General features: G+C 46.8%; 107 protein-coding genes and 3 pseudogenes (1 of these 110 running past the window's edge). 79 read left to right on the forward strand and 31 right to left on the reverse strand.

The window, feature by feature from the left end:
* Positions 1 to 606 precede the first annotated feature (606 nt).
* From ACIFQN_RS27610 to ACIFQN_RS27620, 3 genes are all read right to left on the reverse strand, one after another.
* The gene (locus tag ACIFQN_RS27610; RefSeq protein WP_429836254.1) at positions 607 to 981 is read right to left on the reverse strand and encodes a hypothetical protein; all 375 of its coding nucleotides are present in this window, start codon (positions 979 to 981) and stop codon (positions 607 to 609) included.
* 430 nt (positions 982 to 1,411) lie between these two features.
* Positions 1,412 to 1,855: a ribonuclease H family protein gene (locus ACIFQN_RS27615; protein WP_429836255.1), complete on the reverse strand. Its 444-nt coding sequence runs from the start codon at positions 1,853 to 1,855 to the stop codon at positions 1,412 to 1,414.
* 1,504 nt (positions 1,856 to 3,359) lie between these two features.
* Positions 3,360 to 3,566, reverse strand: coding sequence for a hypothetical protein (locus ACIFQN_RS27620; RefSeq protein WP_429836362.1), 207 nt, complete (start codon positions 3,564 to 3,566; stop codon positions 3,360 to 3,362).
* A gap of 156 nt (positions 3,567 to 3,722) precedes the next feature.
* Here ACIFQN_RS27620 and ACIFQN_RS27625 point away from each other — a divergent pair, with 156 nt between their 5' ends.
* The 5 genes and pseudogenes from ACIFQN_RS27625 to ACIFQN_RS27645 all read left to right on the forward strand — a co-directional run bounded on the left by ACIFQN_RS27625 (position 3,723) and on the right by ACIFQN_RS27645 (position 7,393).
* On the forward strand, positions 3,723 to 3,914 hold the full coding sequence (locus ACIFQN_RS27625; protein WP_429836256.1) for a helix-turn-helix domain-containing protein: 192 nt from the start codon (positions 3,723 to 3,725) through the stop codon (positions 3,912 to 3,914).
* Positions 3,915 to 4,326: 412 nt separating this feature from the next.
* Positions 4,327 to 4,716, forward strand: a complete 390-nt coding sequence (locus ACIFQN_RS27630) for a hypothetical protein (protein ID WP_429836257.1) — start codon at positions 4,327 to 4,329, stop codon at positions 4,714 to 4,716.
* Positions 4,717 to 4,778: 62 nt separating this feature from the next.
* Positions 4,779 to 5,371: pseudogene (locus ACIFQN_RS27635) on the forward strand (tyrosine-type recombinase/integrase).
* A gap of 629 nt (positions 5,372 to 6,000) precedes the next feature.
* Positions 6,001 to 6,528, forward strand: coding sequence for a hypothetical protein (locus ACIFQN_RS27640; protein WP_429836258.1), 528 nt, complete (start codon positions 6,001 to 6,003; stop codon positions 6,526 to 6,528).
* Positions 6,518 to 7,393: a hypothetical protein gene (locus tag ACIFQN_RS27645; RefSeq protein WP_429836259.1), complete on the forward strand. Its 876-nt coding sequence runs from the start codon at positions 6,518 to 6,520 to the stop codon at positions 7,391 to 7,393. The genes ACIFQN_RS27640 and ACIFQN_RS27645 overlap by 11 nt, the downstream gene beginning before the upstream one ends.
* A 125-nt stretch (positions 7,394 to 7,518) precedes the next feature.
* On the opposite strand, the gene ACIFQN_RS27650 is transcribed toward ACIFQN_RS27645, so the two are convergent.
* Positions 7,519 to 8,376, reverse strand: a complete 858-nt coding sequence (locus ACIFQN_RS27650; protein WP_429836260.1) for an alpha/beta fold hydrolase — start codon at positions 8,374 to 8,376, stop codon at positions 7,519 to 7,521.
* Between the two features lie 807 nt (positions 8,377 to 9,183).
* Between ACIFQN_RS27650 and ACIFQN_RS27655 the strand changes: the two are divergent.
* The 3 genes and pseudogenes from ACIFQN_RS27655 (at position 9,184) to ACIFQN_RS27665 (ending at position 11,367) form a co-directional block, all read left to right on the forward strand.
* Positions 9,184 to 9,666, forward strand: a pseudogene (locus tag ACIFQN_RS27655) (S8 family serine peptidase).
* 352 nt (positions 9,667 to 10,018) lie between these two features.
* Entirely contained in the window at positions 10,019 to 10,375 is a 357-nt protein-coding gene (locus tag ACIFQN_RS27660; RefSeq protein WP_429836261.1) for a DUF2294 domain-containing protein, read from the forward strand.
* Between the two features lie 203 nt (positions 10,376 to 10,578).
* On the forward strand, positions 10,579 to 11,367 hold the full coding sequence (locus ACIFQN_RS27665) for a GNAT family N-acetyltransferase (protein ID WP_429836262.1): 789 nt from the start codon (positions 10,579 to 10,581) through the stop codon (positions 11,365 to 11,367).
* 113 nt (positions 11,368 to 11,480) lie between these two features.
* On the opposite strand, the gene ACIFQN_RS27670 is transcribed toward ACIFQN_RS27665, so the two are convergent.
* Positions 11,481 to 11,744 (reverse strand): AbrB family transcriptional regulator, encoded by a 264-nt coding sequence (locus ACIFQN_RS27670; protein ID WP_429836263.1) that lies wholly within the window; start codon positions 11,742 to 11,744, stop codon positions 11,481 to 11,483.
* 1,011 nt (positions 11,745 to 12,755) lie between these two features.
* Here ACIFQN_RS27670 and ACIFQN_RS27675 point away from each other — a divergent pair.
* Positions 12,756 to 13,340 carry a hypothetical protein gene (locus ACIFQN_RS27675; protein ID WP_429836264.1) on the forward strand — a complete coding sequence of 195 codons (585 nt, stop codon included), beginning with the start codon at positions 12,756 to 12,758 and terminating at the stop codon, positions 13,338 to 13,340.
* Positions 13,341 to 13,357: 17 nt separating this feature from the next.
* Positions 13,358 to 13,777 (forward strand): DUF4288 domain-containing protein, encoded by a 420-nt coding sequence (locus tag ACIFQN_RS27680; protein ID WP_429836265.1) that lies wholly within the window; start codon positions 13,358 to 13,360, stop codon positions 13,775 to 13,777.
* 90 nt (positions 13,778 to 13,867) lie between these two features.
* On the opposite strand, the gene ACIFQN_RS27685 is transcribed toward ACIFQN_RS27680, so the two are convergent.
* Positions 13,868 to 14,059: a hypothetical protein gene (locus ACIFQN_RS27685; RefSeq protein ID WP_429836266.1), complete on the reverse strand. Its 192-nt coding sequence runs from the start codon at positions 14,057 to 14,059 to the stop codon at positions 13,868 to 13,870.
* A gap of 1,095 nt (positions 14,060 to 15,154) precedes the next feature.
* Here ACIFQN_RS27685 and ACIFQN_RS27690 point away from each other — a divergent pair.
* Positions 15,155 to 15,382: a hypothetical protein gene (locus tag ACIFQN_RS27690; RefSeq protein WP_429836267.1), complete on the forward strand. Its 228-nt coding sequence runs from the start codon at positions 15,155 to 15,157 to the stop codon at positions 15,380 to 15,382.
* A 322-nt stretch (positions 15,383 to 15,704) separates the two neighbouring features.
* Here the strand turns inward: ACIFQN_RS27690 and ACIFQN_RS27695 are convergent, their stop codons facing one another.
* From ACIFQN_RS27695 to ACIFQN_RS27705, 3 genes are all read right to left on the reverse strand, one after another.
* A complete protein-coding gene (locus tag ACIFQN_RS27695) occupies positions 15,705 to 16,109 on the reverse strand; it encodes a DUF6173 family protein (RefSeq protein WP_429836268.1) in 405 nt (134 codons plus the stop codon).
* A gap of 1,147 nt (positions 16,110 to 17,256) precedes the next feature.
* Entirely contained in the window at positions 17,257 to 18,048 is a 792-nt protein-coding gene (locus ACIFQN_RS27700) for a DUF2935 domain-containing protein (protein ID WP_429836269.1), read from the reverse strand.
* Between the two features lie 355 nt (positions 18,049 to 18,403).
* The gene (locus tag ACIFQN_RS27705) at positions 18,404 to 19,363 is read right to left on the reverse strand and encodes a DUF1259 domain-containing protein (RefSeq protein WP_429836270.1); all 960 of its coding nucleotides are present in this window, start codon (positions 19,361 to 19,363) and stop codon (positions 18,404 to 18,406) included.
* 258 nt (positions 19,364 to 19,621) lie between these two features.
* On the opposite strand from ACIFQN_RS27705, the gene ACIFQN_RS27710 reads away from it, so the two are divergent.
* The 3 genes from ACIFQN_RS27710 (at position 19,622) to ACIFQN_RS27720 (ending at position 21,429) form a co-directional block, all read left to right on the forward strand.
* Positions 19,622 to 20,929, forward strand: coding sequence for a polysaccharide deacetylase family protein (locus ACIFQN_RS27710; protein ID WP_429836271.1), 1,308 nt, complete (start codon positions 19,622 to 19,624; stop codon positions 20,927 to 20,929).
* A gap of 118 nt (positions 20,930 to 21,047) precedes the next feature.
* Positions 21,048 to 21,203, forward strand: a complete 156-nt coding sequence (locus ACIFQN_RS27715; protein WP_429836366.1) for a hypothetical protein — start codon at positions 21,048 to 21,050, stop codon at positions 21,201 to 21,203.
* Positions 21,184 to 21,429, forward strand: a complete 246-nt coding sequence (locus tag ACIFQN_RS27720) for a polysaccharide deacetylase family protein (protein ID WP_429836272.1) — start codon at positions 21,184 to 21,186, stop codon at positions 21,427 to 21,429. The genes ACIFQN_RS27715 and ACIFQN_RS27720 overlap by 20 nt, the downstream gene beginning before the upstream one ends.
* Positions 21,430 to 22,019: 590 nt before the next feature.
* Here the strand turns inward: ACIFQN_RS27720 and ACIFQN_RS27725 are convergent.
* Positions 22,020 to 22,421 (reverse strand): DUF6173 family protein, encoded by a 402-nt coding sequence (locus ACIFQN_RS27725; RefSeq protein ID WP_429836273.1) that lies wholly within the window; start codon positions 22,419 to 22,421, stop codon positions 22,020 to 22,022.
* Between the two features lie 239 nt (positions 22,422 to 22,660).
* On the opposite strand from ACIFQN_RS27725, the gene ACIFQN_RS27730 reads away from it, so the two are divergent.
* Positions 22,661 to 23,137 (forward strand): GNAT family N-acetyltransferase, encoded by a 477-nt coding sequence (locus ACIFQN_RS27730; RefSeq protein ID WP_429836274.1) that lies wholly within the window; start codon positions 22,661 to 22,663, stop codon positions 23,135 to 23,137.
* A 507-nt stretch (positions 23,138 to 23,644) separates the two neighbouring features.
* Positions 23,645 to 24,975 (forward strand): annotated as a pseudogene (locus ACIFQN_RS27735) (flavodoxin domain-containing protein); the annotation flags it as partial.
* A 75-nt stretch (positions 24,976 to 25,050) separates the two neighbouring features.
* Here the strand turns inward: ACIFQN_RS27735 and ACIFQN_RS27740 are convergent.
* Positions 25,051 to 25,269 carry a hypothetical protein gene (locus ACIFQN_RS27740; protein WP_429836275.1) on the reverse strand — a complete coding sequence of 73 codons (219 nt, stop codon included), beginning with the start codon at positions 25,267 to 25,269 and terminating at the stop codon, positions 25,051 to 25,053.
* A 91-nt stretch (positions 25,270 to 25,360) separates the two neighbouring features.
* A complete protein-coding gene (locus ACIFQN_RS27745) occupies positions 25,361 to 25,660 on the reverse strand; it encodes a hypothetical protein (protein WP_429836276.1) in 300 nt (99 codons plus the stop codon).
* Between the two features lie 178 nt (positions 25,661 to 25,838).
* On the opposite strand from ACIFQN_RS27745, the gene ACIFQN_RS27750 reads away from it, so the two are divergent.
* Positions 25,839 to 26,600, forward strand: a complete 762-nt coding sequence (locus ACIFQN_RS27750; protein WP_429836277.1) for a hypothetical protein — start codon at positions 25,839 to 25,841, stop codon at positions 26,598 to 26,600.
* Positions 26,601 to 26,705: 105 nt separating this feature from the next.
* Here ACIFQN_RS27750 and ACIFQN_RS27755 read toward each other — a convergent pair whose 3' ends face one another.
* Positions 26,706 to 28,040, reverse strand: a complete 1,335-nt coding sequence (locus ACIFQN_RS27755) for an MFS transporter (protein ID WP_429836278.1) — start codon at positions 28,038 to 28,040, stop codon at positions 26,706 to 26,708.
* A gap of 305 nt (positions 28,041 to 28,345) precedes the next feature.
* Here ACIFQN_RS27755 and ACIFQN_RS27760 point away from each other — a divergent pair, with 305 nt between their 5' ends.
* Positions 28,346 to 29,140 (forward strand): HAD family hydrolase, encoded by a 795-nt coding sequence (locus tag ACIFQN_RS27760; RefSeq protein WP_429836279.1) that lies wholly within the window; start codon positions 28,346 to 28,348, stop codon positions 29,138 to 29,140.
* Between the two features lie 178 nt (positions 29,141 to 29,318).
* Here the strand turns inward: ACIFQN_RS27760 and ACIFQN_RS27765 are convergent, their stop codons facing one another.
* A complete protein-coding gene (locus tag ACIFQN_RS27765) occupies positions 29,319 to 30,212 on the reverse strand; it encodes a sugar phosphate isomerase/epimerase family protein (protein WP_429836280.1) in 894 nt (297 codons plus the stop codon).
* 231 nt (positions 30,213 to 30,443) lie between these two features.
* Between ACIFQN_RS27765 and ACIFQN_RS27770 the strand changes: the two genes are divergently transcribed.
* From ACIFQN_RS27770 to ACIFQN_RS27815, 10 genes are all read left to right on the forward strand, one after another.
* Complete coding sequence (locus ACIFQN_RS27770; protein WP_429836281.1) at positions 30,444 to 31,739, forward strand: DUF455 family protein; 1,296 nt, start codon at positions 30,444 to 30,446, stop codon at positions 31,737 to 31,739.
* A 48-nt stretch (positions 31,740 to 31,787) separates the two neighbouring features.
* A complete protein-coding gene (gene rbsK / locus ACIFQN_RS27775; RefSeq protein WP_429836282.1) occupies positions 31,788 to 32,747 on the forward strand; it encodes a ribokinase in 960 nt (319 codons plus the stop codon).
* Positions 32,748 to 32,783: 36 nt separating this feature from the next.
* On the forward strand, positions 32,784 to 34,322 hold the full coding sequence (locus tag ACIFQN_RS27780; protein ID WP_429836283.1) for a sugar ABC transporter ATP-binding protein: 1,539 nt from the start codon (positions 32,784 to 32,786) through the stop codon (positions 34,320 to 34,322).
* Positions 34,316 to 35,290, forward strand: coding sequence for an ABC transporter permease (locus ACIFQN_RS27785; protein WP_429836284.1), 975 nt, complete (start codon positions 34,316 to 34,318; stop codon positions 35,288 to 35,290). The genes ACIFQN_RS27780 and ACIFQN_RS27785 overlap by 7 nt, the downstream gene beginning before the upstream one ends.
* Before the next feature lie 42 nt (positions 35,291 to 35,332).
* Positions 35,333 to 36,316 carry a substrate-binding domain-containing protein gene (locus ACIFQN_RS27790; protein ID WP_429836285.1) on the forward strand — a complete coding sequence of 328 codons (984 nt, stop codon included), beginning with the start codon at positions 35,333 to 35,335 and terminating at the stop codon, positions 36,314 to 36,316.
* Positions 36,317 to 36,339: 23 nt separating this feature from the next.
* Entirely contained in the window at positions 36,340 to 36,795 is a 456-nt protein-coding gene (gene rbsD / locus ACIFQN_RS27795) for a D-ribose pyranase (protein ID WP_429836286.1), read from the forward strand.
* 85 nt (positions 36,796 to 36,880) lie between these two features.
* Positions 36,881 to 37,612 carry a GntR family transcriptional regulator gene (locus tag ACIFQN_RS27800; RefSeq protein WP_429836287.1) on the forward strand — a complete coding sequence of 244 codons (732 nt, stop codon included), beginning with the start codon at positions 36,881 to 36,883 and terminating at the stop codon, positions 37,610 to 37,612.
* A 285-nt stretch (positions 37,613 to 37,897) separates the two neighbouring features.
* Positions 37,898 to 39,970, forward strand: a complete 2,073-nt coding sequence (locus ACIFQN_RS27805; RefSeq protein WP_429836288.1) for a GmrSD restriction endonuclease domain-containing protein — start codon at positions 37,898 to 37,900, stop codon at positions 39,968 to 39,970.
* Positions 39,971 to 40,177: 207 nt separating this feature from the next.
* Positions 40,178 to 41,953 carry a stage II sporulation protein P gene (gene spoIIP / locus ACIFQN_RS27810; protein WP_429836289.1) on the forward strand — a complete coding sequence of 592 codons (1,776 nt, stop codon included), beginning with the start codon at positions 40,178 to 40,180 and terminating at the stop codon, positions 41,951 to 41,953.
* Positions 41,954 to 42,104: 151 nt separating this feature from the next.
* Complete coding sequence (locus tag ACIFQN_RS27815; RefSeq protein WP_429836290.1) at positions 42,105 to 42,257, forward strand: hypothetical protein; 153 nt, start codon at positions 42,105 to 42,107, stop codon at positions 42,255 to 42,257.
* Positions 42,258 to 42,488: 231 nt separating this feature from the next.
* Here ACIFQN_RS27815 and ACIFQN_RS27820 read toward each other — a convergent pair whose 3' ends face one another.
* Positions 42,489 to 42,917, reverse strand: coding sequence for a hypothetical protein (locus ACIFQN_RS27820; protein WP_429836291.1), 429 nt, complete (start codon positions 42,915 to 42,917; stop codon positions 42,489 to 42,491).
* Positions 42,918 to 43,082: 165 nt separating this feature from the next.
* Here ACIFQN_RS27820 and ACIFQN_RS27825 point away from each other — a divergent pair, with 165 nt between their 5' ends.
* On the forward strand, positions 43,083 to 43,613 hold the full coding sequence (locus ACIFQN_RS27825) for an RNA polymerase sigma factor (RefSeq protein WP_429836292.1): 531 nt from the start codon (positions 43,083 to 43,085) through the stop codon (positions 43,611 to 43,613).
* The gene (locus tag ACIFQN_RS27830) at positions 43,597 to 44,922 is read left to right on the forward strand and encodes a peptidoglycan D,D-transpeptidase FtsI family protein (RefSeq protein WP_429836293.1); all 1,326 of its coding nucleotides are present in this window, start codon (positions 43,597 to 43,599) and stop codon (positions 44,920 to 44,922) included. The genes ACIFQN_RS27825 and ACIFQN_RS27830 overlap by 17 nt, the downstream gene beginning before the upstream one ends.
* Before the next feature lie 149 nt (positions 44,923 to 45,071).
* Here ACIFQN_RS27830 and ACIFQN_RS27835 read toward each other — a convergent pair whose 3' ends face one another.
* The 3 genes from ACIFQN_RS27835 to ACIFQN_RS27845 all read right to left on the reverse strand — a co-directional run bounded on the left by ACIFQN_RS27835 (position 45,072) and on the right by ACIFQN_RS27845 (position 46,880).
* The gene (locus ACIFQN_RS27835) at positions 45,072 to 45,746 is read right to left on the reverse strand and encodes an O-methyltransferase (RefSeq protein WP_429836294.1); all 675 of its coding nucleotides are present in this window, start codon (positions 45,744 to 45,746) and stop codon (positions 45,072 to 45,074) included.
* A gap of 124 nt (positions 45,747 to 45,870) precedes the next feature.
* Positions 45,871 to 46,302, reverse strand: a complete 432-nt coding sequence (locus tag ACIFQN_RS27840) for a tetratricopeptide repeat protein (RefSeq protein ID WP_429836363.1) — start codon at positions 46,300 to 46,302, stop codon at positions 45,871 to 45,873.
* A 206-nt stretch (positions 46,303 to 46,508) separates the two neighbouring features.
* Positions 46,509 to 46,880 carry a CPBP family intramembrane glutamic endopeptidase gene (locus ACIFQN_RS27845; protein WP_429836295.1) on the reverse strand — a complete coding sequence of 124 codons (372 nt, stop codon included), beginning with the start codon at positions 46,878 to 46,880 and terminating at the stop codon, positions 46,509 to 46,511.
* A gap of 582 nt (positions 46,881 to 47,462) precedes the next feature.
* Here ACIFQN_RS27845 and ACIFQN_RS27850 point away from each other — a divergent pair.
* Entirely contained in the window at positions 47,463 to 47,735 is a 273-nt protein-coding gene (locus ACIFQN_RS27850) for a hypothetical protein (RefSeq protein WP_429836296.1), read from the forward strand.
* Positions 47,736 to 47,928: 193 nt separating this feature from the next.
* Here the strand turns inward: ACIFQN_RS27850 and ACIFQN_RS27855 are convergent, their stop codons facing one another.
* From ACIFQN_RS27855 to ACIFQN_RS27880, 6 genes are read right to left on the reverse strand one after another with little or no spacing between them, the layout of a single operon-like run.
* On the reverse strand, positions 47,929 to 48,930 hold the full coding sequence (locus tag ACIFQN_RS27855; RefSeq protein WP_429836297.1) for a dipeptidase: 1,002 nt from the start codon (positions 48,928 to 48,930) through the stop codon (positions 47,929 to 47,931).
* On the reverse strand, positions 48,927 to 49,694 hold the full coding sequence (locus tag ACIFQN_RS27860; protein WP_429836298.1) for an ABC transporter ATP-binding protein: 768 nt from the start codon (positions 49,692 to 49,694) through the stop codon (positions 48,927 to 48,929). The genes ACIFQN_RS27855 and ACIFQN_RS27860 overlap by 4 nt, the downstream gene beginning before the upstream one ends.
* Positions 49,678 to 50,652 carry an ABC transporter ATP-binding protein gene (locus tag ACIFQN_RS27865; RefSeq protein ID WP_429836299.1) on the reverse strand — a complete coding sequence of 325 codons (975 nt, stop codon included), beginning with the start codon at positions 50,650 to 50,652 and terminating at the stop codon, positions 49,678 to 49,680. Before ACIFQN_RS27865 ends, ACIFQN_RS27860 begins: the two co-directional genes overlap by 17 nt.
* 10 nt (positions 50,653 to 50,662) lie before the next feature.
* Positions 50,663 to 51,559 (reverse strand): ABC transporter permease subunit, encoded by an 897-nt coding sequence (locus ACIFQN_RS27870; RefSeq protein ID WP_429836300.1) that lies wholly within the window; start codon positions 51,557 to 51,559, stop codon positions 50,663 to 50,665.
* A gap of 11 nt (positions 51,560 to 51,570) precedes the next feature.
* Positions 51,571 to 52,575 (reverse strand): ABC transporter permease, encoded by a 1,005-nt coding sequence (locus ACIFQN_RS27875; protein WP_429836301.1) that lies wholly within the window; start codon positions 52,573 to 52,575, stop codon positions 51,571 to 51,573.
* Between the two features lie 21 nt (positions 52,576 to 52,596).
* On the reverse strand, positions 52,597 to 54,171 hold the full coding sequence (locus tag ACIFQN_RS27880) for an ABC transporter substrate-binding protein (protein ID WP_429836302.1): 1,575 nt from the start codon (positions 54,169 to 54,171) through the stop codon (positions 52,597 to 52,599).
* Positions 54,172 to 54,461: 290 nt separating this feature from the next.
* Here ACIFQN_RS27880 and ACIFQN_RS27885 point away from each other — a divergent pair, with 290 nt between their 5' ends.
* The 5 genes from ACIFQN_RS27885 (at position 54,462) to ACIFQN_RS27905 (ending at position 60,979) form a co-directional block, all read left to right on the forward strand.
* Positions 54,462 to 55,199, forward strand: a complete 738-nt coding sequence (locus tag ACIFQN_RS27885; protein WP_429836303.1) for a response regulator transcription factor — start codon at positions 54,462 to 54,464, stop codon at positions 55,197 to 55,199.
* Between the two features lie 10 nt (positions 55,200 to 55,209).
* Positions 55,210 to 57,000: a sensor histidine kinase gene (locus ACIFQN_RS27890; RefSeq protein WP_429836304.1), complete on the forward strand. Its 1,791-nt coding sequence runs from the start codon at positions 55,210 to 55,212 to the stop codon at positions 56,998 to 57,000.
* 513 nt (positions 57,001 to 57,513) lie between these two features.
* Positions 57,514 to 59,583 carry an endonuclease MutS2 gene (locus ACIFQN_RS27895; RefSeq protein WP_429836305.1) on the forward strand — a complete coding sequence of 690 codons (2,070 nt, stop codon included), beginning with the start codon at positions 57,514 to 57,516 and terminating at the stop codon, positions 59,581 to 59,583.
* A 145-nt stretch (positions 59,584 to 59,728) separates the two neighbouring features.
* Positions 59,729 to 60,658 carry an RNA-guided endonuclease InsQ/TnpB family protein gene (locus ACIFQN_RS27900; protein ID WP_429836306.1) on the forward strand — a complete coding sequence of 310 codons (930 nt, stop codon included), beginning with the start codon at positions 59,729 to 59,731 and terminating at the stop codon, positions 60,656 to 60,658.
* Positions 60,659 to 60,979, forward strand: a complete 321-nt coding sequence (locus ACIFQN_RS27905) for a zinc ribbon domain-containing protein (RefSeq protein ID WP_429836364.1) — start codon at positions 60,659 to 60,661, stop codon at positions 60,977 to 60,979.
* A gap of 65 nt (positions 60,980 to 61,044) precedes the next feature.
* Here ACIFQN_RS27905 and ACIFQN_RS27910 read toward each other — a convergent pair whose 3' ends face one another.
* Both ACIFQN_RS27910 and murB read right to left on the reverse strand, forming a co-directional pair.
* Entirely contained in the window at positions 61,045 to 61,404 is a 360-nt protein-coding gene (locus tag ACIFQN_RS27910) for a HesB/IscA family protein (protein ID WP_429836307.1), read from the reverse strand.
* 27 nt (positions 61,405 to 61,431) lie between these two features.
* Positions 61,432 to 62,334, reverse strand: a complete 903-nt coding sequence (murB, locus tag ACIFQN_RS27915; RefSeq protein ID WP_429836308.1) for a UDP-N-acetylmuramate dehydrogenase — start codon at positions 62,332 to 62,334, stop codon at positions 61,432 to 61,434.
* 165 nt (positions 62,335 to 62,499) lie between these two features.
* Between murB and ACIFQN_RS27920 the strand changes: the two genes are divergently transcribed.
* A complete protein-coding gene (locus ACIFQN_RS27920) occupies positions 62,500 to 63,129 on the forward strand; it encodes a helix-turn-helix transcriptional regulator (protein WP_429836309.1) in 630 nt (209 codons plus the stop codon).
* Positions 63,130 to 63,140: 11 nt separating this feature from the next.
* Here the strand turns inward: ACIFQN_RS27920 and ACIFQN_RS27925 are convergent, their stop codons facing one another.
* Entirely contained in the window at positions 63,141 to 63,620 is a 480-nt protein-coding gene (locus tag ACIFQN_RS27925; RefSeq protein ID WP_429836310.1) for a hypothetical protein, read from the reverse strand.
* 179 nt (positions 63,621 to 63,799) lie between these two features.
* Here ACIFQN_RS27925 and ACIFQN_RS27930 point away from each other — a divergent pair, with 179 nt between their 5' ends.
* From ACIFQN_RS27930 to ACIFQN_RS27950, 5 genes are all read left to right on the forward strand, one after another.
* Positions 63,800 to 64,180 (forward strand): hypothetical protein, encoded by a 381-nt coding sequence (locus ACIFQN_RS27930; protein WP_429836311.1) that lies wholly within the window; start codon positions 63,800 to 63,802, stop codon positions 64,178 to 64,180.
* 253 nt (positions 64,181 to 64,433) lie between these two features.
* The gene (locus ACIFQN_RS27935) at positions 64,434 to 65,450 is read left to right on the forward strand and encodes an NAD-dependent epimerase/dehydratase family protein (protein WP_429836312.1); all 1,017 of its coding nucleotides are present in this window, start codon (positions 64,434 to 64,436) and stop codon (positions 65,448 to 65,450) included.
* Position 65,451: 1 nt separating this feature from the next.
* A complete protein-coding gene (locus ACIFQN_RS27940) occupies positions 65,452 to 66,531 on the forward strand; it encodes a dihydrodipicolinate synthase family protein (RefSeq protein WP_429836313.1) in 1,080 nt (359 codons plus the stop codon).
* Between the two features lie 17 nt (positions 66,532 to 66,548).
* Positions 66,549 to 67,781, forward strand: coding sequence for an Nramp family divalent metal transporter (locus tag ACIFQN_RS27945; protein WP_429836314.1), 1,233 nt, complete (start codon positions 66,549 to 66,551; stop codon positions 67,779 to 67,781).
* Between the two features lie 34 nt (positions 67,782 to 67,815).
* The gene (locus tag ACIFQN_RS27950; RefSeq protein WP_429836315.1) at positions 67,816 to 69,141 is read left to right on the forward strand and encodes a hypothetical protein; all 1,326 of its coding nucleotides are present in this window, start codon (positions 67,816 to 67,818) and stop codon (positions 69,139 to 69,141) included.
* A 99-nt stretch (positions 69,142 to 69,240) separates the two neighbouring features.
* Here the strand turns inward: ACIFQN_RS27950 and ACIFQN_RS27955 are convergent, their stop codons facing one another.
* Positions 69,241 to 69,855 (reverse strand): TetR/AcrR family transcriptional regulator, encoded by a 615-nt coding sequence (locus ACIFQN_RS27955; protein ID WP_429836316.1) that lies wholly within the window; start codon positions 69,853 to 69,855, stop codon positions 69,241 to 69,243.
* A 195-nt stretch (positions 69,856 to 70,050) separates the two neighbouring features.
* Here ACIFQN_RS27955 and kynU point away from each other — a divergent pair, with 195 nt between their 5' ends.
* From kynU to ACIFQN_RS28020, 13 genes are all read left to right on the forward strand, one after another.
* Positions 70,051 to 71,337: a kynureninase gene (gene kynU, locus ACIFQN_RS27960; protein ID WP_429836317.1), complete on the forward strand. Its 1,287-nt coding sequence runs from the start codon at positions 70,051 to 70,053 to the stop codon at positions 71,335 to 71,337.
* A 94-nt stretch (positions 71,338 to 71,431) separates the two neighbouring features.
* Positions 71,432 to 72,796: an amino acid permease gene (locus ACIFQN_RS27965; RefSeq protein WP_429836318.1), complete on the forward strand. Its 1,365-nt coding sequence runs from the start codon at positions 71,432 to 71,434 to the stop codon at positions 72,794 to 72,796.
* A 390-nt stretch (positions 72,797 to 73,186) separates the two neighbouring features.
* A complete protein-coding gene (locus ACIFQN_RS27970) occupies positions 73,187 to 74,185 on the forward strand; it encodes a LacI family DNA-binding transcriptional regulator (protein ID WP_429836319.1) in 999 nt (332 codons plus the stop codon).
* A 127-nt stretch (positions 74,186 to 74,312) separates the two neighbouring features.
* Entirely contained in the window at positions 74,313 to 75,221 is a 909-nt protein-coding gene (rbsK, locus tag ACIFQN_RS27975) for a ribokinase (protein ID WP_429836320.1), read from the forward strand.
* A gap of 39 nt (positions 75,222 to 75,260) precedes the next feature.
* Complete coding sequence (locus ACIFQN_RS27980) at positions 75,261 to 75,995, forward strand: glutamine amidotransferase (protein WP_429836321.1); 735 nt, start codon at positions 75,261 to 75,263, stop codon at positions 75,993 to 75,995.
* A gap of 36 nt (positions 75,996 to 76,031) precedes the next feature.
* On the forward strand, positions 76,032 to 77,318 hold the full coding sequence (locus ACIFQN_RS27985; protein ID WP_429836322.1) for an ArgE/DapE family deacylase: 1,287 nt from the start codon (positions 76,032 to 76,034) through the stop codon (positions 77,316 to 77,318).
* A gap of 21 nt (positions 77,319 to 77,339) precedes the next feature.
* Positions 77,340 to 78,308 carry a substrate-binding domain-containing protein gene (locus ACIFQN_RS27990; protein ID WP_429836323.1) on the forward strand — a complete coding sequence of 323 codons (969 nt, stop codon included), beginning with the start codon at positions 77,340 to 77,342 and terminating at the stop codon, positions 78,306 to 78,308.
* An 85-nt stretch (positions 78,309 to 78,393) separates the two neighbouring features.
* Positions 78,394 to 79,896, forward strand: coding sequence for a sugar ABC transporter ATP-binding protein (locus ACIFQN_RS27995; protein WP_429836324.1), 1,503 nt, complete (start codon positions 78,394 to 78,396; stop codon positions 79,894 to 79,896).
* Positions 79,889 to 80,890 (forward strand): ABC transporter permease, encoded by a 1,002-nt coding sequence (locus ACIFQN_RS28000; RefSeq protein WP_429836325.1) that lies wholly within the window; start codon positions 79,889 to 79,891, stop codon positions 80,888 to 80,890. Before ACIFQN_RS27995 ends, ACIFQN_RS28000 begins: the two co-directional genes overlap by 8 nt.
* A 9-nt stretch (positions 80,891 to 80,899) precedes the next feature.
* Positions 80,900 to 81,739 (forward strand): BtpA/SgcQ family protein, encoded by an 840-nt coding sequence (locus ACIFQN_RS28005; RefSeq protein WP_429836326.1) that lies wholly within the window; start codon positions 80,900 to 80,902, stop codon positions 81,737 to 81,739.
* Entirely contained in the window at positions 81,676 to 82,644 is a 969-nt protein-coding gene (locus tag ACIFQN_RS28010) for a carbohydrate kinase family protein (protein ID WP_429836327.1), read from the forward strand. The genes ACIFQN_RS28005 and ACIFQN_RS28010 overlap by 64 nt, the downstream gene beginning before the upstream one ends.
* A 6-nt stretch (positions 82,645 to 82,650) precedes the next feature.
* Positions 82,651 to 83,853, forward strand: coding sequence for a M20 family metallopeptidase (locus ACIFQN_RS28015; protein WP_429836328.1), 1,203 nt, complete (start codon positions 82,651 to 82,653; stop codon positions 83,851 to 83,853).
* Positions 83,854 to 83,962: 109 nt separating this feature from the next.
* Positions 83,963 to 84,868, forward strand: a complete 906-nt coding sequence (locus ACIFQN_RS28020; RefSeq protein ID WP_429836329.1) for a Gfo/Idh/MocA family protein — start codon at positions 83,963 to 83,965, stop codon at positions 84,866 to 84,868.
* Between the two features lie 104 nt (positions 84,869 to 84,972).
* Here the strand turns inward: ACIFQN_RS28020 and ACIFQN_RS28025 are convergent, their stop codons facing one another.
* Positions 84,973 to 86,046 (reverse strand): hypothetical protein, encoded by a 1,074-nt coding sequence (locus tag ACIFQN_RS28025; protein ID WP_429836330.1) that lies wholly within the window; start codon positions 86,044 to 86,046, stop codon positions 84,973 to 84,975.
* Positions 86,030 to 86,563 (reverse strand): RNA polymerase sigma factor, encoded by a 534-nt coding sequence (locus tag ACIFQN_RS28030; RefSeq protein ID WP_429836331.1) that lies wholly within the window; start codon positions 86,561 to 86,563, stop codon positions 86,030 to 86,032. Before ACIFQN_RS28030 ends, ACIFQN_RS28025 begins: the two co-directional genes overlap by 17 nt.
* A gap of 447 nt (positions 86,564 to 87,010) precedes the next feature.
* On the opposite strand from ACIFQN_RS28030, the gene ACIFQN_RS28035 reads away from it, so the two are divergent.
* The 17 genes from ACIFQN_RS28035 (at position 87,011) to ACIFQN_RS28115 (ending at position 105,799) form a co-directional block, all read left to right on the forward strand.
* Complete coding sequence (locus ACIFQN_RS28035) at positions 87,011 to 87,730, forward strand: YebC/PmpR family DNA-binding transcriptional regulator (protein WP_429836332.1); 720 nt, start codon at positions 87,011 to 87,013, stop codon at positions 87,728 to 87,730.
* Positions 87,731 to 87,844: 114 nt separating this feature from the next.
* Positions 87,845 to 88,069, forward strand: coding sequence for a hypothetical protein (locus tag ACIFQN_RS28040; protein WP_429836333.1), 225 nt, complete (start codon positions 87,845 to 87,847; stop codon positions 88,067 to 88,069).
* 35 nt (positions 88,070 to 88,104) lie between these two features.
* On the forward strand, positions 88,105 to 90,171 hold the full coding sequence (locus ACIFQN_RS28045) for a (Fe-S)-binding protein (RefSeq protein WP_429836365.1): 2,067 nt from the start codon (positions 88,105 to 88,107) through the stop codon (positions 90,169 to 90,171).
* A 547-nt stretch (positions 90,172 to 90,718) separates the two neighbouring features.
* Positions 90,719 to 92,398 carry a sigma-54 interaction domain-containing protein gene (locus ACIFQN_RS28050; protein WP_429836334.1) on the forward strand — a complete coding sequence of 560 codons (1,680 nt, stop codon included), beginning with the start codon at positions 90,719 to 90,721 and terminating at the stop codon, positions 92,396 to 92,398.
* Positions 92,399 to 92,557: 159 nt separating this feature from the next.
* The gene (locus tag ACIFQN_RS28055) at positions 92,558 to 93,325 is read left to right on the forward strand and encodes an electron transfer flavoprotein subunit beta/FixA family protein (protein WP_429836335.1); all 768 of its coding nucleotides are present in this window, start codon (positions 92,558 to 92,560) and stop codon (positions 93,323 to 93,325) included.
* Positions 93,326 to 93,341: 16 nt separating this feature from the next.
* Complete coding sequence (locus ACIFQN_RS28060; protein ID WP_429836336.1) at positions 93,342 to 94,316, forward strand: electron transfer flavoprotein subunit alpha/FixB family protein; 975 nt, start codon at positions 93,342 to 93,344, stop codon at positions 94,314 to 94,316.
* A 4-nt stretch (positions 94,317 to 94,320) separates the two neighbouring features.
* Complete coding sequence (locus ACIFQN_RS28065) at positions 94,321 to 95,271, forward strand: MBL fold metallo-hydrolase (protein ID WP_429836337.1); 951 nt, start codon at positions 94,321 to 94,323, stop codon at positions 95,269 to 95,271.
* A gap of 254 nt (positions 95,272 to 95,525) precedes the next feature.
* Positions 95,526 to 96,416 carry an MBL fold metallo-hydrolase gene (locus ACIFQN_RS28070; protein WP_429836338.1) on the forward strand — a complete coding sequence of 297 codons (891 nt, stop codon included), beginning with the start codon at positions 95,526 to 95,528 and terminating at the stop codon, positions 96,414 to 96,416.
* Positions 96,417 to 96,432: 16 nt separating this feature from the next.
* Positions 96,433 to 97,191 carry a beta-ketoacyl-ACP reductase gene (locus ACIFQN_RS28075; protein WP_429836339.1) on the forward strand — a complete coding sequence of 253 codons (759 nt, stop codon included), beginning with the start codon at positions 96,433 to 96,435 and terminating at the stop codon, positions 97,189 to 97,191.
* A gap of 19 nt (positions 97,192 to 97,210) precedes the next feature.
* Entirely contained in the window at positions 97,211 to 98,377 is a 1,167-nt protein-coding gene (locus ACIFQN_RS28080) for an acyl-CoA dehydrogenase family protein (RefSeq protein ID WP_429836340.1), read from the forward strand.
* Positions 98,378 to 98,411: 34 nt separating this feature from the next.
* Positions 98,412 to 98,834 carry a MaoC family dehydratase N-terminal domain-containing protein gene (locus ACIFQN_RS28085; RefSeq protein WP_429836341.1) on the forward strand — a complete coding sequence of 141 codons (423 nt, stop codon included), beginning with the start codon at positions 98,412 to 98,414 and terminating at the stop codon, positions 98,832 to 98,834.
* A 27-nt stretch (positions 98,835 to 98,861) separates the two neighbouring features.
* The gene (locus ACIFQN_RS28090; protein ID WP_429836342.1) at positions 98,862 to 99,287 is read left to right on the forward strand and encodes a MaoC/PaaZ C-terminal domain-containing protein; all 426 of its coding nucleotides are present in this window, start codon (positions 98,862 to 98,864) and stop codon (positions 99,285 to 99,287) included.
* A gap of 28 nt (positions 99,288 to 99,315) precedes the next feature.
* Positions 99,316 to 100,560: an MFS transporter gene (locus ACIFQN_RS28095; protein WP_429836343.1), complete on the forward strand. Its 1,245-nt coding sequence runs from the start codon at positions 99,316 to 99,318 to the stop codon at positions 100,558 to 100,560.
* Positions 100,561 to 100,569: 9 nt separating this feature from the next.
* A complete protein-coding gene (locus ACIFQN_RS28100) occupies positions 100,570 to 101,721 on the forward strand; it encodes an acetyl-CoA acetyltransferase (protein ID WP_429836344.1) in 1,152 nt (383 codons plus the stop codon).
* A 1-nt stretch (position 101,722) separates the two neighbouring features.
* A complete protein-coding gene (locus ACIFQN_RS28105; protein ID WP_429836345.1) occupies positions 101,723 to 102,121 on the forward strand; it encodes a Zn-ribbon domain-containing OB-fold protein in 399 nt (132 codons plus the stop codon).
* A 37-nt stretch (positions 102,122 to 102,158) separates the two neighbouring features.
* Complete coding sequence (locus ACIFQN_RS28110; RefSeq protein WP_429836346.1) at positions 102,159 to 104,318, forward strand: acetate--CoA ligase family protein; 2,160 nt, start codon at positions 102,159 to 102,161, stop codon at positions 104,316 to 104,318.
* Positions 104,319 to 104,473: 155 nt separating this feature from the next.
* Positions 104,474 to 105,799, forward strand: coding sequence for an MFS transporter (locus tag ACIFQN_RS28115; RefSeq protein WP_429836347.1), 1,326 nt, complete (start codon positions 104,474 to 104,476; stop codon positions 105,797 to 105,799).
* A 251-nt stretch (positions 105,800 to 106,050) separates the two neighbouring features.
* Here the strand turns inward: ACIFQN_RS28115 and ACIFQN_RS28120 are convergent, their stop codons facing one another.
* The gene (locus ACIFQN_RS28120) at positions 106,051 to 106,299 is read right to left on the reverse strand and encodes a hypothetical protein (RefSeq protein WP_429836348.1); all 249 of its coding nucleotides are present in this window, start codon (positions 106,297 to 106,299) and stop codon (positions 106,051 to 106,053) included.
* 488 nt (positions 106,300 to 106,787) lie between these two features.
* On the opposite strand from ACIFQN_RS28120, the gene ACIFQN_RS28125 reads away from it, so the two are divergent.
* The 7 genes in view from ACIFQN_RS28125 to ACIFQN_RS28155 are tightly spaced (at most 33 nt apart) and all read left to right on the forward strand, a layout consistent with a single transcriptional unit that may run on beyond the window.
* Positions 106,788 to 108,140: a M20/M25/M40 family metallo-hydrolase gene (locus ACIFQN_RS28125; protein ID WP_429836349.1), complete on the forward strand. Its 1,353-nt coding sequence runs from the start codon at positions 106,788 to 106,790 to the stop codon at positions 108,138 to 108,140.
* Between the two features lie 4 nt (positions 108,141 to 108,144).
* Positions 108,145 to 109,347, forward strand: coding sequence for a M24 family metallopeptidase (locus tag ACIFQN_RS28130; RefSeq protein WP_429836350.1), 1,203 nt, complete (start codon positions 108,145 to 108,147; stop codon positions 109,345 to 109,347).
* 9 nt (positions 109,348 to 109,356) lie between these two features.
* Entirely contained in the window at positions 109,357 to 110,694 is a 1,338-nt protein-coding gene (locus ACIFQN_RS28135; RefSeq protein WP_429836351.1) for a M20/M25/M40 family metallo-hydrolase, read from the forward strand.
* A 13-nt stretch (positions 110,695 to 110,707) separates the two neighbouring features.
* A complete protein-coding gene (locus ACIFQN_RS28140; RefSeq protein WP_429836352.1) occupies positions 110,708 to 111,883 on the forward strand; it encodes a M24 family metallopeptidase in 1,176 nt (391 codons plus the stop codon).
* A 33-nt stretch (positions 111,884 to 111,916) separates the two neighbouring features.
* Positions 111,917 to 112,879 (forward strand): ABC transporter permease, encoded by a 963-nt coding sequence (locus ACIFQN_RS28145; protein ID WP_429836353.1) that lies wholly within the window; start codon positions 111,917 to 111,919, stop codon positions 112,877 to 112,879.
* 12 nt (positions 112,880 to 112,891) lie between these two features.
* Positions 112,892 to 113,818 (forward strand): oligopeptide ABC transporter permease, encoded by a 927-nt coding sequence (opp4C, locus tag ACIFQN_RS28150; protein WP_429836354.1) that lies wholly within the window; start codon positions 112,892 to 112,894, stop codon positions 113,816 to 113,818.
* 12 nt (positions 113,819 to 113,830) lie between these two features.
* Positions 113,831 to 115,343, forward strand: partial view of an ABC transporter substrate-binding protein gene (locus ACIFQN_RS28155; RefSeq protein ID WP_429836355.1) — the 5' portion only. It continues 176 nt past the right edge of the window; 1,513 of the gene's 1,689 nt are visible here — the first part of the coding sequence; the start codon lies at positions 113,831 to 113,833; its stop codon lies off the right edge, out of view.

Below are 115,343 nucleotides of genomic sequence, written 5' to 3' on the forward strand. Positions count from 1 at the left end.
GAAGAGTAGAGGGTTGTTTAGCTAGCTGGCAAGGCTTTTTTCATTTTCGGAAATGATCTGCACTTTTCGGTTGCCAAAGTGTGTACTTCTATTTTGCCAAACACAGAAGGTAACATTGACGAATAATGGTCAACCTGTTGGTACTTCTTTTTGTGAGTGGTCAGTTACTGACGCGGACGGTAATTCTTCAAGTATAGTCACGATAACTAGTCAAACTAATGACAGTGTGACATTAAAAGCAGGAAACCAATTAGGTTATGTAGTGTTGAAATGTAAAACGGGAATCTACACTGCTGATAAAAAGATAAGGGTGAGAAGCTTGATATAGAAAGCTTGCTAAGGAAAGATAAATCAAATGTATTACTTGGAAGGGCAGAGTTAGTAGATAGTATTGCATTCTTGTGTAATGTGAAATTTATGGTTGTATTATACTTTGGTAAAATGAAGCCTATGTTACAAAATACGATGTCAACTTTATTTGTCATTGAATCAGATTTCTTGAAAAGAATGTTTGTTCTCGTGTCATGGAACTTACACTCAATTTATGCAAGCAAAAAGACTTCGCAGCTTGCAAAGTCTTTAGATTCAATGCGTATTTTATTTAAATTAATCTAAAACATGATCAATAGGTTTATCATTTACTATATAATCGAACATCGACAACTGAAACCTGTATCGTCCTAAATGCCTTTGTCCATCAAATCTCATATCCTCAGAAATCATGATGTTCTTAATTAATGAGAAGAATGCTTTCATAGGTGGCTTAAAATCACCAAAGTTGTTTCTCCTTAAAGTTGTAGAGGCAATTGAAATTTCTAAAATTCCTTTGTAGATTTCTTCTATGAGGGATTGAACGTTAAAGTCCTTGCTAATACATAATTGGTCATTTATCTTTTTTATTAGGTCAAGATTTTCTTTTCCAGCATGTTCACAAAAATATTTCAAGTCTTCAAATAACTCTTTGTTCGTAGGAGTCCACATTCTAATTTGGTTGTCCTCGCTATATATTAAAGAAACCCTAGTATGAGACATATACTTTTTTTCTTTGGATGATGGATTATCTGACCCGATTTGCCTAGTAACTAAAAAACTCTGTAATGGTTCTCCCGTATCATATCTTTTCTAGTTATTACCTCTTCGACAATCTCTTTTAATCCATTTAGTTTATACTTAGTATTTTTGTTGACTTCCTTAATGTACTCACCTTCATAAATAAGGCAAGGAACCGTCCTTCCGTTATAAAATCCAGCTTGAATATTTTTTGTAATGATTTCATCCAGTTGTATTGAGGCATCTATCAATAACAATGAAAATCCCTCACTTCTTACTTATTTTCTTATGATGATATCATAATGAATGTGACAGAAATTGAACTCCTGTAAATATTGAGGTTGATTAAATGTATCTTTTTTTATTCAAAGTCTATGATGGGTATTAATGACAACTTATATTTTTTAACTGCTTGTCTGCAAACACTATGAGCTAGTGAATTACTTTTACTAGGTAGCGTTTTAATATAGTAAGATTTTAAATTCATCAAATGATTCATAACTTCAGTAAATAACATACTGTATTCTGGGTCTACTTCCTTCCTTACTAGCCCATTTATAACGTCTTTACAGTCCCCGCGGATTACAAACACACTATAATTCTTATTTAAAACAGGATCAGTTAGTTTTTTAACTAGGTGGTTGATAGCTTTCCATTCTGCCTCAATATTATCTTTCGCCTCCGTAATTTCGGAGTATTCATAAATTGTCTTATTAGTAACGTTATCCCTTAGACATACACCAATAGCACCTATATTATGGTCATGAAGATAAGAGCCATCAAAATCAGCAAACAGTTTTCGCATTAAATGACATCCTTAGTTTTTTCTGTAATTATACATTTTTAACAGTACAGAATAAATCAAATAACGATTATATTAGTAACTAATTAATCTCATTGACCTAGAGTCTCTTCTTTCCTTTTTTGAATGCATGAATAAGTATAGACATAAGATCGTTTCCCCATTTAGAATGTTGTTCACATTAGACAGTATGCGAATTTTAAATCAATACGAAACTACTTATAAATGACTCTACCCAAAAATTCTTATTTATTTTATTTATATCCCGAGACTGGAGACGTTTTTCATTCACCAGTTCGAAATGATTATAATATTACCGCTCACCTATTGAAGTTACTGTTTCTTAAATTATCCTGATAGTCATTCATTAATGTGTCCATTGATTTCTGTTGAGCTGGTGTTAACGCTTGATAAACTTGATGCCCTCGGTAAGTACCATATTTCAAAAAATACGTCTGGAGGGTTTGCAGATCTTTGAAGCTAACCTGATAAGAAATATTTTCTTGAGGCTCTGCTTTTGGTTTGGTAGGTTGAATCTTAGATTTTTTCGCTTCTTTTGAATCAGATATTTTAACGATAATGAGGGGAGATTAACCAAATGGCTCCGATTACCCCTATAATGTACGGAACTGCTTTTAGCAGAAATAACAACAGACCACCAGCCGCTACGATAGCTACACTAGCAAAATTTAGCAAAGGTACGAAAAAAACGATAACTAATATGATGATAATGATGGGCATCAGGAGAACACCTTTCTCTTTTGACTGAATTTATGTACTGGATTTATTCGACAAGATTTGGCAGAAGCCTCCTTTTGAAATTAAGATTCCGTCAGCCTAAGCCATCATTTTAGGTATGTAATCTCATTATCAAAGCAAAGCAGTGTTTTAAAAAACTTCTGCTACGTCCTCTGTCAAAAATCACTCGGGGGTAAAATTTCTAAATGGTCAACTACATCTTTGAAGATAAAGAGGGATACTAATCTAATGAATCAACAGAATAAGGAAGAAGCATTGAGGAAGGTAATTGAAGCAATGAAGTGCTTATGAGTGGCAACGAAGGAGAATGCACCAAGACTGCATTTGATGACCTGGCTAGAAAGGGATTCCTGAACAATCCTGATGATTGGAAAAAGTCAGTAGATGAAGGCCCTGTTTATGAGCGATTACCTATGTTTATCACTTTTGTATTGGATCGGGTATCAGACACTCCTGCATATTGAAGGAGAGGCTCAGGCTTTTTATAATCAAAGAAAAACTCACTAACGAATCGCTATTGAGTTAATTTTAGCATAGGGATAATGTGTCCTTATCTATAGAGTGACAATGTGTCACTCTATTTTTTAGAACAACAGGCTGCAACTCTATAAAAGAATGCATCTTGTACTCTAATGAAAACGTGGTTTGATAGAAATTTATTTGGATTGTGTACTTTGAATACACACTTAAAACTTGGTCGAATTCATCGACTCACTTTACAATTTTGAAAGTTGGGGACACTCTGTCCCTATTTAAACAACTTCTTCAACAATGAAAATACATCAACTGTAGTTTTTCGATACATTTTGTTATAGACATACTTCTTCGGATTACGCAGCCATCCCCATCCACGAGGCATTTTTAATCCTGCTCGGTGAACAATCTGTCTCTTCAGGCTAGTCCTTGCGGAGATACGTTTCTTTAAACTTGGCCTCCTTTCTAAATTTCGTAATATTCAACCCGTTCTAAATATTTCCGCAGGTCAATGAAGTCACGGAATTTATACATATATCATACATATCCAGCCTGTCGATTCGGTCGATGGGTTTTTTAATTTGATCAAGTTGGACAAACGAGTCGATATACACATACAAATGGGAGAGATAAAGATATGAATAGTGGTATTAACATTTTGGAATCATTTCCTGATGTCCTAGACGTAAAGGACATCAAACAAATCATGAACATTGGACAACGCCAAGCATATGAACTTTGTAACTCTGGTCAATTCCATGTAGCAAGGGCAGGGACAAGAATTAAGGTAGCCAAAAGTGTGTTTCTAAATTGGTTAGAAGGGAATTAGGGGAGATTTATGACTCCCCTTAGTTTATATCAAAAGTGGGTGGCAAAATGGGTGGCAGAATATCGGTAAGAGTAGTATTTATAAGGTAAATAGAGGTTAATTGATCACCTTGAAAACGTTGATATAGTACGGCTTAGGGCGTGAAGGGATAACATGGGATAAGGTGAAGTTGTAATTGACAGGGTGGGGGTCGCTGGTTCGAACCCAGTCCGGATCACCATACGCTAGAAACCGCGCTATATCAAACGTTTTGACCCGATCGACTGACCGATGGACGTCTCGGACACTGTAACGCAAGGTGTCGCTCCAAGTTACCGCAAGGTGGTGCTGGTTACGAATGGTCACACGGGGACTGGCCGTGAACCCATACGCTCCTATTCCGTAATAAACGGAAAGGGGCGTTTTTTGATTTATGGGCGCAATTGACAAGCGTAAAGGCAGACGTACAAAGGTCGAAAGATTCTCGGTCGCGTCCGATCATTCGTTAGATGCGTTATTCGAGCGATTTTATCACGCCAAGGTAGCGGAGGGACGGAAGGATCGTACTCTCGAAAGTTACCGGGAAAATTACGGATTTTTCGTAACGTACATGGATTTACGCGGATACGGGCATGACGTGCGGTTGGTAACGCCTGACTTTATTCGCGAGTATATCGTATGGAATCTTAACGAAAAGGTGCGGTTTGATGGACACAAGTTCAAGTCGGAGGCGGAACAGACCGTGGGGCTTTCGGCATCCTCCGTAAACACGCGGTTGAAAAGATGCGGACGATGTTCCGGTATCTTGCGGAAGAGGAGTTAATCGACGTGAATCCGTTCGATAGCGTTAAGAAAGTAGAAGAAGACGACAACGAGATTCATATAATGTCGGTTGATCAACTGAGGAAGCTCCTGGCCGCGCCCAATCAACGAAGGTATAGTGGGTTCCGCGATTATGTAGTCATGAACGTGCTTCTTGACGGGTTCCTTCGTATTAACGAGGCGCTGTCATTGCGGTTGTCAGATATCGACTTTGATCTCGGCATGATTACGATTCGTGCAGAACAATCGAAGAACCGAAATCTCGTGCGGTACCGTTGAAGAAGCAAACGTTAAAATTGATACAAGACCTATTATGCGAAAATGACGATTTCGATAGTGATTACGTTTTTCTCGCGAATCATGGTGAGCCGTTGCGCGACGGGCAATCCCGTCATCGCCTGAAAGAGTACGCTGAACTAGCGGAGATTCCAATACGAGTACATCCGCACTTATTCCGCCATACTGCGGCAACGATGTTCTTGGAAGCAGACGGAGATTTACGTCACCTACAGCTAATCCTAGGGCATTCGGATTTGCGGATGGTCATGCGGTACACGCATCTATCAAAGGCTTCTATTAAAAATCAACACGAACAGTATTCACCACTAAATGAGGTTATGGGCAAATTGAATAAAGAACGTAAAATACTGCGCTAGTCCTTCGGGGCTGGCGTTATTTATTTTCTCCGAAAGCGTGTGAAATCGACGGGTCTCCAGTGACAAAAAATTATTATCAGAGAAAGTGTGTCAGGGTACTGCCGAGCGTCGTTAATTCTAATTAGAAACACAAAAACCCCTCAGAAAAATCTGAGGAGCTCTGCGAGGAATATGAGCCACCATACGTCCTCTGAGTTTAGGTTAATCGTAATATTCGTTGTGTTGTTACTGCGATAGTTCATACCGCAGGCCCCCTTTTCTACCGATTTTAGCGCCATTGCGCTAGGCGTCCGCTATGGCTCGGCAGTACACGTAAAGGGTTGCCTAAATTTTACCATGCGGAGGTGATCACGTAAATGTCCGCTAAACAAAACCTCGTATCAGTCGAAACCCAATCGGAATATTCCGTCACTACTGGACGTCGCGAAACGCGCATCTTCGTAAAAATGTACGTAGACGCAGTACACTCCGGACTCCTAGCGGACATTGGCGACGAGAATTGGCGCACTCTATGCGTTATCGCCGCGTTCTCAAGGGAAACGGACAGATGTAACTTCCCTGCAAAATTGCAGAGAAGTTACATCTAAAGAAGTTGCCGTAGTCCTGGCAAAGAAGGTGGGAATTAGCCCATGAAGTATGTACTCCTTGATTTCCGTGAAGCAAAATCGTCCCGATCTTTTCAATCTCGTTTTTTCCGGCGAATACACGCCCATTCCGAAATGAAACACGCCGAGGCCGAGGCAAACGGTACTCCAGTGGAACAATCACGCGGAGACATTCGGGTGAAAGCGGAGGAGGCCGTAGAGGCAGCAAAACGAAGGGCGGACGAATCTCCTCCCGTAGATGTCTCCGAGAGTAACCTAACATCTGCGAATATCATCCGGTACAAAGTTAAGAACGAAATGCCTGCCTTCGTACGTCACCTTGCGTTTGATTACGAATTGCTTGACCAATCTGATGGCGATTCCATCAATGCGTACGTAGGTCAGGTGAAACTCCTGGTCGAGTGCGGCCTTCGTTTGCTAGAGCGCTACGAACTACGAGAAGGGGAAAGGGCGATTTACGCGGCATCGCTTCAAATGTTCGAGCATTCAAAATTGGATAGCAGCATCAAAAAAATTGAAACGATAGAGGAGGAATATCAAGATGAGAAATAAACTGAATGTTGGAAAAAAGATTTACAACCGTTACAAGGGCCGCATAGAAAGTAACAAACGTAATTCCCACGCTCTGATAGCCGAGGAGCGCGCAGCGGACTTGGTTCTTCATTCTTCATACGTGACTACGCCGATTTATGAGAGTGGCGTAATTGGCAAAGGGGAACACGCCCGGCTTATCAAGTTGTTCACGACAAATCTTGCAACTCAAGAATATGCCCTTGGACTTGGGCGACTCTACGAGTTTGATTTACGTAACGCTCACAACCGCGCAGCCGCTGTTGTAGAGTACGGATTACGAAACTTCCCGAAGGTGCGTGAACTTCTACAGCAAAAAGGAAAGAAGGACGTCGACCTCTACTACGCGTTTAAAGACTCCTCTCTGACCGAAAGCGCACTCTGTGCCTTTATTGCAGGAATTGATATGAGCGATGACACTCGTATTGCGTCGGAAGTAGCGTTAGTTCAACGATTCAGTCTCGAAAATAAACGATTCTCTGCAACAATGAAAACGCTGGGTGTTGAAGTTCGTGATCCCCTAGCGATCAAGCAGGCAGGCGAGCTCATTAATTTTCGTGAGTACATCGTAGATGCCTGGCGAGACGTGCCGTATTTTCAACGTAGGGAACCGTTTATTACCGAATTGACTGAGCAAGCGGAGCGTGTCATTTATGACCCCAGTAGTGGTATGATTCTTCCGTCCCTTCGAGGTAAGCATGCAGATGACAACGCAATTGAATTGAAACGTGCAACGACGCGTGAGTTCTCCGAGGGTTTTATTGCTCACGTAATCAATAGCATTTCCTATATAAGCAAGGCTGTTGCCAGAGTGAAATTAGTTTTAGACTATTTGATCCTTCCATAGAAAAAATAATCAAAATACGAAAATAAAGTGTTTTCAGTATCCCTTCACATTAGCCCCCCGTTCGTACAACAACGATCCTTCAAACAAACGGTCCGGTCTCGTGGTAATCGACTGAAAGCCGCCGTTCAGTCCGTAGTTAAAAAGTCGTAGAGCTCAGGTTGCGCAGCTAAAACCGATCCTGTGTGATCATAGTTTTGTATTCGATGCAGCTCTGCGTGCGGGATGAGAGACGCTAGGTATTCTGCGTGGCTAATCGGTACACTGTGATCAGCTTCGCTATGCCAGAAAGCAACAGGAACGCGAATTTTTTGCAGTGGGATGTTCCATGGCTGCCCAAAAATAATAAAATCATGAACCATCCCTTCCTCTTGCCGAACCGCTTCGATGACGTATGGTTTGAAAACGGGAATCAGGTCATCCGAAATTAGTTCTCGATCCAATTCTGGAAGGTTAGAGAGATAATACGACGTGAACCAATCTGGGTCAGCATTGAGCTTGTTTGCTAACTGAGTTATGTACATACGGGTGAATTCAGGGCCTTGAAAAAAAGTCCTTTCTTCATTCGAGAGACCTTCTTGTCCAAGGACATCGATGGGACCCAACCCACAAATAACGGCAATTTTTCGAACACGAGTTGGCATCCTAGACGCGCACGCCAGTGCAAAAGGTCCACCCCCTGAAATACCTACAATGGAAAAACGCTCTACAGCAAGTTCGTTACTCAAGGCTTCTATATCCTGGCACCAGTCTGCAAGTGTTCTTCCTGCTTTTGGATCTGATAATCCGTACCCAGGTCGCTCCGGTACGATGATTCGCAGAGGAACCGGACCTTCCTTTGCAATGGACTCCAGTCGGGTGGCGTCGACTTGATAGCGAGATCCAGGCGTTCCATGGAATTCGAAGACTACTTCACCATCCCTTTGACCGTACTCTGCATAGCTAAGTTTTCTTCCGTCAGACAACGTTATGATATTTTCCCTCAAATTCTCAACCCTCCATTTCAATTCAATATTATATATTCTGCAAAAGTAATTACAGAACCTTTATGCTTCTTTAGCAAAACTGCCCGTTCGTATAGTTGAAGAATTTGGAAGCTAGTCTAACACTTTATTTCACAGTCTACAACTTTATTTTCACGGAACAGTAAGGACCCTAAGTAGGGGAAAGAAAGGTGCTTGGACATTGAAAGGTTGACATATCTGACACATCTGACGTTTTGGACACTTTTTGCAGATTCAAACATTACTCATTTATAATCAAGTTAACGCACGATGAGACAAGCCGCTCGGGGATAACCCGGGCGGCTGATTTTTGTCGCTCAGAAGGTTGCTCATCTTTCGAACTTCTTTTCTTATCGCCTGGGCAACTGGGCGAATTTTTCTTCTTTACACAGGGTACCGAACCCGTAGGAGTGCACTCGTGTGCACACCAATTTTCGAAAAAGAGAAAGTGATCAACGAGCCAAATCAGAATACACGGTTAGGTCACTGATAAGACCTCGATGCTGTGTGTAAGGAAATCAAGATAGAAAAATTGAGAGGGAGGGTGCTTCAATGCTTTTGGAATCTTTAAAGAAAACGTTAAAATGGTGGGCTGATAGGTTGCGGAATGTAAATCCTCGGGCAGATACTCTATCGTTGGCTCATAACCCTGCACCAAGGGTTGTCACATTGCAGTCTAAAAAATGCGTAATGTCCAAATCTAAAGAACGTGTGATGGCTCTAAGCTGCCGCAAGAAAAAGAGTCAGCAGCAGAACTGGCGGAAGTGGAAGGATAAGGGGTGATTGTCCTTGCCCAGAGTTCAACCGAATGATGGAAGACCTTCTTCCTGGTCGGCAGCTATTGACGAGCTTACTTCTGGTTATATCGATGAAATTTATAAACTATTCATTGTTTCAGCGGGTAACAATGAAATTAATAATCGGGATGAGTACCCTGACAGCAATTATACAAGTGTAGTAGAAAATCCAGGTCAATCATGGAATGCTTTAACAATTGGAGCATATACAGAGCTTCATGAACCCTATAAAGCATATACCCCACTTGCGCCAAAGGGCGGATTATCGCCATACAGTACTACATCATATACATGGGATAAAAATAAATGACCGATTAAACTTGAAATAGTGCTTGAAGGAGGTAATAAGGTAGTAGACAACTTTGGAGCATGGTCGGATGTGAAGCATAGTGTCCTAACTACATCCCATGAGCCACTTCGCGAACAATTTACAACGTTTAATGCTTCGAGTGCTGCAACTGCAAAAATATTCTAGCGGTGTTTTAGCAATATCAGCTGATGATAATTTTTTTTATTAGATTTTCAATTTTAGAAACCATGCTCTTTCACCGTTCTCACTAACATGATTATCCCATTTGAAAATGTATTCATTTCTATAACTGACTCCGCTAATTGGCAGGACAGTTCCCTAAATCTAAATAAAAGACGAAACAGAATGAAACGCTTTTTTGTTGGTGCAAGAACTCTAGTTTGGTCTAGCCATTAGGAAAAGACGAGAAGGTGATATAAGTGAAACTTAAAGGGATTAGAATTACCTTTGAACAAAAATAAGGGTCTCTACCAGGAACCGTAAAATCCTGATTACAATAAAATGTACGAGATAAGCCATGTCAAAACAGTTGGAGCATCAATTCAGCATGCTCGTTCGCGAGATTCGCAAAGAATATGTGGGAAATGGACCCAAAGAAATATTTACCCGTTTCAGTGATACCTGGGCAATTAGTGAGATGAAAGGGAACCTGACGAACGTGGGAAAATTTATGATTACCTCGAATGACGGCCGAAGAATGGTTCATGACGCTCGTACAAAATTGGTGAAAAAGATTTATACGAATCCAGAGGTCGTGACAAAGCTCGAAGATTTGACGAAGGCCAAAATCGTTCGTATTTTTTCCGATATCAATATCGAAGAAGATATCGCCATGACTGTATTTGTATTCGATAGACCACTTGATTCCAAATAGAATCGATATACCATAAATGAGAAATGGAGCCAGTCTGACACTTGCGCTTGAGTGTTGGGCTGGTTTTTTTGCAGAGATGAGGTTAAAAGTCAGAATATTATGGGAGGATTGAGAATCGGTGAACTGGATATGAATATTGGAAATCTGTAGGTATAATACATTTTAAGAGCGCTCTTTCATTCAATGGGAAAATGGTGATCAATATGTTCTCAAATCAAGATTTGGTTTTAGATAATTTTGTAAAGAAAACATCCGCTCTTCCATCATGGATTTCAGGCGCGCATGTCAATGAAAATCAGTATGTAATCGCCGTTGACTCTGGCTTGCCATCCGATACATTTAATGTACTTATTCTGTTGTCAGTATTGCCCAAAGATGCGCTAACGAATGTAGAGGAAGCCATTTGTTCCTTTTCAGACAAGGGGTTTCCTGTAAGTGTTTGGACAGATCAGCGCTTTTTGACAGACGAGCTTGTAGCGCTGTTGACTGATCTCGGGCTTGCGGAAGCTGAGCGAAACGCTACCATGAAATTAGAAAGTGACGCGATCAAGACAGTTTCACCCATGCACTCTGACCTTTTTGAAATCAAGAAGGTACTAAATGCAGACGATGTTCGTAGCTATGCTGCCATTTTTCAATCTTTGTTTGAGGGCAGTCCTGAGAAAGAGGTCCTCATACGGTTATTTGATCAAGCAGCGGCGAGCTTTTCTGCTCATCCACACCAACAGTGGTTTATTGGCCTTTTGGACGGTAAAGCCGTTTCTACGGGCTGCTTGATTGAAACAGATAGCAGTTATGGAATTTATGATGTAATGACAAGACAAGAATATAGAGGAAGAGGACTCGGCAGCACAATGTTTGGCTATCTGCTCCAGCGGATTAAAGAGGAGGGTAAAGGGAAACCTTGCGTCTTACAAGCTTCTTCAGATGGAATCAACATTTATCGGAAAGCAGGATTTCATGAAGTAGGAGAAATGGTTGTTTTTGAGTAAGGCTTGGTAGTCCATGGAAAACAGTCGAGCATGCTTTGATCGGAGTTTCAAAGCATGCTCGTTTTATTTCTTAGCTGGGAATCTCGTGCACAAAGCTTGGAGTGATATAGCTGCTAGCTTATAGCCGCTTTCGCTTTGCTATATTTTTTAAACACGACCTTTAAAATGGGGGGCACGACCAAGGAAATAAACAACGCTCGGAATAGCTGGTAGCAGATCAAGATGGAAAGATCCGCATGTACTTCTTTTGCGATGATCGCCATCTGGTCCATGCCGCCAGAGGAAAGGCTTAAAAAGGCAGTAACAAAATGTAACGGGATGTAGGTCAAAAGCAAGCTCAGAGCGAGAGCAGCCACAATCAATACTAGAGGGAGCATAGTTCATTGCGCTAACGAGGAACGTTAGCGTAATAAAACAGCAGCGAGTCTAAGACTTTATTTTCAGGTCTTAGGTCGCTGCTGTTTCAATTGTTAGGTTCAGTCTAAAACTAATTTTTCTGAGTATGGAGATTTACTTATCCAAGAGATAGGACAGTAGTTGGATCCATTAGTTAAATCCCACACAGTCGCTTTCGCATTTATACGTGTACTAGTTTGATGGGGGATATGATGTCTATATTTCCTGATAGATCTTTTTAAGATGTGTATTAAGGTGATTCTTTAGCTCTGTATTTTCCTTTGTGAACGACCACAACAGCATAGATGAATTGGCTAATTTAATTGATGTAAAAACTCAATCGTCCAGACCGACCCACTTTTATTTTTAATACACTATCATGCATGTTTTTGCATTATCATACAGAATCATATAAATACACTTAACACGAACAAACTCCCTCGTTTTGAGTAGGTGTTCTCAACGGGGGAGCGTAGCAAGAAAGGGTTTCTTTCACTTTAAAATGTATTCAATGTGTATTAGTAAGTCAATGTATAGAAGAAAAACTTAATGAAGACTTAAAACGAACACTAAAAAAGAGATAAGAAACCCCTATGAGGTCACCTTAATCAATTCCTCATTGGGGGGTTCGAACAAGAAAAGAGGTTGAATTCCTCTGAACCAAATTTATAAAAAATAGAATGCATTGTCAATATAACTTACAACATATAAAGGTTAGTACAAGACAAAAGGAGCCTGATTAATCAGTGCTCCTTTTGTGAATTATCTACCTTTGATACTACGATGTCATTTGCTGGATTTATCAAAAATATAAAAATTACTACAAGCAGTTTATCTATTAATAAAAAAATGTAAAATCTTTACATTTTTTAACAGAATATTACCAATTTATAGTATGAACTACTTTTATTAGCCAGAACTTGCTTCAAAATATAACAATTCTGGCTAAAATACAACTACAAAATACGCGTTAATAGGGAGGATTTTTTGTAATGAAAAAGCTTTTATCGACTGTACTTGCTACAACGATGCTAGTTGCTTATGCTGGAGGTGCATATGCAGCAACTCCTAATGGCAACTCATCAGCTAGTATCGGAATCAGCCAAAACAAGATTCCAAAAGAATTTTTCAATCCGAATCATCCTGAAGCGATCAAAGACCCAGCAACGATAGAAAAGTATGAAAAAATCCTACAAGAGATTGAAAAAAGCGAAGTTAAATATAGCGTTTCAACTACTGCTAAAGCACCACAGGCAGCAGCAGCGGGGGCTGTAGTAGCAGTTTATTTCATTCCGGGCATTGGGGAGGTTGCTCTATTAGCAACAGGAGCTATACTAATAGGTACAGCAGTTTGGTATGCAGGTGAATGGCTCTATGATGTGGTATCTTCATGGTTGAAATCAGAAACTGCTTCGGACTATATTGCGAAGAATAGAAAAGGTTCTATTTTGAGAGAATTTCCTAGTGAGTACTTAGATAAAACTTTAGATGAAATTGAAGCAGATGCTAAAAAAGGTAATGCAACGGCAAGAAAAGCGAAGAAGTTACTAAATGATAGGAGATTCAGTAAAAATTAAAGGTAAAGGAGTAATTTATGGAAGCTAGTTCTAAACCAACCCAAACAAAGTGGTATGCAGTTAAAGTTTTATTTGAATCAATCCACACAGCGGGTAACTCATATCATCTTAACGTTGATGATAGTATTCATGGTAACAATATGAAGCTCTTTGAAGAAAGTATTATTCTTGTAAAAGAGATGAATATGGAACTAGCTATTGAGTCGGCGGAAAAGGTTGCGAAAATAGCTGAGCATGAGTCCACGAATACCTATGGTGAAATAGTTAAGCATCAGTTTGTAAGATCGTTACATGTTTTTGAGTTAAATGATGACGACGTAACAAATGGAACAGAAATCTATTCAAGATTTATTCATGTAAGTAAAGAGAACACATCTGTAGATGTTATTAAACGGTATTACCCAGAAGTGTTAGGTGACGATGGGGCTACTGAATAGTAATGATTGTGGCAAATGGATGCTAGCACTGACAGTAAAAAATAAAGCCTACTTTTCCTTAATGGTTGAGTAGGCTTTATTATATTTTCCCTAATCAGCATACATGGAGTGGAAATATAGTGCTGTTCCATCTTTCATGACCACTTTAAAAAGAAAGTAATCTGAATCGTCTTCTTCATCCTCAGATTTTAAATCGTCCTCATATTCAATGACTTCCAATTCACTAATGGTTATACTGAACTCACTCGCATAACCGTCTTCTTTTTCACCATAAATATTCAACTCAATATTTCCGTCTTCGTCTGTTTCATCTTCAATCTCGTTTGTTTCTCTATTTTCTAAACACACGATTTGTTAAATGGGGGGAAAACCAGTGCCTATAAGATGCATAAACTGCGGATGGGAGTGCGGATGCGGGCGAAAAGGCGAAGCGACAAAACTTCCGATCGGGATTATGCCTCGAAAGTTTTGGGACGAACAGAGATTCCACCACCTCTCATCTGCTATTCGGACTATGTGTTTGCGGATTCTCCGGTCCCACCAGAATGGGTAGAGGAGTATAACGAACTAGTCACACGCTTAGCATAACAAAACAATCGAAAAGTTAAAGGCAAATTGGAATATTGTTTTAAAATGCAGGACAACTAAATAACATTTTTGTTTCCTAAAATCAGTATTTAAAGGTTTCCAAGTCAAAGCGTGGTAGGTGATGCAACAAGAAAGAAGCATTTTTTTATAGGTCATCGTCCTATAACTTAAGAAAACATCTTGGAAGGATCATAGATTTTGATCGAAACTATTCCCGAATATTAATGAAAAGATATGTAAAAAGATTTCCCCTTACAAAGACATATAAGAAAAAACTTCACAAAGTGATAGCTAAGTTTAGAAGACATGGGAGTATACCAGATGATGTAATAACTAGACAGGGTAAATCAATAGTCAAAAATTTACGGTTAAAGAGTAACAGATCATGATGGTGACATATTTTGTATGAGCACCTTTCCAGCTCTTAGAAACATCAAAGGTAACATAGACGGGATCAGCTGATGAGATAATTCCTAGCGCACTTGGTCTGGGTTCGACAATCTTAGTAACTTTCCCTGCGAATACGGCTTCTGCCTGAGCCAGTGCTTCCTTAACTGGGCCAGGTGATATGCAGGAACAAGCATATATAATGAATCTCCACTCGATGGTGAGACAGTCCATCTCCTTCAAATAAAATGGATAGACTTTCCTTGTGCCTCGAGGAGGCGAGGAGGAAGATGTCCACATGAAATTTTTCAAAGCATAGATAACGTTGCTACGCCAGCAAATGGATGGGCAGGAGTACTGTAGCACGATCGTATTCCCTAAGAAAAAGAGATACCGTCCAAAATGATAAATCGAACGGTATCAGGTTACCTCTACCTAGAAGAAGCGACGGCGACGGCGGCGGCGAAAGAAAAATCGACGGCGCCGACGGAAGAAGAAACCAGACATTCCTTCACCTCCTACTCGTTCCATATTTTATATGTAATCAAAAAGAGCAGAAATGGTTTGGACGAACCTTCATGGACATACGTCTATTTTCACGATTATGTGCTATTCCCTAAATCGACTTGAATGAATTGAATAGTATGAATGAAAGGAAATCTGTATTTTCTGGGAGTAAAATGGAGAGGCAAAAATGGGATTTGTCGGCATTGACCGGTCTCCCTAAGCAGGATATGTAGCATTAGACAAGCAGGGCAGCATCCTCTGCAAAAAAGTTGGCTTGGTATCGGAAGTCAAGAACCAGGCGAAGGAAAGTAGTGGGGGTTATTTTGACAGGGGCTCTAGCGCTAGATCAGCAACGCCATCCATGACCGAACTCGAATTGAACCGGATCGTCTTCTAAAAGATCCAACTGGGGTCTTTATATCTTGCAAAAAAAAAGAAGACGCTGTTACACGTCTTCCTCTTGTTCCTCTTCCGTTTTAAACCCAATTCGCTTGGGGGGATTGGCTGGATCAGCTTTTTTGACGGCCATCAAGAGAAAGCTGATTTGGGTTACGTGTTGGATTAACTCCATTGACGCCCCTCCTTCAGCCGTTCCAAAAAATCGAATGAGGCTTGGGTTGCAATAACCAATCCCCTCGACACGCAAAGTAACGTTTTGTCCGAACGAGACGAGGCGCATCCCGACTTCGTGGTGTTCATCCAAACCAATCTCGAATTCAGCAATCATTTCTATCAATCGCTTGTGAAACTCGCTTGCGAGGTTTTGGTCTGCCTGCACTTCGAACACCGGTAGTTCTTTTGTTTTAAGAGTATTCGGGGATGTAGGTAAGTTGACTTCATGAACTGCCATAGCAATACCCCCTTTTCAGATAATTATAAACGATTAAAAGCCTTTGAAAAAGGTAATTAATAGGGAGGTGTAAACGCCGCACGGTGACGCAGTTTTGCCAAAGTAAGCCAAAGATTTGGATGCTGGCATTGACCTGTAAGCCATCGAGGATACCAACATCGTCCGGGTCAATTAGCAAAGAAACGTAAAGGTATTGCAGTTGAACTACCACGCGGGAATGAGAAAAGGCGACGGGATTGTCCGGGGAGTTCTAGCCAGCGTACTACAAGCTGCTTTTGAAGAAGTAGACGAACTGGATCAAAAGGAACGAGAACCAGCTTTAACGCCTCCCGTTCACGTTAATCACTCTATACACTTCTAACCCTGTAATGACGAATTACACGGCGACCAATATCAATAGTTTGAATAGTTCTTGGGGTAAACACATGTCAATTCATACTGAAATAGCATTCAGCTCGTACAAACGGAAGGAAGGAAATTTTACTCATAGGTAATTATGTACATGTAGCGATTCTTAAAATATCACACAGAAAAGTAATAGGAGGCAAGGCCATAGCTGAGATTAGAGAATTTCTGTTAGTCAGTGGATATCAAACGAAAGAAGTAGAGTCGATGATCGACGAGGAATATGAAAAACGAGGCTGTTTCCTATGAAGGAAACAACCTGTATCGTGCTGCTTAGCGGAAAAAGCGGCGTCTCGAGAAGGGGGATTCAAAGAAGAAAAAAGGTGATTCACCAAAGAAGAAAGGCGACTCCCTGAAGAAAAAGGGTGATTCTCGAAACCTTCTAAATCCAGGTGACTCAAAGGTTCTGAATCTACGGCCAAATCCTCCTCGACCACGAAACGGCGGTGGATCATCATACCTCATAGAACATGACGACTCGCATTTACGTCTACAGCGTCTACGTGACAATGACTTTGCCTCCTTTCTGATCTCTTCATTGTTATGTATCACTCTGTCTGATGGCTTGGGCATTTAACTAATCATTCTAGCCTAAATTGAACCCAATTTAGGGAGTGCCTAGAAAAACAATTTTACAAAAGAGAAATTATCTTAAGGCGGGGGAAAGCAATTGTGTTTACACGAGAAAAACCTGGCCGAATAGAGACCAGGTTATATTAAATTATGTTTCATGAATCGATAGCTACTTTGAGGAGGTTAGGGCTAACTCAAAAGAATCTAAGATTTCGAGAAAATGCGAGGCTTCTCTAAAGACATGATCAGCTAGTAGTGGAGGGATAATACTTTTAATTCTGCATGCTTCAATCAGATCACGTGCAGTTTTCTTGAAGTCTCTCAATTGACGAACTGAAACACGATTTTGATCTACAAACTGATCGAGGAGCGGCTGGGTTTGGGATTGTGGTCGCATGGAGTCAAGGTCCTGTGCTTGAAATAATAATTGATCAAAGTCATGACTAAAATCTCTTGCCTGTTCTACTAGTTTTCTTTCTGATGGGTCGAGCAAATGGTTAATAAATTTTGCATGATCGGCCATGATTCGTAGGAAGAAGACGTTCTCATTAATAACGGCATCTGGTAATGGATCAAGTGTTCCGGTATTAAGTTGTTCGAGACGATTCCTGAAGTATGCAGCTTCCCTACTAATGTGATCAACCAACAACGGAAAGTTGTTACCACCAATTTTGCAGCGAATAATTAATCCGAGTACTTTGCGTTTAAATGCCCAAATGTGAGAAACAGCATTATGAACGATTCTATTAAAGTCATAGATTTGTTGCGGATCTACATCTGGAGAAAAGGCTAGCGCATGGTTTTCAATATCTTCAAAAATGCTGTAAAAACGATCCGCTTCATTAATTAAATGGGTGTCATCACAATTGAAACCTAATTTTAAAAATAGGGAGTGTTCCTTCATAATGCGAGACCAAAAACGTATCTCTTCTAAGGATCTATCAACAAATATATCTGCCATGCAGGACCTCCAAAAAATTGATGGGTGTAAAGTGCAGAGCGAGAGACAATTCTACACCTGAAAAGTTGAGACGTTCCCTCTGCGATTTGAACATGATGTATTTCTATGTGTTTACCCATGTTCGTGAATGGGCATTAGCCCAAAAACTACAAATAAAATAAGCCCAATTCTTAAAAGTAAATACTTACGCTGAGGTCAGATGGAGGAATAAGGGGAAAAAGGCCGTTTCCTAAGAAGGAAACAACCTGTCGTGTATTGCTTAGCGGGATAGGCCGCGTCTAAAAAGGGTGATTCTAACTAAGAAATAGGCTAATCCCTAAACGATCGAAATATGACAATGTCTTGTACGTTATGGTTACTTCGTTTTTATTCCTACAGTGGTTTGATTTAGTGCCATGCGGAGTCCACTAGCTAATTTTGTAGGTTCATCCACTGCCCAGAAGTGTAAGAAGAATAATCGAGGAGATTCGTTCAACATGTGATTATGTATAGCTGTTACGGTAATCCCGTTTCTCGTTAATTCATGGGCAACTGGATTCACTTCGTTTGAAAATAGAACTAAATCGCCAGATGTTACTGCTTTGTTACCAATCAATTGAAAGTTAATGGGCATAGCGATACCCATAGAAGGTGGAATTACTACACCTTTTTCCGTAACTTTTTCTGGTCTTGGTATAGAGAATTGAAACACCTTTCCTCTTTGTTGACCTTCCCATCCTATAATGTCCTCAACCTTAGACCAATTAAAGGTAGCTTGAGCTCTTTCAGGTGGGGGAGATGTTAATGGAGTACCCGTTAAGGCAAGAACATCCTTCATCTTTTGTGCCAGAATTACTGGATCACCGTGGCCAGCAACATGCAAATACATGATCTTTGGATTTTCTTCCATGATATGGTTGTGTAAAGCAGTAACTTCAATTCCAAGCTCAGCTAGCTTTGTCTCGACAGGCTTGACTTCATTTTCAAGGAGAACAAGATCGCCCATCATCATAGAATGGTCGCTTACTTGTTTAAATGTTAAATAAGATGTTAAAGCAAGGTTCGGATCAATTTGAACATCCCCTACTTTTACATACAAATCAGAACGTGGAAACGTTACTCTAAACACATCGTTTTGAACTGACCTCTTCTTAAACACTCTCTTTACCGACTCCCATTTAGGAGCTTGCTCTTGAAATACTTCTGAATGGGTTTTTGTGGCTGCGTCACTTTGGATGACACTTTTTTGATCAATTCTATTGGTTACTTTCATGATACTAACTAATGCAATCAATAATACTATGATGATTGACACAAACAAGAACGATTTCTTCATTTCTGACCTCCTAAATAGTACCTTATCCCTTTCTTACCAAAGAGGTTGTTACTTATACATAAAGTGATAATTCTGCTACGAAACCAATTAAAAAGCTTCGCAACACGTCCCTGTGTCCCTACTTCAAACCCTCGCTTAGGCGCAGGGTTTTTTTGTGTTAAATGGATAAATGAGGTGCAGTTGTGAAAAAATATTTTGATCGTATATGATCGTATATGGATGAAAGTAAACTTACCATGTGTTTGTTAGAGAGGATAAATGATGGAAAGAATACTGTGGATATCTTTGTTTCTGGTATTTGTGCATTGGTTGATTCCAGGGATTATGACACTGATTTTCGGCTTTGGTGTATTTAAAAAGACTCGAACACGTCGTGAGGTTTCTTTTACATTTGATGATGGTCCCGATTCAAACTATACACCTCGATTACTCGACCTCTTGAGGGAATATAAGGTAAAAGCAACTTTTTTCGTACTCGGTTCAAAAGCAGAAAAATGTTCCGAACTCATTCTGCGTATGCACCAGGAGGGACATTTAATCGGGATTCACAACTATCAGCATCAGGCAAATTGGTTGATGGCACCTTGGAAAGTCAAAAGTCAATTAAACCGTTCAGTTGACATTATTGAACGAATTACTGGTGTACGACCTATCTATTACCGTCCACCGTGGGGGCTGCTTAGTCTTTTTGATTTATACATTCAAAAAAATTATCGAGTGGTGTTATGGTCATTGATGGTTGGAGATTGGTGGAGCATTGGGGGGAGTAAAAAAATCAAGAATAGATTGCTAAAACGGGTAAGGGGAGGAGCAGTAATCCTTCTACATGACAGTGGAACAACATGGGGAGCAAATCTTAATGCGCCGTTACATACTATTGAGGCATTAGAAGATGTTTTTACGGAAATCAGGCTTCAAGGCTATCAATGTGTGAGGGTGGACGAAATGATTCGATTACATGAACGGATGATTCATACACAAGTAAGTTGGAGGAAACGTTTACTAATAAGCTTATGGATGAAGTGGGAAAAGATATTTCATATGGTTTCCGGGATGAAACCGATTGATGTGAACAATCAATTTTTACACGTAAGAGTGCGTATCTATAGGGGGAAAACGATTCGATTGGCGGATGGGGAGGAGATTCGAAAAGGAGACCGGATTGCTGAACTCCATTTTGACAATGAGTTGCTGTTTACGATGACAACAAGTTCTCGCTCTTCTATACAGCTCGCTATTCAAATGATTAGGGCAACAGAGCAGTTATTACCGAAAATCTTACGGCTTCTCCGTAGTCATCCAACCTATCAAAATGTAAAAGGAATATATGGCGTCTCCCTAGTACATCGTGGAGCCAAGCAATTAGGATTTAGCGTAATTGACTTGCAAAAGGGACCCCTTTCTCTTTTTATCAAGGCCTACCTACGGATACTATTGATTGTTGTTCATCCCCAGGGAAAACAAAGATTACAATCAAAAAAAGACCTTCTTATTCCTAAGATCATTGCAATGTCAACAAAGGAACTCGTTCGAAAGTATGAGATTAAAAACTTCGCAAAGATCTAGAAAGAACAAGAATTTGTGGAGAAGATAGTAACGAGACTCCAAGAGCATCATTTTGACCGGGAATCTGTATAGCTGCTACCGAAGAGAGAACGTAATCATAATTGCTCGGGGAGGCACCATGAAAAGACTTTTGTTGCTATTTTCTCTCGTTGTCACTTTCATCTTCTTGATATCTTTGAATCAGGGAGCCACAGCCAAATCGGGGTTAGACCGTCGTTATTATAAAGCCCAAGGGGGCATCTACCAAGCGAAAAGTGATCGCCCTGACCTTTGACGATGGTCCTAACCCACTATATACACCGCAAACTCTAGACCTATTGAAACAGTATAAAGCCAAATCCATCTTTTTTGTCAATGGAAATCAGGTAAGCAAATACCCGAAATTGGCGAGACGGCAAGTACAGGAAGGGCACAAAGGTGAGGGGGGCGCCGTTTTGAAAGTGGTCGCCTTACAAATTAGTAAATCTGTTATTATCTGTAGCGGCCTTCAGCAATTCTAGTGAGCAGTGGACGGTAAATAAGCGTTTGGTCACATAGAATCAATACGAAGCATAATAGATGTGGATAAAGATCACCTTGTTTCACTTGTGTCTTTTACTAGGCGTTGCCCATTCAGTGTCGATCCTGTGCTTAGAAAAATCGGTTCGAATGATTTGATCGTGTCGATATTGAGCTAACAGAATTTATTCAGCGTAAAATAAACCGTTTAAGGGAATTGAACAAAGAACAAAGGTTTACTCCAGAACAAATCGAGAGCATGTATGTATCAATAGAAAGTGAAAACATTACAGACTCAAAAGCTAGGACTTCCCATGTTGAAGGGATAAAGAGTGGTGGTAAGCGGGAAGCAAGTCACTGATAAAATTGCAAAGTTTTGCTTAGAAAACCAGTCTAGATTTCAAGGGAAGGTGTATTGTTATGAACATCAAAAGGCCCATTAACTATTACAAACAGCAACGGCATTCATGAGCGAACTCGAATTGAACCGGAGCGCCTTCTAAAAGAATGGTCCAGAAATACAAGCAAACAGCCTAATGAAGCGAAAGACTCCAACCGGGGTCTTTATTTCTTGCAAAAAAAGAAGACGCTGTTACACGCCTTCCTCTTGATCTTCCGCTTTAAATCCAATTCGCTTTGGAGGATTGGATGGATCAGCTTTCTTGACGGCCATCAACAGAAAGCTAATTTGACTTACGTGCTGGATTAACTCCATTGATGCTCCTCCTTCTGCCGTTCCAAAGAAGCGAATGAGGCTTGGATTATAATAGCCAATACCCTCGACACGCAACGTGATGTTTTGTCCGAATGAGACTAATCGTATTCCGACTTCGTGGTGTTCATCCAGACCTATCTCGAACTCAGCAACCATTTCTATTAATTGGTTGTAAAACTCGCTTGCGAGGTTTGGGTCTTTCTGCACGTCGAACAACGGTAGTTCTTTCGTTTTAAGCGTATTTGGGGATGTAGGTAAGTTGACTTCATGAACTGCCATAGCAATACCCCCTTTTCAGATAATTATAAACGATTGAAAGCCTCTGAAAAAGAGACTAATACGGATAGGGAGCACACTTGGGTAACAGAAAAACGTAACCATTCAACGAAAACGCCTGATCGGCAAACACAGTACGGACCCAAGTAATACAAAGATTTGGTTACAGGGATGAGCCTTATCGAGATTCCTCAAAAAATGACCGACGAAGTGAGCTGAAAGGTTTTCAGGAGGGCTAAAAAATGAACTTTCATTTAATGACAATCACAGATGCAAAAGAAATAACAAACTGGAAATATCCTGGGGAATATTCGTTCTATAATTTCGACGATAGCCCAGAAACATTTCAAGAACTGGTCGACGGTACCTACTATGCCGTTCGAGACAATGATGGTCAGCTTTTGGGCTTCTTCTGTTTCGGGCGCAATGCCCAAGTCCCGGAAGGTCAAAAACAAAAGCTGTACGAGACCGAAAACGTGCTCGATATCGGGCTCGGCTTGAAACCAGAGTTGACAGGAAAGGGGATGGGTCAGTCATTTTTACAGGCTGGAATTGAATTTGCGAAACAGCAATTTCCCCCAAAAAATCTACGATTAACCGTTGCAGCCTTTAATGCCAGAGCGATCAAGGTTTATTCAAAAATGGGCTTTAAAGAAAAAGCCTCCGTAGTAAACAATGGGACCGAATTTATCGTGATGACGATGGAAGAGGAGAAGTAGAACCGTGTTCACGACAGGGAAGCCCGTACTTGTGTGGTTTGAAAACCCATTCTGTCCATGGGCGAATTATCCCAAGAATACGGTCCGATCTACCGGCTTACGCTACCAGGCTTTACCACCTTAATCGTGACTGGTCATAAGCTGGTGAAGGAAGTATGCGATATCACCCGTTTTGACAAAGAAGTCAGCGGCGTGCTGGAAAATGTGCGCGCCTTTGCCGGGGATGGCTTGTTTACAAGCAAGACAACGGCGACACTGGTTCTGGGAATGATCCTTCAGCATTTCAAACTGATTGATTACGCGAACTATCAATTGAAGGTGCAGCAAACACTCACGATAAAACCGGATGATTTTACAATTCGCGTGCAAGTGCGCCCAGATAAAAAAGTGGCAAGTATGACTTATAAAGAGACGGGTGAGAGGGAAAACGAAAAAGCACCGAAACAGAAGACCCTGCAAGCAAGCGCAATGGCCGAAGCTAAAGGAGTACCGCTTCTTATTTTGTATGGGTCGAATCTGGGTGCAACCGCGTCCTATAACGGAAGACCTCCCCGCAATGCGGCCGGTTTCGTGAAGTGGCTGGAGCAGGCAGGGCCGGGAGAGCTGCAAGGCGTGCAGTATGCGGTGCTCGGCTGCGGGGACCGGAATTGGTCCAATACGTATCAGAGCGTCCCTGTCTTTATTGATGAGCAGCTCGCATTAAAAGGGGGAAAGAGGCTCTCACCTAGGGGAGAGGCTGATGCTGGCGGGATTTCGAGAAGCAGGTCGACGACTGGCGTACGGTCATGTGGAACGATTTGATGAATGCCTTTGATCTGACTATGGGCGATCAGGCAGAGCCAGAACCGAGTCCGCTTCACATTCAATTTGTCGACGGACTGCCGACGGGCGAAATGCTGTACATCTTCCATTGGATCGTCCTGTTAGCCTTCGCGATCTGCTTCGCCAAAGTGTAGAGGTGCAGGAAAGCTGCAACTCGCGCGCAGCTGCGTACACTCGCATCGTACACTGAGTGTCCTCCAGACAAGCGCGAGCTGGAAGCATTACTTGTGGAGGAGGCTTACAAAGAGCAAGTATTAGGCAAGCGAATCTCGATGCTGGATTTGCTTGAAAAATACGAAGCTTGCGAACTGCCGTTTGAGAAGTTTTTGGAGCTGCTGCCTCCGCTGAGGCCCAGATATTATTCGATATCCAGCTCTCCTCGGTATAATCACGAGCAGGCTAGCTTGACCGGAGCCGTGGTGAATGGGCCTGCCTGGAGCGGAAATGGCGAGTACCAAGGGGTTGCCTCCACTTATTTGGCCGAATGCGAACCGGGAGAAAAAATCCTGATGTTCATTCGCACACCTGAATCGGGATTCCAGCTGCCGGAAGATCCTACGGTGCCGATCGTCATGATAGGTCCGGGAACAGGAGTGGGGCCGTTCAGAGGCTTTTTACAGGCTCGGGCTGCCCAGAGGAAGGAAGGTGTGCCTGTAGGTGAAGCCCATCTTTATTTTGGATGCAGAAGCGAAGCGGACTTTATTTACCGCGAGGAGCTTGACCAGTTTGAAAGAGACGGCATTGCTGTGGTGCACACCGCTTTTTCTCGTCTACCAGGAATGTCCAAGGTTTATGTACAGCATCTGCTGGAGCGAGATGCAAGCAAAATCGTGAACCTTCTTACCGGACGAGAGAAATTATATGTTTGCGGGGACGGCAGTAAAATGGCTCCAGATGTGGAAGCTGCCTTGCAGCAGGCTTACCGGGATGTACGGGGAGCGGGGCAAGCAGAAGCAGAGGAATGGCTGAATCGCCTACAAGCTGAAGGCCGTTATGCTAAAGATGTTTGGGCATAGACATAAAAGTCCAGCTCACAATCTGGCTATCGATTCTGACGAAAAACCGACCTCAGAGGTCGGTTTTTTTGAGGATCATAGTCTACCAATATTTCTGCTTACTTCAAAGCCAGATAAACTTTTCTTTTGTCCCGCTTGATTCGCTTCGTAATTGGAAGGGATTCCAATATCTGGTCCAAATTCATCACTTGCTTCAGCGGGGCTAGACTGTTCTAACGCCTCGACGTAATCAGAACCTGCTTGAAAGATGTCTTTTGTGTCACTTTGTTTGTTGGTTTCTTTTGGATTAACCATCGAAACACTCCTTTCCAGTTTAATTTTCCCAAATAAGAAAAATGAATTCCTTTGAACACAACCGTAATTAAGAGCCTGGGGGAAGAAGCTATCAAAAGTTCAGGCTGCCTTTCATCTTTTCATTTTCCTTAGAAGTGATTCTTCCGAAGCTTATTTTGGATGGTAACCCATCAATGTTGAGATTATGGTAAGCATTGATTACATTAGGAACATATTTTTCAGTTAATTGGATCCCTTGAATTATCTGCATTCGCTCCTCAAAAGAAAAGGTTATCAGCTGATTCTCACATTTTTCAAAATCGAGGCACCATGATTCGCTTACCTCCACGAGATGGGTAACATCATATCCGACTTCATGATTACAGTTTGGACATTTTGTTTTGAAATGCATGTACTTCTCATCCCCTTATTTTCCAAGTATATCAAAAAAGGGCCTTTTCAAATCAACCCAAGCTGTTGGCGAAGATGGAAAAGTGTATGGCGGAAAGTAGGTGTGTATGGTATCTTTTTTTTGACATAAGACGGGATTTAGCAATGATAAACCTATGTTTTGGAGCTGATTGTCAATAATGAATAAATTCAAAATCGAGCGCCCCCTTTTCCTATTCTGCATCGGTGTTGCGACTATTTTTAGTATCATGGTTTTATATGGTTATTTTGTTTTCGAGGCGTTCGATACACTAGATAAATCTGGTCCATTCGGAGACACTTTCGGAGCCTTGAATACCGCGTTTACTGGATGCACGATTATTGGATTAGTAATCACTATCGCTATGCAGCGACAGGCCAACGAAGAAGGAAAAGAAACGCAGGCTGAGCAGAGCAAACTCGTTAAATTACAGATGGCTAACGAGAATTTTAATTTTTATTTAGACGAGTTGGACAGGAGTATACAGAGGGATTTAGCCAAAATCTCCATAGTGGTAGAATCGGCAAAGTCTCTTTGTGAATATAAAGCTTCAGCTGGTGAGCTGCTCGTAAAGCTACATCCTGATGAAGTTTGGTCATTATTCGAAGATGATCTGGGTAGCCTGCGAGCACAAGTAGCTTTATTTGGAAATATTTTGGAGTACATTGAAGTCGAGTATACAGGGGTAGAGGACAACGATAGGCTTCTGAGAATGAGACGACTTGTATTGATAAATCGCATTCCCGAAGTATATATCACCTTTATTGCTTTATATAGTTTACTATCTGACCGCTTCTTCCATCTATTTCACCCATATGTAGAACATGCGTTGGGATTTGAGGACGAAGCAAAGGACGAACTAAAAGCAGCACTAATCAGGGAAATTGAGGAAAAGGAAGCGCGACGTAAAAACATTTCTTGATTACGAACAAAGAACAATCCCTTTCAAGATACAAAAAAAGCCGGTTCCACCACGTCAAAGGTGTAACCGGCGTACTTATTTGATGACAACAACCCAACAAAACTCCTAGCGATTCAATGGGATATTCTCCGCTCCCTTTATGGATTGCTTACTTTTGGACCAGATCAAGACGGGTATGAGCAGCAGGGAAAGGAAGCCTCCGATAAGTGAGAGGGTTGCGTAGCTAGAGTGGGCAACGACCATACCAGAAAGTGCTCCACCCGATGCCCCAGCCAAAGCAACCGAGACATCAATCGTTCCCTGGGTTTTGGCTCGAGTGGCTGGGTGAGTTGCATCCACGATGAGCGCCGTGCCACTAATTAAACCAAAGTTCCAACCAAGCCCCAACAGGGCAAGAGCGGCGATGAGTACAGGCATGGAATCGGCTGGTGCGATCGCAGCAAGAATGCCGGCCGCAAGTAGAGTGACACCAGAAGCAAATGCCATTGCAGTGCGTCCTACCTTGTCAACGAGAAAACCGGTCAAGAGGGATGGGAGATACATCGCGCCAATATGAATGCCGATAACCAATCCAACCTCACTCAACCCATGTCCGTGGTGCTTCATATGTACTGGCGTCATCGTCATAATTGCGACCATAACGATTTGGGTTAAAATCATGATGGTGGCTCCAACGATGATTCCTCGGTTGTTTTTTCCAAGCTTGCTCTCATTTATGCCTGACGGGCTGCTTTGATCTGCATTTTGTGCCTCGGCTATTGCTCTGGCAACGATGAATGGGTCTGGTCGGAGTAAAGCCAAAAATACCAGACCAGCCAGGGTGAAGGCTGCGGCACCGAGGATGAAAGGTCCAGCTAGTGCAGGGACACCGATGGAGGTAGCGAATCGGCCCATTACTTCAACCAGGTTTGGACCTGCAACGGCGCCGAATGTAGTTGACACCATGGCAATACTGACTGCTGTTGCTCGCTGCTTCGGCTTTGCTAAGTCTGTGCCTGCATACCGTGCTTGCAGGTTGGTAGCAGTGCCTGCACCGTAGATGAGCAGCGAAGCAAAAAGAAGGACGATATGGTTTCCGACTGCTGCAATGACTACCCCGATCGCACCAATCCCTCCAGCTAAGAATCCTGCCGCCAGTCCTACACGACGTCCGAAACGTTGGGAGAGCCGCCCGACCAAGAGAGCTGCTAGGGCAGATCCAAGAGTGAGCAACGCGGCAGGAATACCTGCGAGACTATCCGTTCCCAGCATATCCTGGGCGAGAAGTGCTCCTACAGTTACGCCTGCTGCAAGCCCGGCACCTCCAAAAATTTGTGAAATGACAACAATAAGTAATGTCTTCCTGTATAATTTTTGCTGCTTTTCAGGGGAATCAATGTAACTTTGCAAATGAGAGGGTCGACTTTCCATAACGTCTAAATTTTCGGGTCCATCTGACATTCATGCATCCCACCTTTGTAGAAATGTAAATTTTCACTTTTTATTAATGAATGAGACCAACTTTGCTTCATACAACGGATAGATGCCTTCAGCGTTTCTATGATATCATCAAGTAGTGTATCATGGAATTGACAAAGTGTAACTGCAGGTCCACCTTTTTTCTGCTTTCATAAGATCAAACGTGATGTGTTATATTCTACTTTTGTTGAGCGGTTGACTTGGCAGGAGGGGATGGTGGATTCTATATACTATCCTGATCATAGGAGCAAGAGAGACAATAAAAGAGAAAAAGGGGAATTTCATTAATGGCGATCAAAGCAATTTTATTTGATTTGGATGATACATTGCTGTGGGACGAGCGCAGCGTGAAGGAAGCCTTTCAAGCGACGTGCGCAGAGGCAGCCAGGCATTACGAGATAGATACGGAGCGGCTGGAACAGGAGGTTCGGCGAGAAGCTCGGTCCATGTACGAAACCTTCGAGGCATTCCCGTTTACGAAAATGATCGGAATCAATCCATTTGAGGGATTATGGGCACAATTTCTCGAAGGGGAACAGGAGGAGTTCCGTAAGCTTCAGTCGTTCGTTCCGTCCTACCGGAGGGAAGCGTGGACACGCGGCTTGAGAGCCCTTGGCATCGAGAATGAAGAGCTTGGCAGAAGGCTCGGGGAAATGTTCCCGGCGGAGAGAAGAAATCGCCCGATCGTTTATGAAGAAACATTCGAGGTGCTGGACCAACTGAAAGAAAAGTACAAATTGCTGCTGCTCACCAACGGATCGCCTGATCTGCAAAAGGAAAAACTGGCCGGCGTGCCGAACCTCGCTGCTTATTTCGACCATATCATTATTTCGGGTGATTTCGGTCAAGGAAAACCCGCGGCATCGATCTTCGAACACGCCATGGGCTTGCTGGAAATCACCGCTGAAGAAGGCGTGATGATTGGAGACAAGCTGACAACGGACATTCAGGGCTCGAATTCGGTCGGTATGCGCAATATGTGGATCAATCGGCACGGCTTGAGGCTGGAGGGCGACATCACACCTGCCCATGAAATTACGAGTCTGCGTGACATTCAGAAGATCATCGATTCATTAGAATAGACATGCATCCATTAAATTTACTTACCCGCCAACCGGTTTTGGCGGGTATTTTTTAACGTCAAAGAAAGTTTACGTGCTTCACCATTGCTTAAACTTTCTGGAACGCTTAAAGACCTACTGCTAAAGCGTGGTCGTTCCTCGATAGAGGTTTTCTAATTCTCTTCCTCAAACAAGCTAATTACTGTGAAGATCCGTCTACGCTCTCCCATACCTCTTCCGCCAACCGCTTCAGCAGCAGGGACTGCTCCCAGCGATTTGATATTTCCTGCTGCTTCGCTTCGCTATATCCTTCTTGCGCAATTGCATAAGGAATAGGTCCGAGCTCGCAAACAAAAGGAAGGATCTCACCCGGACGAGCCTCGCTGCGCCAGTTCATCATTCCTTGCTTCCACCATGCAAGGTATCGTCCGGCTATGGGATGCTCTCCGTTGGGGCCGATGTCGACTTGAATTTGCTCGCCATTGGAGATCCTGCCGTGAATACAGGAGGTCCGCTGCAGGAGAAGTTGAAAACAAGCTTCTGCTCTTTCATCCGCATGCAGCATCTCGCCAGCCAGGACGTAGTGAGAGAGATCGATCGTCAGACGCAAATCGGGAAGGGCCTGTACATATTCGACCGTCCGGAGCAAGTCTTGTGTAATCCTGCCGCGATGTGTCTCCACAAAGACAGGCAAAGCTGCCTTTGAGCCTGCCGTAATGATTCCTTGAAGCCTGTCGATGGCCCTCTCGCCGACGACAAACGCATCCTTTACCTGGGCATTGACATAACTGACACCAAACTCCTTGCTTTGCCGAAGAAATTCAGAAAAGTCTTCAGGGTCTTCGGGAAAGGCTTCGATGCCGAAGCGCAGTCCGTATCGGTCGAGCAGTTTTCTCCATAGCTCTGCTTCCTCGAGAGCAGGCAGCCTGCCCATAATTCCACGGAAACCCGCCTCCGCAATTTTCTCTACCTTCTTTTCAATTGACCATTCTCCTCGTTCATCCCCGATTCCTCGCATTGCCCACCAGGATTGATGGATCTCCATGCAGGGCGCGGATAGATCGGCTTCGTTGATTTTTGTGGATGGGTGCATGTGCAATTTCTCCTTAAAAAAGATTGACAAATCAGAAAATAAGCATTACTTTCTTTATAGACGTCCATAGAGGTATATATTCCACTATGAACGTATAATATCCAGAATACTTCAAAAAAACAATCCCGGCTAAGACGTAACCAAGGATTCTGAGCAGGACGTCTGCATAAAAATTGACAGCCATTTGCTGCGTTTAGTTAAAGCGCGAAAGCCAAAGGAGGAACAAAGCTGATGACAACCACACATTTGCCAGGATCCGAGAGAGGGAAGTACATGAGGTACGACACCGCAGTCATCCTGAAGCGCTTTTATCTTTGCGAAAAGGAACTGGTGATTAGCCAAGCGGGATGGATTCCGGGGATTCCCTTTTTTGATATGAAAACGCTCTTGCCCAAAATCTTGTGGGAAGATGCCATGACAGCCAATGCGCTGCGCGAAAGGGTTTTCGAGCTGAGGTTTCCGAGCCGCATCCTTGAAGTGGGCAGCGACCAGTCTCTGATTGAGCTGATCCAGATGAGCCGCAGTGCCCCAAATGCGCTTGCCTTCCTCTCTGTCTTGGCGAAGGTTTTCAAGCCGGCCTTGATGCGTGCTTATGAGACGTATTTGAGCCTTGCTGATAATATCGGGGACGGACCGACGTACCGCTTTCTGAATCTCGCTGTGGAAGAAAAACAAAGACAGATGAAAGAGATTAATCAGGTGATCGAAAGAGAAATGGCTATTTCCGATCAGGCGGATATTGACCTTGCCAACCAATGGACAGCAGAGATCAGTCAGCGATTGAAAAAGCTGGGGGACATCGGTTTGGATTCTCCCCAAGTAGTTGACCCAATCACGCAATCTCTTCCTGTATTTGCACCGTTGGAAATCCCGCAAAGAGATCAGCGGTTTACGAACCTTCGTTTTTATTGGCCGGATAATATTGATTCATCTTTTCCGTATGGGGAAGGTATCCAATTGCAACTGAGAAGCGCGGTCAGCCATCTGAATGAGATTTGGGCGGTGGAAAATGCTGGACACGTATTGTTTTCTTTCGCTGAGGAATTGGGGTGGGAATTTATCTATGATGCAGCACGCTGGGTGTATGATGAGAGCAGGCACTGCAGGATGGGCTATGAAAGGTTGAGATCATGGGGATTTGCGGAAAAGGAACTGCCGCTTGGTACCTATATTTACGACAGTTGTGCGGGTCAGGACCCCATTTATCGTCTGGGGATGCTGTTTTACTTTGAATCAAAAAATATCGGGAAAAAGTTAGATCGAATCAAGAATTTCGAGAATATGAACGATCGCACGAGCCAGCATGACATGGATTTTGATTGGGCTGATGAGACGATCCATACGAGCTATGGAAAAACGTGGTTGTCTGCTGCCCTGAAAAAACGCGGTCAAGATCCTGATGACTACACCGACATCAAGAATGTGTGCGAACAGATCGTGAGACGGTCGGTACAAACCGCAACTGCCGACGAAAAAGCGCAGATCACAGCGATAGCCAATCAGATGATCGCAAAGGTTAGCAGCTAGAAGCTTGGATACCAGATTATTCATTCTGATTCCCAAAGGAGAAGAAAGATGCAAACACAAAGGCAAAAACATATCGTAGTCATCGGCAGCTATAATGTCGGTTTCATATGCAGCACCCCAAGATTGCCGGTTTGGGGCGAAACGATATTAGGTAGCGGCTTCTCTGTTTGCGACGGCGGGAAAGGCTCCAATCAGGCGGTTGCGGCGTCGAAACTGGGCGGAAACGTATCGTTCATCGGGTGCGTGGGCAATGACGCGTATGGAAAATCAGGCGTGGAAATGCTGCGGCAGGCAGGTGTGAATGTCGACGATGTTTCGGTTTCGCCCACTGCTGCAACCGGGGTAGGATTTGTCTTCCTGAATGAACGCGGAGAAAACTGCATCGTGGTCGATCCCGGGGCTAATCATCTGCTGCTTCCGGAGGATTTGGAAACGAAAGAATCGCTTCAAAATGCTGACATCCTCGTGTTCCAGTTGGAAAACCATATCGAAACGATTCGCAAGGGTATGGAGCTGGGGAAAAAATCGGGGAAGACCATCATCTTCAATCCTGCCCCAGCCAGCCCAGGCTTGGATGACTTGATCGGGCTGTCGAGCATCGTGACGCCTAACGAATCAGAGCTGCTCATTTTAAACGGACTGGATCCGTCCAGTACGCCGTCGACTGAAGATTGCGAACGCTTGGCCCGCATCTTGCTGCGCAAAGGTCCAGAGGCCGTCATCGTGACCCGCGGCGAGAAAGGGGCGCTGCTTGTAACAGCTGATGACAGTGTGATCGTTCCAGCGCCGAGGGTGAACGTCGTCGATACGACCGGAGCGGGCGATTCCTTTACCGGAGGTTTGGCGGTAGCGTTATCAGATGGATCGTCGCTTCCCGATGCCGTTCGTTTCGCCTGTTATGTCGGGGCCTTTTGCGTCACAAAAGAAGACGTGATCCCAGCGCTCCCGAATCGTGAAGAGTTCCATTCCTTCCTCTTGCAATGTGCTGGACCAAACAGCGTTTTTTGAAAGCGCTTTACTTAAATGGGGAGAGGGGGACTTCTAGTGACAGATCAGTTGAAACCGGCCCTGCTTGTCCTGACCGATATTGAAAAAAGCTTTGGTACGAATCAGATTTTGCATCAAGTAGACTTTCAGTTGCAAAGAGGGCAGGTCCATGCGCTGCTCGGGGCAAATGGGGCTGGAAAATCCACACTAATGAAGATCATTGCAGGTGAATACACCAAGGATGCCGGAACCATCCGAATCGAGGGTGAGGAAGTAAAAATCCAGAGCCCGGGACAAGCAAAGCAGCATGGGATCAGTGTCATCCATCAAGAGCTGCATTTGGTTCCAGAGTTCACGGTTGCGGAAAACGTATATTTGGGCAAAGAACCTGCACAGGGACCCGGGGCATTTCTTTTATCGAGAAAGATGGCAATCCAAAAGACACAGGAGCTACTCGATCGGTTCCAGATTCAGCTCGATCCGCTCTGCAAAGTCAAGTCGTTATCCATCGGGCAGCAGCAGCTCGTAGAAATTCTCAAGGCAGTCTCCGAGGATTCGCGTGTCCTGGTGATGGATGAACCAACGGCAACACTGACTACAGGGGAAACAAAACAACTCTTTGCTGTAATCGAATCCTTGAAAGCAAAAGGGATTGGAATCATCTATATTTCCCATCGCCTTGATGAAATCCAGCAGATTTGTGATTACGTGACGATTATGAAGGACGGCAGAAAAACGGCTGAAGGCCCGATTGGTGAATTTAGCAATGAGCGCATCATTGAATGCATGGTTGGGAAACAAATCGATCGTTTCTATCCAAACAGCGCACGCAACCGGGGGAATGTCATTCTAGAAGGCAGAAATCTCAAAAAAGCAGGGGTCCTGCGTAATGTTACCGTTTCCTTTCACCGCGGGGAAATCGTTGGTCTGTTCGGATTGCTGGGAGCAGGGCAGTCTGAATTACTGCGGGTTCTATTCGGCGCCGAGCAAGCCGAGGAGGGGCAAATCCTTTGCGGTGGGGAGCCAGTGACGATTGACTCTCCGCTGACAGCCATGCAGCACAAGATTGCGCTCGTGACCGAAAACAGAAAGGAAGAAGGACTGATCCTGGAGCTGGGCGCAGATCAAAATATCTCCTTGTGCAGCATGCCGCAGTTTTCCAGTTACGGACTGCGCAGCATGTCCCGAATCAAGGAGATGGCCAACTATTATGTGCAAAAGCTGAACATTAAGCTGCATTCTCTGCACCATCCTGTAAAACAGTTAAGCGGCGGAAACCAGCAAAAAGTGATTTTGGGCAAATGGCTAGCTACCTCTCCAGAGTTAATCCTGCTCTCTGAACCGACGAGAGGAATCGACATAGGCGCACGCTCAGAAATCTACCATCTGCTAGGCGAGTTGGCGCAGGAAGACAAAGGGATCGTCATCGCTTCCAGTGATGCGGATGAGATAGTAGGCTTGTGCGACCGGATTTTGGTCATGTTCAGAGGAGAGATTGTAGCTGAAGTAAAAAAGGAGGAGGCCAGCATCGAGCTTCTCATGGAATATGCGTCAGGAGCGCGACAAACATCGTTGGTGGAGGTAGGAACATGTTGAATAGCTCGAATCCGGTTATTGTGCGATCGAGTGTCAATAAGCTTGGTCTCGTTCAACAGTATGGAATGTTTTTCATCTTACTTTTGGTGGCTGCCATCTTTACGATCTTGACACCGAACTTTCTGACGACGTCGAATCTGATCAACATTCTCCGGCAAGTCTCCGTGATCGGCATCGTAGCGGCAGGCCAAACACTGGTCATCATTACGGCTGGCATCGACCTGTCAGTAGGCAGCATCGTAGGCTTAGCGGGCGCTGTATCCGCGGGGGTCACGCTCGCTACAGGAAGTGCTTCACTCGGAATCATTGCAGGGCTTTTGACGGGCACCCTATTCGGTTTAGCGAATGGCTTTCTCATTTCCAAGCTAAAGCTGACGCCATTTATCGTAACGCTGGCATCGATGACCGTGCTTTCCGGTCTTACGCTCATCTACACCGAAGGCAATCCCATTCAAATTACCAGCGAAGTCTACAAGTTCATCGGACAGGGCTATATAGGGCCGATTCCGTTTCCAGTCATCGTTCTGCTGCTCGTATATGCGGTGCTCTATTTCGTCTTGAAACGGACAGTCCACGGCCAGTATATTTACTCGATCGGCGGCAATGAAAAAGCATCCCTGCTGTCAGGCATTCGGGTGAACGTACATAAGACGATCGTGTACGGGACGTCGGGACTGCTGGCTGGTCTTGCCTCTATTATCTTAAGCGCGCGTCTGTCGTCTGCGACTCCCGTTGCCGGAACAGGGTATGAGCTGGATGCGATTGCCGCTGTCATCTTGGGCGGGACCAGCCTGTTTGGCGGAAAAGGAAGCGTGCTCGGTACGCTGATCGGGGTGCTGCTATTGGGCATTTTGACAAGCGGAATGAATCTGATCAACGTTTCTCCATTTTATCAGAATGTGGCAAAAGGGTTGATTGTGCTCCTTGCCGTACTGATCGACCGAATGATTAACAAAGAAAAACAATGATACTCAGAAAAACAAAAAAAAAACGATTCGGAGGGGTTTTCAATGAAAAAATGGATGTATTTGCTGTTGACCGCTATCATGCTCGTTATGATTACTGCCTGTGGTGCCGCAAATTCGAATGCGCCGGCAAACGGTTCGAAGGAGGGGAGCACAGCGCCAGCCGGGGATAAAGGGAAGGTAAAAATCGGCTATGCCATCAACACGCTGAATAATCCGTTTTTTGTGGCGGTAAAAAAAGGCGCGGAGCAGGAAGCTGAAAAATTGGGTGTGGAGCTGGTCGTTGTCAATGCCAATAACGATTTGGCCACACAATTGCAAGGAGTCGAGGATCTGATCCAGCAAAAAATCAATGTGCTTATCTTGGACCCTGTCGATAGCAAAGGGACCATTCCAGCAGCGGAAGCCGCCAATAAAGCAGGGATCAAGGTCATTACAACAGGGCGTGAGCTGGAGGGTGGAGAGACTGTCGTCCATCTGGGATACGACGAGATCATGCACGGCGTTACGGCAGGCGAGTTTTTGGCAAAGCAGCTCGGTGAAAAAGGAAACGTGGTCGAGCTGCAAGGAATTATGGGCACAAACGTAGCGCAGGATCGAAGCAAGGGATTTCAGGAGGCCATCAAAAAATCAGCTGGCATCAAGCTCCTGGCTTCACAATCTGCCGACTTCGACCGGGCGAAAGCGATGACCGTGATGGAAAATATTTTGCAGGCAAATCCGGAAATCAACGGGGTATACGCCGCAAATGATGAAATGGCCCTGGGAGCTGTACAAGCGATTAAGGCGGCAAATCGAACGGGAATTGTAGTCGTATCCAATGACGGTACAGCCGACGCCCTCCAGGCAATCAAGTCAGGTGAGATAGCTGGCACGATGGCCATTTATCCGAATCAATATGGACAAAAAGCAGTTCAAGTGGCACTGGACGTCGCAAATGGCAAATCTCTCGCTGCGTTTATGGAGCTTCCATCTATTTTTGTAGACAAGGAAAATGTCGAAGAAGCAATAAAGGAATCGCAAAATTAAAACAAAGAAGGAGTGTGTGAACGATGAAAAAAGGAATGCTCTTGAACAGAGAGCTCAATGAAGTGATCGCTTCGATGGGGCATCTGGATTATCTCATTGTTTGTGATGCAGGCTTCCCGATTCCAAACGATGTGAAAAGAATCGACTTGGCGCTGAAGAAGGACGTGCCTGATCTCGAAACAGTGCTCTCGCTCATTGCAGATGATTTTGTTGCGGAGAAAATATACGTTGCACAAGAAGTGGAAACAAACAATGCCCCGTTATTTCAAAAGGTACAGCGGATTTTTCCTGGGGTTGAAATCGGTACGATGGAGCATCAAACGATTTTGAGTGAAATGGCAAGAAAGGCAAAAGCCATCGTCAGGACTGGCGCATTCGACCCTTGGGGAAATATTATTTTGCAATCAGGGGTTCATGTCCCACAGTGGTTTGACAAACCAGGAATCATCGTTCCTGATTATTACAAAGATAAGCTGTAGATTTCTCTTATTTGTGGGTTGTCTTGAAAAATGAGTGCCATAAAAGTATAGTAAATTAGAATAAGTTGGATAAAGGGTGAACCCATTGATTGAGAGAACAGGTCCAGAACCAATTTACATTCAAGCGAAAAATTGGATACTGGAAAAAATTGCGAAAGGTGAATGGACCGCCAAGGAAAAACTGCCTTCCGAAGCAGATCTGGCTGCGACCTTGGGAATCAGTCGGGGTACCTTCAAACAAGCAATTAAACAGTTAATCTCAGAAGGTATCCTCGTCCAGATTCATGGAAAAGGAACCTTCGTCGTTGGCGAGCAGATGGAGTATCCGTTGGCAGAAAGACTGATTTCCATTGCCGAGACCATGATAGAAAGTCACAAAGACTTTACGACGAAGCTGCTCCGTATGGAATCTGTTCCTGCCGATCAGACACTGATCCGGGTCCTCCAATTGGAAGGAGACGAACAGGTGTACCATTTACAACGTCTTCGTTATATCGAAGACATGCCAGTCGTGTTCATCGAGAACTTTTTGCCGCAAAAGCTATTCCCAGGGTTAGACCAGCAAAACTTTGAGGAGAAAACGTTATTCTCCATTATTGAACACCTTTACAACGTAAAAATTGAATGGGGGAAACGTTCCTTCCTAGGAAAAGGCGCTGACGAGCATATTGCGAGAAAGCTGCAGATTGATCAAGGAACGCCCATCACCTTTCTCGAGCAGACGATCTATACGGAACAGAATCTGCCGATCGAATTTTCCAAAGTCTGGATTCGTAATGATCAGATCAAATTAACCTCCATCCTGAAAAGAGGGTAACGAGAGTTGCTCACACGATGGGCTAGATTGTTCAAGGGATATGGAAGTCGATGTCTGTTAAATGAATGTATTTTACAAATGGGAGGCTGCCGCTGAAAGGTAGTCTCTCGTTTGATTTCTAATGCTCTTTTGTCTTGTTGAATATGGAATGGATTGTACCGACGTCAATGAGTGACTTCATGGAAAATTGAGATCGCGGTTAGACCGTTACATGGAAGAATTAATCAAAAAGTCGTAAAATAAAGGAAGCTTGTAGGAGTATTCTTTTAAAGAGGAGATGTAATAGTGAAAGCAGTAGAGACAAACTTACTAAAATTTCTTCAAGGTACAAAACAATTCATTATTCCGATATATCAACGAAAATATAGCTGGACCATTAACCAATGTCGCCAACTTTGGAACGATATCGTACGAGCGGCGGAAGATGAAAAAGTAAAGGGTCACTTTGTTGGTTCGATTGTTTATATTGAACGAGGTTTGTATCAGATATCTTCTGTTCCTCAGCTGCTTGTTATAGATGGACAGCAACGGATGACCACATTAACCCTGTTTTTGCTTGCATTAGGAAAAGCTATAGAAGAAAGCGACCAGCTCTGTGATATTACAAAAAGGAAGATTATGAACTACTACTTGGTTAACAATGATGAAGAGGGCGACCTGTACCATAAGCTGATTTTAACGAAAAGCGACAAAGACACCTTATTTAGCTTGGTTTCCGATAAAAAACTCCCTGATGAATACTCTCAAAGAGTGTACGAAAACTTTACGTTTTTCCTGGAGTCAATAAAGAAGAGTGAAATTGACCTAAACAAGCTGTATCAAGGAATCGCTAAACTAATTGTTGTCGATATTTCTTTGGATCGTGATCATGATAATCCGCAATTGATTTTCGAAAGCCTGAACTCTACGGGACTGGACCTATCGCAAGCCGATTTGATCCGAAACTTTGTCCTGATGAAATTGGAGCCGAAAGAGCAAGCAGACCTTTATTCAGAATACTGGTATCCTATGGAGCGTAGTTTTGGCAATCTTAATGACTTGGCACTTTTTGACCGTTTTATGCGTGATTACTTGACAGTGAAAACAGGAAAAATACCAAATATACAAGACGTTTATAACGTTTTCAAGGATCATGTATATCAACAGAGTGAATATACGGTGCATGAGATCATTGAAGATATTTATCGATTCTCAAAGTACTTTGTGAAGTTGGCATTCCAGACTGAAAAAGACAAGGATATGAATCAGGTATTAGTCGATATCAACACATTGAAAGTCGATGTATCGTATCCATTTTTACTTGAAGTCTTTGATGATTATGAACAACAAATGCTATCAAAAGAAGATTTCATTGCAATTCTTAAACTGGTTGAAGCATATGTATTCCGAAGATCCATTTGCGGGGTGCCTACAAATTCTTTGAACAAAACCTTTGCAACCATTAGCAAGGAGATCGATAAAAGTAACTATTTAGAAAGTACAACAGTGGCATTCTTGCTTAAGGATTCCCATCGGCGATTTCCTAAAAACGAGGAATTTGTACAGGAATTAGTCATTAAGGATGTATATAATTTCAGAAATCGCAATTATTTGCTTCGTAAGCTGGAGAACTTTAATCGTAAAGAGATTGTAGACATTGAGAGCTACACGATCGAACATATCATGCCGCAAAATCAGAACTTATCAACAAAGTGGAGGCAAGATCTTGGAGAAGATTGGGAAGAGGTTCACAGAACATATTTACATACACTTGGAAATCTGACGTTGACCCGGTACAATTCTGAGCTTAGTGACAAACCCTTTATCGAAAAGAGAGAGTTGGAGGGAGGATTTGCAGACAGTCCGTTACGACTGAATAGGGGGCTTGGAAAGCTCGATGTCTGGGATGAAGGTGAGATTACGAAACGTGCTCGTTCACTTGCAGACCAGGCAACGCAGGTATGGGAATACCCACAAATTTCGGATGACGTACTTTTGAAATACAGCAAAAAAGATTCGAAAGCAGAGGCTGACATATTTACCATTACGGACTACCCAGGGTTGCAGGGTGAACTGTTGGAATTGTTTGAAGAGCTCAGAAAACGTATCTGTAATCTGGATAGCTCCGTTCGCATGGAATTCACAAAACACTATATTGCATTCAAAACAACAACCAACTTCGTCGATATTACTCCACAGAAGAGTAAGCTTTTGCTGAGCTTACATTTGGCGATCCAAGAAATACAAGATCCTCAGGGCATTTGCAAGGATGTTCGCAATGGACGTTATGTTGAAATCGGACTTTCTACTGCTAATGAAATTGAATATGCCATGTTCATGATCAAACAGTCATTTGAAAAGCATCTGGATGATGAATAAAGAAACATAGCTCAAGGTAACTGAATAACTGATACCTAGACCAGTTGGTTTTACTCACTGGTCTATATTTTTTGCGCGAATTTTTTTACCTCCCCCCGCCATAAAAACCTGTCGCAAAATGCAGGAATATGGAACTAAATCGAGAACCTCTTACTTACAGGATGTATTTTCCAGTCATAACAGGTCGAACAGAGAGGAACGAGGCTCGTGTTTTCACGTAAAAATATCATCTTGACCGCTGTTTGTTCCCTACTTTTGCTGACGCCGTTCTCGCATGCAGAGGCGGCTACCCATGTCGAGATCGCTGTAGATCAACTAAATATTCGCATTGCACCAGATGCAACCTCTCAAATAGTCGGAACCATCGCAAAAACGATACGTTTGCCGATTGTAAAGCAACAACAAAACGGTTGGACGCAAGTGAAGCTCACTACTGGCAAGATGGGTTGGGTAAACAATAAGTATGTCAAAATGATTGAAATTCCCCGGATCATCTATGTAAAGAGCACGGTAGACATGCTGAATGTCCGGGTGGAACCGAATACGACTTCACAAATAGTGCAGATCATCGACAAAAACGGAGTGTTTTTGCAAACGAAAAAACAAGGGGATTGGGCACAAATCAAGCTGTCTGACAAAGCGAGCGGTTGGGTCAATGCACGTTACTTGGCAGAAACGTCCGCACCCGCGCCTGCCCCGACACCAGTACCAACGCCAACACCAACGCCAACACCAACACCAACACCAACACCAACACCAACACCAGTTCCTACGCCAGTGCCAACACCTACACCAGCACCTTCTATCCCGCCCTCTACCGGAAATGGGCAAATGGCTGGTACCATCGTGTTGCAAGAAGGGCATGAAATCTATGCCGAGCCCAATATTTTGGGAACAGTCATCGGTCAGCTAAGCGCGGGTACGGTCGTCAATCAATATGGATACTTTGAAGGTTGGTACACGATTGATTTCAATGGCACCTATGCCTACATATTCAAGCCGATGGTTCAGGGGGATGCAGGTCAAGGGCAACCGAACGAAATTCCTGCGACATCGAACCCGACAACGGGACAGGCAGAACCGTCGATTCGCGTAAAAAATGCCGATACCAATCTGAGAAGCGGTCCTGGAACCGATTATGGGGTCGTCGGAAATGCTCAGCCTGGGCAGGTATTTCCGATTGTACAAACAGAAGGTGACTGGTATATGATTCGGCTCCCTGACAATTCCACTGCCTATATTGCCAGTTGGATTGTAGATCGTGTCCAGCCAGGCGGAAGTCAGCCGGTAACCGGAACGGGCACCGGTGGGACAGGTTACAACCAAGGCATGGTTGGAAATGAGACGGTTTTTATTTACCACACACATAACCGGGAATCGTGGAGAAATGTTGCGCGTAATACACAGGGCAGCTCGGTTGATGATTCTGAGATCAACATCACGTTGGTTGGAAAACGACTCGGTGAACTGTTGCAGGCGAGAGGTATTCCAGCAATGGCGAATCAGGATGATTTTGCCCAGAAGCTGGCAGAACAAAAGAAAAGCTATTCCATGTCCTATACGGAATCGTACAAAGCGGTAGCAGCAGCAGCATCTGCTAGTCCGAATCTAAAGTATATTTTTGATATTCATCGCGACAGTGATGAGCCTCGCAGCAAGGTAGCCCTTACCTTGAACGGCAAGACGTACTCGCGTATGTTGTTTGTGATTGGGACAGCCAATCCGACGTATTTGGAAAACAAGAAGCTGGCAGAAAATCTGCATGCTCGTCTGGAGGCCGCCTATCCAGGATTGTCTCGTGGGATTATTCTGAAGGGAGCGAATGAAGGAAATGGCGTGTATAACCAGTCTGTTTCCGAGGGAAGCTTGCTTCTGGAATTCGGAGGAACGAACAACACTTTGGAGGAATGCTACAATACAGCAGAAGCATTCGCTGACGTGTTCGTTCATTATATGTTAGAATCCCAAATCGCATTTAAGTAACAGTGCAGCACGATTCTTTTCGCAGGATTTGCGGAGAGAATCGTTTTTTCTTAGTACAGCCAAGGATTTATCTAGTGAACCATGTAGCCAGAAGAAGAGTTGGTACGACCATGATGATATCTACCCGCAACCTGGAGGTGAAGGATCTTTTATGGAACTATTGGTTGGATTATTACTGTTGGCAGGCATCTTGTCCATATTTGATGCCATTCGAAAACTGAATAAAAACATTATCACTCAAATTGATCAGAACGAACGTATGATTGAATTACTGAATGATTTAAAAAAGAAAGGAACCTACTGAGCATCGTAATTATTTGCCGTATTCCATCTATAGGTAAAAATACCTACATATGCTTGTAGTAAAGTACCTTCTCATCGACTACTATAATAGTATTCACGTATTTTATTTACGTACTACCCCTTACGTAACCCCACTCGCTTTACGGCGCGTGGGGATTTTTTTTCGGCCGCCGAAATTTCCAAACTCTATCACGCATGATACCATCCATACATAATAAATTTACTACTCAGGTTACTTGTCAGTTGATTTCGATAAACAAGTAAGGACGGTATACCCAAAAACAATCCCACTGATGATAGTGAATTCTTTTGCATGAACCAGAACATACGTAAGAAACGGTGGTAGAGAATTCCCAACAGGAGAAAAGTAAAGCAAGATGACAGTCGTTCCAAAAAGAGCGGGCAACCCAATCGCTACGCTTTTTACCCAGTCATATTTCCAGCTTCCTGTTTCCTTCCCTTCCCTAAGCAAATGAGGAAGAGCAAAGAGCAAACCGATCAGGATCGGGTAGAGAGAAAGATAGAGCAAATGGGGAAAACGCTCGAAATTCATCCTTGATTGCTCAAACAATACATATTCGTAATTTGACAAAATGGTTATGAAATAGCTGACCAAGATAGTAAAAGCTAGGTAGGTACCTAAACGGAGAATCACTTTCACACGGACACCTCCTTTGTCACACATAGGATAGTTACTTCATCTACTCAGTGCTGTCCCCAGAGAGAAAAGCTCAGGCTGGGACAGTATTTTTTTTATGGAATAAAACTGTAAGCAAATCTCTTTTTTGCGTCTAATAAGATACAAAGTCAAAAAAGGAGCGTACCAATGGATTCAGATGACCGAATAGAGCGATGGTTTCATCAATACGGCAACGATATTTACAATTACCTCGCATATTTTACGGGACGAAGAGATGTCGAGGATTTAGTCCAGGAAGTATTTACGAAGGCACTAAGAGCCTTAGCAGGTTATGAAGGTAGAGCACAGCCCAAGACATGGCTTCTTACGATCGCGCGTCATGCAGCGATTGATTATAGAAGAAAGCAAAAAATGATGGACTTGTTTCCAGAAACCGTCCTTGGACTTCTCATTTCCAAAGAGCGTACACCTGAAAAAGCATTGGTGTTGAAGGAACAATTGCAAGAAGTTTATCAAGCCATGAATCAGCTCAAAAGGACGTATCGAGAAGTTCTTATTCTACGCTTGATAGAGGGGATTTCTACAGAAGAGACAGCAGAAGTCTTGGGATGGAGCGAAGCAAAAGTAAGTACGACGCTGCATCGAGCCATAAAGGAACTCCAAAAACAAATGGCCAATAGTGGCAGGGAGGTCAATCTACATGACGCCATCTTCTGAAGAAAAAGAGATAAGCACGCTGCTTCATTCGTTTCCATCACTGCGGATGGAGGAGGACAAACAACGTGATATTGCCCGACATATCCGGCAAGAAAAGGAGCTGCTCACACGGATGAAACGGCGAAAAGCGCATCGAAAGGTGATCGGAGGCATAGCCGCTTCTTTTGCTTTTCTGTTTATTACCTATCAGTTGATTCCTCCCTCGCTATCCTCATCTGAACCAAGCGTACAACGTATGAACACAGAGGAGAACCAAAAGTCAAACGCAGCGGGAACTAAAGAAAACAAAGACGCTGTCTTAACGATCGATCGACAAATTCAATCTTATGTGGAAGAAGCGTTAAACAAGACCGATGCTGCCTATCACCCTGAAAGTATGACTATAATCGTATCAGATCCAAATACCGGCGAAATTCTGGGGATGGCAAGTCGGGGGAAGCAGGCTTCAGCTGACAGTCTGGCGGAAGTAGGGAGAGCGATACCTGATCCTGTTGCAGCGTTTCGAATCGTGACTCTGGCGGCAGCTGTCCAAGAGGGAAAGTTTAATCCCAGAGAAGTCTACGATTCCGGAACGTACAAGGACATCCCGGGAAACCCGATCAATGACCACAATAATGGCATAGGCTGGGGCAAGATTCCATTTTTAGAGGGTATCCAGCGCTCCTCCAATGTCGTATTTGCGAAACTCGGCGTAGAGCGTTTAAAGAAGGATTTGCTCCAGGAATATTTTGAGCGATTTGGCTTTGGGCAAAAGACGGACATCGGGCTTTCTTATGAAGAGGCTGGAAAAATACCCACTATGGACCATCCGCGCGAAGTAGCGCTGGCTACTATAGGACAGGGTGGTTCTGCATCAGCGATTCAACAAGTAGCTGCTGTCGGAGCCGTTGCCAATGGTGGCAAGCTGTTGAAACCACATATGACCAAGACAGCGGGAGTGGATGAGAATCATGCTTACCAGATCCGACAAGTCATCTCAGAGGAAACGGCCGTACAGGTTCGAGATATTTTGGAAGAAGTTGTGAATAGCAGGGTTGGATCTGCTAAAGCATTTTCCATGGAAGAATATCCCGTAGCTGGGAACTCGGGACTCGCACAGAAGTACGATCAGAAAGGAAAGATTATGGATGGAAAATACATGGTTTCCTTTATTGGATTTGCGCCAAGTGATCAACCGAAGCTATTGGTTTACGTCGTTGTTGATGATCCGAAATCTGACTCTTCTGTTGGAGTATGGTCGAGGGAAATTATTGCTCCGCCATTTAAAGAAGTCATGGAAAAGAGTTTAAAGTATCTTCAGCAGCGATGAGCAGGAAAAACAGAACACATAAAAGAATGCTCAGCGCAGGATGAAGTTCCAGCACTTAATTTTTCAACTCTCAACCTGAACAGCATCGTTTGGTTTAAGCAAACCCGTCCCCAATGGTTAAGCGGAGACGGGTTTTTGTTGTAGTTGGATCACTTGTCCTCTGTGACTACTGCAATGGCGAAGCCGTCGTAGCCCTTGCTTCCCACTGTTTGAAGGGCTGTCGCACTTACACGCGGCTCACTCGCGACGAGCTCGGTGAAGCGACGGACTCCGATGATGCTAGGATCGGTGCTTGTTTCATCGACAACTTTGCCGTTGCGTACGACGTTGTCTGTAATGATCAGACTGCCTTTGCGGGAGTGATTGAGTGCCCACTGGAAGTAATCCGGATTGCTTTGCTTGTCTGCGTCAATGAAAAATAAGTCAAAGGGACCGTGACCTTCTTCATCCAGTTGCGCCAGGGAGTCGAGGGCTTGCCCGAGTCGAATTTCTACGATGTGATCCAGACCGGCGCGGGCGATATTTTTACGGGCGACTTCCGCATGCTTTGGATCAGCCTCCAGTGTGATTAAACGACCGTCTGCAGGAAGTGCCCGTGCGAGCCAAATCGTGCTGTAGCCGCCCAGAGTCCCGATTTCGAGAATGGTGCGAGCGCCTTGGATTTGCGCTAATAGATGCAGCAGCTTTCCTTGATTAGGAGCAACGTCTATCGGGGGTAGGCCAGCTCCCGCGTTATCCTGCAGAGCTGCGTCAAGGGCGGGATCATGGGGCACGAGCATATCGGTAAAGTAACGATCGACTGCTGTCCACGTTTCTTTAGACATGAGATCAACTCCTTTGGTTGTTCTAACAGGGATATTATAACATTTTATGTAATTGGCACTAACTAGAATGTTGCAACTACAACTGACATAAATCAAGTGCCGGACTGCTCCTTTTGCAATGGTTCTACCAGGTCTGATTCAAGTGGTCACGATAGTAACGGATCGCACGGCTGTACAGTTGGATATGTTCGCTAGAAGAAGTCTCCACCAAGCTATCCAGAAGAAGCTGCACCGATCCTTCGAAATCGTTGGCACTATATTTTGCCAAAGCCAAAAACACGCGCAAGGAATGGTCATCGGGGTAGAGCTTGATTCCCTCAGCTAATAAAGAAATGGATTTTTCAAACTCTCCGATACAACGGTATGTACTGCCTAACCCCAGATACGCTCCGCGAAGCTCTTCCTTCTCTAGTGTACCTAAAGCAATTGCTGTCTCATAAAAAGGAACAGCCTCACTTTCAAGACCGAGCCTATCGTGAACGGACGCACATTCATACATGATTTTGGCATGTTCCGGATGTTCGTTCGCGAGCTCGATGAGACCTTGTCTTGCCATTTCAAGCAAGTGCTGAGAACCAGCTTCGTCAGATTGACGTATGGAGCGAGCTTTATCTATTTCATCCAGAATCAGTTGGAGCTTGGCAGTCGGCATCAATCATTCATTCCCCTTCTTTGTTCTTTAAATATGATGATACTCTGAGTCTGCCTTCCCTCACGAACTTTCAAATTGTCACAATTCAGGACAGCAACTCTTCATTCAAATCATGAAAACCAATTGACATAGAGGAAACCAGTAAACGCAAAAAAGTTCGTGAATACATGGGACACCGTGGTTGGAAGTATGGTTTTGTAACGATACGCATACCAACCCCATAAGCTCCCCATAAAGAAAGCGCCGCCTGCAAAGCTGAGGAGTCCACCGTCCATTCCCGAGTCCTTGGCCAAAGCAGGGGCAAAATGCCACAGTCCAAAACAAATCGTAGGGTAAAGAAACCCAAGCACTGGATGATGCGGAAAATGATCAGGAAATACGCCCCGCCATAAAAGCTCTTCCAGCGGCGCATTTATCAGAGCAAATAATAGGGCGAGAAAAATGACTGTCCAGCTTGCGAGGGGGGCATATTGGGCAAACACCGCAATTCCGGTAGAGAATAAGGGCAGCGCAACAAAAGCAAGGGTGAAGCCATGCGCTCATTTAGAGGGGACTCTTCGCGGGAATTTCCACAAGTCGGTACGTTTTCTCTTGAGAAACAGGATCGATATGGGTATACACCAAGCCAACCAATAGAAGACATATCCGAGCAAATAGCCCCAGGTATCTCCGAATAGATGAACCAAAAGCTGAAAAAGGAAGACTTGCGAGAGAACGAGAACAGGAGCAATCGCAATAAGAATTTTCTGTTCTTTTGACCACGATTTCACGAAAATCCCTCTCTGTTGACCGAATTTTCTTACCCACATACCCTTAATTCAATAGCGCTACTGTTTTAGCATGAGAGCTGACGATTAGAAGCAGTGTAATGATGTTTGTCACGAATAAAGCCTACCTGTATCCTGAAATGAAAAAGTTAATGAAACCGACAGGATTAATTTATTCGGATCATTATGGTTCACAAGCTATGCTCCTTTCGAGCTATGTAAAACAGGAATCCATGTATGTAAGCAACTCATTAAAAGATACCATAAAAGAAGGTGTAATTGTATAAAAAAGGAGGTTTGGACAGGGGGCTACCGAGGATCATTGCTTTGGTGAATCAGTGTCCGATCAGCACGTCACGGGGGGAACATGCGAAACACGTTTGCGATGCAGATCCATTATCTGCAGATGTAGCAACCCATGTAATGGGGAATGGTTGGCGTTTAGGTGATACCGAAACAGAATATAGCCATGCCACAATGTGGTGGGTAATTGGCCCTGGAGTGCCCGGTGTATACGCCTACGCGTATTATGAAGTGGATTTACCAGCGGCGGAGAAGTCCAATCAATAATAAAGTGTTTTTGCATAACAAAACCCACAAGTACTTAGTGGGCTTTGTTATGCTATTCAACTCGCTTCTTTCGTTCAACAATTGAGCAAACAGGGCTTAGCGTACAAAATCCGCATTTGTTGGCGGTACTTCTTGATGGTGTATTACTTATTCCGTTAATGGGTAAGGGTGCTCATTTATATTACGACCAATCCTATTTCCAGACTTCCTTGTACACTCTCATGAAGTTTTTGCTCAAAATTCCTTCAATGGCTGCATCCTTATACCCTCTTCTCGTGAGAGCGTGGATTAGTTCAGGTATCTTGGAATGTCCTTTTACAACGTCAAAATCCTGGCGGGGCAACTTTGCCAAACTCTCTGGAGATTCGTATTTTCGAAACGGTTCAATAATATCAAGTCCTAGACCGACATGCTCTACCCCCACCAGTCTGGCGATATGATCCACATGGTCGATAAGATGGTCCAAGTCTGACTCTTCATCCGTATCTGCTACGAAGAAGTTTACACCATTCATGCCGATAACTCCGTTGGTGGAAGCGATGGCCTTAATCTGCTCATCCGTGAGGTTACGCATGGAGCCAACGATGGATCTGCAATTGGAGTGGGAGGCAATAATCGGCTTTTTAGCGAACGCCATGACATCCCAAAAGCCCTCGTCGTTTAAGTGACTCACATCGATGATCATTCCCAGCGCTTCCGACTCTTCGACTACTTGCACGCCAAAATCAGTGAGCCCGCCCTTTCTCCCTTCACGCGTCGGGGTAAAATGGCTTCCGTCTCCAACGAAATTGCGTCTGCTCCAAACCAAGCCCATAAAACGAACGCCCAGCTCGTAAAAAACACGAATCATGCTTAAATCGTTAGAGATAGGTTCTGCCCCTTCAAGAGACAAAATAAAACCCACTTTTCCCGTATCTCTCGCAGTTTGGATATCATCGAGGTTCTTGCAAATCATGATTTTGTCAGGGGATTCACTCGCTTCAGCATGCAGAGCACTGATTTGCTGAAGCGCTTTTCTCATACCCATCTCCGGCAAAAATTGACTGTCAATAAATATAGCAGCGACAACGGTCTGCACCCCGCCAGCCAGAAAATCCGGCAAATACTCTGTCTCTATTACTTTTCTTTTACCCTGTTCTCTTTGAACTGCGACATCCAGCAAAAGGTCAAAATGACCATCAATTACGTGTGTCATAAGTTACCTCTCTCCTTGTTCATTTTTGGAAGACTAGATAAAAGTCGCTGCGTATACGTCTCCTGCGGCTGAATGAAAAGTGCCTCCGTTTCATTTTCCTCGACAAGACTGCCGTGGTAGAGCACGCCAATCCGATCACACATATAGCGGATGACGGACATATCATGAGAGATAAACAAGTAGGTAAGCCCACGCTCTTGTTGAAGTGATTTGAGCAAATTCAGGATTTGCGCCTGAATGGAGATGTCGAGTGCAGACGTTGGCTCGTCGAGAATGATGAATTCCGGCTCGGTAATGATGGCTCGGGCAATGGCAATCCGTTGACGCTGTCCGCCTGAAAATTCATGCGGGTAACGGGAGAGATGGTCTGGGTGCATGCCAACACGACGTACCAGCGTACCAAGGTATTCATCGGACGATTTTCGCTTCCATTCTTCTTTTGGGAGGGCACGCAGCGGTTCGGTGATGATCTGACGGATGTTCATCCGGACGTCCAACGATGATTGAGGGTCTTGAAATACTACCTGCACACTACCCGGCCTGGGGCGATTGTAACGGCCTTTCTTCCACAGCTCCTGATCTCGGAAGGAAATGTGCCCTGTAGTAGGCTCCAATAGCCCGCAAATCATGTTCACAATCGTGCTTTTCCCTGATCCTGACTCCCCGACGAGTCCGTACGTTTCTCTCTTTTGGATATGGAACGTCACTTGGTTCACCGCGGTGGCTGCCCCGAACGTTTTTCCCAGCTCAGTGACTGACAGCATTGGCGATGTTCACCTCCCAGCAGGCGCTTTGGTGACCGGAAGCGCTCGTGATGACAGGCGGTTTCTGGTTGCAACGCGAGGAACGGATGGGACAGCGATCCTGATAAACACAGCCCAACGGTCGTTTTCTTGCGTTGAATGATTCTCCTGCGATTACCTTTAACGGCTGGCTTTTCTCTTTCCCCTCGGGCATCGCCTCAATCAATGCGCGGGTGTAGGGATGATTAGAGTGAAACAGCACATTTTGTGTTTTCCCTGACTCGACAACCGTTCCCCCATACATGACATACACCCGGTCGCACATATTGGCAACCACGCCGATATCGTGGGTAATCAGCATGATGCTCGTGCCTGTTTCGGTACTTAAATCCTTCATCAATTTGAGGATCTCAGCCTGAACGGTAACATCTAGCGCAGTAGTGGGTTCATCCGCGATCAACAGCTCCGGTGGAGACGACATGGCCAATGCAATGACCACCCGCTGTCTCATCCCTCCGCTCAGTTCGTGCGGATATTGCCGAAAGGTCTTCTCTGGGTCCTTCATTTGAACTGCTGCCAGTGCCTCCACAGCCAAACGCTCCGCTACTGCAGGGGTGACGCCCCGATGCTTGCGTATTACGTTAGCGAGCTGTTTGCCGATGCGCATGGTCGGGTTCAATGCGGTCATTGGTTCTTGAAAAACCATGCCGATTTTCTTGCCTCGTAATACCTGAATTTCCTTTTCCTTCAGCGAAAGAATTTCCTGACCACGATAGCGAATGCTTCCGCCGGTGTAAACAGCATTTCGGTCAAGCAGCCGGAGAACCGATTGGGCCGTCACCGATTTTCCCGACCCGGATTCACCAACAATTCCGATGGTTTCTCCCGGTTGAATCGCAAGTGATACGCGATCAAGCACGGGAATGGTCCCATAGATGGATTGGAAGGAAACGGATAAATCGGTTATTTCTAACAACATAGTGTACCACCTACCTAGCTGATTTGGGGTCCAGCATATCGCGAAGCCCGTCACCTAAAATGTTAAAGCTGATCGTTACCAGAAAGATGGCGATTCCGGGGAAGGTAGGGTACCACCATTGATCCAGGAAATACTTCCATCCGGTATTGATGATGGACCCCCACTCGGGAGTCGGAGGTTGTACGCCCAATCCTAGGAATCCTAACGTTGCCACCATCAAGATCGCATCTCCCAGATCTAGCGTCATTTGAATAATAACGGGTGTAATGATGTTTGGGATGATATGACGGATGATAATCCAATTGTCAGAAAGTCCAAACGTCTGAGCAGCCTTTACAAACAATTTCTCCTTGACCACCAGCGTCTCACTCCTGGCGAGACGAACGAATGCCGGAATCTTGACGATCACAATTGCCAGGATGGCGTTCAAAAGGCTAGGACCAAGCGCCGCTGCGAGCGCCATGGCCAGAATTAATGTAGGAAACGCGAGAATAACGTCCATGATTCGCATGATAATTTGTCCGAATGTACCGCCACGATACCCCGCCACCGCGCCAAGCAATATCCCGATCAAACCGGATATCAGAATGATCGAGATGCCCATGCCAAGCGATAGGCGGGTGCCGTACACGACACGGGAAAAAAGATCACGCCCAACCTCGTCCGTACCAAACCAGTGATCGGTTGACGGCGCCTTTAACGCTAGACTCATCTGAACCTGCTCTGGGTCATAGGGACTTAGTATTGGAGCAAGGAGGGCGATGAGTACGAACAGAAGGAAGATTACCCCCCCAACAAGCGTAAGCGGATTTCGCCGAAAGCGGCTCCAAAAAATATGAGCAGTACCGGGTGTGCGCGACGAAAACGCTGCCGCGTGGGAAGTGGCTACTGTTTGAGGTGTTTCCATGCGGTCGCTCCTTATTCACGAATTTGCGGGTCCAGCGCCATATAGAGAAGATCAACAATCAGATTGATCAGGACATATCCGATCGCAATCATAATAGTAAAGCCCATGATTGCAGGGAAATCCAGGTTGGCGATGGAATCCACCACATATTTGCCTAGGCCTGGCCAGTTAAAAATGGTTTCCGTCACAACAGCTCCCCCCAATAAGGAACCAATGGACAACCCGACTACTGTCACTGTCGGCATCAGCGCATTACGCAGGGCATAGCGGAAGATTAATAAACCAGAGGTGAGGCCGTTGGCTCGCGCCGTCTTGATGTAGTCCTGCTGCAAAACCTCCAGCATGGAGGCGCGAATTTGCCTGGAGATGGTCGAAAGATGGGCAAACGCCAGGATGGTGACTGGTAAAACCAAATGAAGCACGGCATTGTAAAACGCTTTCATATTTCCGCTGAGCAGGCTGTCTACCGTATAAAGACCCGTAATGGTAGGCGGAGCGTCGACAAACAGATCAATTCGTTCCGATGCCGGTAACCATCCCAGAACCCCATAAAACAGAATAATGACCATCAATCCACTCCAGAAAACAGGGAGGGAGGCGCCACTGATCGAAAATATCCGTCCGACATAATCCCACACGGTATTGGATTTGACAGCGGTTAACACCCCGATTGCCACTCCCAAAATGATGGCAACTACAAAGGTAAATAAGACAAGTTCCATAGTAGCAGGGAAATAGGTAATCAAATCATCCAGCACTGGCTGCTGCGTTCGCAGTGATGTCCCCAAGTCACCGGTCAGCAAGCCTTTCACATAATTCAGATATTGCATATAAAGCGGATCGTTCAATCCCATTTGCTCGCGCACTCGCTGGTAGGTTTCTTCAGACGCCTTTACTCCAACAATCATCCGGGCGGGGTCGCCCGGAATGACGTTGGACATTAGAAAAGTAATGCATGAGACGCCGAAGATGACAAGCACCAGCATGAGCAAGCGGTTCCGTATTATTGCCCACATCGTTTCATCACATTCCCCTCGTTACTCGCTGATTGACATATTTTCCAGGTTGTAAATACCGTCAAGCATGGGGTTGTACTTGAACCCTTTCACCTTTTTAGAGATTGGCAACAGGAACTGGCGTTGATCCAGGTAGGCATAAACGGCGTCTTCATTGACGATTTTGGATACCTCCTGATACAGCTTCAGGCGCTTTTCCTTGTCTTGGATGGATGCAGCTTCGCGCAGCATTTTGTCCACTTCGTCGTTTTTATAAAAAGAACGGTTGCCGGACAATCCCCAGCTATCAGAATCAAACCACGGGGTCATGAACTCCCAAGGATCCGCTGTATCAGGAGTCCACATTCCCAGGCTCAGGTCAAACTCGCCCTTGTCTAGCATTTCCCGCATGGTAGCGTACGCCACCTTGTTCAGCTTGACTGTGATCCCGATCTGAGATAAATCGTTTTGTAGCGCCAGAGCTAGCGGTTCCCAAATCGGCGTCGTAGCGGAGTAGAGCAGCGTCAATTCTAAGCCGGTCTTGCCGGATTCACTCATCAATTGTTTAGCTTTGTCTACATCATAATTGTACATCTTGGCGTTTGCGTCATGCCCCCACAAGCCTTCCGGGACTGGTCCACGCAATTGGATAACCGTATCTTTCTGTATATTTTTGATGATCGCCTGATAGTTGATTCCGTAGCTGATCGCTTGGCGCACCTTCTTGTCCTTCAGCGCCTCATGTCCTTTTCCGATGTTCATGTAGACGTAATCCACCAACAGCGACGGCACCTTTACCAGATTTATATTGTTATCCTTTTCCAGCTCTAGCAGTTGTTCAACCGGAATCCCCTCAGCAATGTCTATTTCACCTTTTGTCAACTTCAGGCGAGCAGCGGATACATCGGAGTTGATTTGGAAGTAAACGGTTCCGATCGCCGGCTTTTCTTTGGCATGTGGATTCGGCGTATACTTGTAGTACTGGCCTTTTTTATATTCAGCCAGTTGATACACGCCGCTGCCGGCTGTGTTGGACGAGAGCCATGCCTGCGCGAGATCACCATCTTTTTCATGCTCCATCACTTTAGGATTTACGATGGATCCATAGTTGCCTGCGAAACGGGGCAATAATAGCGGATTTGGCTCCTTCAACTGGAACTCGACCGTATACGGATCGATTACTTTAATTTCCTTGATCTTTTTGAAGGCATCGGACGGTCCTTTTTCTACTTTCAGAAGGCGATCGAACGTGAACTTGACCGCGTCTGCATTTACTTCCGTGCCGTCCGTAAACTTGTGTCCTGGCTCCAGCGTGAAGGTATACACCATGAAGTCGGGACTTACCTTCCACTCCTTGGCCAACCCTGGCACCAAATCAGTCTTTTCGCCATTGTACTCGATCAAGCGTTCATACGAGCTGTATGTCAGCTTCCATGCGGTATTGTCCATGGACACAGCCGGATCGAGCGGTCCCGGTTCAGCCGGGATAGAAATCACCAGCTTTTGTTGCGATGCTTCCGACTGCTGCCCAGCCTCTCCTTGCGTCGGTGCCTGCTTGGAACAGGCAACAGCTGTTAGCATGAGTACGGACAGCAAACCAATTGCCAAACGTTTCATTCTGACTTTACCCCCTTTAAATGTACAGTTTGCGGTTCGTTAATCTGAAAATTCCGTTTATGCTCCAATTTAATAACAAATAACCATTCTGTAATAGGTACAATTCTTGGTATTTGGTATCATTTTTTGGTATGTTGTCATGTCTACATCCGGAAGCAATCTTTTGTCTGACGTTTCCATTTTCATCGTTTTATATGGGGGACCATGCGGAATATTCAAAAGTAATGGAATTATCAAGCAATGTGCTATACTACTTTTAGTAGTTTGATGTGAACGAAGGGGGCGGGAACATGTATAAACTGTTAATTGCAGATGACGAATATGAATTCAGGAATGGCCTAACCCGCTTCTTCCCATGGAATCAGGTCGGGTTTGAAGCCGTCAAACAGGCCGAAAACGGAAAAGAGATTTTGGACATCGTTCTTACAAATGAGATTGATGTCATCCTATGTGATATTAAAATGCCAATTTTGAGTGGAATTGATGTAGCTAGAGAATTGCGGCATTCACACATCAAGATCGTGTTTCTTAGCGGTTATCGGGAGTTCGAATACGCCCAGCAGGCGCTGACTTTCGGGGTGAAAAACTATATTCTAAAACCGCCCAAATTTCACGAGCTGGAAAATGTCTTCAAGGGACTGAAAGAGGAACTTGACCAAAAAAAGGATCTCAGCGCAAGTCAGCTTACGAGTGAGAAAGAAGAAGGCCCTGTTTTCGAAACGTTAATCTCTAGAATCAAACGCTATATCGAGCAAAACTATCGAGACGCAACGCTTGAGGGTACTGCAAAATTTGTCCACTTGAATCAGCATTATCTGAGCAAATACTTTAAACAAAAAACCAGTGAAAATTTCTCGGATTATGTCATCCGTGTAAAAATGGAAAAAGCAAAGGAATTGTTGGCGGACCGCAACAGCAAAACGTATGAAATCAGTGAGATGGTAGGTTACAGCAACGCCAAGAATTTCACGCGGATGTTCCGGAAATACACGGGCAAAAGCCCCAGGGAATACAGAAACCAGGAATAAAGGGTGTCCTATGTTTAATAAAAGCATGCATCGCGCATTTTTCGTCAGAAGCCTGGCAACCTTTTTAATTCCCATGTTAATCCCGTTGCTAGTTCTCGGAGTACTGTCCAGTATTATCATTCAGCAGTACGTGAAAGAAGAAATCAACCGGAACAACAGCAACTTACTGAAACAAACGGAAGAAAATATCACCATGTTCTTCGACGAACTAGATTCGTTGAATATGCACGCTGTCGCCCGTGTCATTGATGTCCCGCATAAGAGAATCTTTCAAAAAAACGTGTTGGAAGCGGATGACTACGCTCGATTGAACGCACTTAAACAATTCATTGATTCCCCTGCTGTCGCTAGACCTTATATCGAATCCGTTTACCTTTACCTGAAAAATGACAAACATCGTCTGTTCACCTCGACTGATGGCCGCCTTGTTGAGCTAGATGAATTTTATGACAGATCCTGGTTTGATACCTTTTTACACCAGAAAGGTGAAAAAGCGTTGGTCTGGACGGAACCCAGGACGGTTCGCAGGTATGAATTGGACAATCGATCTACCTACTTAAAATTTATTAGCATGTACAAAAAAATATCGATCTCCGATAATGATGACGGCGTCATTGTTTTCAATATAAAGCGCGATTACATTCAGAATTATCTGGCCGGATTCTCCATATTGAAAGACCAAAGCTTGCTCATTATTGACAAAAACGAGGAAGTCATCTTTAGAAATAATGTTGAGAATTACTTGAAGCTAGATGTCAGAGAGCTCTTGTCCCGTCACTCATCCTTTTTTCCTTTGGAACTGGGGGACGATTCTTATATTGTCTCCATGCTAAGTTCTGAGAAATATGGCTGGCGTTTCTTTTCCATTATCCCGAAGGCATCTCTTTATGAATTACCAACCCAGCTAAGCATGATAGCCTTAGGGTTGCTGATCATCTCGTTATTGGGAGGCACTGCATTAGCCTATCAATTAAGCAAGAAGGGGTACGATAACATCAAAACCATCATCTCTCTCCTTCAATCAGCCGAAAAAGGCCTCCCGTTATCTCCACTCCCTCGGCGGGGAAAAGATGTTTACAGCTACATCATTCAAAGTATCCTGAAGAATTTTATCGAACAAAATTATCTAAAAGTTCAGCTGTCGGAACAAAAATATAGAATGAAAGCGATGGAATTTACCGCATTGCAGTCCCAATTAAACCCGCACTTTTTGTTTAATACCCTTGGAACGATTTACTGGAAGGCTGCAAGTCTTACCGGAGGACTCAATTCATTAAATCAAATGATAGAAAACCTTTCTGATATCCTCCGATTTTCACTGAGTGGTGAGAACAAATTGGTTACACTACAGGAAGAAATCACTTATACGATCAGTTATATTGATATCCAAAAGGTCAGGTACAAGGATACCTTTGATGTAATCTGGAGTATTGAGGATAATATCCAGCAAAACAGTGTGATGAAACTGTTCCTGCAGCCCTTACTTGAGAACAGTCTCTATCACGGAATCAAGGAGAAGAACAGCTTTGGAGTTATTAAAATCAAAATGAAAGTGATTCAATCCTCTTTGCACATTTCTGTTACGGATAACGGGAACGGAATGACACGAGAAAGACTGAGGGTCATTCGGGACAATCTAAACGCCAGTATCGAACAAACCAAACATATCGGGCTTTTTAATACCCACAGGAGGTTAAAGCTGACCTTCGGTGAACAATACGGGCTACTCATCCGCAGTAAGTTCAAGTGGGGTACCTCTGTACATTTGACCATTCCGATTCATGATTTGAAATCTGAGTGAGCCAACTATTACTCTGCTTTCTTCGTGGTGAACGAATGATATTCTTGCAATCAGGAAGGGTTTTGCGCTGCGATCATGCAGTTCTATGGCTACGGATTTGCCGATTTCCAAACGCGATAGCTTGTACTTTTTCAGGTAAGGCATCCTTTTATCTTGACGGTCCCATATCCTGTAAGCTATAGTGTGATTAACCTTATCTAAGGAGAGATGTTGATGTCGGCGGTAGTTCTTAACTAAAGCAATTCCATACAGAAGGTTATTGGATGAATCATTCGAAATTTTGCTGGGTAAGCAAAGTTTATTTGTGATGGTTTATTTATGGCCTTGGAATTAGTTAAGAACAACGGATATCATACAATGCCTTAGGTATATACCTATCATTGCACCCACATCCGTGCTGTTTTTCAGCGCGGATTTTTTTGTAGGGGCTTTTTTTAGGTATTCCAAAAAGGGCGGAGAATGACATTTGTTCATTCTCCGCCCTTTTTTTATTTACAAAAGGAGAGATCTGAGATGAATGAAAAAGCATTGCAACGACTGGAATACGACAAGATCAAAGAAACACTGATGGGGCACACGATTTCGTACGTAGGGAAAAAGCATGTGGAAAAAATGATGCCTATGACCTCAAGCAAAGTCCTGCGAAAAAAATTGGATGAGACAGCTGAAGCGAAGTCCTTGATCCAGTACGGGGCCAGTGTGCCCATCCCTTCGCTGGAAGGAATCGAGCAGATCGTTTCGCTTTTGGGAACAGGCTATGTGTTCAGTGAAAAAGACTTTACGCATATCTCCCAATTTTTGACGAGCTGCACACAACTAATGAAATACATGGCAGCCAAAGCAGATATTGCACCGCGTGTCAGCACCTATGCGTCATCCATGCACACGATGACTAAACTGAAGTCGGAAATCGAGCTGTGCATTCGCCATGGGCAGGTCGTCGATACGGCCAGCAAAGACTTACTGAAGACGAGAAAGCGTATCGCTGTTTTTGAGGAACGCTTGAAAAACAAGCTAGATTCACTGATGAGCAAATATCGCTCGATCCTGCAGGAGAACATGCTCAGCACGCGTAATGGGCGCTACGTCCTTCCCGTCAAAAAAGAGTACCGGAAGCAAGTAAACGGCATGGTGCTGGACGAATCCGCGAGCGGCCAAACGGTCTATATGGAGCCAACAGAAGTCAGTACGCTGCAGTTTGAGCTGACCGCGCTTAAATCTGAGGAAGAGCGAGAAGTAACCAAAGTTCTCATACAATTATCTGCATTGGCTGAGGAGTTCACCCATGAGTTTCAAATGAATGTGGAGACAGTAGGTGCCTACGACTTTCTTTTTGCCAAAGCCAAATATGCACTTGCTCTGGCTGCATCCAATGTGCAAATCAATGAGGAGGGGATCGTAGACTTGCGGGAGGCGAGGCATCCACTGCTTGGCAAGCAAATGGTACCGCTGAACTTTACGATCGGGCGAAAATACAAATCGTTGGTAATTACCGGCCCCAATACGGGCGGTAAAACCCTTACGTTAAAAACGGTTGGTCTGTTAACGGTCATGGTGCAGTCAGGACTGCTGGTACCGGTACAGGAAGGAAGCATGTTTTCCATATTTACCAATATTGCTGCGGATATCGGTGATGGACAAAGTATTGAGCATGCTCTCAGTACCTTTTCAGCCCATGTTCACAATGTCATCGACATCTTAAAAGTTACGAACGATTCAACGCTCGTCCTAATCGACGAAATGGCTTCCGGTACAGATCCAGGTGAAGGCGTCGGCTTATCCATCGCGATTTTGGAAGAACTGCAAAAAAGAGGCGCGACTGTTATTGCGACGACGCACTTCAACGAAATCAAAAATTTCGCCTCTGTTACACCCGGGTTTCAAAATGCTCGGATGGAATTCGACGCGGATACTCTTCAACCTTTGTACCGCTTGCGTATAGGGGAAGCAGGACAGAGCTACGCATTTTTGATCGCACTGAAGCTGGGGATTCCGGCTGAAATCATTCAGAGGTCAAGGGAGATTACAGCACGTGGTGTTGGTACCGACAAGCCGCAGGGTTTGAACACGAATGAAAGCCTAGAGAGTGAGGAAGAACGAGACGATTACGAAAGCCCAGAGAACCAGGATGCTCAGGAAACTCAGGAAACCAAAAAAACTCCGGAAAATCAGTTGTCCGAACAGGAAAAGACTGCCGCCGAGCTTCAAAAAGGGGCTGCCGCAGATCCCTTAAAGGAAAAAGAAGCAGCTGATGAGGAGTCCGCCACAGAAGAAAGGGCACCAAAGAAAGAGAAAGCATTCGAAGTAGGGGATTGTGTCTTCGTTTCATATTTGGGCAGAACAGGAATTGTATTTGCAACTGAGGATTCAAAAGGGAACGTCGGAGTTATGATTCAAAACCAGAAATACAAGATCAATAAAAAACGTCTCGTCTTGCACATCGAAAAAAAGGAATTGTATCCGGACAGCTACGATATGGACATCGTGTTTGAAACGAAAGAGAACCGCAAAAAGCGGAAAACAATGAGCCGCAAGTACGTGGAGGAGCTTTCCATCGAAACAAAGCACGAGGACTGGAAATAGGGGGAAATTTTCCCCCTCTTTTTTTATCTATTTAACCATAGAAGACTCCCACCTCTATAGGTGGTGAGATGAATGCGTTTTTTTGCTTCTAGAACATACGTTTCCTATCGTGTGGTAAAATGAGGAATAAGGAGGTGATACGAAAATGAAACTGGTCTATAAATGGATTCCACGAATCAGCGAGAAACAGCGCTTACTTTTGGAGGATTTGTCCTTCCATACAACCAAGCTCTATAACATCGCCAACCACCTTTGTCGGGAAGAGGGATTTCGTTCCTACATAAAACTGGAAAAAGAACTCAGGTCCAATTGGCACCGGGAGTACCTCCACTCTCATACTTATCAACACTGTTTGAAAATGGTAGAACAAAATTGGAAGAGTTTCTTTGCTTCCAGCAAGGACTATAAGAAGAACCCCCATAAATACAAAGGTACGCCCCAACCTCCTTCGTATAAGCATATTTTGCATCGCAAAAACGAAATCATTTTCACCAATCTTGCCATTCGTATACAAGGGAACTTGCTGAAGTTGTCGCTTGCGAAGAAGATGCAGGAACGTCATCAGGTTGACAGTTTGGATGTTGTCATCGATCCTGACAACATGCCCGTTGACGTAACCACCCTGCAACAAATTCGCTTTCAATGGCGGCAAGTCTTTCGTACATGGGAAATGGTGTTCATTTACAAAAAAGAGGAACAAGAACTCCCGGAACACTTTAACAACATTATGTCCATTGACCTTGGGGTTAATAATTTGGCCACACTCACGTTCTTGGAAGGTGAAGACAGTTATCTGATCAACGGGAAGCCACTAAAGAGCAAAAACAGCTACTACAACAAAGAGATCGCTCGCCTTACTTCGATTGCGATGAAACAAACCGGAAAGAGCGAGGGATTTGTTCGTACGCACCGGATTCGTTCTCTGCAAGGGAAGAGGAACCGCTACATCCACAATTTTTTACATCAAGCGAGTCGGAAAATTGTGGATCTCGCCATCAAGCATCAGTGCCATACCATCGTAATAGGCGATATGAAAGACATCAAACAAGAAAACCCTGTCAAGTCGTTTGTTTAGATTCCGCATGCACGATTAGTTGACCTCATCACATATAAGGCACAACTCTTGAGCATCCGCGTAAGGAAACAGAATGAAGCCTTCACCAGTGGTTGCTCAGCGCTGGACGAAGAGAAGATTTCCAAGAAAACGTACGAACCGAAAAGGCGAATCCATCGCGGACTTTTCGTAACGAATACCGGCTTGCGAGTAAATGCCGATATCAACGGAAGTCTGAACATCCTACGCAAATACATAAACCAGAAAGGTAGTCCTGATCTGATTCGTTCAGCAAGGGATAATGGGTGCTTGAAGCATCCGAAACGTATCCTCGTCTCCTAGACGACTTGGAACGTTTGAATCCCCCACCTCTACGCACAAGAGAAGGTGGCGGGAGCCTTCAAGGACTAATCGCACTTTTCCTTTTTTCCACGGTCTAAAGCGGTACGGAAGCTGCTTCCACAGCCGCAAGTCGCTTTTGCATTTGGATTTTGAATGCTGAAACCACCCATCATACCTGTTTCGATATAGTCAATCTCCACGCCGTCAACATACGGGTAGCTTTCTCCATTGACAGCTAATTTGACCCCATCCAATTCTATAATGGTGTCGCTGTCCTGGTAGCTGGTATCAAAGCCGAGACCATACGTTAGGCCGGAACAACCGCCGTTTTTTACACCAAAACGCACGAAGAATGGTTCAGATGCCTTTTCTGCTGCCATCATTTCTTTGATTCGTGAAACGGCAGCTTCACTGATTTGGATCATGCAGGAAGACCTCCTTTTCGTAATGACTTACTGCTCCCCAACTATTATGACTTCAGGGACGAGGTGGACGCCAAACTGAGAATGCACTTCTTCTTGGATGCGGCTGATCAAAGCGAGAACATCGGATGCAGTTGCTTGGCCGGTGTTCATGATGAAGTTGGCATGCTTGGTCGAGACTTCCGCGCCGCCATGGCGAGTGCCTTTTAGCCCTGCTTGTTCGATTAACCTGGCCGCGTAATGACCGGGGGGATTACGAAAAACGCTGCCAGCACAATCGAAGGGCAAAGGCTGAGTCTTTAGACGCGCTTCTTTATGTTGATTCAAAAGCTGTCTGATGCTCTCGCTGTCCTGGGAAGCAAGCTGGAAGCTCGCTTCAGTGACAACACCACGATGATTTTGCAGGGAGGAGTGTCTGTAGGCAAACTGTAGCTCATCCGCGTACAACATGCGTACCTCACCAGTCTCATGTATCACTTCGGCGGAATGGAAAATACGGGAAATATCAGAGCCACTTGCACCGGCATTCATGTAAACAGCACCGCCAACCGTCCCGGGTATTCCACCAGCGAACTCCAGTCCACTGAGTCCGTGCTTGCTGGCCATCGCAGCCAGTTTGATCAAGGAATAAGCCGCACCTGCATGAATCATGTTCCCCTCGAAGCGAGCGTAATCCAACGCCTGGTTTAATTTGATCACGGCACCTCGAAAGCCTTTGTCAGTGACCAAAAGGTTGGAACCTTTCCCAATCACCATCCAAAAAGCACCATGGTTGACCAGGATGTTAATGATTTCCATCAGTTCCACTTTTGTGTTCGGGGTAATCAATAAATCAGCCGGTCCCCCTATTTTCCATGTAGTATGATCGGCTAATGGGACATTGCAGGCCACATCAATTCCACGTTCGCGTAGACAGGAAATGACTTGTTTCATAACCTCACCCGCCCTTTTTGGAAAATGGTTCCTCGACTTTTCACAAACAGTATAATACAATAATAAATACATATTCAACTAAAATGTTTAATAAAATTGCGTGTAATGGAACTGGGAGAGGTTTCTACATAGAAAGCGAAGCACTGCAGGGAGTGAATAAACGGGATGAACCGGCGATTATCAACGCGTGATTATATCCTTTTGCTGCTGAAAACAAGCGGTCAAATGAGCACAAAAGATTTACAGAACAAGCTTGGATTAACAAAGGTTGCTGTCAGTCGACAAATGGTCCATTTAGAAAAAGACGGATATGTTCAGTACAAACTGGGTCGCCATCAACCAGGCAGACCCATGCACTATTACTCGTTGACACAGCTAGGGAATGAGCAATTTCCGAGTGATTACGGCCAATTGGCAATGGATCTGCTCGATCATATGGTGTTGGAAGAGGGCGAAGACAGGCTCTTTGATTTTTTCAAAAGACAACAAGAGAGATTTATCGAGAAAAACGCGGCCAGCATGGAAGGAAAGCAGCTTCGTGATAAAGTGGCAGAGCTTGCGAGCATTCAAGATGCGAATGGCTTTATGACTGAATGGGAGCAGCAAAGCGACGAGGTATTGGTAATGAAGCAGCATAATTGTCCGTATTTTAAAATTGCCAATCGGTATGAGATGATCTGTGAAAGAGAGTTAAGCGGGTATCGGACACTGCTCAGTGCAAGCGTAGAGCGGACGGAATGTGTGGCAAAAGGTGCAGCAAGATGCGTCTATTTCATCCGACCTACTGAAAAGTAAGGGTGCTCTCTTTATTTTGTATCCAGATGCTCGGCTAGCATTTTTTTCAACTTATCGCTGGATTGCATACTAACCTTATTTTGTCTTCCCACAAAAACAAGTGTGTCGGATTGCGGGTAGTAGAGGAGCGGATATATCAATTCTCCATTGATATCGGAGAAGCTTAATTCGTAAACCGTATCATCGTCGGGAATTTCTTTGAGATTCGTTACCCATGTCCATTGTATATCAGAAACCAGCTGCTCGATCTCATCGGTGTTTTCTGTAAGCAAAAAGCGGTCAGTAAGCGTTTTTTGGTTGGTGCTTACTTGCAAATACAGCTTGTGAGGCTTGTTATTTTCTAGGATATCCAGGTTCTCTGTTACATAAGGAGACACGTGAATAAGATCGCCATCATCATTAATAAAGGCACGATGGAGAGCATTCGCGAGAGTAATCGATAATACACACAAGCCTAGGCAGGTTAAGATTCTCATTCCTGTTTTTTTCAATTGACATCCCCCCTTGTTAAAGACGGTGAGGGCTTCTATTATGTTACGTTTTGATGTAATAAAAAGGAAAAAGATTGCTGCCGATATAAGTCGGTGAATGAGAACTTTTACAAATGATCGGAAAGATGAAACAAGAAAGACAAGTCAATCTGCCAAATGCATAAAGGAGAGTGTGTGGATTGAGAGTACTTCTTTCGATCAGTGTTCTCGTTGTACTGCTCGCAGGCTTTTTTTTCATTACGAAAAAGGAAAGTACAAGTCAGTCAGAACCCCCTGCCACGTCATCTGCATCATGGGCATATGCTTTTGTTGTTTGGAATAACCACATTTATAAACTGTCTTCAGAGCGGGTGGGAAATATTGGGGAAAGGATTGGCTCCGTTGAATCCTATTCTTCGGAAGAAATAGATACGTACAAGGGGAATTTTTCCAATAAATATCCAATCGGCACACCTTACTATGAAATTCCTGATACGGCACCTGAAACCGCAATTGCCGTTTATGATGGAGACGCGTACTTTAAGGCGTTCATAGAAAGAGAAGTACTGCGCGGAAAATAAGATTTACTGTGAACGGTCGAACTTTGTCCATTTATCAACTCGTCCAAAAGAGTACTAAATAATACTGTTACTAGCTACCAAAAGGTGCGGGTATATCCGCATTTTTTTTGTTGATTCAACAAGTAACCAGCAGCTTTTACCCACCCCCTGATTTAAAGACAGTTAAAAGACTTGTCTCTAAGCCCGGTGCCGCCATAAAATAGCGACATAAAGTTTTGAATAATTCGTTTATTTCAAATAAGGAGGAATTGGTGTGAAAACAATACAAGAGCTGGACCAAAAAATGATTCGCCCTTCTGATCAATTGATACAGTCTATGGCAGAGATGGACGGCGACCTGATGATTTTAGGTGTTGGTGGAAAGATGGGACCAAGCCTGGCAAAGCTGGCAAAAAAGGCGATAGAAAAAGCGGGTGTAGAGAAAAAGGTGATCGGAGTTTCGCGCTTCTCTGCGGGTTCCCTGCAGGCAGAGCTGCAAGAGGCCGGCATCGAGACGATCGCAGTAGATTTATTGAACGATAAAGAACTGCAATCCCTTCCTGCCGTGAAAAATGTCATCTTTATGGCTGGACAAAAATTTGGCACAACCGGCAATGAGTCGCTGACCTGGGCAATGAATACGTATTTGCCCGGAAGAGTGGCAGAAAAGTTCCGCGAGTCACGGATTGTCTCCTTTTCGACCGGGAATATTTATCCGCTGTCACCTGTACTGAAAGGAGGTTCTTCTGAGGATGCGGCCGTTGGACCGGTAGGGGAATATGCGCAATCATGCCTGGGGCGAGAACGGATTTTCAGCTACTTCTCTCAAAAGTACGATATTCCTATGCTTCACTTCCGGTTGAATTACGCGATTGATATGAAATACGGCGTTTTGCTAGAGATTGCGAGGTCCGTATATGAGCGGCGTCCACTCGATCTAAGTATGGGGCAAGTAAACGTAATCTGGCAGGGAGATGCCAACGAAATGGCCATTCGCTCACTGGAGCTATGCAGTACACCCCCGCAGCTCTTGAATATTACAGGACCAGAAACGACTTCTGTACGCTGGCTGGCCGAGCAATTCGCCGCGCGCTTTCATGTAGAGCCTGTTTTCGTGAATCAGGAGCAGGATACGGCGTTACTCAGCAATGCGTCCAAGGCACACCAGCTGCTGGGCTATCCGCGCGTTTCTCTCGGTCAGATGATCGATTGGACAGCAGAATGGGTCGCAGCGGGAGGAGAGACGAGCAATAAGCCTACGCACTTCCAAGAAAGACAGGGGGAATTTTAAGATGGCACGTCAATTAAGTACGGCTCTTCACCAAAAGCTGATAGAGGGAACAGTCATTCCAGCACATCCGCTGGCACTGGATCAAACGGGGAACTTGGATGAAGCAAGACAGAGAGCCTTGACCCGTTATTATGTTGCATCCGGTGCGGGCGGAGTAGCAGTTGGAGTGCATACAACTCAGTTTGAGATTCGGGAAAAAGAGATCAACTTACTAGAACCAGTGTTGCGTCTCGCCGTTGATGAGATTGAGCAGTTGGGCAAGGGTGATTCTTTTCTGAAAGTAGCTGGCATTTGCGGACCGACGAACCAGGCTATTAAAGAAGCAGAAGTGGCTGCAAAGCTCGGATATGATTTAGGTCTCCTCAGTATGGGAGGACTTCATGACTATTCCGAAGCTGAGCTGCTAAAAAGAGTGGAAGAGGTTGCAAAAGTCATTCCGATCTTTGGATTTTACCTGCAGCCCTCTGTCGGGGGAAGACTCCTCAGCTATTCCTTTTGGCGCGAGTTCGCTGAGATTCCCGGGGTGGTGGCGATCAAAATGGCCCCGTTTAACCGCTATCAGACACTCGATGTCGTACGAGCGGTGTGCAGCTCCACTCGTTCTGACCAGATCGCCCTTTATACGGGAAATGATGACAATATCGTCGCAGATTTACTCACTACGTACCGTTTTCAGATCGACGGGAAAACAGTCGAGAAAAGCATCGTTGGCGGCTTGCTCGGTCATTGGGCGGTATGGACAAAAAGGGCAGTCGAGCTTTTGGAACGTGTGAAGCAGGCAAAACAAACGCAAATAGGGATCCTCGAGCTGCTGCAGGAAGGGCAGGCGATTACGGATGCCAATGCTGCTTTTTTCGATCCGGCTCACGACTTTGCAGGCTGCATTCCTGGCATTCACGAGGTCCTCAGGCGGCAAGGCTTGCTTGCAGGACGTTGGTGCCTCAATCCGGATGAAGAGCTGTCCGCAGGGCAGATGGAGGAAATCGACCGTGTTTATCGAGATTACCCAACATTGAATGACGATGCATTTGTGGCTCGGCATTTGGCTAGCTGGCTTTCTGGAAAACCTACATCGGTTTAAGAAAGGGGATCTTTCGCGTGGAACAATTACAGTCGAATGTCCAAAAGCAACAGAAGGCAACATCGTGGGTAAAATCTCTCGGTCCGGCTATTATTACGGCTGCCTTGGTAGTCGGACCAGGGAGCGTCACCTTAACCTCCAAAATCGGTGCGATGTATGGGTACAGCTTATTGTGGGTGGTTGTCATTTCGGTCCTCTTTATGATGTGCTTTACCGAAATGAGTGCCAGAATCGGAATGGCAACGAATCAGTCCCTTTTGACGACGATTCGGGTAAAATGGGGGAGAGCGGCATCCATCATTATGGGATTGGGATGCTTTCTTGTCACCTCGACATTCCAGGGAGCGAATGTTATCGGTGCGGGTGTGGCGATCTCGAGCTTGACAGGAGGATCGCCCAAATTATGGGGCAGCCTCTTTACCTTACTGGGAATCGCTATCTTGTTTTATCGCAATTTTTATAAAATATTGGAAAAGCTCATGCTGGTTTTGGTAGGGATCATGCTTTTCTCCTTCTTGTGTACGGTAATCGTAATCAGACCGAGCTTCAGCGGCATTATTTCGGGACTCGTCCCGCAAGTTCCAGACGGATCGGCGATTCTTATCATCGGATTGGTGGCGACAACCTTTACGGTGGTTGGTGCTTTGTACCAGTCTTATCTCGTACAGGAAAAAGGCTGGACGGCCATCCATGCCAAAGAGGGCTCGCGAGAAAGCTATACAGGGATTATTTTGCTCGGAATCATCTCTGCTCTCATAATGATCAGTGCAGCAGCCGTACTTAAGCCCCAAGGAATCCAGGTAAATGCGGCGACTGATATGGGGAAGGCACTGGAACCGCTGTTTGGCAGCTGGGCGATGATCGTCTTTATGATTGGCTTATGGGGTGCTGCCTTTTCGTCGCTCACAGGAAACGCAGCGATTGGCGGGGTCATGCTCGCAGATGCGTTCGGCTTCGGGAGTCAGCTAAGTAATAACCTCGTTCGCTACTTTATTATGGCTGTGATGGTTCTGGGAGGAGTCATTGCCCTTGTCTTTGGCAAAATCCCTGTCCAGCTCATCATGATCACGCAGCCGATCACCATTGTCGTAGTACCGCTGATTGGACTGGCACTATTTCTACTTGCGAACGATAAAAAAATCATGGGCGACTTGAAAAATACGCCAGTGAAAAACGGAATTACCATCTTGGCTTTGCTGTTCCTGGTCGTTCTGGCAGTAAAAACGGTCAATGATCTGTTCTTTTCATAAAAAGGAGAAATGAACAGGGGAGGAGTGGGGGAGCATGATGCAAAATACAATCAAGATCGGTGTCATCGGACCTACCATCATTGTAGAAAAAATCAGAGAAGCACTCAAATCATTCCCCAACTTCACACCTGTATTTCGAGCGTCCAATGAAATTTTGGACGCTTCTGCCTTTGCCCAGGAGCTGATGGACCAAGTAGAGGTCCTGCTCTTTTCCGGCTATTACCCGTACAAAATAGCGAAGGAGAACGTAGACTTTACGGTCCCAGTTCACTATATTCCGCTTACAGGAACGGGCCTGTTTCGTTCTTTGTTCCGCCTGTATCATCATCGCAAAATGCAGCGTCTTAGCATCGACTCCTTCCTCAGCCAAGGGGTGAATCAAGTCCTTCAGGAGGTCGGGGAGCCATTTACGACGATTCATTACTACGAGGGTACTCCTTTTCAAATCGAAGAGATGGTTGCTTTTCATCGGAAAAAGTACGAGCAGGGGGTAAGCGACGGGGCACTCACTGGGGTTAAAAAAGTAGCAGACGAGCTGACGCGGCTGAACATCCCCAATGACTGGGTAGTACCGACCATCCAGGATATTACTGTCTCTCTCGAACGTGCCCTGCTCTCGACGGAAAAGCGGCGAAACAAAGACTCTCAAATTGTTTTTGGGATCATCCAGATTGATGACTATCGTGAGCTGCTGGAAAAAAGCACGTCGGAGCATGGTGTACAGCGGCTAAAGCTAGAGATTCAGCGCATGTTTTTGGATTACGTCGGCTGTTTAGAGGGGCATCTGACCAGTCTGGGTGGCGATGAGTATTTATTCGTGACGACCAGGGGGATTTTTGAACGCGAAACCCGCGGATACAAAACGATCCCGATTCTTTTGGAAGCAAAAAAGACGTTAGGAATTTCACTCAGTGTAGGTGTCGGCTTTGGGCAATCGGCTAATGAAGCGGGAACGCATGCGCGCTTGGCACTGCGACAGTCAAAAGAATTCGGAGGTGACATCTGCTTCATTGTACGGGAAGACAGGAGTGTGATTGGTCCCGTCGAAATGTCCCATCCCATGATTTACGAGCTTTCGATCACAGATGAAGCGATTTTGGCGAGAGCCGAGAAGGCAGGGATGACTGCTGCCTATATGAGCAAGCTGATGGCGCAGGTGACCCGCCTGGGGAAAATGGAGTATACCGCGCAGGAGCTGGCAGCGATTCTGGGTGTAACGATTCGCAGCTCTCATCGGATACTGCTGCAATGGCTGGATGCCGAGCTGGTCGAGATCGTCGGGATCGAAAAAATTTCCGTGAAAGGAAGACCGCGGCAAATTTATCGGCTCAGCTTTGTGGATGAATGTGGAATCAAATGAAGGTTGACCCCAGATGAGTAAACAACAACTCGTCTGGGGATTCTTTTTGCATTTTGAAAGTCATGGTGGTCCTCTTATAAAAAGCGAGCATTTTCCAAACTATATGTAAAGCCCTGTGACATACACAGAAGTGATCGTTTTCGCGATCTCTTCGACAGAACCATGATGTTCGTCCCGGACAATCTCCCATAGGTACATTTCATTCGTAAAAAACCAGCCGCGTGCCACAATCTCATGACTTATTCCGGATCTGGCCAATCCGTTTTGTTGTGCGTAGGCAACGTCTTTTGAAATGCGCTGAATAAATTTTTCACGAATGACCTTCCATTTATCTGAAACGAAAGAAGAAACGCCAATGGCCTGTTCAAAAACCCGCATCATATCCCGTTCGGCTTCCGCCATCTTTAAAAAAGCGTTCGCTTGCTTGTTAATGATTGCCTCGGCTTCTTGCTTCGATTTCGGCAGGAAGGAGATCTCGGCAATCTCAAAAAATCGCTCCATGACGTTCTCCATTAATACAATCAAAAGATCCTCTTTTCCCTCAAAATGTACATAGGCTGTTCCGTATCCGATACCCGCTTTATTGATCATTTGCGTGATCGTCGCTTTTTGAAAGCCTTCTTGAAGAAAAACTTCCTTTGCCGCCTCCAATAATTTGCTTCTTGTTTTCAACGATCGCAAATGTCTTTTATCCACTGGATTGTGTTGGTCCATTTTTATTCCTCCACTACTCATTCTCTCTAGAATATATGGATTTTTACCAAAAGGAAAGGGATGTCTCAAGACGTAAATAATTTTCTGAAAAATAATATTGACATGATGTCAGATTCAGCGCAATAATGATATTGACATTATGTCATATTCTTTGAAAAGCGCCTAGTCATTCATTTTGTAGAGGAGAGAATCTTGATGCGTTTGGATCGTTTTGAAGCAACATTAGAATATGCGAAAGAATTGGATAAGGAAGATTCTCTTACATGCTTTCGAGATGAGTTTTATTTGAAGCCGGGAATCATCTATTTGGATGGGAACTCCTTGGGGCTTCTTTCGAAAAGAGCGGAAAGGACACTCTTGGAATCGCTTGCGGACTGGAGGGAACATGGGATCGACGGCTGGACAAGGGGGAATCACCCATGGTTCTTCATGGCGGAGGAACTGGGGAAGAAGCTTGCTCCGTTAGTAGGAGGATCGGCTGAGGAAGTAATTGTAACCGGTTCCACAACCGTGAATTTGCATCAGCTTGTATCTACGTTTTATAAGCCGGAAGGCATACGCACCAAAATACTAGCCGACGAACTAACATTCCCATCTGACATATATGCTCTTCAAAGCCAATTAACGATTCATGGATATGATCCCGATACGCATCTCATTCGCGTGAAAAGCAGGGACGGCCGCTACCTCGACGAAGAGGACATTATCGAAGCCATGGACGAGACAGTCGCTTTAATCGTTTTGCCCACCGTACTTTATCGCAGCGGTCAAATATTGGATATGAAGCGTTTAACCGATGAAGCACACCGCAGAGGAATTTTAATCGGGTTCGACGCTTGCCACTCTGCAGGTTCGATTCCGCATTTCTTCAGCGAATGGGGAGTGGATTTTGCGTTTTGGTGCAATTATAAACATTTAAACGGCGGACCTGGCGGTGTTGGAGGCTTGTTTGTAAACCGCAAGCATTTTGGAAGGATGCCTGGACTCGCTGGTTGGTTTAGTTCAGCTAAAGAGAAACAATTCGACATGGAGCACACATTAACTCCCGCTTATTCCGCTGGAGCGTTCCAAATCGGAACTCCTCATGTGCTAAGCGTCGCCCCTTTGATCGGGTCCTTAGAAATTTTTGAAGAAGCAGGCATTGAAAACATTCGGCAAAAATCGCTTAAAATCAATCAATATTTAATGGATTTAATTGACCACGAATTAGCGGATATGGGATTTTTCATTGGAACGCCAAAAGAGGATGAGCGACGCGGTGGGCATGTGAGTCTGGAGCATATCGAAGCGGCCCGAATTTGCAAGTCATTGAAGGAATACGGCGTCATCCCGGATTTTCGAGCTCCTAACATCATTCGTCTTGCACCTGTTGCCCTTTATTCTTCCTATCAGGAGGTTTGGGAAGCGGTGCAAATTTTGAAAAAGATCATGACTGAAAAACAGTATGAGAAATTTGAAAACGAACGTGAAGTTGTCGCGTAACGGAAATCGCCATGAGTGAGGCTACCCCCTCTCATGGCAGCTATTTCAGAAATGATCGGACAAAGCCTGTTGGGGAAAGTAGGGGATGAAGTAGATGGAGATTAATAAAAGCGATAATGGATTAAAGCGGGAGTTAACGACAAGCCAGCTCTCGATGATCGCAATGGGGATGGCCATTGGGACGGGATTGTTCCTTGGAAGTGGATTAGCCATCGGCACAGCAGGACCTGGTGTACTGCTCAGCTATACAATAGGTGCTCTTATCGTTTTATTGTTAATGGGATGTTTGGCGGAAATGACGGTTGCCCATCCAACCTCAGGATCTTTTGGAACGATAGCCGATCGATATCTTCATCCCATGGCAGGCTTTCTTGTCCGTTACTCCTACTGGATTGCACAGGTACTTGCGATAGGGGTTGAAATAAGCGCAATCTCGATTTATATGAAATACTGGTTTCCAGAAGTCCCCGGTGTCATTTGGATTATTGTATTTGCAGCAATTCTCATTTATGTAAACGCTACCAGTGTTAATGCATTTGCAACATTCGAGTATTGGTTTTCCACGATCAAGGTTAGTGCGATAGTCGGGTTTATTCTGCTTGGAGCTTACGTTTTGTTTGGAACTTCCGGTCATGAAAAGGTGGGAGCCAGTAATCTAGTTGATCATGGAGGTTTTCTGCCTTTCGGATTGAAAGGGATGTGGATTGCCGTCTTTATTTCCCTTTTTAGCTTTTTGGGCACAGAATTGATCGCAGTTACGGCAGGGGAAGCCAAAGAACCCGATGTAGCCGTGCCAAAAGCATTGAAAGCAACCGTATTCCGATTGTCCGCCTTCTATGTGTTGACCTTGACGATTATGCTTATGATTGTTCCATGGCAATCGGCAGGAGTAGAAGAAAGTCCGTTTGTGAAAGTCATGGAAATCTTAAATATACCTGGCGCCTCCGGAGTCATGAATTTTATCGTTTTAACAGCCGCTTTGTCTTCCATGAACGGGCAGCTGTATGCTTCCTCGCGAACGATGTTTTCGCTATCGGAAGAAAAGTATGCGCCGGCCTTATTCGGCAAGGTGAATAAAAAAGGTGTTCCGACGACTGCGTTAACCGTTTCTACCATCGGCATTATTATCGCGGCAGTTGCAAATGAGCTGCTGCCTGAATCATCCTATGCATTTATGATGGAGATTTCCATGTTTGGTTCACTATTTACTTGGTTGGTTATTTTCGTTTCTCATTTATTTTTCAGAAGAAAATGGGAAAAAACGGGCGGCCGCAAACTGCCAGTAAGAATGATAGGCTTTCCGTATTTGACGATTTTGGGAGGACTTCTCCTGCTTAGTTTGATAATCACGTCATGGTTTACGGATTTCAGAATCATGCTTCAGTTTGGTATTCCTTGGCTGCTGTTTTTATGCATTGCCTATGTGGTTATGAGGAAAAAGGATGCAAAGCGAGATTAGCCCGAATTGGCTGATCCTACATTGACAGTCTCGAAAACATTCGTTTTTGAGACTGTTTTATTTGATTATACGCGCGACGCTTATGAATTCTGGAGTCTGGAGCGTTTTCTCCTTTTTCCTTTCCTCCACAACAGTTAGACTGACCACACAGCCAAAGGAAGCGGGTGCTCTCCCCGTGTTTTTCTTTGCAGCTTGGCAAGATGGATTTGTTAAGTAGGATGAAGAGCGGGGAAACAATTTGCTAGTTCTGATTTTAAATATAATATTGACTAGATGATAAATTCAGATTATTCTTTTGGTAACCGGTTACACATCAGTTTTTATATGCAAAATTTGACAAAAGAGAGTTTTAGTAAACCGGTTACACAAAGTCGGTGGTGAATGGAAAGTATGAGAGCAACGATTAGAGATGTAGCCAAGCTTGCGGGAGTTTCCGTCGCTACGGTGTCACGGGTGATGAATCAAAAAGGATATGTAAATAGCGAAACCGAGCAAAAAGTAAATAAAGCGATGAAGCAGTTGATGTTTGAGCCCAATCAGATGGCGAGGGGATTGGCTGGTAAACGAACGAAGACCATCGCTTTGATTTTGCCGGATATCTCCAACCCGTTTTTCCCCGGTCTCGCCAGAGGAGTCGAGGATATCGCTCAAAACAACGGCTATACCGTCATTCTATGTAATTCAGACGATATGGGCGTTAAAGAACGCTCCTATATCGAGGTGTTGAAAAAGAAGTACATCGACGGGATTATCTTCGCGACCAATAATCTGGTGCGAGAAGATCTGGAACGGATGGAAGAGGCGCAAATTCCTTTTGTTATGCTGGATCGGGCGCCGAACATGGAGTCTGGATGCGTCATAAAGGTCGATAACTTTGGAGGTGCCAAAGCGGCTGTCGAGCATCTACTGGACGTTGGTTGTAAAAAAATAGCCCATGTCTACGGTCCTCAGGAGCTGACCACGGCAAGGGAACGTCTCGCGGGCTATGAGGAAGTGGTGAGACAGCAGCCTTGGTATACGCCAACTTTGATGATCCCCGGCGATTTCACCATCGACGGAGGCATGAAAGCCGTAGAAGCCTTGCTTGGTAAGCACCCGGATGTGGATGGTATTTTTGCAGGGAATGACCTGATGGCTGTAGGCATATTGAAAGGGTTGAAGCACCGGGGTATTTCCGTACCAGGACAGGTGGCCGTTTGCGGCTTTGACGGCGTCAATCTGTCGGAGATCACTGAGCCGGAGCTTTCCACGATTGCACAGCCGATTTACCAAATCGGTGAGCTTGCGGCCAACAAGCTGATTGAGAGAATCAATCTTTCAACTACTCATTATGAAACGGTAGAACTGGGTGTCTCGCTCATAGTCAGGGAGTCCACACAGAAATCATGATCCCTGGGTTTAGGGAGTCCTCCCCGACAAGATTGCGACAGCCGAAGTGTTGAAATACGAGAAACCTATTTGTCACAGAGAAAGGACGGGTCGGCACGTTCTGAAAGTTGAAGGAAGTGGTGGAAGAGTGAGGCCAAGTATCGTCGTGATTGGAAGCTTGAACATGGACATGGTTGTCCAGGCTCCGCGTTTGCCTGTCATGGGAGAAACGTTATTGGGAAAAAGTATGCAGTTCGTTCCGGGAGGAAAAGGAGCGAATCAGGCAATCGGCCTCGCGCGTCTTGGAGCAGAGGTTGCCATGATCGGCAGTGTAGGAAAAGACCATTTTGGTGGTGTACTGCTCAGCGCTCTGCAGGAAGCAGGGGTGAACAGCACGGGGGTGAAGAATACGGAGGACTGTGAAACAGGAGCCGCCTCCATCGTATTAGCCGAAGGGGATAACAGTATTATCGTCGTTCCAGGTGCCAATGCCCATTGTACACGGGCTGACATTGACACCCAGATCGGGTTGATCAAGCGAGCAGATATCGTTCTGATGCAAATGGAAATTCCGCTTGCGACTGTGACGCACGCCGCAAAAGTAGCGAAGCAGCTTCAAAAGACGGTTATTCTCAATCCTGCGCCAGCGCAAAAACTGCCGCCGGAGCTCTTGGCCAGTGTAGATTATCTGACGCCCAACGAGACAGAGCTCGCGATTCTTGCCGAGGGACAAACAGGCTTGGAAGAGCGTATGAACGCCCTGCTGACACAAGGCGTTCGTCATGTCATCACAACGCTTGGAGCGCAGGGAGTGGCGTACAAGGAAAAGGGCAAGACCTTGCTGCGAATACCCGGACATCAGGTTCCGGTCGTCGACACGACTGGTGCTGGTGATGCCTTCAATGTCGGACTTGCCTACGCGATCGGCTGCTGCCTGGCCGTACCGGATGCGATTTCTTTTGCCAACAAGGTGGCAGCCTTATCAGTAGGCCGCTTTGGTGCACAGCAGGGCATGCCGACACTTGAGGAAGTTGTTCATTTTTCACAATCATGCTAATGATAAATCTTTTTCACAAAATAAAAGGGGTGCATAACTGTGAAAGTATTGTTTATTGGGGAATCCTGGGTCGTTCATATGATTCACACAAAAGGGTACGACAGCTTCACGTCGACGAAATATGAAGAAGGTGCTACGTACCTTTTGCAATGCTTGCGAAACGCTGGTATCGACGTGGACTACATGCCTGCCCATGAAGTACAGGTTCGTTTTCCGAAAAAGCTGGAAGATCTGGAAAAGTACGACGCGATCGTGCTGAGCGACATCGGCGCCAACACATTCCTGCTGCAAAACGCGACCTTCTACCAAATGGAAATCATTCCGAACAGTCTGGAGCTCATCCGTGAGTATGTGGCGAGTGGCGGCGGCTTCATGATGATTGGCGGCTATCTCTCCTTTATGGGTATTGAAGGGAAAGCCAACTATAAAAATTCCGTACTTGCTGATGTCTTGCCAGTCGTCATGATGGATGGAGACGACCGTGTAGAAAAACCGCAGGGCGTACAGCCGGAAACGGTAAAAGAGCATGCTGTCACAGAAGGCTTGGGTAGTTGGCCGCGCTTCCTCGGCTACAATCGCTTCGCTGCCAAAGCGGATGCGGACGTGCTTGTTCAAATCGAGGAAGACCCGTTCCTCGTACTGGGCAGCTACGGTCAGGGGAAAACAGCCTGCTTCGCCAGTGATTGCGCACCGCATTGGGGACCCAAAGAGTTCATGGACTGGGATCACTATCAAAAGCTGTGGGCACGCATCCTGGAACAGATCAAGCGCTAGAGAAGGGCATGTACACAAGAGGAAGAAGGTGCACTCGTGCAAGTGAATGAGCTGGTTCGCCAAAACAAGGATGCGTACATCGGTTTCCTCTCCGAGTTGGTCCAAACGGATACACAGGTGATCGGGCACGGGGTGCTTGGAGGAAACGAGCAGGCTGGACAAGCCATCATCAAGAACAGGCTTGAGCAGCTAGGATTTGAGATCGACGAGTTTTGTGTGGACGATGAAAAAATCAAGAAGTACCCAGGAGCCAATCTGGGCCACAAAAACGACGGGCGTCCCAATATCGTCGGTGTATGGAAAGGAACAGGCAGCGGCAGATCGCTGATCCTGAACGGACATATTGACACGATGCCTTTTGGTGATCGGGACAAGTGGACGGACGACCCTTTTTCCGGCCAGGTAAAGGGAGAAGTCTTGTACGGACTGGGATCGACTGATATGAAGGCCTCCCTCGCTGCGATGATTCTGGCGGCGCAGGTGCTCCATACGATGGGCGTAAAGCTCAAGGGAGACCTCATCATTCAGTCGGTAGTGGATGAGGAAGGCGGCGGCAATGGGACTTTGGCCTGCGTGGAGCGGGGCTACACGGCAGACGCTGCGATTGTCGGCGAGCCTACCCAACTGCACATTCAGCCGGCGCATATGGGGTTTCTTTTCCACGAGATTCAGGTGGAAGGAAAAAGTCTTCATTCGAGCCAGCTGTGGGAAGGCGTCAATGCCATCGACAAAGCCATCAAAATCTATCAGTCGATCAAGGAATTGGAGCATCACTGGCTGATGACGCAAAGGCATCCGCTGCTACCGGGACCTACGATCAATCTCGGGGAGATCAAGGGTGGTATTGCTGGCTCCGTGGTTCCAGGCTCTTGCACGCTGAAAACCTGCCTGCACTACCAGCCGAAGCAGGGAGAGTCGTATCAAGAGACCCGTGACCGCGTACATCAGCAGGTGCTGGATGCGATCGACCGTGTCGTCCTCGGGGATGAATGGCTTCGCGAGCATCCGCCGCAGGTGACGGTCTATCAGGAAGGCTTCCCTTTTGAAACGCCAGTGACGCATCCGCTGATCCAGGAAGTGAAAGAGGTATTGGGAGAGGTGCTGCAGGATGAAGTGGTTATCGAAGGAATGCCAGCTGGCTGTGATGCCCGTCTGCTTGCCGGATTTGCCAATATCCCAACCGTCATTTTGGGTTGTGGAGATCCAAGGCAATGTCATTGCATCGACGAATCGGTTCCTGTGGACCAGTTCCTTACGCTGATCGAGGTATATGCCCGATTTATCGTTTCTTGGTGTGGAGTGGAATCAAATACAAATGAATAAAACTACAGGGGGTAATGAGAAATGGTAAAAAAAGTATCGCTGTTGGCATTGACTGCATTGGTATCCATCATGGCGGGATGTGGAAGCACGGGAGCGGGGAACCAGCCTGCCAATCCACCAGCTTCCGCAGCGCCTGCAGCTAAAGAGATTACGATTGGTGTATCGACGGCAACTCTGCGCCACCAGTTTTTCATCGATATCGACAACGGCATGAAGAAAGCAGCCGAAGAGGCAGGTGTAAAGCTGTTGGTCAACGATCCGAACCTCGACCTTGCCAAACAGGTATCTGCTGTTGAGGATTATATGCAAAAGGGCGTCAACGGTCTGATCTTGCTCGCCGTAGACAACGCGGGTGTGGTTCCGGTCGTGGAAGAAGCAAAAGAAAAAGGCATTCCGGTCATTACGGCTGACTCGGTCGTACCGAGTGACAAGGTAGACACGTTTATCGGGACAGAAAACTACGAAGCGGGCAAACAACTCGGCGAGCATCTGAAAAAGCAGATTGAAGCAGATGGAAAAGACGTTAAGATCGCGGTCGTTACCCACGTACAATCCTTTGTGCAAAAAGAACGCCTGCGTGGTTTCAAGGAAGTTCTCAGCAATGTAAGCGGTGTCAGCTTCCTGAATGATCAGCCGGGCTATGACCGTGAAAAATCGATGGCTACGGTAGAAAACATCTTACAGGCCAATCCTGATGTTGATTACATCTACGCTACTGCAGAAAATAGTGTTCTGGGAGCACTCGCTGCCCTCGAATCCGCTAATAACGCCAAGACCAAGATCGTAGGCTTTGACGTAACACCTGAGGCAGCGGAAGGAATCCGCGGCGGCAAAATTCTCGCGATGATCCAGCAACAGCCTGAAAAAATCGGGGAAGCAGCAGTTAAAGCGGCCATCGAAGCGATCAACGGCAAACAGCTCGAGAAGAATATCAGCATCCCTGTCATCTTGATGGACAAGTCCAACGTGGACGAATACTTCAAGAAATAGGAGGAGCAGGGCTCGACAAGTGTAATGCAAGCCGAGCCCCACTCTGTACCAGATGCTCTACATCGTGTGAGAGGAGAGATCTGTTTTGCGTTCACCCATTCTGGAGCTGCAAAGTATCAGCAAGGAGTTTTCAGGGGTAAAAGCGCTTTCTGATGTTTCCTTGACCGTTTACCCCGGAAGCGTTCATGCCCTGGTTGGAGAAAACGGAGCGGGGAAATCAACCTTGATGAAAATTTTGACCGGGGCTTATAACAAAACCAGCGGCCAGATTTTCTTTGAAGGAAAAGAAATCGAGCAAATGGACCCAAAGCTGTCCAAGAAATTAGGGATTCACTGTATCTATCAGGAATTGAATGTCATGAAGAATATGACGGTAGCAGAGAATGTCTTTATCGGCGCGCAGCCTGTAACCAAACTGGGGCTGATTGATTGGAAACAGATGAATGACGCGGCCAAGGAGATTTTCTCCTCCCTGCAGCTCGATATCAGCCCAAAGATGCTAGTGAGGGAACTGAGCATTGCACAAAAACAAATGGTAGAGATCGCACGGGCGATTTCCCAGCAAGCCCGAATTTTAATTATGGATGAACCGACTTCTTCCTTGTCTGAAAGGGAGACAGAAGTGCTTTTATCCCTTGTCGAAGAGCTGAAGAAAAAAGGTGTCAGCATCTTGTACATTTCGCACCGCATGGACGAAATCTTCCGAATCTGTGATACAGTCACCGTCCTGCGTGATGGCACACACATCAAAACCCTCCCTTTGAAAGAGGTCAACAATGTCGACTCCCTGGTGGAGTTGATGGTGAATCGCAAAGTGACGAATTATTTCAACAAAGTGGAAGTGGACTTGGGCAAGCCCATCCTTCGCGTCGAGAATCTGTCCAAGCGTGGAGTCCTGAAGGATATCAGCTTCGAGGTGCGTCGAGGAGAAATTCTCGGAGTAGCAGGGCTGGTTGGCGCTGGCCGCTCAGAGATCGCCAAAGCCTTGTTTGGACTGTTGAAGACAGACTCAGGAGAAATTTTTATCGACGCCCAAAAGGTGGGGATTGAAAAACCATCGGATGCGATCAGGTTGGGGCTTGGTTTTGTCACAGAGAATCGCAAGGAAACAGGCTTGGCATTGAAACAGAGCGTACGCGCGAACATTACGATGTCCAACCTGAAAAAATATGTGAAATACTTTCTGGTCAATCAAACAGACGAGAAGCAGATTGCCCAGGAATACCGAAAAAAGCTCAACATCAAGACCGCTACGCTGGAGCAGCCGATTTCGAGCTTGAGCGGAGGCAATCAGCAAAAGGCGATTCTTTCCCGCTGGATCATCCAGGAGCCGCGTATTCTTATTCTGGACGAGCCATGCCGCGGGGTAGACGTCGGAGCAAAGGCGGAAATTTTTGCCCAGATCAGTCAGTTGGCGCAGCAGGGGGTCGCCATCATCATGATCTCATCCGAAATCCCGGAAATCGTCGGGATGAGCGATCGGGTCATCGTGATGCGTGAAGGCTCCATTGCTGGACTGTTGGATAAAAATGAAATCACACCAGACAACATTCTGAAACTCGCATTTGGGGGTGGAGTAAGTGCTTAAAGGAACGTCTACCGAACTGGAAGTCACCCAACTGAAGAACAGCAATTGGAAACAAACCTTGTTTGTCATCTTCGATAAAGGCAGTACCACGATCGGTCTCGTGTTGCTGTTTATCATCCTATCCATTGTTACAACGGATTTTTTAACGGTTGACAACCTGATCAATGTGACGCGGCAGGCTACGGTACTCTGCATCATGGCGGTGGCGATGACGTTCATCATCATTACCGGAGGAATTGACCTTAGCGCGGGCTCGCAAATCGCCGTCAGCGGAGTGGCGGTGAGCGGCTTGATCGTGGCTGGAGTGCCGATTCCGCTGGCAGTGCTTTTGGCGATCATGATCGGTGGAGTTATTGGATTATTTATCGGAACGGTAGTATCGACGCAAAAAATCCCGCCGTTCATTGTGACATTGGGAATGACGACCATTCTATCCGGACTTGCCTTCGTCTATACACAAGGAAATCCGATTGCGGTGAGCGATGCTGCATTTCGCGCATTGGGACGCGGATACCTCGGTCCCATCCCGATTCCGGTGATCATTATGGTGATCGTCGTCGTCATCGGTCATATCCTTTTGACGCACACCCGATTTGGCCGATACGTCTACATGATAGGAGACAACGAAGAAGCGGCGAGGTTGTGCGGGATCAATGTGAATCTGGTCAAGACAGGTGTGTATGTCCTGGGTGGAGCTGTCATGGCGATTGCCGGGATTATTCTCGCTTCCCGTCTCTCTACCGGTTCACCCAATTCCGGTACCGGTTCTGAGCTGGATGCGATTGCCGCAGTTGTTTTGGGTGGCACCAACCTTTTTGGCGGAGAAGGGAAGATCATCGGCACCTTGATGGGGGTCGCTATCATCTCCATCCTCAACAACGGATTAAACCTTTTGGATGTATCCTCCTATAATCAGCTCATGATCAAGGGTGTCGTGATCTTGCTGGCTGTTTGGCTGAATTCGATCAAAGCAAGAAAAAAAATGAGCGTGTAGGTGATCAATATGAGTGGTGGAATTTTCCCCCCTAAACAGAATGCATTGTTGGAAATCCTTCCTGTAAAAAAACCGATTATTGGGATGATTCATCTCAAACCACTGCCCGGCTCGCCCCATTATAAAGGGGAATCGGTTCAGGAGATGATTGATTTTGCTCTGGAGGATGCTCGCAGGCTGATCGAAGGCGGCGTAGACGGATTGCAAATTGAGAATGCCTGGGATCTTCCTTTTCCCAAGCCGGAGGACTTCGGTCATGAGACCGTTGCTGCGATGACTGCAGTCGGTGTCGAGCTGGCGAAGATGTCCAAGGTGCCGATCGGGGTCAACTGCCTTGCGAATGCGGTCTTGCCTGCCATCGCAATTGCGAAAGCGATTCAGGCAAAATGGGTACGCTCCAACCAGTGGGTCAACGCCTATATCGCCAATGAAGGCTTTATCGAAGGCGCCTCTGCCAAGGCGATGCGATATAAGGCAAGGCTGTTTGGGGACGATATCAAAATTCTTGCGGACGTCCATGTTAAGCATGGCAGTCATGCGATTGTTGCGGACCGCAGCTTGTCGGAGCAGACGCGGGATAATGAGTTTTTCGACGCAGATATTCTGATTGCGACCGGAAATCGCACCGGGGATGAAACAGCACTGGATGAGATTTTGGGGATCAAAGAAAATGCGTCCCTGCCTGTTATCGTGGGCAGCGGGATGACCGAGCAGAACGCGAAGAAGATTCTTTCGGTAGCCGATGGCGCTATCGTCGGCAGCTTTTTGAAAGAGAACGGGAACTGGTGGGAGCGCGTAGACACGGAGAAGGTCAAGCGCTTCATGGATCAGGTTCAATCCTTACGATAGGCTGGGATATGGCTATGGGGAAGATCGCGGTTCACGGTTTTGTAAATACAGATATGATTTGTCAGGTTGACGCCTTCGCAGAAGTTGATCAGGAGACGGAAGTGAGCAGCCTGCAATTTTTGCCAGGGGGATCAGCAGCGAATGTGGCTGTTGGTCTTTCGCGTTTGGGCGAAGAGGTGTTTTTTTTAGGGGCGGTCGGTCAGCATGCGTATACGTCCTTTCTGCTGGACAGCATGGAAAAAGTGCGTCGTGATCACATCCAGATCGTCGACAAGGCTTCGTCCGGAATGGTGATGGTGCTGGTGGACAAGCAGGGGCTGCGTACCATGTATACCTATCCGGGGGCGAATGTACAGTATGAGGTAAGCCGGGTGCCAGACGACTTTTGTCTCGACCTCGACTTCCTTCATCTGAGCAGTCCCCATTTATCCAGCGCCGAGCAGCTTTTCGCCTGGAAACAGAAAAAACCGCAATTACGTATTTCCTTTGATCCCAGTTCCTTGTTGACCAAAAAAGGGCTAGGGCCAATCGAAGCGTTGCTTGCCCAGACCGACATCTTGTTTGTGAATCGCTCAGAGCTTCAGGATTTGGTTGGTGACCGGATCGTAGAGCAAGCCTTGCAGGATCTTCATGGCCTTGGCGTAAAGGAGATCTTTGTCAAACTGGGGAAGGAAGGGGCTGTCTACAGCTGTGCAAGCGAACGCATCTATCTTCCGTCCCTAGCAGTCAAGGCTGTAGATTCTACCGGCTCGGGAGATGCTTTTGCAGTCGGCGTTCTCTACGGTTTATCGAAAGGGTGGGACAGGGGAGAGGTCTTGCAGGCTGGCATTACGCTGGGCGCTCGTGTCGTACAGCAGGTCGGTGCACGGACAGGTCTGCCATATGCTGGGGAATGGGGAGGTTAGGTGAGGATGAAAGGAAAGGATTTATTTGCGCAAGTGGATCAAGAGGATGCCGTCTCCTTTTTGCAGTCACTCATCCAAATCAACAGTGTGAACCCGCCAGGTGCGGAACGGGCTGTTGCTGAAGCGATTCAAAAACGGCTAATGAACAGCGGATTGCACATGGAGCTGGATATCGTAGCAGAGGATCGATCCAATTTGCTAGTTTCATTGAATGGGGATCCGAGAAAAAACACGTCCAGGGACCAGGGCAATAATCTGGTATTTAGCGGGCATTTCGATACGGTTCCGATCGGTGGGATGGATTGGACGTACCCGCCGTTTGCTGGCGAAAGAGTGGGTGACCGGATATACGGACGTGGAGCTACAGACATGAAAAGCGGTGTGGCAGCCATGATCATTGCGATGGAATGTCTCGCCAAGTCCGGTATTTCGCTTCCTGGAAATCTGCTTTTCGTGGGAACCGTTGGGGAGGAAGTGGATTGTCTGGGGGCCAAACAGGTGGTGAAGAAAGGGCAGTTGGATCATGCATCCGCCATCGTGGTCAGCGAACCGACCTCCAATCAAGTGATCGTTGCCCATAAAGGAGCTCTCTGGCTGGAAGTCACCATGTTTGGGAAAACAGCGCACGGCTCCATGCCCCATCACGGCATCAATGCCATCTCTGCGATCCACCGTTTTATGACGGAGCTGAATCACTATCACTTGGAGCATGTACCCCATGTGATTCTCGGCGGTTCTACCATGAACATCGGCATGATCCGTGGTGGTGTAAGTCCTAATGTCGTAGCAGATCAATGCAGTATTACCCTCGATATTCGGACGGTTCCGGGACAAAATCACGCCAAGATTCTCGAAGAAATCCAGCAGCTCGCCAAAAAGGCAAGTGAGAGTCTATCCGCTGCTTTTCAAGTAAAAGTCTTAAATGATATGGCTTGTGTCGATACGCCCGCAGACAGTCCCTTCATCCGTACAGCGATGAAGGTCGCAGGTATGAAGCAGGATGAATCTCCAAAAGGAGTGAATTATTATACGGACGCGTCTGTCTACCAGCCTTCTTTGAACGGAATTCCCGTCCTGATCTACGGACCGGGCGAACCCGCCATGGCGCATCAACCTGATGAGTGGGTGGATGTCGCGAAATACCTGGAGTCGATCCAGTATTATATAGCTTTGGCTCTGGTTTACCTAGGGGAGACCGAGACGGAATAGAGCAATCGGAAAAACAGGCTGGAGGACGGGGAAGGGAGAAAGCCCCCTCCTTCAAGCCTGCGACTTTTTATGGGAAAGCAGTGGACTGGTAGTAAAAGGAGGAAAAGGTGTGGGAAACGAGCTGCGAATTGGCATGGTAGGGTTGGATACGTCGCATTGTGAGGCGTTTACCGAGCTTTTGCACGATCATCTGCATCCGTATCACGTTGCTGGCGGAAAAATTGTCGCGGCGTACCCGGGCGGTTCGCCTGACTTCGAATTAAGCGCTTCTCGGGTAGGAACAATCACAAGCACCTTGCGTGATCAATATGGGATAAACATCACAGCATCCATAGAAGCAGTCGCAGAGCAGTCTGATGCAATACTGCTCACCTCGGTAGATGGGCGGTCTCATCTGCAGCAGTTCGCATTACTCGCTCCCTTTGGCAAGCCTGTGTTTATCGACAAGCCGTTCGCGACGTCCTACCTGGATGCACTCAAACTGGTAGAGATTGCGCAGATTCACCAGGTGCCGCTGATGAGCTGCTCTTCCCTACGCTTCGCAGAAGGCATCGTGAATGCAATTAATAAGAGCGACGAAGATCCGATTACAGGAGCTTATTGCTACGGACCTATGCCACTGGAGTCAGCCTTGCCCGGCTTGTTTTGGTATGGAATTCATTCGGCGGAGATGCTTTTCACGATATTGGGCCATGAATGCCTAAGTGTAACGGCAGTGAAAAATGATGCGTACGAGGTCATCACAGGGCAATGGGCGGACGGGCGAGTCGGCGTGATCCGGGGCGATCGTACGTGGAACAAAACATTTGGAGCACTCGTCCATTACAGGGAGCATGCTTCTTTTGTCGATGTGCAGGCAACCCCCAAGCCGTACTACGCAAGCTTGCTAGAGCATGTCCTGCCCTTCTTTCAAACGGGGGTATCACCGGTTCCGCTAGATGAGACATTGGCGATCATGCGTTTTCTTGAGGCTGCCAATGAAAGCAGACTGCAAGGCGGTACAGTCCGATTGTAAGAAAGGAGAGGGAATACTCCCTCTTCTCTCGTTTTGGGCAGGGTGATGGAGACGCCATTCGAATAGTATCGGCCATGAATCTCGGTCAGCCGCTTTCCGTATGGTTACCATTTAACAGAGATCTTGCTAATATTGCCAATGTCCAAGTTTGCGATAGATACGGTAATATCGGGTTTCCCCTGGTGTTTTAATACATATCCTCCCCAGTTTCTGCCGCCATAAGCCTTATACCCCGTGATATCCAATCCAAATATGTTTTGGATAAGCGGTTTTGTTACAGGAATGACTTCATGTATCGACTTTATATGATAATTTGATAGATAGCCGATGTGATAGGTTTTACCCGTTCTTGCTCCTACTTTCACGAAATAACGGTCTTGCGTATTCGTAAACGTCCAGATTTCTTCTGTCTTATCTGATGATTTACTTGCTTTGGTAAAGGGGAAACGCTTGTTGTTCGATAGGAACATTAACGCTTTTTCTGCGATGGACACATACTTTTGATCCACATCATTCGGGTTGTAATCGATATAGAAATGGGACACTTTATTTGTTTTCATGTCAACACGAACGAACTGCTGTTGGTCCAACCCCGTATTCCCTAACTCGAAAGACAAAGTTGTTCCTTCCTTGTCTTGAAAGAGATGTACTCGCTCAAAATGAACATCTTGTTTCGCTTCCAGAAATGCGGCTCGTGCCGTCTCCGTATATTTTTGGTACATGTCTGGCAACTCATTGCCGTTTACGATTGCAGAGACAGTACGAACTTCCGTCGTATTGGGTTTAAAAGTCACAATGGCTTCACGATTTTTTGTCCGTACAATGAAGTAATCTGTGTCTTTCTCCATCTCCTCAAAATAGAATTCCTTGGTAATGCCAACCGCTTCGATGGCCTTTTCCGCAGCCGTACTATATTTTGGGTCCACGAAAGACGTACTTCCCGCTGTTTCAGCCGAAAATGAAAATGGCTTCATCCAGATAAACGCAAACAACACAGCACAAGTGACAAGTCCGTTTGCCACCCAGACTAGGTATTTTCTCTGCTTTTGCTGTTTGAGCATCTTTCGTCGTTCCTCTCGTATGTTCTCTACTATCTTTTCGTTTCGGTCTCCGGCAAGAACCTGATCGGGGAAATCATGCAATTCTTCCCAGATAATCTGCTTATCTTGTGACGGCATCTGTCATCTCCTCCGTTTCAGGAACTTTTCCGCTGTTTTGAACAGCTTTCATGGCCCTATGTAAAGTTGTATGTACTTTGGATTCGCTCCATCCCAATACCTCCGCAGTTTCCTTGCTGGATAAGCCCTTGATTCCGCGCAAGATCAACACGTCCCGATACGATCTTTTCAACTGATTGATGATGTCATAGAGAATACGTTTGTTCTCACTCAACTCCAAAGACTCTTCCGGTGTTTTGTCGCGCGAGACAAGATGCTGCAAGAATAGGTCCGGCAACCAGTTTCGCAGTTTTTTCTTGCGTTCTTCATCGATAGCGACATTTCTCGCAATGGCAAACAGCCACGTTTTTGGGTTCACAATCTCGGATTTCTGGGGAGCCTTTAGGGCTCGGATAAAGGTTTCTTGGACAAGATCGTCTATATCCTTTCGTCCTGTGTAGTAAACTAGAAAACGGTATACATCGTTGCTGTATGCTCGAAACCATTGTTCTATACGTGCTCCGGTAATGTCATCCAATAGGGTTCCACCTCCTTTTTTACTGTAAAGACGGAAAAGAGTCTTACCATCTTTCACTTTTATGAAGATTATTTTTTAGGCACAGTATCAACATTGCTAACCCGCCGATGAATTTCTCTTGAGGAGGTTATCTACCCGATGATTCAAAAGGCTGCATACTAATCTATTTTCTAGTAAATACTTACGAAAGTTTACATGCTGAATAGGTTTATTGTTCAAACTGACAACAAACGTTTTTTTGTTGAATGGCTATAGAGTAGGCAATCCTGAAAATGATATAATAAAAAAGCTTCGCTAGGGACATTCAAACAAAAACTTGAAAATTACCTAGCTTTTTTGCTGATTTTACGTAAACATACGGATTCAATTAAGGTATAATCTTTTCTGGAGATAGTAGGCTGCTTGTTTCATATTCATTAATCGTGTACTGAAAGAGAGTGGAGCTGTATGGGTCGTAAGTGGAACAATATTAAAGAAAAGAAAGCGTCAAAGGATGCGAGCACGAGCCGCGTCTATGCGAAGTTCGGTAAAGAAATCTACGTTGCTGCGAAGCAAGGCGAACCGGACCCTGAATCAAATCGGGCGCTAAGAGTCGTACTGGAACGTGCCAAAACGTACAATGTACCGAAAGCGATTATTGACCGAGCTATCGAAAAAGCCAAGGGCGGTTCAGAGGAAAACTACGACGAGCTGCGCTACGAGGGCTTCGGGCCAAACGGCTCCATGATCATCGTGGATGCATTGACCAACAATGTGAATCGTACGGCATCCGAAGTGCGCGCTGCTTTCAATAAAAATGGCGGAAACATGGGCGTGAGCGGCTCTGTTGCGTATATGTTTGACGCGACGGCTGTCATCGGGTTCGAAGGAAAAACGGCGGACGAAGTGCTTGAGATTTTGATGGAAGCAGATGTAGATGTGCGCGACATCGTAGAAGAAGAGGAAACCGTCATTGTCTATGCAGAGCCGGATCAGTTCCACGCTGTTCAGGAAGCGATCAAGAAGGCAGGCATAACAGAATTCACCGTAGCCGAGCTGACCATGCTGGCGCAAAATGAAGTAGAGCTTCCGGAAGACGCGCAGGCACAGTTTGAAAAGCTGATCGATGCACTCGATGACCTCGATGATGTACAGAATGTTTATCACAATGTTAATTTCGGGGAATAGAGCAGAGAGCTGTTTGAAAGCTGTTATGCTGGATTTTGTTTGAGAATACGGCGATGCTCATAACAACCTCACTCTTTGTATGGAAAAAGTCATACAAGGGGTGAGTTTTTTGTTATGGGATGGTTATTGGCCGAGATGTGTGATCGGGTCATGTATGCCGGCGAGGTGATCGAGGAAAACAACATTTTCAGCCTGTTTAAAAGCCCGAAGCATCCGTCGCTTTGCTCCGCGCTGCGCTCATGTGGAAGAAAGGTGCAGGCAGGCTGCACCCCCGACGGTTTTTCTTATTTCTACTACCAATATTGGCACGCATGTTGCAAATCCATTTCTGTAGGATAGAAGCACACTAGCAACCAAGGAAAGGATGAATGCCGATGTTGGACCTGCTCAATGCATTAGCTTTTATCGTGGTAACGGGACTTGCCTTGTACATGTTTGCTCATGTGGTTTACAGTCGTATCGCCTTTATCAGGCTGGGCCGCAAATCCAATCTGAAAGAGGATACACGACAGCGGATGCAGGAAGTCCTTGTGAACGTGTTTGGGCAAAAGAAGCTGTTAAAAGACAAGAAAAGCGGAATCATGCATGTCATCATGTTTTATGGATTTATCATTTTGCAGCTGGGAGCACTCGAATTGATCATCAAAGGGGTCGTCAAAGGCTATGCGTATCCGATTGGCGGGGCGCATAAATATTTCAGCCTGCTGCAGGAGATTACCACGGTTTTGGTATTACTGGCAGTCATCTACGCCTATTATCGCCGGTATGTGGAAAAGCTGAAGCGGCTGAAAAGAGGGCTGAAGTCGGGGCTGGTCATCATTTTTCTGACCGTGCTGATGTCCTCAATTCTGCTTAGCCTTGCAGCAGAGCAGCGCTGGGTAGGAGATGAGGCGAGCTGGTATGCTCCGTTCTCGTCTGTGATCGCATACTTGTTTGCCGGGTTGAGCGAAGGGGCTGCAGGTGGGTTGTTTTATTTCTTCTGGTGGGTTCATTTGCTGACACTGCTCTCGTTTCTGGTCTATGTACCGCAGTCCAAGCACGCCCACTTGCTGTTTGCCCCGGTCAACGTGCTTTTGCGCGATACCAAGCCGGTCGGCCAACTAACCTCGATCGATTTCGAGGATGAGACACTGGAGCAGTATGGAGCAGGGAAGATCGAGGATTTTCGCCAAAATCAGCTAATCGATCTGTACGCCTGCGTGGAATGCGGACGCTGCACAAATATGTGTCCGGCATCGGGGACAGGAAAGACACTTTCGCCAATGGATGTGATCGTGAAAATGCGTGACCACCTTACCGAAAAGGGAGCGGCGATCACCTCGCGCACCGCATGGATGCCCCGGTTTGCTTTTCAGCCGAGAGCAGCTGTTGCCATAGCGGGTACGGGCATGGATGAGGTCGCGGTCGCAGCGGAACCTACATCGAGACAGCTGATCGGCGATGTTATCACGGAGGAGGAGCTGTGGGCGTGTACCACGTGCCGAAATTGCGAGGATCAGTGTCCGGTAGCGAATGAGCATGTGGAGAAGATTATTGATATGCGCCGTTTTCTGGTACTGACAGAAGGCAATATGCCGCACGAGGCGACCCGCTATTTTCAAAACATTGAACGGCAAAGCAACCCGTGGGGGATCAATCGTAAAGAACGAATCAAATGGCGGGAAGGACGGGAGGACCTCTACGTCCCGACTGTAAAGGAAACAGATGAGTTTGAATATCTGTTTTTTGTCGGTTCGATGGGTTCTTTTGACAATCGGAGCCAGAAGATCGCGCAAGCCTTCGCCAACATCATGAATCTGGCAGGCGTCAAATTTGCAATCCTGGGCAACGAGGAGCGTAACTCGGGTGATACGGCAAGACGCATGGGCAACGAATTTTTGTTCCAGCAGCTCTGCCAGGAAAATATCGCCACGTTCCAGGCCTACGACGTCAAGAAAATCGTTACGATCTGCCCGCATACCTATAATACGCTCAAAAACGAGTACCGCGAATTCGGCCTGGAAGCGGAAGTGTACCACCATACGGAGCTGATCTGGAAGCTGATACAGGAAGGGCGCATCGTCCCAACCAAAGAGGTAAAAGAGGCGGTCGCCTATCACGACTCCTGCTACATCGGCCGCTACAACGACATTTACGACATTCCACGCCAGATTCTCCAGACTGTTCCCGGCGTAACCATCCTGGAAATGAAGCGAAATCGGCAGGACGCCATGTGCTGCGGCGCTGGCGGTGGCATGATGTGGATGGAGGAGACACAGGGCAAGCGCGTCAATGTGGAGCGAACGGAACAGGCACTTCAATTAAGTCCGACGACGATCGGCAGCAATTGTCCCTACTGCCTGACGATGCTAGGCGATGGAATCAAAGCAAAGGAAGCCGAAGTACAGGTAAAAGCACTGGACATCGCAGAAATCGTAGAAAGATCGCTGATCGCAGGTTAACAAGCCCCTCACGGATGGATTGCCCGTCCGTGAGGGGTTTTTATCTGATAAGGCTAACATAATTAGACAAGTAACAGCTGGCTGAGGAAAAGGGAGAAAAAAGCGGAGGCATTAGGGACACAGCCAAGGCGGAATGGAAAAAACGGAGTCTGCCTTTAGCGTTCACCTCTGATCAGGCATCTAAGAGACAACCACTTTGGACGTGGGTTCCGTTTTTGGAATGGAGCCGGACAGGGATGACCCCCATGCAAGTGGCCCTACTAACGGAGCGTTTTCTCCCTTTTCCTCCCCTCCACCAAAGCCCCACAGACATCATTTTGAAAACGATCGGAAAAGACCGTAAGTCAAAGTTGAATCAAAAATTCAAAGATGATCAAGACAAGAATTCAGAAATGTTGTACTATTTAAACGATGACAATATAAAGGAAACTGAATAGCAAGGGAAGCTCGCACGGGATTGCTCATTCGTGTGTTTTTTCTTGGTGGACTTTTCGTCAGCTGTCGATTTGAAAACGCTTTCGATCACGAAACTCAGGAGGGAACCAAAGTGCAGCATTGTCAAAAATGGTTGGAGTATCTACCCTTTCCTTTGGTCATTACGAACGCGGAGAACTGTATCGAGCATTACAATTTCCTTTTTGCCAGACTTGCCGGTGGAGATACGGTTGGTGCGGATGTGAAAACCGTGTTTGACCAGTGGAAGCCAGAAGATACCTTTCTTGTTTCCGTTACCCTACATAACCATCCCTACGTTTTGCTGCACCACTCCATCCTAGTAGAGGAACAGCCATTTACCCTGTACATCGTGGCGGATAATACTCAGGTCCAGCAGCTGCGCCAAGAGGTCGTCAATCTGGAAACACAGCTGGAAGCCGTGATGGAAAGCTCCAATGATGGGATTTACATCACCGATGAGAAAGGTGTGACATTGAAGGTCAACGGCACGATCGAGAAGATGACCGGCTATCCCAAGCACTGCTTTGTGGGGCACAATGTTGCCGATCTGGTCAAGGAAGGGACGCTGAAACGCTCTATTACCTTAAAAGTACTGGAGGAGAGAAAGCGAGTCGACTACGTGTATCAATTGTCGGAGAGGAAGGCATTCGCCACGGGAATTCCAATCTTTAAGGAAAACGGTGACATTGACAAGATCATCACCAACGTAAGAGACCTGACAGAGGTCAATCATTTTTATAACGAGCTGCAGCGTGCCTTTGAACTAAACAGCCAGTATCGCCGCGAGCTGAATATGCTGAAAGGCAAGCTGAAGCTGATTGATTCGGATGTCGTCATCGAAAGCAAGCAGATGATTGATATTTACGATATGGCAGAGCGGATAGCGGATGTAGACGCTACCGTTCTGATTTTAGGCGAAACGGGTGTCGGGAAGGACGTGCTGGCGCGGCATCTCTACGCTTCCTCCAAGCGGAGCCAAAAGGGAGAGTTCATCAAGGTAAACTGCGGCGCCATCCCTTACGATTTGCTGGAGTCGGAGTTGTTTGGCTACGAGGCGGGAGCTTTTACGGGGGCCAATAAAACGGGAAAGCCCGGCATGTTCGAGCTAGCGGATAATGGAATGCTTTTTTTGGATGAAGTCGGCGAGCTGCCCCTCGCTCTTCAGGTGAAGCTGCTGCGCGTGCTGCAGGAAAGGGAAATTCAACGAATCGGGGCGACAAAGTCCAAAAAAGTCGACGTTCGCTTGATTGCAGCGACGAATCGCGATTTGAAGCAGATGGTGGCAGAGGGCAAGTTTCGGGAAGACCTATACTTCCGACTAAACGTGCTGCCTATTTCCATCCCGCCATTGCGAGAGCGAAGGGAAGATATCGTGCCGCTCGCCATTTCTGTGCTTGAGAAAGTGAACCACAAATACAACACGGAAAAACGATTCGATGATAAGCTGGAACGCTTTTTTTACCATTACAAATGGTCGGGAAACGTCCGCGAGCTAACGAATCTGGTTGAACGTCTGGTTCTCACTGTCCCTTCCAGTATTATCATGGTCGAGGATCTACCCGTAGACTACTCCGATTGTGAATGCACAGGAAGTCATTCCATAACCCATGAACTCAACAGAGTGATGACGTTAAAAGAAGCCGCTGAGATCGCTGAGCGGGAAATCCTCGCTCTCGCCGTGCAGAAATTCCAGAGCACATACAAGATGGCAGAGGAGCTGGGAACGAGTCAGGCGACGATCGTCCGTAAGCTGAAAAAATACAAGCTATAAACAAAAAGAGTGAATCTTTCAGGCAGCCTCCTCGAGACAGGGGCTGTCTTTTTGTGTTCCTTCCCACGGGAGAGTGCCCCTCCTTTTTGGCACGCTTTGTGCTTTGATTAACCAGCATAACCACCTATTCAAAAAGGCAGGAAAAAGGGAGGGACACACATGAACATCTTGGTGCTGCTCAAGCAAACGTTTGATACCGAAGAAAAAGTAGTGCTGCAGAATGGGAAGATCAATGAGGATGGTGTGCAGTTTATCATCAACCCGTACGACGAGTATGCGGTGGAAGAGGCTGTAAAGCTGGGGGAAGAGGCTGGCGGTGAAGTCACCGTGATCACGGTCGGTCCGCAGCGAGCGGAGGATGCGATCCGTACAGCCCTAGCCATGGGAGCTGACCGAGGCGTACGGATTGATCCGGAGGACCTCGAATGTGACGAATCGACGATTGCCCAGCTGCTCGCGGCAGCGATTCAGACACGCCCGTTTGACCTGGTGCTCGGGGGCAATATGGCGGTAGATTCAGGAGCAGGCCAAGTGGCGCTGCGCGTGGCGGAATCACTAGGCATCGCGCATGCTTCTGCTGTGACCAAGCTCGTGATTGAAGGAGATACGGCCACTGTCGAGCGCGACGTGGAAGGAGATATCGAGATTGCAGAGGTCCCCCTCCCTCTGCTGGTAACGGCACAGCAAGGACTGAATGAGCCGCGTTATCCCTCTTTGCCAGGCATTATGAAAGCAAAGAAAAAGCCGTTGGAATACCTGACCGTCGACGATTTGGGATTGAACAAAGATGAGCTGGCTGCACGGACGATTGTGATCGACCAATTTTATCCACCACAAAAAAAGGCGGGTCGAATTCTCGCTGGCGATTTCGGACAGCAGGTGAGCGAGCTGGTTCATTTGCTGCGTAAAGAAGCAAAAGTCATTTAACAAAGGAGGAGTACCTATGGGAAAGAAAGTCATGGTGCTTGCGGAAGCAAAGGATGGAAAGCTGAGAAACGTCTCATTCGAAGCGTTGACGGTAGCACAGAAGCTGGCAGCGGGCGGGGAAGTTGTCGCCGCTCTCATCGGAAATGGCGGGGCATCTCATGCGGAGGCGATCAGCAAGTACGGTCCAAGCAAGCTGTACGTGGCGGAGGATGAAGCCCTCACTGTCTATACGCCAGATGCTTATGTACAGACACTGCTTCAGCTGGTTCAAACGATATCCCCTGATGTCATCCTGATGGGTCATACCGCGATTGGCAAAGAAGTGGCACCTCGGGTGGCGGCTCGTTTGGGACTGGGTCTGCTCACCGATTGCACCGCGATTGAAGACAGAGAGGGGAGCGTTGCCTTTGATCGTCCTATCTACGCGGGAAAAGCTTTTCAAAAGCGTGGATTCCAGGAAGGGGCCATCTTTGCAACCTTGCGTGCCAACAACTTTCAGCCGGTGGAGAACCCGGTGAAGACGCAGATCATTCCCTTCCAGCCGGAAATCAAGGACATTCGAACGATTGTCAAAGAGATTGTACGCAAAACGGCGGGTGGCGTCGATTTGAGCGAAGCGAAGATCATCATCTCCGGCGGACGAGGGGTCAAAAGCGCAGAAGGTTTTGCCGTATTAAAGGAGCTGGCTGACGTGCTCGGAGGTGCAGTCGGCGCATCCCGCGGTGCCTGCGATGCCGGATACTGCCATTATGCCATGCAGATCGGGCAAACCGGAAAAGTCGTGACGCCTGATCTGTACATTGCCTGCGGCATCTCCGGAGCCATTCAGCATTTGGCTGGAATGTCGAATTCCAAATGCATCGTTGCGATTAATAAAGATCCGGAGGCTCCGATCTTTCAGGTGGCTGACTACGGGATTGTCGGCGATCTTTTTGAAGTGGTGCCGCTGCTGACTTCAGAATTTCAAAATGTGCTGATGACACAGGGGTAACGTCATGAATTACGAGAAAATCGGTCCAGTGGAAATCGTCATCGGAGAGAGCCAAAGCCGTTCGCCATTCTCCACCTCCCTCTTGATTCGCGACAAGAGCACAAAGGAGAGCACGCTGATCGATTGCGGTGGAGGCCCTTCCGTTTTCGCTTATTTGCAGCAGCAGAAGATCCGGCAGATTTTTTTGACGCACTTTCATCCCGACCATACAAGTGGGACGCCTCTGTTTGATCAGACGCAAATCCTGATAAACCCGTACGACTACAACCGGCTCCTGCAGTTTGCGGAAATGAGGAAAAGCCCGGCAACCAGCAGGGACTCCCGGAAAGCAGCGGGAACCCCACAGCTGATCTATCCCTACGAGCAGGAAATCAATATGTCAGGAACGACGGTAATCATGCTTCATGCGCCAGGACACAGTGAGGGTTTTTGCTGCCCCTACATACCAGAGCATGGCATTCTGATGATCGGCGATATTGATCTGACCAGCTTTGGACCTTGGTATTTTGGTCCTGACAGCGACATTGACCAATTTATTGCCTCTGCCCGCATGACGCTTGAAGTAGACGCCAAATACTTCCTCACCTCGCATCAGAAGGGCATGGTATTGCAGGAGGAATATCCAAGAAAGCTGGAGCAGTACCTGGAGATTATCGATCGTCGCGAGGAACGGATTAAGCAAGCAATCAAAAGAGGCTGCTCGCCCGCCGAGCTGATCCTGCAGGACGTTATCTATTTTCGAAAAGACCATGGGCAAGCAGCTTTTATCGTGCGAAATGAGCAAATGGGAATTGCCAAGCACCTGAAACGAATGATTCGAAACGGAGAGCCATTGGGCGATTACTTTCTGGAATTTGCCATGGCTCACAAGCTGGCCCCGGATTACGTGGAGCAATTTACGCGTCCAGCCTTCGTGGGAAAAGCAAGTGCGCAGAGTGAAACAAAAATGAATTAGTAAGTCAAAAATAAGTTACTCGGTTGTTGCTTGCTTTACATTCATTTAGCCGATGTGAGCAAATCAAAATTGAATTGTCAGGGAGTAGCTTTGACTGACGGGGTGGAAGAGCAGGAGGAATTCCATCTTGCTCTTCACTGGCACGGTTGTTGCGAAAGTAAGTAGTGTGAACATTCAGATATGGGGAGAGGGGAGGGGCAACTATCTTTGGCGCGATTCAAATTGAAATCGAAACCACCTACATGGAAGGAGACGTGAACGTTTACGTGCTTGTCGGCGATCCGGTTACCTTGATCGATAGCGGGATCCCCGGGCAAGCGTCGTTGGATCAACTGCAAGCAGGTTTAGCCAAGCATGGGCTTAAGCTTTCCGACCTGCAGCAAATCATCGTGACCCATATGCATGAAGACCACTGTGGGGGCGTGACGGACATCCAGATGCACGTAGACATTCCGATTTACGTCCACGAGCAAGCACAAAGACAGCTTACCCTCGGAAGAACGGTTCACGAGCAGACGGAATCATTTTTTGACTCGTTCATTGCGCGGTGTGGAGCCGCAGATATTTTTCAAAGAAAGCAGCCTTATCGCCACAAAGAATGGCGACATGTCCGGTATGTGAGAGACGGCGACACGATAGCGGCTGGTGGAGAAGAGCTGAACGTATTGTATGTGCCAGGACATAGTCAGAGTGATATTTGTTTGTGGAATGAAAGAACGGGGGATGCGTTCGTCGGCGACTACCTGTTGGAACACATTTCCGCAAACGCTTTCATCGTGCCTCCTGATCAGGATCAAAAAGAGAGAGAAAGGCCGCTCGTCCAGCTACGGGAATCGTTACGGAAGACCTACGATTTGGCGTTTCGTACGATCTATCCGGGCCATGGATCCGCCTATCACGGGCATCGTCGGGTGATTGACAAACGTTTTGCGGAGCACAAGGAGCGCTGCGAGCGGATCTACGAGCATTTGAGAGAGAATCCACATTCGGTTTATGAGTTAAGCCACGCACTTTTTCCTTTTTTACAAGGGAGATCGATCTTTTTAGGGCTATCGGAAATTCAGGGGCATTTGGACCTCTTGGAAGAGCAGGCAAGAGCCGCTGTTCAGATGGTTGGCAAGGTGGCCCACTATCGGGCGATTTAGAAAAGGAGGCTTGGGAATGGGGCAGTTGACAAGCAGAGTAGCGGTGGTGACGGGGGCTGGTCGTGGCATTGGAGCGGCTACGGCACAACGACTGGCGAAAGACGGCGCAAAGGTTGGCGTAATCGATCTGAAAGAGGAAGCTTGCCTGGAGACCGTACAGTCGATCCAGGAAGCGGGTGGTGAAGCGATAGCAATCGGCTGCAACGTGGCAGACTCGAAAGACGTAGAAGAAGCTTTTGCGAAAGTGGCAGCCCAGTTTGGCAGACTCGATATTCTGGTGAACAATGCAGGCGTGCTGCGGGACAATCTGCTCTTTAAAATGAGCGATGACGACTGGGATACCGTCATGAATGTGCATCTGAAGGGAAGCTTTCTGTGCAGTCGTGCGGCGCAAAAGTACATGGTAGAACAGCGCTACGGAAAAATCGTCAATACGAGCAGCACTTCTGCATTGGGCAATCGCGGGCAGGCCAACTATTCCGCAGCCAAAGCAGGCCTGCAGGGCTTTACGAAGACGCTGGCGATCGAGCTCGGCCCATTCAACATCAACGTCAATGCCGTTGCCCCAGGCTTCATCGCCACGGACATGACGCGTCAAACAGCAGAGCGGGTAGGGGCTGATTTTGAAGAAAATCAACGGCTGGCTTCGCAGCGGATCCCTTTGCGTCGAGTAGGTCAGCCTGAGGACGTTGCGAACCTGGTGGCGTATCTGGTGAGTGACGATGCGAGCTATGTATCGGGTCAAGTCATTTATATCAACGGCGGCAGCCGCTAATTAGGAGGAGGAATGAAGGATGGATTTCACATTAACCGATGAGCAACGCATGATACAACGTACGGTGCGGGATTTCGTACAAAAGGAAGTCATGCCCTATGAGCAGCAGGTGCTGCGCAATGAACGGGAAGGCAAGCCAGGGATCTCGAGGGAAGAAGTGAAAGCTCTGCAGCAAAAAGCGAAAGCAGCAGGCTTCTGGGGAATCAATACGCCTGAGGAATACGGTGGAGCCAATCTCGGTCCGATCATGAGTGCCTTGATTACCATGGAGCTGGGCCGAACCTTCGTCCCCTTTAACTTCGGCGGTAGTGCGGATAACATTTTGTACCACTGCAACGAGGAGCAAAAGAAAAAATACTTGATCCCATTGATCAATGGCGAGCGTCGTTCCTGCTTTGCGATCACAGAGCCAGGGGCGGGGTCGGATGCGCGCAGCATTCGCATGACGGCGGTCAAGGATGGCAACGAGTACGTGCTGAATGGGGAAAAGACATTCATCACCAACGGAAATGAAGCAGACTTCGTGATGGTATTCGCGGTAACGGACAAGGAAAAAGGAGCAGACGGCGGAGTGACCTGCTTCCTGGTGGATCGCGATATGGGCTGGCGCTCGGAAAACATCCCGACGATGGGCGAATGGGGACCTGCCTCTCTCGTATTTGAAAACGTCCGTGTGCCGGAAGAGAACATTCTGGGCGAATTGGGCAAAGGCTTCAACCTGAGTATGAAATGGATCGGCCAAGGACGCTGGGCAATTCCAGCACGTGCAGTAGGGGCAGCAGAACGCTTGCTGCAAATGGGGATTGATTATTCGAAGCAGCGCGTTACCTTTGGTAAACCGATCGCAGAGCGTCAAGCGATCCAATGGATGATTGCCGATTCCGCCGTAGAAATCGAGGCTGCCAAATGGATCGTGCTGCGCGCCGCATGGATGGTAGAGAATGGCATGGATGCCCGTCACCAATCCTCCATCGCCAAGCTGTTCGGATCGGTCATGGCGAACCAGGTCGTGGATCGCGTGCTGCAAATTCACGGTGGTATGGGCTATACCAAGGAGCTGCCAATCGAGCGCTGGTACCGTGAAGCTCGCTTGTGGCGCATTTTTGAAGGAACAGATGAGATTCAAAAACGGACGATCTCCCGCAATCTGCTCAAAGGCCATGTGAAAGTGGGCGAACTCTTGTAAAACCAAATCGACTCTATGAAAGGAGGGCTCTTCTTTGGTACTTGATCGCAATGTGATTGGCACCACAAGTGAATCGAAAGTGATAGAGATCGAAAAAGGGGCAATCCGAACGTTTGCCAATGCGATTGGCGACCCCAATCCTTTATATACGGATGAGGAATTTGCAAAAAATCATGGCTTTGCCAGTTTGGTCGCACCTCCGACATTCCCGACGACATTTCGTGTACCCAATCCCAATCTTCAAATCAAGGCGGCGCGTGTGCTGCATGGCGAGCAGGAGTATAGCTATGTTCGGCCGATCGTCGCCGGAGAGTCGCTGCGCTGCTCAAGCAAGGTAGTCGATGTGTACGAGCGCGCAGGGAAGCTGGGAGCGATGACCTTTCTGGTGACGGAAATCCGCGGCGAGGATTTGGACGGCAATCTGGTGTTCACGGGAAGAAGCACAATTATTCTGTAAGGCTGGTCAGGAAGGGAGGATAAGTCCATGCAGTCGATTCGTTGGGACGAAATCGAGGTAGGACAGCAGTTGGAACCATTGATTCAAACCGCTATTGATAAAGTGCAATTGGTGAAATACGCAGGAGCTTCCGGAGACTTTAATCCGATTCATACGGATGACGAGACGGCGCGCAAGGTAGGACTTCCTGGCGTTATCGCCCACGGCATGCTGAGCATGGGCTTTCTTGCAGAGCATGCTGCCGGGATCGTTGGAACAAATGGGTTCGTGAGCCGTTTGAAGGTGCGTTTTGCCGGTATGGTTTTTCCCGGCGACGTGCTGACCTGCCACGCAAAGGTGGTAGCCAAGGACGAGACCGAGCGTACGGTTGGCTTGGAGGTTCGGATTGAACGGGAAGAGGGAAAAGCTTTAACAGTCGGGGAAGCGGTGCTCACGTACTATCAGACCGCTTGACCATCCCTCTTGTCTTGCATGAAAGAGGGTGGATCTCACGCGAAAGGCTTCCATTTGGCTACTGCTCTCAACCATGTTTCTCACCAGTTTGGGATTTGGGGTAATCTTGCCCACCTTGCCTTTTTTATCGAAGCACTTGGGTGCGACACCCCTTCAGATGGGGCTGGCGATTTCGGTTTTCTCTGTCGCCTCCCTGTTTGCAAGCTTTCTCTGGGGTGCTGCGAGTGACAGGCTTGGCCGCCGCCCCGTACTGATTATGGGCATCGTCGGCTATGGCTTGTCGTCTGCACTCCTGGCGCTTGCACCCAATATCACGGTATTGCTGATCCTACGGTTTCTAGCAGGGGTGATGGCATCTGCCGTATCTCCGTCATCGATGGCATTGGTGACAGAGCTGACCAGTGCAGAGGAGCGGCCACGGATTCTGGGCTATATGGGCTCGATTAACGGTATCGGCTTTATTTTTGGACCGCCTGTTGGAGCGTTTCTCAGCATCTTTGGTATCGGGGTACCGTTTGTCAGCGTCGGACTGCTTTCGATTCTCAATGGACTATTGGCGATGCGCTTTTTGCCGCGGGAAAGCAAGCTTGAGGAAGTGTCTTCTGAAGCTTTCCGCCCGGAAGCCAATAAAGGCAATGCATGGGTGGCTGGGGTAAAACGATTAGGCTTGCTCTTGAAAAACAAAATGATCGCGCCGCTGCTGTTCGGATCGTTTGTCATCGCATTGGCGGACGCAAGTATTTCCTCTACGCTCTCCTACTTCATCACAGGCCCACTTCAGTCGACGCAGACGATGGCGGGCTGGGCGTTCATGATGAATGCAGGTGTGAGTGCAATCGCGCAGGCAACCGTCTTTGCCCGTATCTTTACCCGCTACGGAGACATGATGACGATTGTGATTGGATTTTCCTTTGGGGCAGTCGGTTTCTTTCTCCTGGGGCTATCTCAGTTGCTTGTGTGGGCGTTTGGCGCGGTGGCACTCCTTTCCTTATGTCGCGGTCTTGCTTTTCCCTCGATTACGACGGGCATCTCTCTGCGAATCTCGGCGGCATTGCAGGGGAGCGGTTTTGGTTCCTACAACACGGTAGGCAGTTTGGGGCGCACACTAGGGCCGTTGATTGCCGGATGGTTGTTTTCGCTGCATGCGAGCAGTCCGTTTTTCTTCTCTGGAGGACTATTGCTCCTGACGGTCGGTGCCTTCCTGATCTGGACATACCGGGAGAAGAAAATGTCGGCGCATCAGCAATCAGGTACTGTTCAGAAAACAGTTTAGTGGGGGTGAGTGATCTTGAAATCCGAGCGTATAGCGGCGATTGTGGGAGTCGCTGAGTCTGATCTGGGCTTGGTGCCAGGTAAAAACGTGCTGCAATTGCAGGCGCAGGCGGCAAAAGCGGCGCTGGACGATGCCGGTTTTACAAAAGATGATGTGGATGCACTCTTTACGGCAGGGAACTGGGCATGGGCGCCCAATTTGATGCTGGGCGAGTACCTGGGCATCAAGCCCAAATTCACAGACGGGACCAATATTGGCGGGTCGTCGTTTGAGTCTCACGTAGGGCATGCATTAGCAGGTATTCGAGCAGGACTGTTTGATGTAGCGCTGATCACCTATGGAAGCACCCAACGCTCCAATCCTGCCCGAGGCGCTGCCGTTCCCTTTGCTCCACTTACCGAGCAGTATGAGCGTTCTTTTGGCTTGCCGATGACAGTTGGGGCATATGCGCTAGCTGCCATGCGGCACATGCATCAGTACAAGACGACATCGGAGCAGCTGGCAGAGATCGCCGTGGCTACGCGCAAGTGGGCGATGCGCAACGAAAAAGCGATGATGCGCGAGCCGATTAAGATCGAGGATGTCCTGAAATCCCGGATGATTGCAGAGCCTCTGCATCTTCTGGACTGCTGCCTGGTGACGGATGGAGGAGGAGCTGTGGTAGTGGCGTCTGCTCGGGCTGCGGCTCGCGCAAAGAAACGTCCGGTCTGGATTCTCGGACACGGGGAGACGCATACCCACAATTCCATTGCTAATATGCCTGATTTGACGATGACAGGAGCGCGTGAATCCGGTCGCCGCGCCTTTGAGATGGCGGGAGTAACGCATGATGAAATCGATGTGGCAGAAATTTACGATTCGTTTACCATCACGGTGCTGCTCACCTTGGAAGCGCTCGGCTTCTGCAAGCCAGGTGAGGGCGGGGCGTTTGTCAGCGGTCAGCGAACCGCACCAGGCGGAGCGTTTCCGATGAATACCAACGGCGGAGGGCTTTCCTATACCCATCCAGGCATGTACGGCATCTTCTTGCTGATCGAAGCGGCTCGTCAGCTCAGGGGTGAAGGTGGAGAGCGTCAGGTGCCAAATGCCAAGCTGGCTTTGGTAAACGGTACAGGCGGCGTCCTCTCATCCACATCAACCGTTATTCTGGGGAGGGATTAACATGGCGGGCCAAATTCCAAAGCCAGTGGTCGATAGCGATTCCAAACCATACTGGGATGGCTTGAACAACCACGAGCTATTGATCCAGCATTGCGATGATTGCAGCAAGCATATTTTTTATCCGCGGCTCTTATGTCCGCATTGCTTTTCCGATCAGATCTCATGGACACAGGCAAGCGGGCAGGGACAAATCTACAGCTATACCGTTGTTCATCGGGCGTTTGGTCCGTTTGCTGATCAGACTCCCTACGTAGTTGCGATCGTCGAGCTGGCAGAGGGCGTGCGGATGATGTCGCGGATCATTGGGAATCGGGAGGACATTGCCATTGGCAAACCGGTTACGGTCACCTTCGAGAAAGTGGACGATGACCTCACTCTGCCTTATTTCAAGCTAGTCTAGCTGCAGATCAGGTTGAATTGAACTGGAGGTGTGGGTATTGAGTGGAAATGCAAAAGTAGCCATATCCCCCGAACGTTTGCGGGCGTTTTTCCATCCACGGAATGTAGCGCTGATCGGGGCGACAGACAAATCGATGTGGTCCGTTTTTACCTATAAAAATCTGAAGATTATGAATTTTGGTGGTGAAATCTACTGCGTCAACCCAAATCGGGATGTCGTTCATGGGCAGAAAGCGTATCACTCCCTGCTGGAAATAGAAGATTCGATCGATTTGGCGTATGTCATGGTCCCTTCCAGTCACATCATGCAGGTGATGAAGGAAGCGGCAGAGAAAAAAATCCGCAATCTTGTCTTGCTGACGGCCGGTTTTAGTGAGCTTGGGGAAGCGGGACAAAAGCTGGAGCAGGAGCTGCTCGCCTTTGCCAAAGAGCATGATCAGCTGATTCTAGGGCCAAATGGCAACGGGTTTGTCAACGTCACCTCGAGCTTGACGCCGTATGGCTTGCCGATCACGCCGCCGCTCAAGGCAGGGCCGGTCGGGGTTGTCCTGCAGAGTGGGGCCCTGGCCAGCTCGATTATGACGCTGGCGCAGGTGCGCAACGTAGGGCTGAGCTTTCTCGTAGCGATGGGGAACGAAACGATGATTTCTGCGACGGATATCATCGATTACTTGATTGAGGATGAATCGACGAAGGTAATTGCTCTGTTCCTGGAGTCGATCCGACAGCCCGAAGAGTTTGCCCGGGTAGCCAAAAAAGCGCTGCAGTACGGCAAACCGATCGTGGCCCTCAAGATCGGACGCAGTGAAAAAAGCGCGCATACAGCGATGGCGCATACCGGTGCATTGGTCGGGGATGATGCGGTCAATGATGCAGCGTTCCGTCAGCTCGGCGCCATTCGCGTCAATTCACTGGAGGATCTGCTCACGACGGCAGGGCTTCTGGGGTACACCCCGCCGTTGTTTGGTCGAAGAATGGGCGTCGTCACACCATCTGGAGGAGCGTGCGATATCCTGTCAGACCGCTCAGCGGATGAGAAAATCGAGCTGCCTGAGTTCTCCCCTCAAACGGTGCAGGCACTCAAAGAGATCGTCCCCAGTTTTTCCACTGTGCACAATCCGCTTGATGTGACGGGGTATGTCGTAGTCGACCGAACCCTGATGCGACGGGCCTTGGCGGCAGTCTCCAAGGACCCTGAGCTTGATTTCATCATCTCATTGGTAGACCCGCCCAGGGTGGAGCCGGAGGACGTGGCCCCTGTCTACGAGCAGTACGAAGAGCTGTCCAAAATCGTCAATAACGCCGCGTGTCCGATCATCCTCGTGATGAACACCTCACTGGAGATGACGCCATTCGGGCAGAAGGTGGCAGACAAGTACGGCCTCCATTTCGTGGGAGGTATGGAGCATGGACTCACAGCGCTCGGCAAAGCGGTCTGGTGGAACGAGAAGTATCGGGCGAATAAAGCGTCTGCGGCAAAGAAAGCCCACCCTGTGGTTGAGCTGTCCATAGATGTAGCAGGCGGCGAATGGTCCGAGTACCAGGCGCGAAAGTTTTTGGAGGAGCATGGGGTACCTGTCGTTCCAGGCTTGCTCGCTACAAAGTTGGATGAAGCCATCGCAGCAGCCGAGCAGGTAGGCTACCCGGTTGCGATGAAAATCCAATCGGAGGATATCGCTCATAAAAGCGACATTGGCGGCGTGAAGCTGGGACTGGCTTCAGAGGCAGAGATAGCAGATGCCTATCAGGAGATTCTGGCGAATGTGCAAAAACGAGCGCCAGGCAGCCGGATCGAAGGCATGCTCGTCAGCCCGATGCGACCAGCGGGAACAGAGCTATTGGTGGGGATTGTCAATGACCCGCTGTGGGGCTTGGTATTGGCGGTAGGAATCGGCGGCGTCTTCGTCGAGGTGTTCAAGGACACCAGCCTGCGTGTGCTGCCGGTCGAGCACGATGAGATTCGGACGATGCTGGAAGAGCTACGCGGCCTTCCTTTGCTGAAAGGAACGCGTGGGAGAATCGCCGCCGATCTGGAGAAGGTAACGGATGCCATCTACAAAGTCAGCCAGCTTGCGTTCTCTGCAAAACAAAGCCTGCAGGAGCTGGAAATCAATCCGCTGTGGGTGCATGGCGGGCAAGTCGAGGCACTCGATGCCTTGATGAAGTGGAAACAAACGGATAGAGTCGTCTCCCAATAGCATTCCTTTTCGTGGCGTTCAGCCGGGTCTGAGGCAGGGTCTGCTGGACGCCATCACCTACAAAATGCAGCGCTTGTGACTCGGTGCGTTTCGCTTGAGTTTGCTCTTTTTCTTTGGTTATATAAGCGCTTTACCACTAAAGGAGGCGACGAAAAATGCCAAAAAGCACGGGATTACTGTCCCGGGAACTCACGGAATATCCAGTCGGAGGAAAAAGGATCTGGTTATTGTTTATCGCCATTCTGGCCAATTTTATCGCATCCTACGAGGCTCAGATCGCTCCGGTCCTGCCGCTCTTGTTAAATGATTTGGACATTACGCTTGCCCAGTACGGTGTCGTTTCCGCGATCTCCGTCATTGCCTCCGCCATCTCGGGACTGATCGTCGCACCTTTGTCAGACAAATACGGTCGAGTTCGCTTTCTGGTTCCCGGGTTGTTCCTCACCGCCGTTTGTGTTTATTGCATGGCTTTGGTCAGCTCGCTTTCCGAGCTTTTGCTCTTGCGCATTTTGCTCGCATTCGTCGATGGTCTGGCTCTAGGAACGACAGCTGGCCTGGTGCGTGACTTCTCGCCGCGGCTGGGGCGGGCGCTTGCATTTGGTTTTTGGACGTTTGGTCCAGTTGGCTCCAACTTTTTTGCCGCCGCGATGGCAGGGTGGACTTTGCCGATCTATCAGACGTGGCAGTCGCAGTTTATCATTGGCGGAACGATAGCAGCGGTTTCTGCGATCGTCATCATGTTTAATATCCGAGACCTTTCTCCGAAGCTTCGTTCCCATGTCATTGAAAATGAGGTCGATCTAAACAAGAAAGCAGCCGAGGACAAGAAGGCCGTAGTCAAACCGAAAATGCGCGATATTTTGGGGATTCCCCACATCTGGATGCTCAGCATCGGTATTTCCTTCTTTTTGCTCACCTATTTGACGATCGCATCGTTCGGTCCGAAAATGCTGGTAGATGCATTCGGCTATGAACCGCACGCGGCAGCATCCATCGCCAAGTATTTCTGGCTGTTCAACCTGCTGACACTGCTTATCGCCGGTTGGATCTCTGACCGTTTGCAGCTGCGTAAAATTGTATCGCTCACTGGAACAATCTTGTTTGGACTCTATATGCTGTTCTTCCTCACACTGTTCGGCAAGGAGGTATCAGATGGAGCCATGATCATCTACACCTCCATTCTGGGCGGTCTGATCGGTATCGCCTATGGTCCCTGGTGTGCCCTGTTCTCTGAGAATGCGGAGGATGTCAACCCTTCTCTGCAATCTTCTGCGTGGGCTGTGTTTGGGCTGGTATCCAAAGTGATGGGGATCTTAAATACCCTGATTGCTCCGCTGGTGGTAGCCGCTTTCGGCTGGGATTCCTGGCTGTGGATTGCGTTGGGAGTCGGGGTCATTATTTACATCCCGTGTCTCTTTACAGGAAAGGGTCCGTGGCTGCGCAGGAAAGTCGAACATAAACCGATCGCGACCGTCCAGTAATTTGCGCGAAAGCCATCAGTCGTCTCATGCAAATCAAAGAACCGAAGCGCCAGAACGGTTGTTATCGTCGAGTATTTTGAAGACGAACAAAATATCATTTCAGTGCTGTGCTGGGTAGCGCGAGGCTTGCCTGTCTGATTATCCATACGGAAGGAGCGTACGGATTACGCAATGTATCGGTATATGAAGTCGGTCTAGGAAGAAGTGGTGACACAAAATGAGCAGGCCCTCTATGCAAGGGAGCCTGCTTTTCATTCTTCATTCACGGGTTTAACCCGAATAATTTCATTATTTTCCGATTTATCCATTGCAATTACGGAGAGCTCTTTCAATGACGTTTTGGATGAAATCGAGTCAGAGAATGCATTTTTCGATAAAGAAAGTGGAACAAGCTTTTTTTCCAGAACATAACTTGCTGCTTTTACGGTTTTGCTATAGGAGAAGGAAGATTTACTTACTTTCGCCGTAGCATTTTTTATTCCCGGAGCATTCAGCTTCACGGAGCTTACACTCGAATCAACTTTCCCTTTCACGGTTACCTTGATGGAGTCCTTTGAGAAAACAGCACTAGCTGTAAGAATGACTTCCAGTATCAGTTATGATGACTTTTCCCCATTGGTTGCTAAAGCAAAAAGGTTGGGGGCCTTTAGGGATGTTATATCCACTTACAGTAACTGTATAGGTTCCTTTTTGGGGTTTTTCGATAAATACTTGTTCTACGTTGTTGAGATTGTCATTTCCACGGCGTCCAAATCCCATGCGTGCAAGATTTTCCTGTAGATCATCTGCTCCTGAAATGATGAGTGCTTTTAAAAGAGCCCGCTTGGATTCTTCGTTTCGTTTTCTTGTAGATGTTTTCGGATTTGAGCAACTCTGTAAAATATTTTACCCATGCCCTTCTTTCAGCTATGGTAAGATCGTGAAAAATTCAAATATTACCAAATATTAAAACATCTCGTCGGATAAGCAGTGAAAAAGGACTGATCCCATGTCGATCCAATGGCAGCAAGTAAAAGCCGAAGCAGCCGGCTATTTGCAAAAGCTGATTCAAATCAATACGACGAATCCTCCAGGAAATGAGTTGGCGGCAGCGCGCTATCTGGCAGAGCTTGCCCGGGAAAACGGCCTAGATGCCCACATTCAAGAAACCGCAGACGGGAGGGGCAATCTTCTGATCTCCTTTCAGCAACGGGCAGCCCAAGCGATGACAGACCCCAGTCGCAGCTCTCTGCTTTTGCTCTCTCATCTCGACGTAGTCGGTGCAGATGAGAAGGATTGGGATATTGCCCCTTTTTCCGGTGAGATTGTCGATGATGTCCTGTGGGGACGCGGAACAATTGACACCAAGCAGTTAACGATTATGGAGCTGATGGCGCTCATTCTCCTAAAAAGGGATAACCGTACATTCGCAAATGACATTTTGCTGGTAGCCACAGCGGATGAAGAGAGCGGAAGCACATATGGCCTGCTGAAGCTGCTGGAAGAGCAGGGTGAAATCTTTCGTGACAAGCACGTAATTAGTGAAGGGGGCGGTTTCCCCATCCTTGTAAACGAAGTTCCCCACTACCTCTGCGAAACGGGCCAGAAGGGAATTTGCCAGATTTTCTTTCATGTGGAAAACAGTCAGTCGACACCCTATTACGTGGACAATCGCCCCATGCATGCGGCGGCCCAGCTCGTTCAACGAATTACTGAGGCTCGTTGGGGGAATTCACCGCCAAAAACAACGCAATACCTCGTAGATGAACTATTGAGAAGCTGTCAGTTGGATGAGGCGAAGACTGCTTCGATGGAGGAGAAATTGCACCTCCTTAAGCCGTACGTCAGCCCGTTCATGACAAACGTATTGCGTGCGATGACAGAAAATACGATGGCGCCAACGATATGGAAGGGTGGCAGGCTTGCGAGACAGCCCCTAGGTGAAGCAGTCATCCATGTAGACTGCCGTCTGTTGCCTGGTGTTACGAGGGAACAAGTCGAAGAAAAGCTCTCGCAATTGGTGCAAGACCTGCCTGTTTCCTGGCAAATCGAGAGCTTCACCCAAGGCTACGAATCCGATTTCGAAAGTCCGTTGTTTGCTATTTTTGACCAACGGATACGATCCGAGATTGCGGGAAGCAAAGTAGTGCCATTTATCGCCACCGGCAGTAGTGATGGTCGCCATCTGCTTCCATATCAATCGCGCGTGTTTGGTTTTTCTCCCATGCTGCCTGATGTCACATTTGAAAAGGTGCTTCCGATGGTGCACGGGATCAATGAACGTATCCCGCTGGACTCACTTGTGTTTGGAATCAAGATATTATACGAATCAATCGGCCAGTTCATGGCGAGAGGAGAGTAATCAGATGGTGCAGGAACAATATCGGATTGCGAAAGAAAAGCTCGATCATGCCGCAACTCTCCTGGAAAAGGCGGGAGTAGATTCCTGGCTGGTGTTGACTAGAGAGGGGTCGGACCCAAGCATGCCGTTGCTGTTTGGTATCCGCTCGTTTCACACGGCAGCTATTTTTATCAATCGAAATGGACGGCATAAAGTCATCTCGACCGTAAGCGATAAAGGAAACTATGAGGGAACCGGGCTGTTTGCCGAAGTGATTCCTTATTACTCCAGTCTAGATGGGGTATTTATTCAGGAGTTGGAGAAGCTCGCTCCGCAAAAGCTGGCCCTCAATATTTCCAGTCACGATCATTTATGCGACGGATTGACACTCGGGTTGTACTTGTGGCTGGAAGAGTTGCTGGGCAAGGAACGTTTGCAAGCGATTGAGGTATCGAGTGAAGAGATCTTAAAAGAGCTGCGCAGCGTAAAGTCTCCTGCCGAGATTGCGTGCATTCAACAAGCGATAGACTACACGATCGAAATTTACGAGGAAGTATTTTCCCAGATTGTTTGCGGCATGACGGAAATCGAGATTGGGGAGCTGTTCGTGCAGGGAATGAAAAAGCGCGGCCTTTCCAATGGCTTGGGACATCCGCATGATCCGCCACTGGTTTGCACGGTACGAAATGGTCTGGCCCATCGGAAGCCGGGAGATCACAAGACGATTCCAGGCGATATCGTCATCATCGATTTTTCACTCAAGTACAAAGAATACGTCTCGGACATTGCCCGAACGGTATACTTACTGCAGCCGGGGGAAACAGAGGCGCCCGAGGAGATCAGACGCGCATTCCAGACGGCGATTGAAGCGATCACTACGGCGATTGATTTCATCCGACCGGGCGTGAAGGGCTACGAGGTGGACACGAAAGCCCGTCAAGTGATTGAAGCAGCGGGCTACCCGACGATTCGCCATTCCACAGGACATCAGGTAGGCAGGGAAACGCATGATGGAGGAACGACGCTGGGGCCGCGCCGCACACCGCCTAGACCGGCAGTTGAAGGGATCGTGCAGGCGGGGGAGATTTACGCCATCGAACCAACTGTCATCCAAGACGATGGATTGCCCTGCATCCTTGTAGAAGAGAATGTCCTCATTACCGATCAGGGAGCAAAAATTTTAAGTAAAAGACAGGTGGAGCTTGTCACAATCGCTTGTGAATCATAGGAGGAAATCATGTCTTCGATCGAGTGGACGAACGGTCTGGAAGAGGAAGTGGTGACACGCTTCAAAGAGCTGATCAGGATCAATACGTCGGCTCCCTCGGGAAATGAGACAGAAGCGGCGCTTTATCTCGCAGAGGTGCTGGCATCTGAGGGGATCGAGAGTACGATCGTCGAGAGCGAGCCGGGACGTGGGAATCTTCTCGCCAAGATAAAAGGAGGTCAAGAACCCCCGATCCTTTTGATATCTCACCTGGATGTGGTAGCAGCTGGCGAGGAACAATGGATTCATCCGCCTTTTTCCGCTGTAGAAGAAGATGGCTGGATTTTCGGGAGAGGCGCCCTGGATACCAAAAATCTCGTCGTCATGGAGCTGATGGCCCTCATCCTGCTGAAGCGAGCGGCCGTGGAAAGCAACAGGGATGTGAATTTCATTGCCACAGCTGATGAGGAGCAAGGCAGCAGGTTGGGGATGAAATACCTCATTCAGCACTATCCACAGTGGTTTCCAAAAGGATGGGTGATCAATGAAGGCGGCGGCTTCTACTTATCCGCTGGAGGTAGGGACTACATGCTCTACACGGCTGGTGAGAAGGGCGTATGCAGAGCCACATTGTTTGCTGCAGGGCAAGGTGGTCATGCTTCTTGCCCGCCTGAGGAGCAGGCCATCCAAAAGCTTGCGAAGGCAATTGCGTACATCACAGCTTATACCTTCCCGGAAGAGGTCGTCGGAGTGGGCAAGCACTTTTTCGATAAGGTGTGCAAAGGCAAAGCGACGGAGGCTCCAACTGATAGCCTGACGGTTGCGGATGCTGCAGACACTGCGGACGTTATGGACGCAACTCTGCAAAATTTGCGTCAGTATGTCCTGAAAAACAGTGTCGCTGTAAATAGCGTGCAGGTCGGGGAACGGATTAATGTCATCGCTTACAAAGCTCAGGCACAGCTCGAATTTCGGCTTTTGCCGCATGTTAAGCAAGCGTACGTGGAGGAACTGCTGCAAAAGTGGTGCGGGGAATTTGGACTCCGTTATCAGATCGACAGCTTCGAAGGGGGCTTTGAGAGCCGACTTGACGACTCGGTTGTCATGAACCAATTTGAACACTTTTTGCGCCAGCATGATCCGCAAGTCACACTGCTCCCGATTCTTGCCCTAGGCAGAACGGACGGACGCTTTCTAGGAACACAAGGATCTGACGTATATGGTTTTTCTCCGCTACTAAAAGAGTTGCCCTTTGCTGATGTCCTGCAAAAAGTACATAACCCGAACGAAGCGATCACAGTCAGCTCCCTATTGTTTGGTACCCAGATGATTGCCGAAACATTACGACAAATCTGTTTGGAATCGTGAGGTGGAATGGTAGATGGAATATGTCATCAATCAACAAAAAATGGAGCAAGCCGTGCAGTATTTACAGGACAGTGATATCGACATGTGGCTGATCTTGACCAGTGAGGGAAGCGATCCTTGCCTGCCGTTGATTACAGGAGTGAAATCAGTGGGGCCAGCCGCGTTTATCATTTGCAAGGACGGCCAAAAGTACGCCATGTGCAGCAGCATAGACGCACAGGATATCGAGGAATCAAACTTGTTTGATCAGGTGCTGAAATATCCCACGGAATTAAGTCAAACCTTGCAAGCGTTTGTGGCAGAACAACAGCCGAAAACGATCGCACTGAATTACTCGCGCAAGGAAAACCTGGCTGATGGGTTGACGACGGGCCGCTATCGCTGGCTCTGCGATGTATTGAAGGACTGCTTCACAGGTGATCTTGTCTCAGCGGAATCCTTTTTGGAAAAATTGCGAAGCATCAAGACGGCGCTAGAGGTAGAAAGAATCAAGCAAGCAATTGTCATTACGCAGGAAATTTACGAAGAGATTTTTGCGCAATTGCAGGTAGGCATGTCAGAAATCGAAATCGGGCAGTTGTTTGTCCGGGCCATGGAGAAGCGAGAGGTAGTTAACGGGGTAGACCGCACGCTTTCCATGCCGATCGTGATGAAAGAGCGCATCGCTCATCGCCCTCCAGGTGAAGCCATTGTAGCTTCAGGGGATCTGCTGATCATGGATTTCGCCGTTGATTATAAGGGTTATGTCTCCGATATTGCCCGAACCGTGTACTTCCTCAAACCGGGTGAAACCAAAGCACCAGCACATATCCAAGCAGCCTTCGATGCAGCACATGCGGCAATCACGGCGGCTGGAAAAGCTTTGAAGCCCGGGGTTCAAGGTTACGAGGTAGATTTGGTCGCCCGCAACCTGCTGCTGGAGAGAGGGATGCCGGAAATTACGCATGCCACTGGACATCAAATCGGCAGGGACGTTCATGATGGGGGTACGTTACTTGGTCCGCGATGGGAGCGGTATGGCCATGCACCATATGGAGTGGTGGAGGCAGGCATGGTGTTTACGTTGGAACCAACCATTTTGCCGGAGGACGGACCGACTTTTATCGTCGAGGAAAATGTCCTCGTTACAGAAACAGGTATCGAATACCTCAGTGTACGACAGGACGAACTCATTCTCATTCAATCATAATTGGTAGAAATGCCAATAAGGCGGTGATACAACATGGGAAGCTATATTTTTCGTCGGCTCTTGCAAGCTGTTCCCATCATAATCGGAATTACGTTACTTACCTTTTTCATTATGCAGCTGGCGCCCGGGAATCCGATGCAAACGATGATCAATCCAAAAATCCCGCTGAGCGAGATGCAAAAAGTGCAAGAGGAGCTCGGCTTCAACAAGCCGGTCGTCTATCAGTACTTCAATTGGCTGAAAGAAATTTTGCAGGGAAATCTCGGTTATACGATCAAAACAGGTCAACCCGTTACGCAATTGATTATCGAACGATTGCCAGCGACATTGCTGCTTACGTGTACGGCCTTTTTGCTCAGCTTTGTCATCGGGATTCCACTAGGTGTTTATTCCGCGTTATACCGCAACAAAACGCCTGATTATATGTTAACGGTAGTCTCCCTGGTGGGTATTTCCATCCCGTCGTTTTTCTTTGGATTGGGACTGATTTTTCTCTTTGCCCTAAAGCTCGGATGGTTTCCTACCTCGGGGATGAAAACAATCGGGAAAGACTTCAGCGGTATAGCCTTGTTCATCGACTATGCCAAACATATCATTTTACCGGCCGCGGTATTGGCGCTGCCTACAGTTGCGGTTGTCATGCGATTTACGCGATCCAGCCTTCTGGAGGTCTTCTCGTTGGATTTTATCCGGACGGCACATGCCAAAGGTCTCAATAAGCGAGTGGTTATTTTTAAACATGCCCTGCGCAATGCATTAATTCCTGTTATCACGATTTTTGGGCTTTCCATTCCGTTTCTGTTTGGTGGTGCTTATATCACAGAACACATTTTTAACTGGCCAGGAATGGGGAGTCTCGGGATCTCCGCGATTGTGGGCCGTGAATATCCGGTGATCATGGCATTGAATCTGTTTACCTCGATTCTGGTGCTTGTAGGCAACTTGATCGCAGATATTTCCTATGCATGGGCTGATCCGCGGATTCGCTATTCGTAAGGGGAGATGAAAATGAGCCAAAATGCAGAACTCGCAAGCAATACCTCCGTAAATGGACCCATCTCTTACCTGAAAAAAGACAGTATCGTCGCAGAAGCCTGGAAACGATTCAAAAAGAACAAATTGGCGATGATCGGGGCCGTTATCCTCTGTGTGCTCGTCATGGCTGCCGTGCTGGCACCGCTCTTTGCACCGCATGATCCGTATTCATCGGTAAAAAATGAGGCAGGCATGCTGAATGTGTTGGCAAAGCCGTCCAGCGAGCATTGGCTAGGAACAGACAGTCTGGGACGGGATATTTTCAGCAGGCTGATCTACGGAGGCCGAATTTCACTCAGCGTCGCTTTGGTTGCTGTTGCTATCTCAACCTGTATCGGTGTTGTACTCGGCTTGCTCGCTGGGTATTACGGAAAATGGGTGGATACGATCATCATGCGCATTACCGATATCGTCATCTGTTTTCCAGTTCTCTTCCTCGTGATCTCCGTTTCTACCATGCTGGAGCCGAATATTTACAACGTCATGATCATCATTGGGTTGGTTGGCTGGACGACGATGACTCGTTTGGTGCGGGGAGAGGTGCTTCGCATCAGGGAGATGGAGTATGTGGAAGCGGTCCGGGCACTGGGACAAAACAACCTGGTCATCGTGTTTAAGCACATTCTGCCGAACATTATGGCACCGATTACAGTTCAGGCTACATTGCAAACAGCGGAAGCAATTCTTACAGAATCAGCCTTGAGCTTTCTCGGTGTTGGAGTGCAGCAGCCGATCCCTAGCTGGGGAAATATGCTGCAGGATGCCACCTCAATTATGGTGCTTCAATTCAAGCCGTGGATTTGGGCTCCTCCGGGAATTGCCATTCTCTTGACGATCCTCTCCATCAATCTGGTTGGAGATGGCATGCGTGATGCACTTGATCCAAAGACAAAAAACTAGGGGGTAACACAGGTGAAAAAAGGATCTTTTCTTGCACTCTTGCTTGCGGCTGTTCTCTCAATCACAGCGGGCTGTGCTTCTACAGCCAGCCCGCAGCCACAAGCTCCAGCCGATTCCGGTGAAGCAGCAGCGCCCAAAGAAGGCGGCAGCCTCACCATCGCTTCTGAAAGTGAGCCCGGCAATCTCAATCCGCATATATGGCCGACTTCATCGGATACGTTTGTGACGCACATGATTTTTGATTCCCTGGTCATTCCCGACAAGGAGTTGAAAATGGTCGGCAGCTTGGCAGAAAAATGGGATGTTTCCGAAGACGGGAAAACATATACCTTTCATCTTCAAAAGAATGTGAAGTGGCACGATGGAACACCGTTTACCGCAAAAGACGTTGCCTTTACCTTTGCTTCGCTCGCCAAGCCGGAATACGATGCTGGTGGTTACTGGCGAGTATCTCCTGTAGTCGGAGCAGAAGAAGTGCATGCAGGCAAAGCACAAGACGTGAGTGGAATCAAGGTGATTGACGACAACACGATCTCGTTTACGACGACCGATAAATTCGCACCGTTCATCTCAGGGCTGTTTATCGGAATTGTTCCCGAGCATATCTTGAAAGACGTGTCGCCAAAAGAATGGGCGAAACATGCCTTTAATCGAAATCCTGTAGGAACGGGCTCATTCCAGTTCGTCAAATGGGAATCAGGACAGTACATCGAGCTAAAAGCAAATAAAGAGTACTTCAAGGGAGCGCCCAAGCTGGACAAGATCGTGGCACGCTTTGGAGATACAAACACAATGCTGGCTGCCTTCATTAATAAAGAGGTCGATCTCGCTCCCGTGCCGATTGCCGAAATTCCTTCTGTACAATCACTCGACTACGCGGATTTGAAGCTCTCCAATGACCTGACCATGTACTACGTCGGATTCAATGCACTCAACGAGCATTTCCAAGACAAAAAAGTGCGCCAGGCACTGGCTTATGGAGTTGATAAACAGTCGATTGTGGGTTCGATTCTGGGTGAATATGGGAAAGTCTCGTTCGATGTCTTTCCTTCCAACCATTGGTCGCATAATCCAAACGTATCGCAGTATGCGTATGATCCAGCAAAAGCGGAGGCGCTGCTGCAGGAAGCGGGATATGCGAAAAACGGAAAAGGCATCTATGAAAAAAACGGCAAGGAACTGACGTTTACACTGGAAGTGCCGACTGGGAAAACCGAACGTGAAAAAACGGCTGCTCTCTTAAAGCAAAACTTTGAAAAGATCGGCGTCAAAATGGAGCTGCGCGCCCTCGATTTCCCTACACTGGTCACCAAGCTGTTGCCGAAAAATACGGACGGTACGCAGCGAAAAGTAACAGCAGCCGATTACCATGCGTACATTCTCGGCTTTGGTGTGGAAGCAGACCCGGATGAATATCGCAGCTACTTTGGCAGCAAATACATGCCGCCGAACGGATACAATTTCGTCAGCTATTCCGATCCGCAGGTGGATCAGCTACTGGAACAGCAAGTGGCCGAGGTCGATC

It is taken from the genome of Brevibacillus sp. NRS-1366 (assembly GCF_050467985.1).

What these genes read in the sequence shown, in the direction of transcription:
- ACIFQN_RS27610 (WP_429836254.1), bottom strand. Translation starts at nt 981, where the DNA reads ATGTGGACTCCTACGAACAAAGAGTTATTTGAAGACTTGAAATATTTT.
- ACIFQN_RS27615 (WP_429836255.1), bottom strand. Translation starts at nt 1,855, where the DNA reads ATGCGAAAACTGTTTGCTGATTTTGATGGCTCTTATCTTCATGACCAT.
- ACIFQN_RS27625 (WP_429836256.1), top strand. Translation starts at nt 3,723, where the DNA reads ATGAATAGTGGTATTAACATTTTGGAATCATTTCCTGATGTCCTAGAC.
- ACIFQN_RS27630 (WP_429836257.1), top strand. Translation starts at nt 4,327, where the DNA reads ATGGGCGCAATTGACAAGCGTAAAGGCAGACGTACAAAGGTCGAAAGA.
- ACIFQN_RS27640 (WP_429836258.1), top strand. Translation starts at nt 6,001, where the DNA reads ATGAAGTATGTACTCCTTGATTTCCGTGAAGCAAAATCGTCCCGATCT.
- ACIFQN_RS27645 (WP_429836259.1), top strand. Translation starts at nt 6,518, where the DNA reads ATGAGAAATAAACTGAATGTTGGAAAAAAGATTTACAACCGTTACAAG.
- ACIFQN_RS27660 (WP_429836261.1), top strand. Translation starts at nt 10,019, where the DNA reads ATGTCAAAACAGTTGGAGCATCAATTCAGCATGCTCGTTCGCGAGATT.
- ACIFQN_RS27665 (WP_429836262.1), top strand. Translation starts at nt 10,579, where the DNA reads ATGTTCTCAAATCAAGATTTGGTTTTAGATAATTTTGTAAAGAAAACA.
- ACIFQN_RS27670 (WP_429836263.1), bottom strand. Translation starts at nt 11,744, where the DNA reads ATGCTCCCTCTAGTATTGATTGTGGCTGCTCTCGCTCTGAGCTTGCTT.
- ACIFQN_RS27675 (WP_429836264.1), top strand. Translation starts at nt 12,756, where the DNA reads ATGAAAAAGCTTTTATCGACTGTACTTGCTACAACGATGCTAGTTGCT.
- ACIFQN_RS27680 (WP_429836265.1), top strand. Translation starts at nt 13,358, where the DNA reads ATGGAAGCTAGTTCTAAACCAACCCAAACAAAGTGGTATGCAGTTAAA.
- ACIFQN_RS27690 (WP_429836267.1), top strand. Translation starts at nt 15,155, where the DNA reads ATGATAAATCGAACGGTATCAGGTTACCTCTACCTAGAAGAAGCGACG.
- ACIFQN_RS27695 (WP_429836268.1), bottom strand. Translation starts at nt 16,109, where the DNA reads ATGGCAGTTCATGAAGTCAACTTACCTACATCCCCGAATACTCTTAAA.
- ACIFQN_RS27700 (WP_429836269.1), bottom strand. Translation starts at nt 18,048, where the DNA reads ATGGCAGATATATTTGTTGATAGATCCTTAGAAGAGATACGTTTTTGG.
- ACIFQN_RS27705 (WP_429836270.1), bottom strand. Translation starts at nt 19,363, where the DNA reads ATGAAGAAATCGTTCTTGTTTGTGTCAATCATCATAGTATTATTGATT.
- ACIFQN_RS27710 (WP_429836271.1), top strand. Translation starts at nt 19,622, where the DNA reads ATGATGGAAAGAATACTGTGGATATCTTTGTTTCTGGTATTTGTGCAT.
- ACIFQN_RS27715 (WP_429836366.1), top strand. Translation starts at nt 21,048, where the DNA reads ATGAAAAGACTTTTGTTGCTATTTTCTCTCGTTGTCACTTTCATCTTC.
- ACIFQN_RS27725 (WP_429836273.1), bottom strand. Translation starts at nt 22,421, where the DNA reads ATGGCAGTTCATGAAGTCAACTTACCTACATCCCCAAATACGCTTAAA.
- ACIFQN_RS27730 (WP_429836274.1), top strand. Translation starts at nt 22,661, where the DNA reads ATGAACTTTCATTTAATGACAATCACAGATGCAAAAGAAATAACAAAC.
- ACIFQN_RS27740 (WP_429836275.1), bottom strand. Translation starts at nt 25,269, where the DNA reads ATGGTTAATCCAAAAGAAACCAACAAACAAAGTGACACAAAAGACATC.
- ACIFQN_RS27745 (WP_429836276.1), bottom strand. Translation starts at nt 25,660, where the DNA reads ATGCATTTCAAAACAAAATGTCCAAACTGTAATCATGAAGTCGGATAT.
- ACIFQN_RS27750 (WP_429836277.1), top strand. Translation starts at nt 25,839, where the DNA reads ATGAATAAATTCAAAATCGAGCGCCCCCTTTTCCTATTCTGCATCGGT.
- ACIFQN_RS27755 (WP_429836278.1), bottom strand. Translation starts at nt 28,040, where the DNA reads ATGTCAGATGGACCCGAAAATTTAGACGTTATGGAAAGTCGACCCTCT.
- ACIFQN_RS27760 (WP_429836279.1), top strand. Translation starts at nt 28,346, where the DNA reads ATGGCGATCAAAGCAATTTTATTTGATTTGGATGATACATTGCTGTGG.
- ACIFQN_RS27765 (WP_429836280.1), bottom strand. Translation starts at nt 30,212, where the DNA reads ATGCACCCATCCACAAAAATCAACGAAGCCGATCTATCCGCGCCCTGC.
- ACIFQN_RS27770 (WP_429836281.1), top strand. Translation starts at nt 30,444, where the DNA reads ATGACAACCACACATTTGCCAGGATCCGAGAGAGGGAAGTACATGAGG.
- rbsK (WP_429836282.1), top strand. Translation starts at nt 31,788, where the DNA reads ATGCAAACACAAAGGCAAAAACATATCGTAGTCATCGGCAGCTATAAT.
- ACIFQN_RS27785 (WP_429836284.1), top strand. Translation starts at nt 34,316, where the DNA reads ATGTTGAATAGCTCGAATCCGGTTATTGTGCGATCGAGTGTCAATAAG.
- ACIFQN_RS27790 (WP_429836285.1), top strand. Translation starts at nt 35,333, where the DNA reads ATGAAAAAATGGATGTATTTGCTGTTGACCGCTATCATGCTCGTTATG.
- rbsD (WP_429836286.1), top strand. Translation starts at nt 36,340, where the DNA reads ATGAAAAAAGGAATGCTCTTGAACAGAGAGCTCAATGAAGTGATCGCT.
- ACIFQN_RS27815 (WP_429836290.1), top strand. Translation starts at nt 42,105, where the DNA reads ATGGAACTATTGGTTGGATTATTACTGTTGGCAGGCATCTTGTCCATA.
- ACIFQN_RS27825 (WP_429836292.1), top strand. Translation starts at nt 43,083, where the DNA reads ATGGATTCAGATGACCGAATAGAGCGATGGTTTCATCAATACGGCAAC.
- ACIFQN_RS27830 (WP_429836293.1), top strand. Translation starts at nt 43,597, where the DNA reads ATGACGCCATCTTCTGAAGAAAAAGAGATAAGCACGCTGCTTCATTCG.
- ACIFQN_RS27835 (WP_429836294.1), bottom strand. Translation starts at nt 45,746, where the DNA reads ATGTCTAAAGAAACGTGGACAGCAGTCGATCGTTACTTTACCGATATG.
- ACIFQN_RS27840 (WP_429836363.1), bottom strand. Translation starts at nt 46,302, where the DNA reads ATGGCAAGACAAGGTCTCATCGAGCTCGCGAACGAACATCCGGAACAT.
- ACIFQN_RS27855 (WP_429836297.1), bottom strand. Translation starts at nt 48,930, where the DNA reads ATGACACACGTAATTGATGGTCATTTTGACCTTTTGCTGGATGTCGCA.
- ACIFQN_RS27860 (WP_429836298.1), bottom strand. Translation starts at nt 49,694, where the DNA reads ATGCTGTCAGTCACTGAGCTGGGAAAAACGTTCGGGGCAGCCACCGCG.
- ACIFQN_RS27865 (WP_429836299.1), bottom strand. Translation starts at nt 50,652, where the DNA reads ATGTTGTTAGAAATAACCGATTTATCCGTTTCCTTCCAATCCATCTAT.
- ACIFQN_RS27870 (WP_429836300.1), bottom strand. Translation starts at nt 51,559, where the DNA reads ATGGAAACACCTCAAACAGTAGCCACTTCCCACGCGGCAGCGTTTTCG.
- ACIFQN_RS27875 (WP_429836301.1), bottom strand. Translation starts at nt 52,575, where the DNA reads ATGTGGGCAATAATACGGAACCGCTTGCTCATGCTGGTGCTTGTCATC.
- ACIFQN_RS27880 (WP_429836302.1), bottom strand. Translation starts at nt 54,171, where the DNA reads ATGAAACGTTTGGCAATTGGTTTGCTGTCCGTACTCATGCTAACAGCT.
- ACIFQN_RS27885 (WP_429836303.1), top strand. Translation starts at nt 54,462, where the DNA reads ATGTATAAACTGTTAATTGCAGATGACGAATATGAATTCAGGAATGGC.
- ACIFQN_RS27890 (WP_429836304.1), top strand. Translation starts at nt 55,210, where the DNA reads ATGTTTAATAAAAGCATGCATCGCGCATTTTTCGTCAGAAGCCTGGCA.
- ACIFQN_RS27895 (WP_429836305.1), top strand. Translation starts at nt 57,514, where the DNA reads ATGAATGAAAAAGCATTGCAACGACTGGAATACGACAAGATCAAAGAA.
- ACIFQN_RS27900 (WP_429836306.1), top strand. Translation starts at nt 59,729, where the DNA reads ATGAAACTGGTCTATAAATGGATTCCACGAATCAGCGAGAAACAGCGC.
- ACIFQN_RS27910 (WP_429836307.1), bottom strand. Translation starts at nt 61,404, where the DNA reads ATGATCCAAATCAGTGAAGCTGCCGTTTCACGAATCAAAGAAATGATG.
- murB (WP_429836308.1), bottom strand. Translation starts at nt 62,334, where the DNA reads ATGAAACAAGTCATTTCCTGTCTACGCGAACGTGGAATTGATGTGGCC.
- ACIFQN_RS27920 (WP_429836309.1), top strand. Translation starts at nt 62,500, where the DNA reads ATGAACCGGCGATTATCAACGCGTGATTATATCCTTTTGCTGCTGAAA.
- ACIFQN_RS27940 (WP_429836313.1), top strand. Translation starts at nt 65,452, where the DNA reads ATGGCACGTCAATTAAGTACGGCTCTTCACCAAAAGCTGATAGAGGGA.
- ACIFQN_RS27950 (WP_429836315.1), top strand. Translation starts at nt 67,816, where the DNA reads ATGATGCAAAATACAATCAAGATCGGTGTCATCGGACCTACCATCATT.
- ACIFQN_RS27955 (WP_429836316.1), bottom strand. Translation starts at nt 69,855, where the DNA reads ATGGACCAACACAATCCAGTGGATAAAAGACATTTGCGATCGTTGAAA.
- kynU (WP_429836317.1), top strand. Translation starts at nt 70,051, where the DNA reads ATGCGTTTGGATCGTTTTGAAGCAACATTAGAATATGCGAAAGAATTG.
- ACIFQN_RS27965 (WP_429836318.1), top strand. Translation starts at nt 71,432, where the DNA reads ATGGAGATTAATAAAAGCGATAATGGATTAAAGCGGGAGTTAACGACA.
- ACIFQN_RS27970 (WP_429836319.1), top strand. Translation starts at nt 73,187, where the DNA reads ATGAGAGCAACGATTAGAGATGTAGCCAAGCTTGCGGGAGTTTCCGTC.
- ACIFQN_RS27990 (WP_429836323.1), top strand. Translation starts at nt 77,340, where the DNA reads ATGGTAAAAAAAGTATCGCTGTTGGCATTGACTGCATTGGTATCCATC.
- ACIFQN_RS28005 (WP_429836326.1), top strand. Translation starts at nt 80,900, where the DNA reads ATGAGTGGTGGAATTTTCCCCCCTAAACAGAATGCATTGTTGGAAATC.
- ACIFQN_RS28015 (WP_429836328.1), top strand. Translation starts at nt 82,651, where the DNA reads ATGAAAGGAAAGGATTTATTTGCGCAAGTGGATCAAGAGGATGCCGTC.
- ACIFQN_RS28025 (WP_429836330.1), bottom strand. Translation starts at nt 86,046, where the DNA reads ATGCCGTCACAAGATAAGCAGATTATCTGGGAAGAATTGCATGATTTC.
- ACIFQN_RS28035 (WP_429836332.1), top strand. Translation starts at nt 87,011, where the DNA reads ATGGGTCGTAAGTGGAACAATATTAAAGAAAAGAAAGCGTCAAAGGAT.
- ACIFQN_RS28040 (WP_429836333.1), top strand. Translation starts at nt 87,845, where the DNA reads ATGGGATGGTTATTGGCCGAGATGTGTGATCGGGTCATGTATGCCGGC.
- ACIFQN_RS28045 (WP_429836365.1), top strand. Translation starts at nt 88,105, where the DNA reads ATGTTGGACCTGCTCAATGCATTAGCTTTTATCGTGGTAACGGGACTT.
- ACIFQN_RS28055 (WP_429836335.1), top strand. Translation starts at nt 92,558, where the DNA reads ATGAACATCTTGGTGCTGCTCAAGCAAACGTTTGATACCGAAGAAAAA.
- ACIFQN_RS28060 (WP_429836336.1), top strand. Translation starts at nt 93,342, where the DNA reads ATGGGAAAGAAAGTCATGGTGCTTGCGGAAGCAAAGGATGGAAAGCTG.
- ACIFQN_RS28065 (WP_429836337.1), top strand. Translation starts at nt 94,321, where the DNA reads ATGAATTACGAGAAAATCGGTCCAGTGGAAATCGTCATCGGAGAGAGC.
- ACIFQN_RS28075 (WP_429836339.1), top strand. Translation starts at nt 96,433, where the DNA reads ATGGGGCAGTTGACAAGCAGAGTAGCGGTGGTGACGGGGGCTGGTCGT.
- ACIFQN_RS28080 (WP_429836340.1), top strand. Translation starts at nt 97,211, where the DNA reads ATGGATTTCACATTAACCGATGAGCAACGCATGATACAACGTACGGTG.
- ACIFQN_RS28090 (WP_429836342.1), top strand. Translation starts at nt 98,862, where the DNA reads ATGCAGTCGATTCGTTGGGACGAAATCGAGGTAGGACAGCAGTTGGAA.
- ACIFQN_RS28105 (WP_429836345.1), top strand. Translation starts at nt 101,723, where the DNA reads ATGGCGGGCCAAATTCCAAAGCCAGTGGTCGATAGCGATTCCAAACCA.
- ACIFQN_RS28115 (WP_429836347.1), top strand. Translation starts at nt 104,474, where the DNA reads ATGCCAAAAAGCACGGGATTACTGTCCCGGGAACTCACGGAATATCCA.
- ACIFQN_RS28125 (WP_429836349.1), top strand. Translation starts at nt 106,788, where the DNA reads ATGTCGATCCAATGGCAGCAAGTAAAAGCCGAAGCAGCCGGCTATTTG.
- ACIFQN_RS28130 (WP_429836350.1), top strand. Translation starts at nt 108,145, where the DNA reads ATGGTGCAGGAACAATATCGGATTGCGAAAGAAAAGCTCGATCATGCC.
- ACIFQN_RS28135 (WP_429836351.1), top strand. Translation starts at nt 109,357, where the DNA reads ATGTCTTCGATCGAGTGGACGAACGGTCTGGAAGAGGAAGTGGTGACA.
- ACIFQN_RS28140 (WP_429836352.1), top strand. Translation starts at nt 110,708, where the DNA reads ATGGAATATGTCATCAATCAACAAAAAATGGAGCAAGCCGTGCAGTAT.
- ACIFQN_RS28145 (WP_429836353.1), top strand. Translation starts at nt 111,917, where the DNA reads ATGGGAAGCTATATTTTTCGTCGGCTCTTGCAAGCTGTTCCCATCATA.
- opp4C (WP_429836354.1), top strand. Translation starts at nt 112,892, where the DNA reads ATGAGCCAAAATGCAGAACTCGCAAGCAATACCTCCGTAAATGGACCC.